We start from the raw sequence: 108,150 nt of genomic DNA, 5'->3' as shown, positions 1-108,150 counted from the left end.
CCAAGCGACTATTCGGTCGTACGTGACGATGACGAAGATCCCAGGCTCATTCACGGTTGTAACCGGAGGGAGGGCGGGCGACTTCGTCACGCCTCTGGCCGGGTGGCCACCCGGCCAGAGGCGCAATGGCTTCCATCGCACAAAATCTCTAACGTGCAGATACAAGGGTGGAGAATTGGCGCTGTAGCCAATCTCATTTGACGTACGTTCCACAACAATAATCTAGGAGGAGGCCGCACCTATGATCCGCAATCCCATCCTGCCCGGGTTCAACCCCGATCCGTCAATCTGCCGCGTCGGCGACGATTATTACATCGCGACCTCCACTTTCGAATGGTATCCGGGTGTGCAGATCCACCATTCGCGCGATCTGGTGAACTGGACGCTGGTGCGCCGGCCGCTGGAACGGAGATCGCAGCTCGACATGCGGGGAAATCCTGACAGCTGCGGCATCTGGGCGCCCTGTCTTTCCTATGCCGACGGGCAATTCTGGCTTGTTTATACCGACGTCAAGCGCTTCGACGGTAATTTCAAGGATGCGCCGAACTATATCGTCACCGCGCCTTCGATCGAAGCCGAATGGTCCGATCCGGTCTATGTGAATTCCTCCGGCTTCGATCCCTCGCTCTTCCACGACGATGACGGCCGCAAGTGGTTCGTCAACATGCAGTGGAACCACCGCACCGAAAGCTTCGGCGGCTCGCCGAAATCGCCCGCTTTCGACGGTATCCTGCTGCAGGAATGGGACCCGGCGACGAAGGCGCTGAAAGGCCCGATCAAAAACATCTTCGCCGGCAGCCCGCTTGGCCTCGTCGAGGGACCGCATCTCTTCAAGCGCAACGGCTGGTATTATCTGACGACCGCCGAAGGCGGCACGGGCTATGATCACGCCGTCACCATGGCGCGCTCGCGCCGCATCGAAGGGCCCTATGAAATGCACCCGAACATGCATCTCATCACCTCCAAGGATCATCCGGGCGCGGTGCTGCAGCGGGCAGGGCACGGCCAATATGTCGAGACGCCGGATGGTCAGGCCTATCACACCCATCTCTGCGGCCGGCCGCTGCCGCCGAAGCGGCGCTGCACGCTGGGACGCGAGACGAGCCTGCAGAAGTGCGTCTGGCGCGACGACGACTGGCTCTACCTGGAGAATGGCACCACGGTTCCCGATGTCGATGTGCCGGGCCTCTTCGGCGCGGTGCCGGCGGAAAAGCCGATGCGCACCGAATACAATTTCGACGGAGGCAAGCTGCCTGGCGATTTCCAGTGGCTGCGAACGCCCGAGCCACAGCGGATATTCAACCTGACGGAACGGCCCGGCCATCTCAGCCTGATCGGGCGCGAAAGCATCGGCTCCTGGTTCGAGCAGGCGCTGGTCGCCCGTCGGCAGGAGCATCACAGCTTCCGCACCGAAACCGTGATCGAATTTTCACCCGATACCTATCAGCAGGTGGCGGGGCTGACGCATTATTATAATCGCCACAAGTTCCACGCGCTGGCTGTGACGCTTCACGAGACGCTCGGCCGCTGCGTCACCATCCTGTCCTGCAACGGTGACTATCCGAACGGACGCCTGAGCTTCCCTGCCGAAAGCGGTGTCGCCATATCAGCCGAGGGCCGCGTCCAGCTCGCCATGGAAATCCGCGAGAACGACCTGCAATTCTTCTGGCAGACCGAAGGGATGGGCGCCTGGCAGCCGATCGGCCCGGTTCTCGATGCCGGCGTGATTTCCGACGAAGGCGGGCGCGGCGAACACGGCTCCTTCACCGGCGCCTTTGCCGGCATGTTCGCCTTCGATACGTCAGGGCGCGGGAAGGCCGCCGATTTTGATTGGTTCAATTACGACGAGTTGTGAGGGAGCGCTCCCTACGCTACTCCCCGTAAAAAAGAAAGCCGGCCCGGGGGCCGGCTGAGACGAACGCGGCTGGACAGGGGATACTGGCCGGTTCCAAGCAGTTGGTGACTGACAATAACTTTCATTACATGCCGAGGCAGCGGAAAATGGCGCAACGAGAACGCCGAAGGACGGCTCCGCAAAGGAATGGGCGGCGGGGCGGATGCCGGTGCTTGCCTCGGCTCTCTTATCGGGCACGAAGATCACCGGATGATGACATTTCAAACCGGCTTTGAGCTTTCTTTTCCGCGGAGGCGGGTGGTTGCGATGTTAATCGAAAGCCGGCTTCTCAATCTTGTCACCGGCAGGTGATGCAGTTGTGGTCGAACGGTGTTGGTGCTGCGTGAATGCAGTGTTCACGTTCCCGAAGGATGTCAAAGCGTCACAGACAGCTTATATAGCGGGCCGAAATACTTTCCGAATCCGCAAGAGTCCTGCATGGCCCCCATCATTTCCGTTCAGAACCTCACAAAGACCTATGCCAATGGCTTCGAGGCCCTGAAAGGCATCAACCTTACTGTCGAAAAGGGCGAGATCCTGGCGCTGCTCGGACCGAATGGCGCGGGCAAGACGACGCTGATTTCGATCATCTGCGGCATCGCCAATCCGAGCGGCGGGCAGGTGTTGGTCGCCGGCCATGACGTGGTGAAGGATTTCCGCGCCACCCGCTCGATGATCGGACTGGTGCCGCAGGAGCTGACCACGGACCAGTTCGAAACGGTGTTCAATACGGTCAGCTTTTCGCGCGGGCTGCACGGCAAGAAAGCCGATCCTGCCCATATCGAGAAGGTGCTGCGCGCCCTTTCACTCTGGGACAAGAAGGACAATATGCTGCGTCAGCTCTCCGGCGGCATGAAGCGGCGCGTGCTGATCGCCAAGGCGCTCTCCCATGAGCCGGAGATCCTTTTCCTCGACGAACCGACCGCCGGCGTCGACGTGACGCTGCGCAAGGACATGTGGCATGTCGTCGAAGGGCTTCGGGCCTCCGGCGTCACCATCATTCTCACCACCCATTACATCGAAGAGGCCGAGGAGATCGCCGATCGCGTCGGCGTCATCAATGGCGGCGAATTGCTGCTCGTCGAGGACAAGGCGGCGCTGATGGCCAAGCTCGGCCGCAAACAGCTTATCCTCGATCTTGCTGAACCGCTGGAACGGCTGCCGGACTGTTTTGCCGGCAACGGACTGACGCTGGAAGCCGACGGCAACCGGCTGACCTATGACTTCGACAAAGACAATGAGCAGGAGAGCATCGCGGCATTGCTGACGAGGCTCGGCGAGAACAATATTCATTTCAAGGATCTCTCGACGCGGCAGAGCTCGCTGGAAGATATCTTCGTGGCGCTGGTGGGAGCGGGCAAATGAACTTCGAGGCGGTCAAATCGATCTATTTCTTCGAGATGGCGCGCACGCGCCGCACGCTGCTGCAGAGCGTCATATCGCCCGTCATCTCGACCTCACTCTACTTCATCGTTTTTGGCGCCGCGATCGGCTCGCGTATCCAGGAAGTGGAAGGCGTGTCTTACGGCGCCTTCATCACGCCTGGCCTGATCATGCTGACATTGCTCGGCCAGTGCATCAGCAATGGCTCCTTCGGCATCTATTTCCCGAAATTCACCGGCACGATCTATGAGGTGCTTTCCGCGCCTGTGGCGATGACGGAGATCCTGCTCGGTTATGTCGGCGCGGCCGCCACCAAAGGCGTGATCATCGGCGCGATCATCCTCTTGACCGCCAATCTATTCGTCGACGTCAGGATCGAGCATCCCTTCATGATGATCCTGTTCTTCCTGCTGACGGCGATCACCTTCAGCCTGTTCGGCTTCATGATCGGCATCTGGGCCGGCAATTTCGAGCAGCTGAACCTCATCCCCATGCTGGTCGTGCCGCCGCTCACCTTCCTCGGCGGCAGCTTCTATTCGGTCAGCATGCTGCCGCCTTTCTGGCAGGCGGTCAGCCACTTCAACCCGGTGCTTTATCTCGTCAGCGGTTTCCGCTGGAGTTTCTACGGGATCGCCGACGTCAATCCCGTCATCAGCCTGGTGATGATCACGGTGTTCCTGGCGATCTGCCTGGGAACGCTCGGGTGGGTCTTCAAGACCGGTTATCGGCTGCGCAACTGATGCGCTCTAAAGGAGCGCCGCAATTTCAACATCAAGATTGCTCAGCAAGGCTTGGTTGGTTCATGGGGCAATCGGGATGGGTGGAAGCAATGTGTTCGGATATTTCGCAATCGCCTCCATCTTTTGCCTAGCTCCGCAGCACAGTCTGTCGGAGGAGGCCACCCAACCCATCAGGGTTACCTATGCCGTGGCGATCGAGGGAAAGGAGCCTTTCTCTGCTGAGGTATCATGCCTTCCTGACAGTACCTGCAGCCTCGCCGATCAACGCGAACCCACTATCAATCTTGCGATCACATTGTATTCGGGCTCAGGGGCGAATGGTGAATTGAGCATTTATTGCTCGCCGAATCCTTGCTCCTTTCAAAACTCGCGAGCTCAGCTAGAATTCTCCGGTCGGCGAGCGACTGTCGATATTTTGTCGGGTGAGGCTGACTCTGGTATCACGACTCTGCTGGTTGTAAGGCGACGCCAGCGGATCGGTGAAGTTCTCATCTCTTATTGATTTTCTCATGCACCGCTGACGAGAAGGGCGCCTGACAGGATGAGGAGGGTGCCGGCGGCGAGCCTGACCACGTCGAAGTCGGACGCTTCGCCGAGAAGCAGAGCGCCGATGGCCAGCGTCACCAGCACGTTGCAGCTCCAGATCGGGGCGAGTTTCGAGACAGGGATGCCGTAAGCGAAGAGCGCGAAGCTGATGAGGCCGGTGCCGAAAGCGAAGCAGGCGCCTGCGATGGCGGCAAAACCGAGACCTTCGATAGTCCAGGGTGCAGGGCGCCAGATCAGCGCGGCGATCAGGCCGGCCAGCGCGCAGGCGGCGCCGAAAGCGATCAGATAGACGGCGGAGCCGGTGGCTGATGTGGCGCTCTGTTTCTGGAAAATGGCGGTGATGCCCCAGAAAATGGCGGGCAGGACGCCGCCGACGATGATGGGCCAGAGTGAATTCATCGCGAAACTCCTGTCGCACCCATGGTTGAGGGTCTTCGCCTCAGGCGAAGGCCGGTCGAGCATACGGGGTGCCACCAGACTAGGAGTTTCTTTTTGCTCTTTGTGGTCTTGTTGTTTTGCGGGTGAACGTGACAGATCCGGCCCGTGCCGTAAAGCGCATCTTCCCCGAATGCGCGTTGACGAGACGCGGATTTCTTTCTAGTTGTAGCGGCTATGAAGATCACAATGGTTCGTGTCGTGGTGATAGGGCGCATGGGCAGGATGGTGTAACCATCCGGCGATCAGCCCCATGCGCGGTCAATCAAGCTCCTGACGGGGCTTTTTTTGTGCCCTGAATTTGCGCTTCGCCTCGTCAGGCTTCCCCCACAATCTCGATGACAAGACGGGCAAGACCATGACACGCGACGATTCCGCGCAGACTTCCGCCAGCCGCATGACCGAGGACACGGCTATGGCCTCGACCGCAGCGCCGCGGCGCTCGATCCTTCTCCTGTTGACGGCGCTCTCCGTGCTGCCGGTCAATATTTATCTTCCGGCGCTGCCAAATTTAGCCGCCGAATTCCAGGCGGATTTCGCACTCGTCAATCTTTCGATTGCCGGTTATGCGATCATCAATGCGCTGACGGAGGTCATCGCAGGCGCGATGTCGGATCGATATGGGCGCCGTCCAGTCGCGCTGATTGCCGTTTCCATTTTCATCGTCGCGTCGATCGGCTGCGCCCTTGCTCCCACTATCGGTGTTTTCCTGCTGTTTCGCGTCATGCAAGCGTCCATCGCCGCCTGCTTCTGCGTTGCCCTCGTCGTCATCAAGGAGACGGCGGGCGAACGCCAGGCTGCCAACAGGATCGGCTACGCCGCCATGGGATGGGCGATCGCGCCAATGCTAGGCCCCACCTTCGGCGGCATGCTGGACGAAGTCTTCGGCTGGCGGGCGATCTTCGTCACGCTGGCATTGCTCGGCGCAGCCATCCTCGCCATATCGATGCGCGAATTGAAGGAAACCGCCGGACACGCGTCGAGGCCGAGAGGCAACTACTTCGCTTCCTACGGGCAGTTGCTGAGTTCGGCGCGGTTCTGGGCTTATGCACTGTGCATGGCTTGCTCCACAGGCACTCTCTATATCTTCCTCGGAGGCGCATCGCTCGCCGTTGGCGCGTCGCTCGGCGGATCGAGCGCGAAACTGGGCTTTTTTATGGGAATGGTGCCCGCGGGATTTATTTTCGGCAGCTATCTCGCCGCCCGATTCGCCGGTAGCTCGCTGAGCAAGACCCTTGTCGCGGCACGCCTGTCGACCTGCATGGGTCTGTTATTGGGGCTGGTTCTCTCGGTCTCCGGCGTCACGCATGTCATAGCAATTTTCGGCCCTTGCATCTTCATCGGCATCGGCAATGGATTGACCTTTCCTGCCGCGAACCTCGGCGTCATGTCGGTTCGCACCAATCTCGCAGGCACCGCCGCGGGGCTTGCGGCCGCGATGTCGATCGCCGGCGGAGCGTTGATCGCTTCGATCTCCGGCCTGTTTCTTCAGGCGGCAGGCGCAGTTCCGACGCTTTTCATGATGTTGCTGACATCGGCATCGCTTGCCTTGTCGGCAGCGCTATTCGCGGCTTTTATAGAACAGCGATCGACGGAGCGGCTTCCTCGTGGAGAGCCTGCCGAAAGCGGCTGATGAGATCTTAGTCTCGCATACGCAGTTCGTCGGTCTGCATCTGCAGGGAGCCCAGCGTTTCCAGGAAGCTCATGCCGAGCAGGCTCTGGTCGAGCCGGCCGTCCTCGGCGACGCTGGCTGCGACATTGTTGCGGACGATTGGGCCGACCGCGACCTGATCGAGCGTGATGGGCGCGGCACGGCTGCCGCCGTTGGCGGTCATGACGGTCATGGAATAGGTGAGGCGGGAGAGATCGATCCCGATTCTTTGGGCGTCCTCATGCGAAAGCGCCACCATGCTGGAGCCGGTATCGACGAGCATTTCGACCGTCTGGCCGTTGACGCCGACATCGGCCTCGAAGTGGCCGTTCAGCAGCTTGTGCAGGATCACTTCCTGGCCGCCCTCGCTTGTGGTGACGACGACGGCGCGGCCGGGAACGAGGCCGGCCAGCAGCCGGTTGCCGACGCCGAGCGCTTCCTGGCGATAGAGATAGACGGTGGCGAGCGCCAGGATGATGACGAGCCAGATCATCAGCTGGCGCATCGTTTCGCCGACGCTGCGCCGGCTCGCCCAGATGCCGGCCGACAGCATCAGCGCGATCGGCAGCAGGTAGATGAAGCGGCCGAATTCTTCGCTCTGCAGGCCGAGGATGCGGCTGCTGTCATTGTTGACGATCAGCACGGCAAGGCCGATGCCGATCACGACGAGGAGGAGGGTGAGACGAATCATAAAGGCCGCTCCGGCGCGCCGGCAAAGTTTGTTTTTGTCTGGTTTGAGCCCATGACGGCGCCCGAAAGCCTTGCCGGCAGCAGCGCCATGATCCGGTGTCTCTCAGCATCGGAATAGCCCATCCAGCCGCCGATTTCCTGGAGAGTGCGGCCGCATCCGGCACAAAATCCGGAGCCGGGATCCATTGAGCAGACGTGGATGCAGGGTGTTTGCATGAAAGACATATCGGGGTTTCAAAGAGCCGTGGCAAGGGCGCAGATGGCGGCGATTTCGCAAATCTGCTGCATCGCACCGAGCGTGTCGCCGGTGTGGCCGCCGAGCTTGCGGCGAATGAAGGCGGTGAAGGCGAGCCCTGCAATTCCGGTGGCGAGCAGGCTCGCAACGAGCGGCAGCAGACCGAATGCCGGCCAGATCAGCAGTGCGCCCAAGAGGCCGGCGGCGGTGAGCGCAAACTGCATCGCCGCTTCATCAGGCTGGCCGGTGGAGGCGGCGATGCCATCGGCCTTTGCCGGCGGCAGCCGCTGCCAATGCCAGGCGATGGCGCCGCGGCTGAGAGCGGCGACGGCGGGAATGGCGAGAGCGGCGGCGAAGGCCGGGGAATCGTCAGCGATGGCGGAGAGTGCGGCGGCGCGGATCGCGAAGGAGAGGATCAGCGCTATTGCGCCATAGGTACCGATCCGGCTGTCCTTCATGATCAGAAGACTGTGTTCGCGGCTCTTGCCGCCGCCGATGCCGTCGGCCGTGTCGGCGAGGCCATCCTCGTGCAGCGCCCCTGTTACGACGACCTGGACGGAAAGCGCGATCAGCGCCGACATCAGAGGATCAGCCCGCAGGCCCAAAAGGAGGAGGAGGGCGAGGGCAGGGATGAGGCCGAGGACGGTGCCGGCGAAGGGAAATGCGCGCACCAGCCGGCCGAGCCTGCCGTCATAGCCTTCGAACAGCCATTGCGGCATGGGAATGCGGCTCAAGAAGGCGACGGCGCGGGCGGTATCGACCGCATGATCCTTGATCTTCATTCTGCTTCATCCGCCGGAGGTCGCGGCGCTTTTGGAGTTGTTCGCGTCGTCCGCCCGCTTTAAGAGAGTTGCCACCGCAAACAAGCTGATTTGCTCGACCCAAACAAGTGGTTTGCGTGAAACAAGAATCCCGGATTCATAGGAAAACCGCACAGATGAGCGTTTCAGGCCTGCCGTTCGACGATTTCCGTACCCTGCTCCGCGACCTGCCGGGACCGGATGCCCGAGCGCTGGTGGCCGCGCGCGAACGCGATGCGCAGCTGACCAAGCCGCCAGGCGCGCTCGGACGGCTGGAGGAAATCGCTTTCTGGCTTGCCGCCTGGACTGGCCGGCCGCCTGCCGTCAACCGGCCGCTGGTGGCGATCTTCGCCGGCAACCACGGTGTGGCGAGGCAAGGCATCACGCCCTTTCCGCCCGCGGTGACCCAGCAGATGGTCGAGAATTTCGCGGCTGGCGGTGCTGCCATCAACCAGATCTGCGTCGCCTATGACCTCGGCCTGAAGGTCTTCGATCTGGCGCTCGATTACCCCACCGGCGACATTACCGAAGAGGCAGCGCTTTCCGAGCGCGATTGCGCCGCGACCATGGCCTTCGGCATGGAGGCTATTGCCGGCGGCACCGACCTGCTCTGCATCGGCGAAATGGGCATCGGCAACACCACGATTGCGGCAGCGATCAATTATGCGCTCTACGGCGGCTCGGCGCGCGACTGGGTCGGACCCGGCACCGGCTCGGAAGGCGAGATGCTGGAGCGCAAGATCGCGGCGGTGGAAAAGGCGGTGGAGCTGCATAGCGACCATCTCGACGATCCCCTGGAGATCATGCGGCGCCTCGGCGGCCGCGAGATCGCGGCGATGGCTGGCGCCATCCTTGCGGCGCGTATGGAACGCATCCCCGTGCTGATCGACGGCTACGTCGCCACCGCGGCGGCGGCGATCCTGAAAGCTGCCAATCCGTCCGCGCTCGACCATTGCCTGATCGGCCATGTTTCCGCCGAGCCCGGACATCTGCGCGCGATCGAGATGCTCGGCAAGACGCCGCTTCTGGCGCTCGGCATGCGGCTCGGTGAAGGCACCGGAGCGGCGCTTGCCGCCGGCATCGTCAAGGCCGCCGCCGCCTGCCATTCCGGCATGGCGACGTTTGCCCAGGCAGGTGTGAGCGGCAAGCAATAGGAGGGGTATCTTGACGAAGCCTGCGGTGACCAAGGAGACCGGATTTCGGCATTTCATCGCAGCCGCCAGCTATTCCTGGGCCGGCTTTCGCCGCGTGTTGAAAGAGGCGGCCTTCCGCCAGGAGCTCGGCTTCTTCGTCGTGTCGCTCGCGGCGCTGGCGCTGGTCGGGGCGAGCGCCGGCGAGATCGTCGTCGCGGTGCTTCTGTTTCTCGGGTTGTTTTCGATGGAGGCGATGAATACCGCCGTCGAGGAAGTGATCGACCGGATCTCACCGGAGATTTCGATCGTGGGCAAACACGCCAAGGATCTCGGCTCCTTTGCGGTGTCCTGCATGATTGCCGCCTGCTGCCTTTATCTGGCTTTTGTGCTCGGCAAACATCTGTTTTTCAGCTGATTCAGGCGAAACTCTTGCGCTTGCGGGCAACCGCCTGCGCCTCTTCGACCGCCGGCAGGCTCTGGAGCACGCGCTTGGCGGGCAGGATGGCGATGACCTCCGTGCCTTCGCGCAGCTTCGATTTCAGCAGGAACTGCCCGTCATGCTTGGCAAGGATCGCCTGGACGATCGGCAGGCCGAGGCCGGTGCCCTGTTCGGCGCTCTTGATGGCGATCGAGCCCTGGCCGAAGGCCGACAGCACGACGGGAATCTCGTCTTCCGGAATGCCGGGGCCGTTGTCCTTGATCGAGATGTACTGGCCGCCACCGGCCGTCCAGCCGACCTTGACGTGGATCTCGCCGCCCTGCGGCGTGAACTTGACGGCGTTGGAGAGAAGATTGAGCACCACCTGGCGCATCGACTTCTCGTCGGCCCAGATGGCCGGTAATTGCCGCTCGAACTGATCCGATATGGCAATGTTCTTGGCGCGGGCGCGCAGCTGGACCATGCCGATGCAATCCTCGGTGATATCGAGCAGGGAGATCGCCTCCTCGCTCAGCTCGTATTTGCCGGCTTCGATGCGCGAGAGGTCGAGGATCTCGTTGATGAGATCGAGCAGATGCTGGCCGGAGCGGTGGATGTCGCCGGCATATTCCTTGTAGGTCGGATTGGCGAGCGGCCCCAGCACTTCCGCCGACATGACCTCGGAGAAACCGAGGATGGCGTTGAGCGGGGTCCTGAGCTCGTGCGACATGGAGGCGAGGAAGCGGGATTTGGCAAGGTTTGCCTCTTCTGCGCGGCGGCGGGCCTCGTCCGACATGGATTTGGCCACTTCCAGCTCGGCGATGAGATCGTCCTTTTCCGACTGGTAGGAAAGGATCATCAGGTTCGACCGGAAGAGCCGGTCGCTGATATAACTGAAGAAGACGACCGTGGTGGTGAAGACGGCGGTCAGGCTGATTTCGAGGAAGTCACGCGACAGGCCGCTCTTGGCGGTGAGCGCCACGACCGCCGGTGCGAAAGCGACCAGCACGGAGGGCGTCAGCATGAAATTCGACATCGCCGTGACAGAGAGCGCGATCAGCAGCGTCGCGCCCTTATAGAGTATAAAGCTCGACGGCTCGCAGGTGTCGCAGCCCTGCAGCGCGAAGACAGCCCAGCAGCAGCCGAGCAGGAACTGGCCGGCAAGCAGCAGGCGGCGCCATCTGCGGGCGCTCTCGGCGGTGATCTCCTGCCGGCGGGCGCGCCGCGCGAGCAAGATATTGCCGGTGTGGCAGGTGAGCGTCAGAAGCGCCCAGAAGAGCAATTGCGTGTTCTGAGTAAAGTAAACACCGAGCGCGGTAATGATGACGACGAAGAGCGGCATGATCGTCGCGCCCTGCAGCGCCGATGCCACATACATCTTAAGTACATCGCGGTCGAAGGAAGAATTGGACGCATGACCAGACTGAAGACGTTCGCGGGTCTGCCGCACGGCCTTGGAAACGGCCTTGTTGCGGTGGCTGCGCGACTTGTCGACGATAATCTTGTCGGTCGATGTGCTTACGCCGGTACTCATGTGCACGTTGAAACTTCATCCCAGGGTGGATAAGAGCCTAACCGACAATTCTTAAGAAGATGTTTGCCATCTTTGCCAAGGATTTGTTTTTTAAGGAGGCGAAAGCGTGACAAGAGGCCTGCGCCTGATTCGCGACGGCGTGACCGCATTTGCCTTGCTGGCGCTCATCGCGCTGATCGCCGCCAAGCTCAACGATGCGGCGAGAATCGAGCATGCGGGTGCATTTCACGCAGCCGACGGCGACAGCCTGACATTGGGAGAAGAACGGTTGCGCCTCGAAGGCATCGACGCGCCGGAGCTCCATCAGAGCTGCGAGAGAGCCGGGAAGGCCTGGGCCTGCGGGCGCGCGGCGCGCGAAGCGCTGCAGGCCATGGTGCTGACCGCAGGGACGACATGCCGGGGCAATCGCCGCGACCGTTACGACAGGCTGCTCGTCGTCTGCCGGAATGGCGCGCGCGGCGACATCAATGCAGCCATGGTGCGCGGCGGCATGGCCATCTCCTATGGCGATTATGGCAAGGAGGAGATTGAGGCGAGGGCTGCCAAAGCGGGCCTTTGGGCCGGGACTTTCGAAAGGCCGCGCGACGTGCGTGATCATGCGCGCCAAAGCTCCGGTTTCGACAACGCCTTGCGTTTCATCGGGCAGATCGCCGGATGGGAGTGAAGACATGACCGACGAAGCCAGGCTGGAGAAGCTGCGGCAGGAGATCGCCCGGTGCCGCATCTGTCGTGACGCACCGGCAAAGGGCGTCGAAGACCGGCTACCGCACGAGCCGCGGCCGGTGGCCGTAATCTCATCGGCCGCGCGCATCCTGATCGCCGGGCAGGCGCCAGGGATTCGGGTTCACGAGAGCGGGCTGCCGTTCGACGATGCCTCCGGCGACCGGTTGCGGTCATGGCTCGGCGTCGACAGGGCAATCTTCTACGACCGCGACCGATTCGCCATCGTGCCCATGGGTTTCTGCTTCCCCGGTTACGACGACAAGGGCTCCGATCTGCCGCCGCGCCGCGAATGCGCGCCGTTCTGGCGGCAAAGGGTGATCTCGGCCATGCCGCAGATCGAACTGGTGCTGGTCATCGGCCAATATGCGCAGGCCTGGCATATGGCCGGCGAGGGGCGGGGCAATATGACGGAGACGGTGCGGGCGTGGCGCGACACCCTTCTTTCCGACCGGTTGCCCGCCGTGCTGCCCTTGCCGCATCCGAGCTGGCGCAACAGCGGCTGGCTGAAGCGCAATCCATGGTTCGAGGAAGAATTGCTGCCGATCCTGCGGGAACGGACGAAAAAGCTGATTTTCTGAAACAAAATTCTTTTCGTCGCTCGGAATCGGGTTATACAAAGAAAATAATTCGAAAGGACTGTTGTGCGCATGGACCGCCTCGACCGAAAGATACTGCGTCTTCTGCAAGAAGATTCGACCCTTGCAGTTGCCGATCTCGCCAAGAAAGTGGGGCTCTCGACGACGCCTTGCTGGCGACGCATCCAGAAGATGGAAGAGGACGGCGTCATCAAGCGCCGAGTCGCCATCCTCGACCCCGAGAAGGTCAACACCAAAGTTACTGTTTTCGTGTCGATTCGCACGGCCACTCATTCGATCGAATGGCTGCGGCGTTTTTCCGAGGTGGTCGCCGAGTTCCCCGAGGTGGTCGAGTTCTACCGGATGAGCGGCGACGTCGATTATCTCCTGCGAGTCGTGGTGCCTGATATCGCTGCTTATGACGCTTTCTATAAGCGAATGATCGCCAAGATAGAGATTCGCGACGTCTCTTCGGCTTTCGCGATGGAGCAGATCAAGTATTCGACTCAGTTACCGCTCGATTACATGATCCTCGATAATGCCAAATCCAACGAGGATTGAGCTCAAGCGGTTGAGTCCACGTGAGTTTTTGCTACCGCACGCTGACGTGCAACTGCATGGGAAATGAGGCCGGATCGGCATTTTCGTTATAGGCGGAAATGCGGCCGGTACGGCGGCTGAGATCAAAATGAGCGGCTCAGACTGTAGAAAAGCCGCGGGAATAGCAAAAAAATGCTCGAATCCTGCCGGAATCCAGAAAAATACATAGCCCGGTAACCTTTGCCGGGCTATGGTGAATGGAACCAGTGAGGCCAATGTCATGATTTTGACTCATTGGTATCGAAATCAGAACATCATGTTCTAAGCTGCCACCTTGTGTGTGTTGATTAGCCGGCGGTAGAGTTTATTCGCTTCACCAGGATGTTCGACGGGGGTCGGACGGTGAAGAATTTGACAAATGGGGTGTATTATCTGCGGCTTGCGATGGAGGATTTCCGTCGCGGAGCCGCTTGTCGTGTTTTCAATCTAAATATCTGAAGTTGTTGTATAAAAATCACGTTGCCGGGGAAAGTTGGCTGGCGCAGCCCATCTGGCGTGCATCGAGAATTGCTTGATTAATCCCGGTATGGGATGACGGTTCGGCGGTTCGATCGATCCGCACGCCGAGATGGCTGTTCAAACTGGGCCGGCTTCAAATCGACTACCCGATGGGAAATCAGCCCCGATCGACAAAGGAATGGATTGGTAAATGAACATCAGAATGGTTTTGCTTGCATCAGCAGCAGCATTTGCTGCATCGACGCCGGTTCTTGCAGCTGACGCTATTGTTGCTGCTGAGCCGGAACCGGTTGAATATGTTCGCGTCTGCGACGCTTACGGCACCGGCTACTTCTACATCCCGGGCACCGAAACCTGCCTCAAGATCGAAGGCTACATCCGTTTCCAGGTTAACGTTGGCGAAGACGTCGGCGGCGATTCTGACTGGGATGCAGTTACCCGCGGTCAGGTTCAGTTCACGGCCAAGAGCGACACCGAATATGGTCCGCTGACCGGCGTCATCGTCATGCAGTTCAATGCTGACAATGCCTCCGACCAGGAAGCCATCCTCGACTCCGCTTACCTCGACGTCGCGGGCTTCCGCGCCGGTCTCTTCTACAGCTGGTGGGACGATGGTCTTTCGGGTGAAACCGACGACATCGGTTCTGTCGTAACGCTGCACAACTCCATCCGCTATCAGTATGAAAGCGGCGACTTCTACGCTGGCCTCAGCGTCGACGAACTGGAAGACGGCGTCTACAAGGCCGGCGAAGAAGCCAACAACGTTGGCGTTGCCTTCGGCGTTGGCGGCACTGCCGGCGCATTCAGCTACCAGATCACCGGTGGCTGGGACTTCGACAACGAAGACGGCGCTATCCGTGCAATGGGTACGGTTGAAATCGGCCCCGGCACGCTCGGCCTCGCCGGCGTTTACTCCTCCGGCCCGAACTCCTACTACTCGTCGGCTGAATGGGCTGTTGCTGCCGAATACGCCATCAAGGCAACTGACAAGCTGAAGATCACCCCGGCTGTTCAGTACTACGGCAACTACTTCGGCGGCGGCAAGGTTGTTCCGGATGACTTCGACGGTCTCGGCGATGCCTGGAAGGTCGGTCTGACGGTTGACTATCAGATCGTCGACAACTTCTACGCCAAGGCTTCGGTTCAGTACCTCGATCCGGATGATGGCGACGACTCCACGACGGGCTACTTCCGCCTGCAGCGTTCGTTCTAATCTGCCTACTGATGCTCCCGGTTTTTGCCGGGAGCATTTCAAATCAGTTTCTGATCCGAGTGACCTCCGATCAGCTACGGGGACGGGTCCGGTCTTCCCTGCCGGACCGTCCTTGCAGCGTTTTTCCCCTACATTTTTCAAGGCATCCTTCTACGGAGCCTTCGCAGATGAGACGAACCGGCGTGGCGTATCGCACGTCGGCATCATGCCTGCCGCCCCTAAGACCGTCTCTTTTCAATTTCGAAGCCATAGCATCATTATGCCGAACGAGGCTGCGAAGCCGCGTGCCAATCGCTATCGGCTGGCTTTGCCGCAACAGGTCGCCAGAAGAAGGTTCGATGCCGACAATGTGATCACAGCTTTCCCGGGGAGCGGATACAACCCTGCAGGGGGGCCGCTCTTCATTTCTACTCTCGGGCAGCTTGTACTTATGGACGATCTCAACGACTACTATTACTTCGCCGCCGTCGTCTCCAGCGGTGGTTTTGCGTCTGCAAGCCGCGATCTCAAGATACCACGTTCGAAACTGAGCAGGCGGGTCAGCCGGCTTGAAGAAGGACTTGGCGCGAGGCTGATAGAGCGTTCGACCCGTCACTTCCGGGTGACAGAGATCGGCCAGGCTTTTTATGAGCGATGCCAGACCATCCTGCAGGAGGCCGATCGCGCCAAGTCGATCGTCACCGAAGCTCAGTCCGATCCGCAGGGCGTGGTGCGAATGGGTTGCCCACTCGGCCTTGTCGATATTTCCGTCGGAGGTATCCTGCCTGAATTCCTCGAACGCTATCCGAAGATCAAGCTGCAGATTATCGGTTCAGAACGGCGCGCAGACCTCATCAACGAACGTATCGACCTTGAGGTGAGGGCAACCAACGAGCCGGAGACGCAGACGAGCCTGACGATGCGCAAGCTCGATCGGGCGCGGCGCATTCTCGTCGCAAGTCCCTCGCTGATCGAGCGCGTCGGCGGCATAACTGACGTGGAAGAACTCGCCGATCTGCCGACGCTGGCGATGACGTCATGGGTGTCGTTCCATACCTGGGAACTGATTGGCCCGAATGGCGCCAAACAGGTGATTCGGCATCAGCCGCGACTCACCTGCCGCAGCATGACCGCCATCCTCGACGCGGCCCGCGCCGGCCTCGGATTCGGGCTTCTGCTCGAAAGCGCCTGCGAGAACGACCTTCAGGCCGGCAAGCTGGTGCGGGTGCTGCCCGAGTGGCAGTCGGAGGAGAGCGAGTTCTACATCGTTTTCACCACGGCCAAGGGCATGCCGCCGGCGGTGCGTGTGCTGATCGATTTCCTCGTTGAAAAATCCAGGCCTCATTGAAGAAGAGGTGGAGGGCCGCAGCATTGGCCGGCGTTCACCCTCAAGCACGTCACGATCTCTCGGATACACTCCCCGTGCTTTTTGCGTGACTTGCTTTATCTCAACCGCGCCAGCAGCTTTTCGTCGCCGAGTTCCCTGACGGCATCCTTGCCGATCCAGCGGGCGGTTTTATCGGGGCTTTCCGCCAGAACCTTTGCGAGCGCCAGTGCCGGCGCGTGGCAGGCGAGATTGCGCTTGCCGATGCTGCGCAATGCCCAGTTGACGGCCTTGCGCACGAAGTTGCGGGCATCGTCCGAATGGGCTTCGATCAGCGGCATAAAGCCGAGGATGGCCGCATCGGACTCCTTCTTCCGGTGGACGGCGGCGCCGGCGATCATCGCGAAGGCGGTGCGGCGCACGAATTGGCGCTCGTCGGCGGCGAATAGCCAGATGAGCTCGTCCAGCCGGGCCTCGACGAAGAGGTCGGCGGCGCAATCGACGATCTCCCAGGAATTGAAATCATCGGCCCAGTGTCTGGCTTCGTCCTTCGTCAGCCGCTTCGGCTCGGCTGTGTAGAGAGCGAGCAGGCGGGCTTCGCGGATCTCGCTCCGCCAGAGCTCCATCGCCCTGAGGTGATCCTTCTTTGCCTGCCTGGAGACGGCCCGGAGGTCGGGATTGGAAATGCCGAGCGCGCGGTCGGTCACGATACCGAAGCGCGCCATGGCGGCGACATTCTCCTCCGAGCGCAGCGTTTCGAGATGCGCGATCAACTCGGCTGCACTGGAGGAGGGGCCGATCATTTTTCCAGACGGGCAAGCAGCGAAGACGTGTCCCAGCGACTGCCGCCCATCGCCTGAACATCGCCGTAGAACTGGTCGACGAGGGCGGTGACCGGCAGCTTGGCGCCGTTGCTGCGAGCCTCGGTCAGTACGATACCGAGATCCTTGCGCATCCAGTCGACTGCGAAGCCGAAATCATATTTGCCCGCATTCATGGTCTTGTGGCGGTTTTCCATCTGCCAGGAGCCGGCCGCGCCCTTCGAGATCACCTCGACGACCTTTTCGATATCGAGGCCGGCGCGCTTACCGAAATGCAGCGCTTCGGAAAGTCCCTGGACGAGGCCGGCGATGCAGATCTGGTTGACCATCTTGGTCAGCTGGCCGGAACCGGCCGGGCCCATCAGGCCGACCATGCGGGCATAGGCGTCGATCACCGGCCGGGCACGTTCGAAGACGGCTTGGTCGCCGCCGCACATGACCGTCAAGACGCCGTTTTCGGCGCCGGCCTGGCCGCCGGAAACTGGGGCGTCAATGAAATCGACGCCTTTTTCCTTGGCGGCGGCGTAAAGTTCGCGGGCGACCTCGGCGCTGGCCGTGGTATTGTCGATCAGCACCGAGCCGGGCTTCATGCCGTGCAGGGCGCCATTTTCGCCCGATGTCACCGAGCGGAGATCGTCGTCATTGCCGACGCAGACGAAGACGAAATCGGCGCCGGCGGCGGCTTCGGCCGGGGTGGGGGCCGACTTGCCGGAGAATTTTTCGGCCCAGGCGGCGGCTTTCTCGGGCGTGCGGTTATAGACGGTGACATCGTGGCCGCCCTTCGTCTTCAGATGCCCTGCCATGGGGAAGCCCATGACGCCGAGACCGATGAACGCGACTTTTGCCATATGTCCTATCCTTATCCAGAGTGTGAGGCCCTGAGGATTAACCGAAACAGCGGAAGCAGAAAAGGCGGGAACACGGACTTCCTTCCGATTGATGCGTGTGAGGCTGGTCAGCATTCGACCGAGCCCTAGATGGGACGAGAGCATGGTTGGTCCCGAGGGTGACATGAGCGAGATTCCGACGATCAAGCCGCGGCGCAAAGGCCGCAACGGAATGCAATCGATGCTTATTCCATCCGAGCAGATGGTCGTAGAGCAGATCCGATCAGCGCCTGAAGGTGTCTTCACCGAAGCTGGTCTCGTCCGCCGTCAACTCGCGGCCAAATATGGAGCGGACGCCTGTTGCCCGGTGACGGTGCAGCGGCATTTGCGTGCGATCGCGGAATTCTCCTTCGGCGCGCTGGAGAAGGGCGAACCGGCTTCGATGGTGACGCCTTATTGGCGCATGGTCGATCCGGCGAGCCTGCTGGCGAAACGGCTCGCGGGCGGTCCCGACTTCATTCGCCAGCAGTTGGCGGCCGAACGCCGGGAGCCGTAGCAGGCGCGCCGATAGCGCTGTGGTGGTGATTTCGAGCAAAATTGAGCGGGCAGGGATGGGCAGGTCCCTCATGAGATAAAACGCGGAAAATTATTCCGCGAAGCGCACAAGAATGGCAAATTGATATTATCGATATAATCTCTAGTCTATGTCAATATTTAGCGATTGGAGGCAGACTCTAAACGAGCCTCGCAGCCGCCATCGACCGACAGGACATTTTTAGATGCTCACGCGCAGACAGGGATCCGACATGCTCCACGCCGCAACCGCGGCGGCGGTGTGCGCGCATCTCCTGCCGCATTTCTCTCGCCGAGAGCCGGCTCATCGCGCGCGCTGATCTTCGAATTTCGCAGCAAAGGACGCTTTCCATGACCGCCACCACCGATCCCATTAATTTCCTCTGGTTCATCCCGACATCGGGCGACGGCACCTATCTCGGCTCCTCGGAACTCAACCGGGCGCCCGAGATCGGCTATCTCACCCAGATCGCCCAGGCCGTCGACCGGCTCGGCTATTCCGGCGTGCTGCTGCCGACCGGGGTTGCTTGCGAAGAATCCTTTGTGACGGCCGCCGCCCTTGCCGCCAAGACCGAAAAGCTGCAGTTCCTGGTGGCGATCCGTCCGGGCACCGCATCGCCCGCCTATTACGCACGCCTGGCCACGACGCTCGACCGCATTTCCAACGGCCGCCTGCTGCTCAACATCGTTGTCGGCGGCAGCCCGGCCGAGCTTGCCGGCGACGGCATTCATCTCGAGCATGACGAGCGTTATGCCCACGCCGAGGAGTTCTTCACCGTCTTCGAGGAGCTGCTGGACAAGGGAACGGCTAGCTTTGACGGCAAATATATCAAGGCGACCAATGCGCGCCTTGGCTTTCCCTCGGTGCAGAACCCGCGCCCGCCGCTCTATTTCGGCGGTTCGTCGGATGCCGGCATCGATTTTTCCGTTGGCCGGGTCGACAAGTACCTGACCTGGGGCGAGCCGCCGGCGCAGGTGGCGGAGAAGGTCGCCAAGGTACGCAAGGCGGCCGCCGAGCGCGGCCGCGAGGTGACTTTCGGCATCCGCCTGCATTTCATCGTGCGCGAAACCGACGAGGAGGCATGGGAGGCGGCTGAGCGGCTGATCCGCCATCTCGACGACGATACGATCCGCGAGGCGCAGGAGCGCTTCGTCCATGAATCCGACTCGGTCGGCCAGAAGCGCATGGCCGCCCTTCACGGAGGCCGCCGCGACAAACTCGAGGTGTCGCCGAACCTCTGGGCTGGCGTCGGCCTGGTGCGCGCCGGTGCCGGCACGGCGCTTGTGGGGTCACCGAAGACGGTGGCCGCGCGCCTTGCCGAATATCAGGAAATCGGCATCGATACGGTGATCGGCTCAGGCTATCCGCATCTCGAAGAAGCCTATCGCGTCGCCGAGCTGCTGTTCCCCGAACTCGGCATCACCCGCGAACAGCAGCGCCTGGCTTTCAACAACGAGTTCGGCCGCAAGCAGGTTTTTGCAGGCGGCAGCCATGGCGGCAACCTGAAAGTCGTCTCCGGTTCCTGAGATCAAACGAGACTGCAGTGCCTGACATTGCCGGAAGCCACCTGCGGCTTCCGGCATTTTGTTATCATGGCATAGTGAGATAGTCTCATCCACATAGCCGATGAGCTATGCCTGTTCCGTACGTTTCGGATCGCTGTATCCGCTCGCGAGCTCGCTTGCGGTTTGGTGCTTGACTCATTCATACCTCTGTGGCTATACGTCAATTCATAGCTGAAGAGGTATGAATTCCAGATGTCGGACGCTCATGACGTGCTGTTCAGAACACTTGCCGATCCGACCCGGCGGGCGCTTTTTGAGCGTTTGTGCCGGGAGGGGGAGAAGACGGTTGGGGCGTTGACGGCGCGCGCCGGAGTTTCGCAGCCGGTCGTTTCAAAGCATCTCGGAATCCTGAAGCAGGCCGGGCTGGTGCGCGATCGGCACGAAGGCCGGCAGACGCATTATAGCGCGCAGCTCGGGGCGTTGGCGCCGCTGGTCGACTGGACCAGCGAGATGGCAAGCTTCTGGCAAAGCCGTTTCGACGCTCTCGAAGATTTGCTGAAGAGGATGGATCAATGACCGAAATCTCGACCGAAACCCGCTCCGTCGTCATCGAAAGGGTGATGCCTTTTCCGGCCGAAAAGATCTGGCGGGCGCTGACGCAGCCGCATCTGATCGCGGAGTGGCTGATGAAGAGCGACTTCAAGCCGGTCGTCGACCATCGCTTCAACTTCAATGCGGATTGGGGCTCCGTCGATTGCCGGGTGCTGGAGGTCGAGCCGAACAAGACGCTGGCATATACGTGGGGCGCTTACGGCCTCGAAACCATCGTTACCTGGACGCTTACGCCGACGAATGCGGGCACACATCTGCGCATGGAGCAAGCGGGCTTCCGGCAGGATCAGCGGCAGGCTTATGGCGGCGCCAGGAGCGGCTGGCCGCAGTTCTTCGACAAGCTGGAACAGGTGCTGGCAGGGGTGGAGTGAGGTCTTAGCCGGAGGAGGAAAGCCGGCTGATTTTTGAGGAGGAATCGTCGTTGAACTGGAACAACTGGTTTCGGCAGGTCCATCGTTGGCTGTCCATTGCCTTTACGCTGGCCGTCACCATCAATATCATCGCCATGCTGCAGGAGAGATCGGCCGTCTGGGTTGGAGTCCTGGCGCTGGTGCCGCTCGTTCTGCTTCTCGTTACCGGTCTTTATTTGTTCGTACTGCCCTATGCCGCGAAACGGCGCGACATGGGACGCACCGGCGGATAGGAGGAAACGCTATGGCGGGCAGAGTGCCGAAGAACGCGGAGAAGGTCACAAAAAAGACGGTCGCCAAACCGACCGCCGCGCAGCCAAGGCTTCTTTCCGGCGGAAACCCGCAGATCCCCAAAGGCTATGGCGATGCGCCCGTGCAGGCCTATATCGCCGCCATGCCGGGCTGGAAAAGCGATATCGGGCGCCGCCTCGATGTGCTTATCACCCGTATCGTGCCCGGCGTCTCCAAGGCGGTCAAGTGGAACTCGCCTTTCTATGGCATGGAAGGAGAGGGCTGGTTCCTCGGTATCCACTGCTTCACGAAATACATCAAGGTGGCCTTCTTCAAGGGCGCATCGCTGGATCCGCTGCCACCGGGCGAGTCCAAGCAGAAGGAGGTGCGATACCTCGATATCCGCGAGGACGATCCCTTCGACGAGGCGCAGATCGCCTCCTGGGTGGAGCAGGCAAGCCGTTTGCCCGGCGAACGGATGTAAAGCCATCGATGGCGAGAATGGGAAGCGATAAGATGAGGAAAGCGACTGCAATCATGACGAAGACCGAGTCCGGCGACAAAAATGGAGGAGCTACTCCCTCGCAACTGATCGATGCGAGGATCGACGAGCTCAAGGATTGGCGCGGCGAAGTGCTCGCCCGGGTTCGGGCGCTCATCAAGCAGGCCGAGCCCGAGGTGGTCGAGGAATGGAAGTGGCGAGGGGTTCCGGTGTGGGAGCGCGGCGGCATTATCTGCACCGGCGAAACCTACAAGAGCGCGGTGAAGCTCACCTTCGCCAAAGGTGCTGCGCTGGAGGACCCCGCGGGGCTTTTCAATTCCAGCTTGGAAGGCAATACCCGGCGCGCCATCGATTTCCATGAGGGCGACGAGATCAATGAGGATGCGTTGAAGGCGCTCATTCGCGCCGCTGCCGCGCTGAACATGTCAGCGAAGGCGGGCAGCGCGCGGAAGAAGGCAAGCGGCTGAGACTCTGGGTCTAGTGGATCGGGCTCGTCTCGCGCTCGAGAAACAGTTCGAGATTGTCGAGGCCGATTTTCGTGCCCTGGAGGCGGGCGCCGTTGTCGGCGTAGCCGTCGAGGAAGACCACCTGCTCGGTGAAGAGCATCCTGGTGCCCTTGGCTCGGGCTTCGAAGGCGACGGTGGCGAGCGAGGCGGAAATGCGGGTTTCGCCGAGCTTCATCTCATAGGCATAGATGATGCGGCTATCCGGCACGATATCGAGATAGTGGGCGTCATAGGCGTGCAGAAGCCCGTCGGTGTCGGCGACGTGGTTCCTTTCCGCGCCGCCCGGTCTGAAATCGAGCGTGTATTCCAGCGGCGTCCAGTCACCATGGCAGGCAAACCATTGACGCTTGGATTCCGGCACCGACCAGGCGCGGAAGACACGGGAGACCGGCGCCTTGAAGCGGCGCTCGATGACGAAGGTGGTGTGTTCGGCGGAGCGTGTCGTCATTCGGGAAGGGTCTCCGTTTCATCGGCGAGAAATTGGTCCAGCCTGTCGAAGGCGGCATTCCAGCGGCTCTTTCGGTGTTCCACCCAGCGCTCAACGGCGGCAAGCGCATCCTGCTGGAGACGGTACGTCCGCACCCGGCCGGACTTTTCCGAGAGCACGAGGCCGCTGTCTTCCAGCACCTGCAAATGTTTCATCACCGTCGGCAAGGCGACGGCGAGCGGGGCGGCGAGTTCGGTGACGGAGGCCGGACCGCGGCCGAGCCGGTCGATCATGCCGCGGCGGCTGCGGTCGGAAAGCGCGTGAAACATGCGGTCGAGATCCGCCTGACTGTCGATCATCCCGCGGCATCCCGGAAGCGGGCGGGCAGCCGCTCATGATAGGGGTAGAACTTGAAATAGGGGCGGGCCTCTTCCAGCGCCCTTGCAAAGGACGGGCGCGCCAGAAGCCCGTCGTAGTAGGCGCGAAGCTTCGGCTGGTCCTCCAAGAACGGGACCAGGGTCTCGGCGTAGAAGAGGGCGGGGGCCGCGGCGCAATCGGCCATAGTGAAGGTTTCGCCCGTTATCCATGGGCTCTCGCCGAGCTGCTTTTCGATCATCGCATAGGCGGTGGCAAGCGTCGTCCTGCAGGCGGCGACCTCGATTTCATCCGCCTTGCCCACGGGACGCCTGTGATGACTGACGATGGTCTGCATCGGCACCTGGACATAGTTGTCGAAGAAGCGGTCCCAGAGGCGGACTTGCAGCGCCCGGTCGATTTCCAGCGGCAGCAGCGAAGCGGCGCCAGGATAATAATGGTCGAGATATTCGATGATGATCGAGGTTTCGGGAATGGTGCTGTCACGCGCCTCATCCCTGAGCAACGGCATCTTGCCAAGCGGCCAGAAGCGGAAGAGATCGGCGCGCGAAGCCTCGTCGGATAGATCGACGAGACGATTTTCGAAGGGTGTCCCGTTCTCATAGAGCGCGATCAGCACCTTATGGCAGAAGGAGGCGAGCGGATGCCCATAGAGCACGAGCGACATGGGACGACCTTTCCTGTTGAGTGAAAACTTTACTGATCGACTAAGTATCAGATCAGCGAGCGCCGCGCAACGAATACTTCGCCGTTCGGGAAACTATTCCCTCAGCCTATATGTCGGGCGATCACCAGATGGCCGGGCGTCGGATGGCCGTCTTCCATGCGCACGTTGATATCCGAAATCTCGACGAGTTCGAAACCGGTGGCGGTCAGGCGTTCCCTCACATAGGCATCGGCATGGGCGAAGCGCTGATGCGGGCCGACCATGTAGGCGCGACCGGCGAGGATCTCCTCGGAGAGGGTTTCGGAGGAGAAGATGAACAGGCCGCCCGGCGTCAGGTTTTCGGCGGCGCCGAAGAACAGCGGTTCGAGCGCGCCGAGATAAGGCAGCACATCCGTGGCGGTGATGATGTCGAAGGCTTCCTCGTCGTTGTCGTCGAGAAAATCCTCGACTTCGGCGACGAAGAGCGTCTCGTAGAGATCCTTCTCGTGAGCGATCTCGACCATGTTCTCGGAAATGTCGATGCCGGTCATGTCTTCGCAAAGGTCGCGCAGCGCGCCGCCGGTGAGACCCGTGCCGCAGCCGAGATCGAGCAGCCGTTTGAACGGCCCGAGCTTCAGCGCCTGCAGGCGCTGGCGCACCAGCATCGGCACGTGATAGCCGAGCTGCTCGACGAGCACGTCCTCAAAGACTTCGGCATGCTGATCGAACAGGGTCTCGACATAGGCATCGGGCGCCTTGACCGGGATTTCGCCGCGGCCCATCGCGGCGATGCGCACGGCGGCACCGCCGTGATCGTCGGGATCGATCGCCAGGACTTCCTCATAGGCTGCCACCGCTGCGTCGATGTCGCCGGCCTTTTCCAATGCCAGCGCGCGGTTATAGGCCTCGCCAAGGGCTTCTTCGTCGATCTTCTTCGCCATAGCGGTCCACATCCTTCTGTTTCAGGCATGGCTCTAAGGCGGCTTTCGACGTTTTGCAATGGCGCGGCGACGGGCGCAGAATGGCTGAAAAGAAGACGAAGGGAGAAATGCCATGAAAGTGGAGGAAGACAGAACGCCATCTGCATGGGAAGGAGAGGGCGCCCGCCCCCTGCTTTTGCCAGGCACCCCGGGCGAGATCACCAATACGCTCAGTCATTATTATCGCGGCGAACTCGGGCGGATGACGAGCTGGCGGGACCGCATCGACCGGACGTCCAATTGGGCGATCACCGTGGTGGCGGCGCTGCTCTCCGTGTCGCTGTCGACGCCGACTTCGCATCACGGCGTGCTGTTGTTCGGGATCATGCTGGTGACGCTGCTTCTGATGATCGAGGCGCGGCGCTACCGCTTCTTCGATATCTACCGCGCCCGCATCCGCCAGATCGAACGAAGCTATTTCGCGCAGATCCTGGCCCCAGACGCGGCGGCCGGCGGCGAATGGGCCACGGTCATCGCGAGCAGCCTGCGCAAGCCGCGCTTTTTGCTCAGCTATCATGAAGCGATGCACCGTCGGCTCAAGCGCAATTACGGCTGGATGTATTTCATCCTGTTTCTGGCCTGGTGCCTGAAGATCACGACGCCGAAACTGCAGACGGAGGGCATGCCGGCACTGCAGGCGCAGTCATGGACCTATGTCATCGACAATGCCGTGCTCGGGCCGATTCCCGGCCTTGCCGTCATCATCGGCGTCGTCATCTTCTACCTTGGCATCCTCGGCTTCGCGCTGCGCCCGGACCGCGACGAAGGCGAATTCGGCCACGGCGAGGCGCATGTCTGACGCGCTCAGATCAGTGCAGGATGAACTCGCCCTTCAGCGCCCGCCACTCGGTGGCCGAGATCAGCTTGCGGTGGACATAGCGCACCGAATGAAGCGGCCCATCGAGCTTTTCCTGCCAGAACTTCAGGAAGCCGCGCATCTCGGGAAAATCGGGGGCGAGGTCGTAATCCTGCCAGACGTAGGTCTGCAGGATCGCCGGGTGGTCCGGCAGGTGGTAGAGGATCTGGGCGGTCGTCAGACCATAGCCCTGCAGTTGCTTTTCCATGTCCTTGTGCATCGTATTCAGCTTCTCGTTCCCACTTGCGCTTTATTAGTGCTACGTGAAATGGAAGCACGCGAATGGTTAACGCAAGCTTAACGGATGCATTGAAAAAGAGATATTCTTTTTAGTTTCAATGGCTTGGCAGCATCGTGTGGCGAGTGCTGCCAGTCCGTTCAGCGTTTCAGGTGCCGCGTCAGCCGGCGCTCGATCCACGCCCAGAGATGGCGCAGCGCTTCGACGATGGTGAGGTAGAAGATCGCCGCCCAGAGATAGGTCTGGTAGTCGAAAGTGCGGGAGAAAGCGTAGCGGGTCTCGCCCATCAAATCGAGCACGGTGATGATGGCGACGACCGCCGAGCCCTTGATCAGCAGGATGATCTCGTTGCCGTAGGGGCGCAGTGCGACGATGAAGGCCTGCGGCAGGATGATCTTGCGGAAGGCAATGGCCTTGTGGATGCCAAGGGCTGCGGCTGCCTCGCGCTGGCCGTGCGGCACGCTTTCGATCGCACCGCGCAGGATCTCCGCCTGATAGGCCGCGGTGTTGATCGTCATGGCGAGGAGGCCGCAATACCAGGCGTCGCGGAAGAACCACCAGAGGCCGACGGCTTCCAACTGCGGCCGGAACACGCCAAGGCCGTAATAGACCAGGAAGAGCTGGGCAAGCAGCGGCGTGCCGCGGAAGAAATAAATATAGCCGTAGGAGAGCCAGTTCAGCGCCTTGTTCTTCGACAGGCGCGCCATGGCAAGCGGCAGCGACAGCACGGCGCCGCAGACGACCGAAATGCCAACGAGGCTCAGCGTCACCCAGAGGCCGTGCAGATAACGCGGCCCATAGCGAGTGAACTTCTCCAGATCCCAGCCATTGATGACGGTGAAGATCAGCAGCGCTGCAAATAATGCCCAGATCGCAACGAGGATGTAACCGGCGAGGCGCGTCGCCGTCATCGGTTTTGCCGCTTGGCGGGGCGCGGGCTGGGGCGGGATCAATGTTTCGGCGTAACTCATCGGCGGACCTCCGAACGCTTGGCCCAGCGGTCTACATAGGCGAGCAGGAAGGAGGAGAGGATGGCAAGCACCAGATAGAGACAGCAGGCGATGCCATAGAAGAAGAAGGGTTCCTTGGTCACGCGCACGGCGACATTCGTCTGGCGCAGGATATCCGCCAAGCTGATGATCGAGACGTAGGATGTGTCCTTTAAAAGCACCATCCAGAGGTTCGTCAGGCCGGGAAGCGCAATGCGGATAAGCTGCGGGAGAACGACGAGCCGCAACGTGCGGCCGCGATGCAGGCCGAGCGCGTCTCCGGCCTCATATTGGCCCTTGGGAATGGCGCGGAAGGCCGACAGCAGCACTTCCGAGCAATAGGCGGAAAAGACGACCGAAAGCGCGATCACGCCGGCAAGGAATGCATTGATTTCGATCGGCGGCCCGTCATAGCCGGCAAGCTCCAGAAGAGACTGGATGAGCATCTGCATGCCGTAATAGATGATGAAGAGCGTCAGAAGCTCGGGCAGGCCGCGGAAGATCGTCGTGTAGATGCCGGTGGCGAGCCGCAGCGACTTTTCTTCCGACTGCTGGCCGAGCGCCACGAGGAAGCCGATGACGAGGCCGATCGGCAGGGTGACGATCGCCACCGATACGGTGACCTGGAGACCAAGGGCGATCTCGTCGCCCCAGCCGGTGTCGCCGCAGGCAAGCACCGTCGACTGACCCAACCAGGTGAAGATGCCGACGGGTCCGCATAGCGGATCGAAAATGTGCACAAGTGCGCTCCAGAAGGAGCCAAGCGCGGAAAACAATCCGCCCATGCCGGAATTCCCCTCACGGCTTTTGCCGTTTTGATCTTGCCACCTTTGTCAAACAAAAATGGCGGAAGAGCAAGCCTTCCGCCATTCGCTTGATCGGCCAGATACCGAATTTCTCAGTCGCCGTAAACGTCGAAATCGAAGTACTTGTCCTGGATCTTCTTGTACTCGCCGCTGGCGCGGATCGCAGCGATCGCCGTGTTGAGCTTTTCCTTCAGCGGATCGCCCTTGCGGATGGCGATGCCGGCGCCTTCGCCGTTGATTTCCTTGTCGACCGGCAGGGTCGACAGGATCTTGCAGCAGGAACCGGCGTCGGACTTGACCCATTCGGAGAGCACGACGACGTCGTCGATGACGGCATCGACACGGCCGCTGGAAACGTCGAGCTTATATTCGTCGGCCGTCGGATAGAGCTTCAGTTCGGTGTCGGCGAGGTGCTTCTCGGCGTAGTTGGCATGCGTCGTGGAAGTCTGCGCGCCGATCACCTTGCCCTTGAGGCCGGCGACATCCGTGATCGTCGAGTCCTTCGGCACGGCGATCGCCGGCGGGGTGTTGTAGTACTTGTTGGAGAAGTCGACGAGCTTGAGGCGCTCAGGCGTGATCGACATGGACGAGACGATCATGTCGAACTTCTTGGCGTTGAGAGCCGGAATGATGCCGTCCCAATCGGTGCTGACGAAGCTGCATTCGGCCTTCATCTCGGCGCAGAGCGCCTTGGTGATATCGATGTCGAAGCCCTGAATGGTGCCGCTGGCATCAACGAATTCGAAGGGCGGGTAGGTCGAATCGGTGCCGATCACATATTTCTCGCCGTCGGCCATGGCCGAGCCGGCAAAGAGGGACATCGCCGCGATCGATGCTGCCGCGATGATACGAGTGGAGATTTGCATGAGGATCCTCTCTGTTGGTAGCCGTCGCGCTTTTTTCTCGTGGCTGACGGCTGCTGTTCAACGGTGCCGGGACACCGCCTTGCGGCGATAATCAGACTTTTTTTCATGGAAATGCAACAGAAATTCCCCGGCAATTTTCGATGCGGATAGCGCGTGAGATGAACGGCGGCAGACCGCAACATTCACGTGAGGTTAATCCCCGGCTTCCTAGAACCGGAACAAATCGGCGGATTGGCGCTTAGCCATTTCGCCGTTTCGCCTCAATGCGTCGCTAGGGGCGGAACCAGGGCCTGTCGGCCTTCAGGAAGCTCAAACAGGATCGAGGAAACCCGATGGGCAAGAAATCAAATCTATTCGCGAGCGCAGCTTTCCCGCTGCTTTCCCTCACGCTGGCCTTCCAGCCGGCCACCGCCATGGCTGCCGCGCGCAGCGTCGGGACTGAGCCCGCGGCCGTGCGGCAGATCGAACAGGGCAGCTTCGAAGTGGCGCAGGATGCGCCTTCCGAGGAAGAGCTCTTGAAGAAGAAGCGCAAGCAGAAGGAGGAGGCTCCGGCTGAACAGGCGCCGGCCGCGGAACAGCCGAAGGAGGCGCCCGCCGAGAAGCCGAAGGCCGAGCGCAAGGAAGCGCCGGAACCCAAGGCAGAGCCGGAGCCGCCGAAGGCCGAAGCCGCGCCGAAGGAAGAGCCGGCACCGCAGGCCGAAAGCAAGCCCGAGCGCAAAGCCAAGAAGGAAGCCCAGCCGGAGGCGAAGCCGGAAGCCGAGCCCCAACAGGAGCAGCAGCCGGTAACGCAGGAAAAACCGAGAAAGCCGAAGAAACAGGCCGAGCCGGAGGCCCAGCCGGAGCCCGAGCAGCAGCCGGCCGCCAAGGAAGCCCAGCCGGAGACGGAACAGGCGCAGCCCGAGGCGAAACCCGAAGGCGGCAAGAAGGGCCGAGATAAGGCCAAGGCGAAGACCGAAACTGCCGCTCCCGAGGCGGTAACGCCGGCCGAGCAACAGGCCACGCCTGAAACCAAGCCGGAAGCCAAGCCGGAGGTAAAACCCACGGCGGAAACTCCTGCCGCGAAGAAGCCTAAGAAGGGCGAGGCTGCCGCACCCGCGGAGAAGGCAACCGAAGACAAGGCGGCGGCCCCGGAAGCTGCGCCCGCCGAAAAGCCCGCCCACGGCACGGCTGCAAAGCCTGCCGCCGAGCAGCCCAGTGCCGAGCAGCCTGCTGGTGAAAAGCCGGCTGCGCCCGCCACCGACACGGCCCAGCCGGCGCCGGATGCCACCGGCGGACAGCAGGTGGAGCAGGCGATTCCGGCACCGGAAAAGGTTTCTCCCGAGGAACTCGAACGCCGCAAGAAGATCGCCGAAGATCCGGCCAAGAGCAGCGAAACCGTCGTGCTGCCGGTCGAGAACGGCGCGGCCGTGCTCGACAGCGACAAGGATGCCGACCGCAGCAAGGGGCGGGAGGGCCGCCGCGACCGCGACAAGCTGCGCGCCGAAAGCCAGGAGGTGAAGCTGCCGACCTCGGACGCCGATGCGCAGGCCGCTGCCGCTGCGGCGCCGACCGTCAAGCTCGAGGCTGTAACCAGCGAGAGGGGCACGAGGCTCGATACGCGGCCGCAATTTGCCCGTCCCGAAGGCGCTCGGATCGACGACCGCACCGACGACAACCGCGTGATCATCCAGTACAACAATCAGGTGATCGTGCGCAGCGACGACGACAGACGGTTCCTGCGCGACGGCGAGCGGCCGATCTACGAGGAGCTGTCCCGCGATCGCTACCGCGAGACCATCACGCGGCCGGAGGGCTATCGCATCGTCACGATCCGCAACCGCTATGGCGACATCATCCAGCGGTCGCGCGTCGATGCCCGGGGGCGTGAATATGTGCTCTACTACTCGCCCGATCTCTACGAGGATCCGGATCGCGACTACTTCGAGGATCCGGGCGCCGATCTGCCGCCGATGCGGCTTCGCGTGCCGCTCAACGACTATATCATCGACACGAGCAGCGAGCCGGACCGGGATTATTACGAGTTCCTGAGCGAGCCGCCCGTCGAGCAGGTGGAGCGTGTCTATTCGCTTGACGAGGTGAAGTATTCCGCTCGTATTCGCGACAAGGTGCGCCGCATCGATCTCGATACGATCACCTTCGCCACCGGCAGCGCCGACATCCCGATGACCCAGGCGCGCACGCTACGCAAGGTCGCCGACGCGATCAACCAGGTGCTGGAGAAGGATCCGAGCGAGACCTTCCTGATCGAAGGCCATACGGATGCGGTCGGCTCCGACCAGAGCAACCTGATCCTCTCCGACCAGCGGGCGGAATCGGTCGCCAACGTACTCTCCGACGTCTACGGCATCGCGCCGGAAAACCTGGCGACGCAGGGCTATGGCGAGCGCTACCTGAAGGTCACTACTTCAGGCCCGGAACAGGAAAACCGCCGCGTCACCATCCGCCGCGTCACGCCGCTGGTCCGCCCGGTCGCCGCCAAGCAGTAAACGATTTGCCCCTCTCCATTCGTGGGGAGGGGCAATTGGACTGGCTGTCCCAATACTCGATGGGGACAAAAGTTGGATGGGGACGGCATGCGGGCTTCGAGACCTGCCGCCCCCATCCTGCCGGTTCTACTCGCCGGCTTTTCTGGCCGCCTTTTCGATGACGTCGGCGACTTTTTCCGGTTGGGATGCGAAGACGGCGTGGCTGGACTTGATCTCGGTCACTTCGCTGCCGGCGCGTTTCGCCATGTCGCGTTCGAGCTCGGGGTTGATGGAGCGATCCTCGGTGGCGACGATCGACCAGCTTGGTTTCGTGCGCCATGCCGGCTCCGCGATCTTGGCCGCGAAGGCCTGTTTCGAGGCGAAGACCTGCGATTTTGCCAGGAAGTCGGTCTCGGCTTTGGGGAGGTCGGCGGCGAAAGCCGCCGCGAAGGCGGCGGGGTCGAGATAGAGATATTTGCCGTCCTTCGTTTCCTTGATGTCCATGCTGCCGGCCGGCTTCGAGCTGGCGAGGCTCAGCAGGCTTTCGCCTCTGTCGGGCTGGAAGGCGGCGACATAGACGAGGCCCGCGACATGGGGATCGTTGCCGGCCTGCGTGATCACCATGCCGCCATAGCTGTGGCCGACGAGCAGCGTCGGTCCTTCCTGGAGGTCCAGAACCCGTTTCGTCGCCGCCACGTCGTCATCGAGCGAGGTGAGGGGTTCCTGGACGATGGTGACGTTGAAGCCGCGCTTTTCCAGAATTTCGGTCGCCTTGCGCCATCCCGATCCGTCGGCCAGCGCGCCGTGGACGATCACGATGTTCTTGACCGCGGCGGCCTCGGCTGCGAACGCGATTCCGGCGGTTGCAAAGGCAAGAGCTGTGATGAAAGTCAGATGCTTGTTCATGGGGTCACTCCTTATGGTCGATGTTGAAGTTCTGGATGGAGAACGGGCTCAGCCGAAGGTGAAGGCGTAGGCCTGGACGCCGGGATCGAGAAAGCGGATTTCGAAGTTGCGGGCCGTGACGGTGCCGGACTGGCGCACGAGCTGGTAAAGCCTGGTCGCGGTGACGGTGCCGTTGCCATCGGCAGCGATATCGGAGCCGTGGTCTGCACCCGGAACCTTGCCGTCGATCTTCACCTGGAAGCGGACCGGTTTAGCTTCATCGCCAGGCCCGAGAACGAGATGCAGGTCACGGGCGCTGAAGCGATAAGTGATGCCGCCGCCTGCCTGATCGAGTGTTGCCTGATCCTTGCCAACAGTCCAGGTTCCCGACAGGCCCCAGCCATTGAGGCCCGGCTCGCTGATCGAGTAGTTCTGCGGAGCATTCGCCTGCAGCCCCTCGGGTGAGCTGAAGTTCGTCGCCTGCTCATAGCCGAGATAGGTCTCGCCGGAGCGGATGTTGCCGAGATCGGGCCCGGCTTCCACGCCCTTGGCATCCGGCGCTACGGGCGCGCTTGCCTTCATTTCGCTGCCGGCCTCGCGGAGCAGGTCCTGAATGGCCTTCTCGGTCGTGCCGTAATTGCCTTCGCCGAAGTGGTGGTAGCGGATCTGGCCCTTGGCATCGATCAGGTAGGCGGCAGGCCAGTAGCTGTTCTCGAAGGCGCGCCAGATCTTGTAGTCGTTGTCGACGGCAATGGGATAGCCGATCTTGAAGTCGCTGATCGCGCTTTTGACGTTGTCGATCTTCTTTTCGAAGGCGAATTCCGGAGCGTGGACGCCGATCACCACGAGACCTTGATCGGCATATTTTTCCGCCCAGGCTTTGGTGTAGGGGATCGTGCGAATGCAGTTGATGCAGGAATAGGTCCAGAAGTCGACGAGAACGACCTTGCCGCGCAGCTCTTCGTTGCTCAGGGGCTTGGAGTTCAGCCATTCGACCGCGCCATCGAGCGAGGGCGCAGAACCCTCGACGGGGAGATCGCTGCGGAAGGGCTTCTTCGCATCGGCCGCTACGATCGTCGCGTCGTTGCTCGCGACCTCGGAGGAGGCACCGTCGAGCGGCTTTGCATGCAGCCGGTCGAGCACGGCCTGTTCCAGAGACGCGGTGCTGGCGTAGGAGAGGCGGGACAGCAGGCTGGTGTCGAGGCCGAGCGCGATGATGGCGACACCTGCGAGCACGGCAGCGCCGAGCACCTGGCGAATGCGATCACCGAGACCGAGCGAGCGCTTCATGGCGGCAAATATCTTTCCGCCGACCGACAAGGCAACAGCAAGGGAGGTTGCCGCACCGGCTGCGTAGGCAGCAAGCAGGAAGCTGGTCTCGAGGTTGGCGCCCTGCAAGGCAGCGCCCGTCAGCACGAGGCCGAGGATCGGGCCGGCGCAAGGCGCCCAGAGCAGGCCGGTTGCGACGCCGAGAATGAGGGCGCTCCTGACCGTCGGCGCCGTGCGTCCGCTGCCGCTGGCGTTTACGAGGTTATTGCCCAGATCCACGATCGGACGGGCAAGGGTGCTGGCAAAGCGCGGGGACAGCAGGCTCACACCGAAGAGGGCGAGCAGGACGATCGCGGCAAGACGGCCATATTCATTGGCGCGGATGGCCCAGCTGCCGCCGACCGCGGCAAGGGTGGCAACGAGCGCGAAAGTGGCGGCCATGCCTGCCAGCATCGGCAGCGTGCTTTTGACGAAGGGCTGGCCGGCGCGGGCGAAGACGAAGGGGAGAATGGGGAGGATGCAGGGGCTGAGAATGGTCAGCACACCTCCGAGATAGGCAATGATCAGAAGTGTCATCATCGTTTCCTTTGAAACCGATTGATCGGGCTCTGGACGGCGATGGGCCTGAACCAGCAACGGCGCGATGTAGCCGGGCGGAGGTATCTCCGATGTGTCTGGTTTGGCGGGAAAATGTACCGAACTATTGCGCTGGAGCGCCTGCGATACAAAAGAATACAAATGGGCTTGTCCGCTCTGGCGGCGGCGCACAGCAATGCTCGACCTGAGGGAGTGCATTTGTATCAGAATGTATCTCGGTGGGCTGAGCTTACATTTACATTCAAAAACCGCGGCTTATGACATACGGGCGATACAAGCCGAACGTCTTCTGAGCGCCGTGATCCATTCGACAGGAAAGACCGATGTCAGAGCAAATCAACCATGAACGCCGCCGCTTTTTCGGCATGACAGCCATCGCCCTTGCGGCGGTCGAATTCGGCGTGGCCGGCGCGGCCGCTGCCCAGACCGCGCCGGCTTCGCCCGCGGCCTTGCCTGATGTAAAGAGGGGAACCCATACGTCCTTCGAAGCGCTGAAGCAGATCAAGACCGATGTACTCGATATCGGCTATGCCGAGGCGGGAAAGGCGGACGGTCCTGTGGTGCTGCTGCTGCACGGCTGGCCCTATGACATCTATAGTTTCGTCGATGTCGCCCCGCTGCTTGCCTCGGCCGGCTACCGGGTGATCATCCCTTATCTGCGCGGCTACGGCACGACACGCTTCCTGCATGACAAGACCGCGCGCAACGGCCAGCCCTCGGCGCTTGCCGCCGATATGATCGCCCTGCTCGATGCGCTAAAGATCGCGAAGGCGGTGATCGCCGGCTACGACTGGGGCGGGCGCACCGCCAATATCATGGCTGCACTCTGGCCGGAGCGCTGCAAGGCCATGGTATCGGTCAGCGGCTACCTGATCGGCAGCCAAGCGGCCAACGAGAAGCCTCTTCCGCCGAAGGCCGAACTTGCCTGGTGGTACCAGTTCTACTTCGCCACCGAGCGCGGCCGACTGGGCTATGCGAGCAACACCCATGATTTCGCAAAGCTCATCTGGCAGACGGCTTCGCCGAAGTGGAATTTCGACGATGCGACCTTCGACAGATCCGCCGCCGCCTTCGACAATCCCGACCATGTCGACATCGTCATTCACAATTATCGCTGGCGCCTCGGGCTCGTCGAAGGCGAGGCCAAGTACGACGCCTATGAGAAGAGGCTTGCCGCCTTGCCGATGATTTCGGTGCCGACGATCACCATGGAGGGCGATGCCAACGGCGCGCCGCATCCCGAGCCCTCCGCCTATGCCGGAAAGTTCTCCGGCAGATACGAGCATCGCACGATCGGCGGCGGCATTGGTCACAACCTGCCGCAGGAGTCGCCGCAGGCCTTTGCGCAAGCCGTGATCGACGTCGATCGTTTCTGATCGATGGCAGAGCCTCGTTGCCCGGGCCAGTGGAATATGCGTAGGTCGCGTCTGGCGCTTCGGTATCGTGAACGAGGCGGTGGGCGCGGCCATATCGTTGAGGAAGAGCAAATATGGATCATGTCGATCACATCCTGGTCGTCGACGACGATCGTGAAATCCGCGAGCTGGTCTCGGGCTATCTGCAGAAGAATGGCCTGAGGACCAGCGTTGCGGCGGACGGGCGCCAGATGCGCAGTTTTCTGGATGCCAATGCCGTCGACCTGATCGTGCTCGACGTGATGATGCCGGGCGACGACGGGCTGGTGCTGTGTCGCGAACTGCGCGCCGGCCGGCACAAGGCGATCCCGATCCTGATGCTGACGGCCCGCACCGACGAAATGGACAGGATCCTCGGGCTGGAGATGGGCGCCGACGACTATCTCGCCAAACCCTTTGCCGCGCGCGAACTGCTGGCCCGCATCAAGGCGGTGCTGCGGCGCACGCGCATGCTGCCGCCCAACCTGCAGATCAGCGAGGCGGGACAATTGCTGACCTTCGGTGACTGGCGGCTCGATACGGTCGCTCGCCACCTTCTCGACAAGGAAGGGACGGCGATTGCGCTGAGCGGCGCCGAATACCGCCTGCTGCGCGTCTTCATCGATCATACGCAGCGGGTGCTCAACCGCGACCAGCTTCTGAGCCTGACGCAGGGGCGCGACGCCGAGCTCTTCGATCGCTCGATCGATCTCCTCGTCAGCCGCCTGCGGCAGCGCCTGGGAGACGATGCGCGCGAGCCGACCTACATCAAGACGGTGCGCAGCGAAGGCTATGTCTTCTCGGTTCCGGTCGAAATTTCGGAGCCGCGCCAATGAAGGCGGCGATCCCCAAGCTTCCGGGCCTGGTGTGGCCGAGGACGTTGCGGTCGAGGATCTTTCTCATCCTGCTGACCGGCCTGGCGCTGGCTTATGGGCTCTCCTTCAGCGTTCTCTACATGGAGCGCTACATGTCGGCCAAGGCGGTGATGCTCGGCACGCTGGAGAACGACGTCGCAACGTCGGTTGCCGTTCTCGACCGGCTGCCGCCGGAAGAGCGCGGCGACCTCGTGGATTGGCTGAGCCGCGGCAACTACCGTTTCGAGCTTGGGCCCGGCCTCGCCGGCGTGCCGGACACCTCCAGCAAGGGCAGGGAGATCGCGGGAAAGATAGAGGCGGCCGTCAGGCACCGCTTCCCGATCCGCATCGAACGGATTCCGGGCGAGGTGAACCGGCTGCAGGCGCATATGACGCTGAGCGACGGCAGCCCGCTCACCATCGATGTGACGCCGAGAGGCGTCATGCCGATCGCGGAATGGCTACCCTATGTCTTCGCCGTCCAGATGGCGCTGCTCATCCTCTGCGCCTGGTTTGCGGTGCGTCTGGCGATCCGGCCGCTCGGAGAGCTTGCCGCCGCCGCGGACGCGCTCGATCCCGATAGGAACGGTCCTGGTTTGAGTGAGACGGGGCCGAGCGAAGTCGCGCATGCGGCGAGGGCGTTCAATGCGATGCGGGGGAGGATCGCCCATTATCTCGAAGAGCGCGTCCAGATACTGGCGGCGATCTCGCACGACCTGCAGACGCCAATCACCCGCATGCGGCTGCGCGCCGACATGACGGAGGATTCGCCCGAGAAGGACAAGCTGGTGAGTGATCTCGCGGAGATCCAGCGCCTCGTGCAGGACGGCATTGCCTATGCGCGCAGCGCCCACGGCAGCGGAGAAAAGAACGCCCGGATCGATCTCTCCTCGTTCATCGACAGCATAGCCTACGACTATCAGGACACCGGGAAATCCGTCACGGTCGTCGGGCTGGTTGAGGGCGCCGCCTTCACCAGGCCGCATGCGCTACGCCGCATCCTGTCGAACTTCATCGACAATGCCCTGAAGTTTGCAGGCTCCGCCGAGATCAGCGTCGAGCACAACGCGGAAAAGGCGGTCGTCATATCGGTCATGGATCGCGGGCCGGGGATTCCGGACGATATGCTGGAAGCTGCCATGCAGCCGTTCTTCCGGCTGGAGCAATCCCGCAACCGCGAGACCGGCGGCACGGGCCTTGGCCTTGCGATCGCCCAGCAGTTGACGGCGAAGCTCGGCGGTTCGCTCAGGCTCTATAATCGGCCCGGCGGCGGACTGGCGGCGGAAGTCACCCTGCGGTGATCTCGGGACCGCCGGAGGTTTTCCGGCGGTTTGTACGCAAATATGTCCCGGATGCCGGATGCTACGTTTTGTGACATTTCGGTCGATTTCGGAAACATGCAGGATATATCGGCCGGTCAAAACTCACTTCGTCAACCCGGCCGCAGCAGCGATCTCCTCGCCTCAGCGGCCAATCTACGGAGTGTTTCCATGACCAAGATCGAAAAGGTTCTCTATACCGGCAAGACCCGCACCACCGGCGGACGCGACGGCGCTTCGCAAAGCGACGACGGCCAGCTCGACATCAAGCTCTCGCCTCCCGGCAGCGCGCGGCCCGGCACCAATCCCGAGCAGCTTTTCGCCGCCGGCTGGTCCGCCTGCTTCATCGGTGCGATGGGCATTGCCGCCGGCAAGCTGAAGATCAGGCTTCCCACAGAGGCCGCGGTGAATGCCGAAGTCGATCTCGGAACGACGGACGGTGACTATTTTCTGCAGGCCCGTCTCAAGGTCAGTCTGCCCGGCATCGAGCCGGATGTCGCCAAGGCGCTTGTCGACGAGGCGCACCGGACCTGCCCGTATTCGAAGGCGACACGCGGAAATATCCATGTCGAGCTGAGCATTGCCTGACGGCGGCAGCGGAAAGGAAACAGGGCGAGGCCCGGCCGGGCTTCGCCGATGGAGGCTTCAATGAGATTGCTGATTATATCCGTTCTGGCAGCTGCGGTCTTCGCCGCCCCCTGTATTTACGACATCAGCTCGCACGAACCATCGCCGCTTGCGGGACTTGTAACGGCAGCTTCCGCGGTTACTTCTGCGCATGAGCAACCGCTTTTCTGAATTCAGCCGGGAGAATGACAGTGAAACTCTACCAGAACGAAATTTCCTCTGCGACCTCAAGGGTCCGGATCGCGTTGGCGCTCAAGGGGCTGACGGCGGAAGCGCTGCCGATCAGCATCCTCGGTGAAGAAGCCGAGAGCCGGCAGTCCGGTTATCGCAGCGTCAACCCGCAGGGGCTGGTGCCGGCCTTGCTGACGGACAGCGGCCAGCTCATCACCCAATCGCTGGCGATCGTCGAATATCTCGACGAGGTGCAGCCGGAGCCGCCGCTGCTGCCCGATACGGCTGAAGGCAGGGCTCAGGCCCGTTCGATCGCGCTGGCGATCGCAGCCGAGATCCACGCGCTGCTGCCGCCGCGGATCGGCCTGCATCTGAAGGCTACCTTCCAAGCCGATGCCGACGCCGTTGCCGCCTGGAGCCGTCATTGGGTCGGCGAGGGAATGGCCGCGGTCGAGACGATGATTGCCGGGCGCAGGCAAGGCGCCTTCGCCGTCGGCGACCGGCCTGGCATTGCCGATATCTTCCTCTTTCCGCAGGCGATCAGCGCAAGACGCATGGGCTTCGATCTCGGCCGGTGGCCTGATATTGCGGAGATTGTCGGCAGGCTGGAGGCCATACCGGCTTTTCAGGAGAATGCGCCGGCGCCGAGGAAATGAATTTCGATGAGAAAGCGGCCGCAAATGTGCGGCCGCTCACCTGTCACCGATTGACCCTTGCCTGCAGATGCGGAGGGTAACGATCGCCTTCGACCTTGATGGTGGCCAGCGCGCTTTCGATGCTGGCAAGGTCATCGGCGGTCAGTTCGACCTCGGCGGCTGCGATATTTTCCTCGAGGCGATGCAGCTTGGTGGTGCCGGGGATCGGCACGATCCAGGGCTTTTGCGCCAGCAGCCATGCGAGAGCGACCTGGGCGGAGGTGGCTTTCTTGCGTGCGGCGATCTGCGCCAGAAGATCGACAAGCGCCTGGTTGGCTTTTCGTGCTTCCTGGGAAAACCGCGGCACGATGTTGCGGAAGTCCTTGCTGTCGAAGGTGGTCGTATCGCTGATCGCGCCGGTGAGGAAGCCCTTGCCGAGCGGGCTGAACGGAACGAAGCCGATGCCGAGTTCTTCGAGCACCGGCAGGATCTCCTGCTCGGGCTCGCGCCACCAGAGCGAATATTCGCTTTGCAGCGCGGCGACCGGCTGGACCGCATGCGCACGGCGGATGGTCTGGGCGCCTGCTTCGGAGAGGCCGAAATGGCGGACCTTGCCTTCTGATATCAGCGCCTTGACGGTGCCGGCGACATCCTCGATCGGAACGTCAGGGTCGACACGATGCTGGTAGAACAGGTCGATGACGTCGGTTTTCAGCCGCTTCAGCGCCTGATCGGCAACCGCGCGGATCTGCTCCGGCCGACTGTTCATACCGCTCTGGCCGCCATTGGCATCGAAGTTGAAGCCGAATTTGGTGGCAATCACCACGTCGCTGCGGAAGGGTGCCAGGGCCTCTCCCAGGAGTTCTTCGTTCTTATAGGGTCCGTAGGCCTCGGCGGTGTCGAAGAAGGTGACGCCGCGTTCAAAAGCCTGGCGGATCAACGCAATCGCTTCCCGCTGTTCGGTCGCCGGGCCGTAACCGTAGCTCAGCCCCATGCAGCCGAGACCGATGGCCGAGACCTGAAGTCCGCTCTTTCCCAGTTGACGCTTCTGCATCGCCGTTTCCTTTCAGCCTTGATATTCCGGGTCGGTGACATGCTCCATCCAGTCGACGACCTTGCCGTCGAGTTGTTCCTGGATGGCGATGTGGGTCATTGCTGTCGTCGGCGCTGCACCGTGCCAATGCCGTTCGCCAGGCGCGAACGAGACGACGTCTCCCGGGCGAATTTCCTCGACGGGGCCGCCTTCGCGCTGGACGCGGCCGCAGCCCGAGATGACGATCAGCGTCTGGCCGAGCGGATGGGTGTGCCAGGCGGTGCGGGCTGCGGGCTCGAAGGTGACGCTGGCGCCGGCGGCGCGAGCCGGATCGGTGACGGAAAACAGTGGATCGATGCGCACCGTGCCGGTGAACCAATCCGCCGGCCCTTTGGCCGAGGGCTGCGAGCCGTTTCGTTTGATTTCCATGATCATGCTTCCTGTGTCTAAGGTTGCCGACGACATCGTGCGCCTTGGTTCAGGATAGTTAGTGCGTCGCTGTGCTTCGGTTAGATGGTGTATGTGGCAAGGACTTATGAGAAAATTTCATGAATGCCCGTGTCCTGCCATGATGACTTGATCGCCGTTGCGCGTGCACAAAGCTTTACGAACCGCCGGGAAGCTCGGCGTGTCGCAATCGGCGCTCAGCCACACCATCCGAGGGCTGGAAGAGCGGCTCGGACTTCGACTGCTGACGTGGACGACGCGCAGCGTTTCGTCGACGGAAGCCGGGGAACGCAGTGCGAAATCATGCTGTTTGGATTATTTGACATTCGATCCTTCGCCACTAATTCAAGGTTAAAAACGAAGGAACCAATGGATGAATACTGCTCTGCCTGCTACGAAAGCTCGGACCGGCGTGTCCGGTTTGGACACAATCCTGGCAGGAGGCCTTTCCGCAGGCCACGTGTTTCTCCTGGAGGGAAATCCTGGAGCTGGCAAGACCACCATTGCACTGCAGTTTCTGATCGAAGGCGCGCGGCTTGGCGAGCGCGGGCTCTACATTACGCTCTCGGAAACCGAGAGCGAATTGCGGGCCGGAGCGGCCTCGCACGGCATGATCATCGACGGCAATATCGAGGTCTTCGAAGTCGTGCCTCCGGAAAGCCTGCTGGACTCCGATCAGCAGCAGAGCCTGCTTTATTCCTCGGACCTCGAGCTTGGAGAGACCACCAAGGAGATCTTCGCCGCGTTCGAACGGGTGAAGCCAAGCCGCGTGGTTCTCGACAGCCTGTCGGAAATCAGGCTGCTGGCGCAGAGCTCGCTGCGCTATCGCCGGCAGATCCTTGCGCTCAAACATTACTTCGCCCGGCAGGGGGCGACGGTGCTTCTGCTCGACGACCTGACCTCCGACGTGCTCGACAAGACGGTGCACAGCGTCGTGCACGGTGTCATCCATCTCGAGGAACTGGCGCCCGGCTACGGCTCCGAACGGCGACGTTTGAGGGTCATAAAATATCGCGGGCAGGCCTTCCGTGGCGGTTATCACGATTTCACGATCCAGACCGGCGGCGTCGTCGTATTCCCGCGCCTCGTTGCCTCCGAGCACAGGACGAGTTACGCCCGCGACGATGTTTCGAGCGATATTGCGGAACTGGACCTCCTGTTGGGCGGCGGGCTGGAGAGGGGCTCCAGTACGCTCATCCTCGGGCCCGCCGGCACTGGCAAGAGCACTTTTTCGTTTCAATTCCTGGCGGCAGCGATCGCGCGCGGAGAGAAGGCGGCGGCCTTCATTTTCGATGAAGAGATTGGGCTGCTTTTCGGGCGGCTCAAGGCGCTTGGAATCGATCTGGAGGCGATGAGAGACTCTGGTCTCGTTCATATCGAGCAAGTGGATGCCGCCGAGTTGTCACCCGGGGAATTTGCGCATCGCGTGCGAGACTGCGTGGACAGATCCGGCGCCAAGACCGTCATCATCGACAGCATCAACGGATATCAGGCTTCGATGCCCGACGAGAATTCGTTGATCCTCCATATGCATGAGCTGCTGCAATATTTGAACCGGCAAGGTGCGAACACCTTCCTGACCGTGGCCCAGCACGGTCTGGTCGGTGACATGAAGGCGCCGGTCGACGTCACCTATCTCGCCGATACCGTCATTCTGCTGCGTTATTTCGAAGCGGCGGGAAGAGTGCGCCGCGCCGTTTCGGTGATCAAGAAGAGGACCGGATTTCACGAGGATACAATCCGAGAGTATCGCATCGGCGCGGCGGGCCTGACATTCGGAGGGCCGCTTGTCGGGTTCCAGGGAGTGCTGCGCGGCGTTCCGGAGTTTGTTTCAGATACGACGTCCCTTATGTCGCGCGATGGCGGGGATAGCGGCAATTCCTAATTCCGGCAAACCAAAGGCGCTGATCTACACACCCACAGGCCGCGATGCTCTGGTGGCGGTATCCCTCGCCAACGAAGCCGGCGTGACGGCGGTTACTGCTCCCGACCTTCCGATGTTTGCGGCACTGCTCGATGAGGACGTCGCGTTCGGTGTCCTGACGGAGGAGGCCGTCCGTTCAAGCGATCTGAAGCCGGTCGCAGCCTGGATCTCGGCGCAGCCGAGCTGGTCGGATCTGCCGTTCATCGTGCTCACAACGCGGGGCGGCGGACCAGAGCGAAATCCGGCCGCTGCCAGGCTTTCCGAGGTTCTCGCCAACGTTACCTTCCTGGAAAGACCTTTTCACGCGACGTCCTTCATCAGCATCGCCAGGACCGCGTTAAGGGGACGGCTGCGACAATATCAGGCGCGCGCCCATCTGGGGGCTCTCGGTGAGGGAGAACGGCGGCTGCAGACCGCGCTTGCTGCCGGCCGCCTCGGTGCATGGGAACTCGAACTGTTTTCGATGAGGTTGTCGGCGTCCGACACCTGCAAGGCCGTCTTTGGGCGAGGGCCGGATGAGGATTTTACCTATGAGGATCTGGTAAAGAGCATCTATCCCGACGACCGCGGTCTCGTGCAGTCAAGTCTGGACCGGACGATCGAGACAGGACGCGACTATTCCGTCGAACACAGGACGATCTGGCCGGATGGATCGCTGCATTGGGCGGCGGTGCATGCGCAGCTCTATGTCGACGGATATGGCTCGGCGAAGAAGCTCGTCGGCGTTTCCTCCGATGCCACGGCGCGCAAGACCACCGAGGAGAACCTCAGACGGCTGAATGAGAGCCTCGAAGAGCGGGTGAGGGAAAGGACCAGCGAGGTGCATGCCGCCCATCAGAGCTTGCTCGAGGAGGTGGCTCAACGAGAAAAGGCGGAGGAGCAGCTTCGCCATTCGCAGAAAATGGAAGCCATTGGCCAGCTGACCGGCGGCGTCGCGCATGATTTCAACAATCTGTTGATGGTCGTTCTCGGCAATCTCGAATTGCTCGGCAAGCATGTAGCGGGAGACCGGAAAGCGTCGCGCCTGATCGAGGGCGCACTTCAGGGCGCCCGTCGCGGCGCGGCCCTGACGCAGCGTCTGTTGGCTTTCGCCAGACGGCAGGATCTGCAGGTGAAGCCGGTCGATCTGGCTGAGCTGGTATCGGGCATGAACGATCTGTTGCGCCGTTCGGTCGGATCGTCGGTCAGCATAGAAACACAGCTTTCGCCGGCGCTGCGGCCGGCGCTGGTCGATACCAATCAGGTCGAACTGGCGCTGCTCAACCTTGCCGTCAACGCGCGCGATGCGATGCCGGATGGAGGAGTTCTGCGCATTTCGCTGCGCGAAGAGCGGGTCGTGGGTGACGGCGGCGATCTCAACGAGGGGACTTACCTCGTCCTCGGCGTCACCGACAATGGCAGCGGGATGGACGCGGAGACGCTGAAGAAGGCCGTCGACCCCTTTTTCTCGACCAAGGAGCTCGGCAAGGGTACGGGCCTTGGGCTATCGATGATTCACGGCCTTGCGGTTCAGCTCAACGGCGCGCTGCGCCTGACGAGCACGCTTGGTGTGGGAACCACCGCCGAGTTATGGCTACCCGCGACCGAACGGTGCCCTGAACAGCCGGCGGAAACCGATCTGCCCCTCGCGCAAACCGCATCGAAGCTGAAGATCCTTCTGGTCGACGATGATACCTTGATCGCCATGAGTTCGGTCGAGATGCTTGAAGATCTCGGCCATGATGTCGTGGAGGCAAACTCCGGCTCGCAGGCGCTGGAGCTGATCAGAAGCGGCGGGCATTTCGACGTGATGATTACCGATTATTCGATGCCTGGAATGACCGGCGCCCAGCTCGCTCAGGCGGTGCGGACTATTCGACCGGCGCTGCCGATCGTACTGGCAACGGGTTATGCCGATCTTCCTGCCGGCGCGGAGGTCGATCTTCCAAGACTGGGAAAGCCGTACAACCAGGCCCAGCTTGCAAGGGAAATTCACAAAGCGATGGCAAGCGAAACGGACCTGCCTCTCAAATCGGCGAGTTAGGGTCGAGCCTCAAGGCCGACAATTTCAGCGATGAAATCGGCGATGGCGGCGGTGTCGTCGAGATCGAAGACGGGCAGGGCCGTGTCCGCGACTGGGTGATCGGCGGCGATGGCTGCGATGTGGGGATCTTCCGGCGCCAAGGGCGTGCGATTTGCAGCTTCAAGGCGGCGAGCCTCGATCTTCGGGATCGGCTCGCGTTTATAGCCCTCGATCAAGACGAGATCGCAAGGGGCAAGCCGGGCAAGGATCTCCTCGAACTCTGGTTCTGGAGCGCCGCGGAGCTCATGCATGATGGCATAGCGAGTGCCGGAGACGATGGTGACCTCGTGGGCGCCAGCCTGGCGGTGGCGGTAGCTGTCGGCGCCGACCTTGTCGATGTCGAAGTCATGATGGGCATGCTTGATCGTCGATATCTTATAGCCACGGCGGGTGAACTCGGTCACCAAACGGACGGCAAGCCCTGTCTTGCCCGAGTTCTTCCAGCCGGCGATGCCGAAGACTTTAGGTGCCGTCATGTGCGAAGGGCCTCCAGCCAGCGTTCCGCCTCGGCGAGGTCGTCGGGCGTGTTGATGTTGAAGAAAGGATCGAGCAGGCTGGCGCGGGTCGGATGCAGCGGAAAGGCTACTTCCGTAACGTCATGCCGCAACAGGAAGTCGCGCACGCGGCGCTTTTCGTCAGCGGCGATCCAGGCTTCCAGATCGGCCGCCAATGTCACTGGCCAGAGACCGAAGACCGGATGGCTGCGGCCTTCGGAGGCGGCGATCGCGATCTGCGACGGATGATCGACTGCTGCCGTCAGCCGGGTGACGAGATCGGCCGGGAAGAACGGGCAATCCACAGAGACGGTGACGACATGGGTGACCGAGGGGATGCCGGCGGCATAGACCATGGCCGCATGGATGCCGGCCATCGGGCCGGCCTTGCCGGCAATATGGTCGGGAACGACAGGCACATCTTCGGCGGCGGCATCGGCATTGACGGCGATCGACGAGACCTGCGGCGACAGGCGGGCCAGCACATGGCGAAGCAGGCTCTCGGTCCCGAGCATTACGCCGGCCTTGTCGCGGCCCATGCGCTGCGAGCGGCCGCCGGCGAGCACCACGCCTGCTATCTCGGATTTGTCCAAGGAGAATTCAGCCACTATCTGCCTCGCAATCCTGCGTCACACCGGCACGCGCGGTTCGGATTCCTGCGCGATGGGTGAAACGTGACGCTTGGCCTCACGATAGAACGTATAGAGGCCGGAAGCGATGACGATTGCAGCGCCTATCAGCGTCCAGTGGTCCGGCACTTCCGCGAAAAAGACAAAGCCGAGCAGCGAGGAAAAGATCAGGCTCGTATAGCGGAAGGGCGCGACGAAGGAGATTTCGCCGGTGCGCATCGCGAGGATGACCGACTGATAGCCGACGAGCACCAGCACCGAGGCGAGAAGGAGATGGCCGAGCGAGGAGGCGCTGACCGGCTGCCAACCACCGAGCACGGGGATCAGAAGCGCGCCGAAGAAAGCGGCGGAGGAGGCGGTGATCACGGTGATCATCAGCGAGGGTATTTCCGGATCGATCGAGCGGGTGGCGAGATCGCGGCCGGCTGTCGTCAGCACCGCGCCGACGCAGAGAAGGGCGGCGGCGGTGAAGCCTTCGGGGCCCGGGCGGATGATGATCATCACGCCGACGAGGCCGACGAGGATCGCCGACCAGCGGCGCCAGCCAACCGGCTCACGGAAGAACAGCGCGGCGCCGAAGGTGACGACCAGCGGCAGCGACTGCAGGATCGCCGAGGCATTGGCGATCGGCATCATGCCGAGCGCGGTGATGTAGGTGACCGCGGAAAGTATTTCGCAGACGATGCGGAGAATGATCAACGGCTTCAGCACGACACGCCAGGAGCGCAGCGCGCCCATTTTCCAGGCGATCAGAAAGACGAGCAGGCTGGTGAACAGGCCGCGCAGGAACATGATCTCGCCGGCATTCATATAGGCGATCACCGATTTGGAGAGTGCGTCGCTGGAGGAAAAGCCGGCCATCGCCATGCTCATATAGATGGCGCCCTCAGTATTGCGTGACCGCGGCATGAAGAGATTCCCTTTACCTGTGCGTCTCTTCTTAGTCGGGAAGACGCATGAAGGGAATCGGATGGATGTCACACCCGGGATAAATCGATGATGCGGTGCACAAGGGCGCTTACGTTACGGCAGGAGCCTCTGTGAAAACCGTGGCAAATGACCGTTTTATTTGGCGAATCCTCATTTCGATCGCAACTCCGCTGCGAAACTGAGCGCTGCCAGGCATCTTTTCATCGGCGGCTTTTGTTTTTGCGCGCGGGAAACGGGTGGCTGCGCCGCCTGATGTCTGAGATTTGGGATGCCTCAATCACTGAGGAGAAACGGACATGACACTTTTGAAGGACAAGATCGCAATCGTCACCGGCGCAAGCTCCGGTATTGGCCGGGCGGCGGCGAAAGTCTTTGCACGGGAAGGCGCGAAGCTGGTGATCAACGGAAGGCGACAGGATGCGCTCGACGCCGTCGTCGCGGAAATCGAGGCGGAGGGTGGAAAGGCCGTCGCCGTTGCGGGCGATGTCAGGGACGAGGCGCTGCAGGCGAGGCTCGTCGACGCGGCTCTCTCGCGCTTCGGCAGGCTCGATATTGCCTTCAACAATGCCGGCAGCATTGGCGAGATGGGGCCGGTCTCCGGGCTGACGCTGGAGGGCTGGCGCGAGACGATCGAAACCAATCTGACCGCCGGCTTCCTGGGCGCCAAACATCAGTCGGCGGCGATGGGCGAGGGCGGATCGCTGATCTTCACCTCCACCTTCGTCGGCTACACCGCCGGCATGCCCGGCATGGGCGCCTATGCGGCGAGCAAGGCCGGTCTGATCGGTCTCGTGCAGGTGCTTGCCGCCGAACTCGCATCGCGCAAGATTCGCGTCAACGCCCTTCTGCCCGGCGGCACCGATACGCCGGCCAACATCACCAATGCGCCTGATGCGACCGCGGAAGTGCTCGCCTTCGTGGAGGGGCTGCATGCGCTGAAACGCATGGCGCAGCCGGAGGAGATCGCCAATGCGGCGCTCTTCCTGGCGTCCGACCTGTCGAGTTTCGTGACGGGTACGGCGATGCTGGCGGATGGCGGGGTTTCGATCACTAGGACGTAGGTGAGGGCGTCGGTTGCCTTTCGCTTACCGCTCAAGGCGTTCGTCGCTAGTGCTCCTCACCCCCCTCATCTGCCCTGACGGGCATCTTCTCCCCGCTGGGGCGAAGAGGGAGCAAGACGCACCGCGTCGCCCCAAGCAAAAGCATAAAGGGAAGCGAGCGGCGGCGGTTCCGCTTCTCCCCGGCGGGGAGAAGATGCCGGCAGGCAGATGAGGGGGTGAGCGGCGAAGCCGGGAATGCTCTGAGCGCGAGCAAAGGCAAGGCAGCGTTTTATACAGTTTCAGTGGCGCTGCTTGCCGCGCTTACGACATAATCAACCCGCCATCGACATTGATCGTCTGGCCGGTGATGTAGGCGGCGTCGTCGCTGGCGAGGAAGGTTACCAGGCCGGCGACGTCCTCGCCGGAGCCGGCGCGCTTCATCGGGATGCCTTCGACCCATTCCTTCATCAGTTCGCCGGGGGCGTAATTGCCAAGCAGTTTGCCCCAGGCCTGGTCGTTATAGGCCCACATATCCGTCTCGATGATGCCGGGGCAGAAGGCGTTGACGGTGATCTTTTCGATCGCGACTTCCTTGGCGAGGCTCTGGGTGATGCCGACGACGCCCATTTTCGATGCGGCGTAGTGCGGCGTGTAGATGAAGCCGTCGCGGGCCTGGCCGGAGGCGGTGTTGATGATGCGGCCGCCGCGCTTGTGCTTGCGCATTCTTGCAATGGCCTCCTGGGCGCAGAGGAAGACGCCCTTGGTGTTGACGGCCATGACCTTGTCCCACTCGTTTTCGGTCATGTCCTCGATGCGGGCGATGGTGATGACGCCGGCATTCTGGATCGAGACATCGACCGCGCCGAATTCCTTCTCGGCCGTATCGTAGAGGGCGATGACACTCGTCTTGTCGGTAACATCGCCGATGAAGGAGATGGCCTTGCCGCCTTCGGCCCGGATCGCTTCGGCAACGCCGTGGACCAGATCCTCATTGGCCGAGACGACGAGATTGGCGCCGTCGCGCGCGAAGCGCCTGGCGATGGCGGCGCCGATGCCGCGGCTGGCCCCGGTGATGACGACAGTCTTGTTTTCGAAGCGTTTCATCCTCTTTCCTTTCAGATATCCCTAGGGAGACGGCAAATCCGGTGAACGAGTTCGCGCAGTCTCGAGCGCCAATGACGGCGCCGTGGCCTCAGCGTGTTCCATCGGCGGGAAGGGCGGGCGGACGGCGATATTGCGCCGTCTTGCCCGTTGGTCCCTTCAGCGCCTCGATCTCAGCCAGGGAGGAAGCGAGATCGGTTCAAGTTCTAAAATCAGCGTTCCGATCGCATCACCAGCAGCAGAAGCCGCCGTCGACGAGAAGATCGACGCCGGTCACGAAACTTGCCGCGTTCGACAGCAGGAACACCGCCGGACCGACCATTTCGTCGACATCAGCCATGCGCTGCATCGGTGTCTGCTCTTCGAAAAGCTTGGTCTGATGAACCATCTCCGGACGGGTGTTCATCGGCGTTGCCGTATATCCGGGGGAGATGGTGTTGACGCGAATGCCGCGGCCGACCCATTCCATCGCCATGGACTTCGACATGTGGATCACGCCGGCCTTGGAGGCGTTGTAATGCGCTTGGCTGAGGCCCCGGTTGACGATCACGCCCGACATGGAAGCGATGTTGACGATGGAGCCGCGCCCATTCTTGAGCATGGCGCGGGCCTCGGCCTGGCAGGAAAGGAATATGCCCTTCAGGTTGATATCCATCAACGTCTGGTATTGGTCCTCTTCCATATCTTCCGCCGGGTTCGCGTTGGCGATGCCCGCAGCGTTGACAGCCAGCGTCAAGGCGCCAAGATCCGCTTCGGTTCGTGCGACGGCATCGGCAAGCGAGGATTTGCTCGTGACATCGGCAGCGATCTCGATCGAACGGCGGCCGGCGGCGCGAATATGTTCGGCCGTCTTGGCCAGTCCGTCGTCGGTACGACGGTCGAGCAGCGCCACATCAGCGCCGCATTGCGCAAGGCCGATGGCAATGCGCTGCCCGATGCCGCTGCCGGCACCGGTGACGATGGCAACCTGGCCGCTGAGATCAAAAAGCTTCGGGGCGTTCAGAGTGATGTCAGACACCGCTCTTCCTTTCTCTGTCTGTTTAGATGGTCGCTAACTCCATGACCGAGACGTCATTTGCCTGGTCACGATCGAGAATGCCTGCCTGCTTGCCTTGGGCAAGCACGAGAATGCGATTGGAAATGCCGAGAACTTCCTCGAGGTCCGAGCTGACTACGATGACCGCCACACCCTGTTTGGCAAGGTCGACGATGATGTCGTAGATGCCCGCGCGGGCGCCGACGTCGATGCCCCTTGTCGGTTCGTCGAGGACGACGACCTTGGGATCGCGCAAGAGCCACTTGGCGATCACGACCTTCTGCTGGTTGCCGCCGGAAAGATCGGAAGCGTATTGCTCGGCGCGGCCCTTCACGCCGAACTTGGCAACGGCCTTTTCCGCGAAGGAGCGCTTGAGGCGCGGCGTAATCCACCCACCGCCGAGTTTATCCAGATTGGCATAGATGATGTTTTCGCTGATCCGGTGCCCGACGATCAGGCCTTGCTCCTTGCGATCTTCCGGAACCATCACGATGCCCTTGGCGACGGCGTCGGCCGGGTCGCGCAGCCTGAGTTCCTCGCCTTCCAGCTTGATCGAACCAGCGCTGATCGGATCCGCTCCCGAAATCGCACGCACCAGTTCGGTGCGGCCGGCGCCGACCAATCCGGCGATGCCGAGAATTTCTCCGGCCCGCACTTCGAAGGTAACGTCACGAAACGAGTCCTCGGGCGAACTCAGTCCGGACACCTCAAGGACCGGGCGGTCCGTCGGAACCGGCAGGGTAGGGAACAGGCGATCAAGCGGGCGTCCGACCATGCTCTCGACGATCGTTCGCACCGGGGTGGCGCTGTCTGAGAATTCCTGCACCCGCTCCCCGTCGCGAAGAACGACGATCCGGTCGGTGATCTGCTTGATCTCTTCCATGCGGTGGGAAATGTAGACGATGCCGACACCCTCCGAGCGAAGCTTGCGAACCTGTTCGAACAGGGCTTCCGTCTCCGCGCCGCCGAGGGCGGCTGTCGGTTCATCAAGGATCAGGAGCTTGGCGTTGAGAGCCAGCGCCTTGGCGATTTCGATGAGCTGTTGATTTGCGGTGGAAAGGCCGGCGACCATCCGTGTTGCCGGTATATGAAGGTTCAAACGCGCGAGCTGGTCCTGGGCCCGGCGAACCATCTGAGCCCGGTCGACGACGCCGTTCTTCATCGGCCAGCGTCCGATGAAGACGTTTTCCGCAATCGACAGCTGCGGCAGAAGCTGCAGTTCCTGATGGATCAGGACGACGCCCTTGTCGATCGCGTCGCGTGGGGTGGCCGGGGCATAGGGCTGCCCCAGCCATGTCATTGATCCCTCGGAGGGTGTGCGTGAACCGGCAATGATGCCCGACAGTGTCGACTTGCCTGCTCCGTTTTCACCGAGAAGTGCGACCACTTCACCGGGATAGACGTCCAGGCTGACATTCTTCAGCACCTGGAGCGGCCCATACCACTTGGATATGCCCCTCAGGGAAAGAACGGGATCAGTCACGGCACACCTCCTCAAGACCTCGGCTTCATTAGAGCGCCGTGCGTCCTTTCGGACGCACAAAGGACGCTAGGGATGGTTGGCGATGAAGCCTGCGACGTTTTCCTTGGTTGTCAGCGTGGCATCCAAGAGCTGTACCGGCGGCACTTTTTCACCGGCGACAAGCTTGGCGGCGTTTTCGACTGCATCGCGGCCCATCTTCTGCGTCTGCTGCGTCGCCGTCACATTGAAGACGCCCTTGCTGAGGGCTTCGAGAGCCGCGGTATCGCCGTCGAAGCCGCCGACCACGATCTTCTGCGAGGGATTGGCGACCTTGATCGCCTGGGCGGCGCCAAGCGCGAGACCATCGGCCTGTGCGAAGACGATCGAGACGTCGGGGTTTGCCTGCAGCATATTCTGCATGATCTGGAAGCCCTCGTCCTGGCTCCAGATGTTCGAATATTGCTCGGCGACAACCTTCACATCCGGATAGGCCTTGAGCGATTCACCGCAGCCCTTCGAGCGATCGACTTCCGGCGTCGTGCCCTTCTGGCCGTGGATGATGACCATCTTCCCCTTGCCGCCGGCTTCCTTCAGGATGTAGTCGCACACCGCCTTGGCAGATGCGACGGAATCCGTTGCGAGGAAAGTATCGCCCGGCGCGCCTTCGGCGTTGCGGTCGACGTTGACGACCGGAATGCCGGCGCTCTTCGCGAGCTTGACCGGAACGGTCGCCGCTGCCGCACCTGCCGGAATGTAGATCAGCGCGTCGATTTTCTGGGTCAGAAGATCCTGGATCTGATTGACCTGCGTCGGTCCGTCGCCCTTCGCGTCGACCGTGATGACTTCGATGCCGCGCTTCTTGGCTTCGGCCTCGACCGATTGCTTGATCTGGTTGAAGAAGTTTGCCTGAAGGTTGGCAACGGCCAGGCCAAGCTTCTTCAGTTCCGCCGCGTGTACGGGACCGAGCATGAGACCGAGCAGTGCAGCGGACGCGAACATGGTGCGCGCAATTTTCATTGTAGTTCCTCCGTTTTTTGATGGACCCTAGGGTATGTCCTCCCCCTGGGGTTATTGATCCGCCCCGAATTTCCGGGACGGAATTCCGTGTCCGCCAGCGCGGCGGAGCATGCGCGTCAGGCGCGACGCCGACGAATGGTCTCTGCACCGACCGCGAGCACGATGACGATCCCGATGATCACCTGCTGCAGGAAGGGCGAGACGTTGAGAAGGTTGAGGCCGTTGCGAAGCACACCGATGATCAGGACGCCGATCAGCGTTCCCCCGATGCCGCCCGCGCCGCCGGAGAGCGATGTGCCGCCGATGACGACCGCGGCGATGGTGTCCAGCTCATAGCCCAGGCCGCTGGACGGCTGGACAGAGTCCAGGCGGGCGGCGAGCACGATGCCTGCGAGCCCCGCAAGGACGGCGCTCACGACATAGACTGATATCGTCACCAGCGGCACGTTGATGCCGGCCAGTCGCGCGACTTCGGGGTTGCCGCCGACCGCATAGAGCATGCGGCCTTCGGAGCGGAAGTGCAGGAAGAGCCACGCCGCAAGAACGACGGCGAGCATCAGGAAGACCGTGGCGGTCATGACGCCGAAATGGCGATCGATCGCCAGCATCATGAACCAGTCGGGGAAGCCGACGATCTGCTGACCGTCGGTGATCATGTTTGCAACGCCCCGCGCCGCCGACATCATCGCAAGCGTGGCGATAAAGGCTGGAACCCGGAACTGCGTCACCAGAAGTCCGACGATGAGGCCTGATACCGCCGATGCGATCAGCGCGAAGGCGATGCCGACGGGCAGCGGCAGGCCGGCGACATTGGCCGTCCAGCCCATGACCATCATCGCCAGGGCGAGGGCCGAGCCGACGGACAGATCGATGCCGCCGATCAGGATGACGAACGTCATTCCGACCGCCATGATGCCGAGGACGGTGATCTGGTCGAGGATATTGAGGCCGTTTCGAACCGAAAGAAACGTGTCTGTGCTGAAGCTCAGAAAGATGCACAGCGCGAGCAATCCCACGAGCGGACCGGTAGCTCCCTTGAGCTTACCGAGCCAAGCGCCGGACGAAAGCCTGTGTTCATTGATATCGAGCGCCACCATTGCTCCTCCCATGCCTAGGCTTGTATCCGATATTTGTGCAAGCTAGAATAATTATTCACCGTTGCTGGAAAATTCATTAACAACTTGCTTTTCGCCTGTCAACAGGATTTGTTCCAGCATGGCACCGTCGGCTTCCCGTTTAGAGGCTTGACTAATCGGCGTGTTGTGCAAAAATATTGAAGACTGAATATTTATGCATAAGAGGAACCCATGGATACGACAGAACTTGAGCGCATCGCCCGCCAGATCCGATTGCGCGATCTCCAGGCGGTCTTTGAAGCGGGCGCCGGCCATATTGGCGGGGAGATGTCGGTCATCGACATTTTGACCGCGCTCTATTTTCGTGTGCTGAATGTCTGGCCGGACCAGCCGAAGCATCCCGACCGCGACAGGTTCGTTCTGTCAAAGGGACATACGGCTTGCGCCCTCTACGTGACGCTCGCAAAGCGCGGCTTCATCCCGGAGGAGGAGATTTCCACCTTCCTGCAGCCGCATTCGAGGCTGAACGGGCATCCGAACTGCAACAAGGTTCCGGGCGTCGAAACCAATACCGGTCCGCTCGGCCACGGCCTTCCGGTTGCGGTGGGCATGGCAAAAGCCGCCAAGCTCTCGGGCGCTGGATATCGCACCTATGTCGTCACCGGCGACGGCGAGATGCAGGAAGGGTCCAACTGGGAGGCGATCATGGCGGCAGCTCAGTTCAAGCTCGATAACTTGACGCTGGTCATCGATCACAACAGGTTCCAGCAGGGTGCCGCGCTTGCCGAAACCAACGATCTCGCTCCGCTTCGTCCGAAGCTCGAAGCCTTCGGCTGGGAAGTCACCGAGATCGACGGCAACACTATGGGCGAGATCGTTCCGGCTCTCGAACACCGGGGGGCAGGACCGCACTGCATCGTCGCCCATACTAACAAGGGCCACGGAATCTCCTTCATGCAGGACCGGGTCGAATGGCACCATAAGGTGCCAAGTAGGGAACAATACGAAATCGCATTGGCAGAATTGTCGGAGGCACTGTAATGAACGCGCCAGTAAACCCACCCAAGCTTCACGATTGCCGCGACGCATTCGCCTCCACGCTCGAACGGCTGGCAGCTGAAAACGAAACGATCGTCGCCGTCTGCAACGACTCGGTCGGTTCCTCCAAGCTCGGCGGCTTCAAGTCGAGGTTTCCGGAGCGCCTCGTCAATGTCGGCATCGCGGAGCAGAACATGGTCGGCGTCGGAGCAGGGCTCGCCAATGGCGGGCGGCTGCCCTTCGTGTGCGGCGCTGCGCCGTTTCTCACGGGCCGGTCGCTGGAGCAGATCAAGGCCGATATTTCCTACTCTAACGCCAACGTCAAACTGGTGGGCATCTCTTCGGGAATGGCCTATGGCGAACTCGGTCCGACTCATCACTCGATCGAAGACTTTGCCTGGACGCGCGTATTGCCCAATCTCCCCGTCATCGCACCCTGCGACCGGATCGAAACCGCTGCTGCCGTTGCCTGGGCGGCGACCTACAACGGGCCCTGTTTCCTGCGTCTGTCACGGGTCGGAGTGTCCGACCTTCTTCCGGAGGGGCATAGGTTCGAACTCGGCAAAGCCAATCTCCTGCGCCAGGGTTTCGACGTCACTCTGATCGCCAACGGCACTTTGACCCATCGCATTGTGAAGGCTGCCGAGATTCTCGCCGGCCGCGGCATCGATGCCAGGGTGCTCAATCTCGCAACGGTTCGTCCGATCGACGAGGAGGCCATTATCGCCGCGGCGAAGGAGACCGGAGCGATCGTCACGGCCGAAGAGCATTCGATCTTTGGCGGGCTCGGCTCCGCGGTGGCTGAAGTGGTGGTCGACAATGCCCCGGTGCCGATGAAACGTCTCGGCGTTCCCGGCGTCTACGCGCCGACCGGCTCGGCAGAGTTCCTGCTCGACGAATACGGGATGTCGCCGTCCGCAATCGCCGACGCCGCACAGGCGCTGATCAAGCGCAAGTAACTGGGGATCGCGTGAAGCGGCCGGGGCGCATTTTGCCGCTGCGGCCGCCACCTGATCTGTGGAGGATAGAATGCGGGCAATTCTGGCAATCGACCAGGGTACGACCAATTCAAAGGCAGTTCTCGTTTCCGAAAAGGGAGAAATTGTCCGCCGGGGTTCGGCGCCGGTCGGCATCTCCTATCCGAGGGAGGGCTGGGTCGAACAAGATCCACGCCGGCTTTACGCCTCGGTCTGCGAAGCGATCGACGCATGCCTGAAGACCAGCCCCGACGTGACGATCGAGGCGGTCGCTATTTCCAACCAGCGCGAGTCCGTTACCGCGTGGGATGCTGAAACAGGAGAACCGCTTGGACCGGTCGTCAGCTGGCAGTGCCGTCGAACGGCGCAGGATTGCGAACGTCTGATTGCCGACGGCCACCTCGGCCGTGTGCAGGCGCTGACCGGCCTGCCATTGGATCCGATGTTCCCGGGTTCGAAATTCCGATGGCTGCTCGACCGGATTCCGGCCGGGCGATCGGTACGGCTGGGAACGGTCGACAGTTGGCTCATTCACTGCCTGACGGGCGGGCGCCGGCATGTCTGCGACGCTTCGAATGCCGCCAGGAGCCAGTTGTTCGATCTCAGCGAACAGAGATGGAGCGAGGAACTGGGCGAGATCTTCGGCGTCGATATCGCGCTGCTGCCCGAGGTGCTCGACAGCTCTGCCGATTTCGGCAGAACGCAAGGATTGCCAGGGGTGCCGGATGGCACGCCTATCATGGCCGCGATCGGGGACAGCCACGCGGCCCTGTTCGGCCATGGCGCATTCAAGCCGGGCGACGGCAAGGTTACCTTCGGAACCGGCTCTTCGGTCATGACGACGCTGCCGCAATTCATTGCGCCTCGTAACGGCGTCACAACCACCGTCGCATGGCGCATCGCGGGAAAGCCGACTTTCGCTTTCGAGGGCAATATCCTCGTTTGCGCCGCCAGCCTTCCCTGGATGGTTGACATTCTCGGCCTGGCGGATGTTGCCGCCCTTGTCGAACTTGCGGCGAGCGCCGGGCCGGGCGCGCCTGGCTTCGTGCCGGCGTTTGTGGGGCTCGGTGCGCCTTACTGGAATTCCGACGCCCGTGCTTTGTTCTCCCAGATCAACTTCAATACGACACGCGCGCAGATGGCGCGCTCGGTAACCGATTCCATCGCCTTCCAGGTGCATGATGTGATCGCGGCCATGCGGGCACAGAGCGGCGGCGCGCTCGGCGCGCTCTATGTGGATGGGGGACCGAGCCAGAACCGCTTCCTGATGCAGTGTGTCTCGGATCTTATAGAGCATCCCGTGATCCAATGCGAAGCACCCGAGGCGTCGGCTCTCGGCGCCGCTTATCTGGCGGGGCTCTCCCTCGGCTTGTGGAGTGATCTCCATGTCGTCTCGGAGCTGCCACGAAACAACCAGACCATCGAGCCGCAGGCCGTGGACCGAGAGGCCCTTCTGGCGACCTGGAATGATGCGCTTGCCCGCTCGACGTCCCGCGAAACACAGGCTAAAGGTGAATAAAAATTCACTTCGGGATCAGCGATGACTCGCCTCAACGAACTCCGCCTCATTTCAAGGGTCGCCCAGATGTACCACATCGAGGGGCGGCGGCAGGCGGAGATCGCACAACACCTTCGCCTGTCGCAGGCGACGGTGTCGCGCATGCTCAAGCGCGCCGAGGCGGAAGATATCGTGCGAACCAGCGTCATCCCTCCCGTCGGCACCTATAGCGAATTCGAGGGCGCGCTTCGCCAGAAATACGATCTGCCGGAGGCGATCGTCGTCGAATGCACCGAAGATCGGGACGGGGCCATCATGGCCCGTATCGGCGAGGCGGCGGCGCATCTCCTGGAGGTGACGCTTGCGCCAGGGGAGATCATCGGCGTTTCGAGCTGGAGCCAGACCATTTTCAAGATGGTCGAGAACATTCATCCCCAGAAGAGCGCTCAGGCGAAGTACGTCGTCCAGACCCTCGGAGGCATGGGTGATCCCTCCGTGCAGACGCATGCGACACAGCTGACCACGCGGCTTGCACGGCTGACCGGCGCCGAGCCGAAACTGCTGCCGGTGCAGGGCGTGACGACATCAAGAGAAGCAAAGCTTCTGATGCAGGCCGATCCGTTCGTCCGCGAGACGATGGACCTGTTCGGCAGCATCACGCTGGCGATCGTCGGAATCGGAGCCGTCGAGCCCTCCGAACTTCTGGCACGCTCCGGCAATATCTTTTCGGCTCGCGAACTCTCCGATCTCGCGGAAGCAGGCGCCGTCGGCGACATTTCGCTGCGTTTCTTCGATAAAACCGGCAAGCCGGTCAAGACGCCCCTGGACGACCGGGTCATTGGGCTGCCGCTTGAGGATCTCGAGCGGGTCGACCGGGTCATTGCCCTTGCCGGCGGGTCCAAGAAGACCGATGCCATTGCAGGTGCGCTCCGCGTAGGGGTCATTGATATGCTTGTTACGGACAAGTTTACCGCGCAGCGATTGATCGACTGACGATACGGGCGCAAGCCCAATCTTCTCTGTGTGATCCCTCTTGAAAATATCCCAGCCGTATGTTCTCGGTGGGTTAGGCACCGGTCGGGAAGCCACTCAAGAGGATGATATGAAGGACATGGATCCTCAAGGCTTGTACGAGGCTTTGGGTGTGCAGCCGTCGGCAACGGCTAAGGAGATTAAAAGCGCATTCTGGCGACTTGCCCAGCAAACGCATCAAGATATGTCTGGCGCAAAATCGGCCTCAAAATTCCACGAGGTTTCCAAGGCGTACGACGTTTTAAACGATCCCGTTCGACGCGCTGAATATGACGGCTTGCAGTATCAAAAGGCTGTACCGGAGCCTGAGCTTCAGTATGAAGTGATCAACCCGATATCGTGTTCGCGCTGCGGATCGGTCACTCCTCAGCCGCGTTATGTCGCCTTCTCTCGGGTCTACAGTTTCCTTTTTTGGACAACCTGCTCTCCTTCGGAAGGAATATTCTGCGCGAGCTGTGCGCGCAGGGAAGGATTGAAGTCCTCATTCATAACGATGCTTGCTGGGTGGTGGGCTGCTCCATGGGGTATCCCATATTCTGTTGTTTCGATCGTGCGGAATGGGTTTGGTGGTAAACGAGATCGGAAATTGGATGAGGAAATGCTTTGGCACAACGCCGTGGCATTCCTGACGCGCGGAAATTTCCTATTGTCCTATGCTCTCGCGGTTCCTTCAAAGAGGGCGCGCGATAAAGGCATAGTCGAATGCGCGGCAATATTAATTGAACGGTTGGAGGAGAAGGGCATCGGTCGTTATCGGCCCCACCTGAAAGACCCTTGGCGCCTGTCCGTCGGCACGGTTTCGACGCATCTATTCATGGCTTTTTCAGTGCCCGGGATTATCGTGGCATTTTTCGTTATGGATTCAATGAGCCGGCGCGCTTCGTTTGAATCATATTCTTTGCCTCAAACCGCGTTGCTAGAACGTGCCCCCTCCGTGGTAACTCCGTATGTGCCGAACTGTACCATCCCAGTGCAGAATGGGAAGATTTTAGGAGGACGTCTCTGGACATCCGAGGTTGGTCACGAGTTGGAGATATACAATGGGAGCAAAGTGGATGCGATTATCAAGCTGAGAGACGCAGTTTCGGGTGTCTTGGTGAGTGCCTTCTTCGTCGCCCGCGGCCAGACGGCGCAATTGAGCGGTATTCCGGATGGCCAATACAAAGTGCAGTATGCTTTCGGTACCCAACTCGCCCTTGGTTGCCAAGGCTTCGCTGACACTATCGGCGCCGGCGAAATGCCTTCAGCGAAATTTTTGGTTACCGACATCAGCGGAACACAGCCGGCCACCACCAAGCTCGTCTATCGGATTGCGAAGACCCCTGCCACAGGGGACAGAGAGATTAGCCCGCTCACCATATCTCCTGAAGAATTTAGTCGCCCTTGAAGGGGGATTTTGCCTTATTGTTTCCAGGAAAATGCGGCTCTAAGTCTCCATTGAAACCCAGTTCAGCCGTCGCAAGCCGCCGGCGAACTACATGTCGCCGGAAATGATGATGCGGCATCAGAGCATGCCGCTCTCGCGCGCATTTCGGCAAGGAAATGCTAGCGGAAGCGGTCGTCAATCTCCTCAGCAAGGCGGGCTTTGTGGACATCGTGGTCGACCACAAGCTCGGCGATATTCAATGGGCGGCAGGCGCGCAAAATGCCGGTTCTGAGAGGGCTGGAGCGGATGGTGAAGGAGTGGTTTGCAATTTGTGCGCGTAAGCCTGGGTGATGTGACGCATTCTATGGATGTCACGGAGGCGACGACCGGTCCTGTGGTGGCGTTCCATAAGCCGTACGCGGAAAATCAGCACCGGGCATTACCCACTCTCCCTGATTTCTGCGACGAGCACAGGAACGAGGGTGGGTAGTAGGCGTTCTCCTCAACTTGACGCCGGCATTCGCTCTCTAAGGCAGAAATCTACCGCAAACATCACCCACCCGTGACACTCATGTGCCGGGCCACCGCCGGGCGATTATGCGTGCGGTCGATGATGAAGTCGTGGCCTTTCGGCTTGCGGGTGATGGCTTCGTCGATGGCGGCGTGGAGGAGGGCGTCGTCTTCGGTGGCGCGCAGTGCGGCTCTGAGATCGGCGGCGTCGTTCTGGCCGAGGCACATATAGAGGGTGCCGGTGCAGGTGAGGCGGACGCGGTTGCAGCTTTCGCAGAAATTATGGGTCAGCGGTGTAATGAAGCCGAGGCGGCCGCCGGTCTCTTGGACCCTGACATACCGCGCCGGGCCGCCGGTCTGGTAATCGATATCGGTCAGGGTGAACTGACGTTCGAGATCGGCGCGCAGCTCTGAGAGCGGCAGGTATTGATCGGTGCGGTCCTCTTCGATCTCACCCATCGGCATGGTTTCGATGACGGTCAGGTCCATGGCCCGGCCGTGGGCGAAGCGGACCATCTCCGGCATTTCCACGTCGTTGAAGCCTTTGAGCGCCACGGCATTGAGCTTGATCCTGATGCCCGCCTTCTGGGCGGCGTCGATGCCTTCCATGACCTTGGCAAAATCGCCCCAGCGGGTGACCTTGCGGAACTTGTCGGGATCGAGCGTATCGAGCGAAACGTTGATGCGGCGCACGCCGCAATCGTAAAGCTCCTCGGCATGGCGGGCGAGCTGCGAGCCGTTGGTCGTCAGCGTCAGCTCGTCGAGGCCGGAGCCGATCCGCTGGCCGAGTTGCCGTACCAGATACATGATGTTCTTGCGCACCAGCGGCTCGCCGCCGGTCAGCCTGATCTTCTTCACGCCCTTGGCGATGAAGGCGGAACAGAGACGGTCGAGCTCTTCCAGCGTCAGCAGATCCTTCTTCGGCAGGAAGGTCATATTCTCCGCCATGCAATAGGTGCAGCGGAAATCGCAGCGGTCGGTGACGGAGACGCGGAGATAGGTGACTGCCCGGCCGAAAGGGTCGATCATCGGGTGGGCATCCGCCGTGAGCGGCGATGCATTGCCTATGGTTTCGACTCTGGTGTTCACCTGTATCTCCGTACTCTTCCCAATGTGGGCATATGCTATTGTCGCGTCAAGGGAAACAGCCGATGCGAAGAGGCCAATTTCAGCTTGCGCTGAAAAAGAGCAACGCCTAATCCTCGCATGAGAAGAGGACGAAATGATGAGCGATATCTGGCCGAGCGAACTTCGCGTTTCGAAAGACCGGCAGCGGCTGGTGGTGACCTTCAACGACGGCAAGAGCTTCGATCTTTCGGCCGAGCTTCTGCGCGTGCTGTCGCCCTCGGCGGAGGTGCAGGGGCACGGGCCGGGGCAGAAGGTGACGGTGCCGGGCAAGCGCAATGTCGCGATCGTTTCGATGACGCCGACCGGCAATTACGCCGTCAGAATCGGGTTCGACGACATGCATGATACCGGCATCTACACCTGGACCTATCTGCGCGAACTCGGCGAGCGGGGAGCGGAGCTGTTTTCGGCCTATGAGGACGAGCTCAGGGAAAAGGGCATGAACCGCGACACGGCGGAAAAGCCGCGCTGAATTTCACATAACCGGCCATCGGGGGACACATGGCGAAAGCGACTAGAAAGAACTGGCTGCGCGCCAAGGGCAGTGCGGCCGGCAGCAAGGTGACTTTCCTCGAACTGTTCTTCGACCTGGTCTTCGTTTTTTCGATCTCGCAGCTTTCGCATGCGCTTGCCGCCCATTACACGCCGCTCGGCGCGGCCGAAGCGGCGCTGATGACGTTTGCCGTCTGGTGGGTGTGGATCTTCACCACCTGGGTGACGAACTGGCTCGATCCCGACAAGATCCCGGTACGCGGCATGCTGGTCGTGCTGATGATGCTGGGCCTGGTGCTTTCCGCCTCCATCCCCGAGGCCTTCGGCGACAAGGGGTTGCTCTTTGCCGGGGCCTATGTGGCGATGCAGGTCGGGCGTTCGCTGTTTGCGACCTATGCGATGACTCGCGTCGACCGGGCCAATACGCTGAATTTTGCCCGCATCACAAGCTGGCTCGCTGTGGCCGCGATCTTCTGGATTGCCGGCGGATTGCTGGAGCACGAAGCCCGGCTGATCGCCTGGATGATCGCGCTGGCGATCGAATATGCCGGCCCGGCCGCCGGTTTTGCGGTGCCGGGGCTCGGCCGCTCGACGCCGAGCGATTGGGACGTTTCCGGGGCGCACATGGCGGAGCGCTGCGCGCTCTTCGTCATCATCTGCCTCGGCGAAGCGATCCTCGTTTCCGGCCGCACCTTTGCCGAGCTGCCGATCTCAGGTCTGACGAGCCTTATTTTCGTAACCGCCTTCATCGGCACGGTCGCCATGTGGTGGCTCTATTTCCGCTTCGGCCATGAGCGCGCCGCCCATCGCATCGAGCACGAGGAAACGCCCGGGAGGCTGGCGCGGCTCGCCTTTACCTATGGCCATATTCCGATTCTGGCCGGTATCATCGTGCATGCGGTGGCCGTGGAGTTCATGTTCTCGCACCCGCATGAGACCGGCGATGTCGGCGTCGCCGCGGCGGTGCTCGGCGGCTCCGGCCTGTTCCTGATCGGCAATCTCTGGTTCAAGGGCGCGACCAGCGGGCGGATGCCGCTATCGCACCTCGGTGGTCTGGTGGCCGTGATCCTGCTTGCCTTCGTGGCGCCCTTCATCGAGCTCTATTTGCTGGGCATTCTGGCAACGCTGGTGTCGATCGCCGTCGCCGCCTGGGAATATCGCTCGCTGAGCGGCACATCGCCCACGCCGACGCTGCATTGACCGTCAATCTTCGTCGCTGAGGTCCTTGAGCAGCACGGTGATGATGCGCTCCATGGAGGAGGCGGTCGCCATGCATTGCTCGATCGGCTCGTCGGAAAGTGTGCGTTCGATGAGGTCGGTCTGGATCGCCATGGCCGCCTCGGTCAGCCTGCGGCCTTCTCCGGTGAGATGGAGGCGGAGCACACGCTTGTCGCGCGCGTCGCCGCGCCGTTCGATCAGCCCGCGTTTTTCCATCTGCGGCAGGAGCATGCTCATATTGGAGCGGCCGACAAGCAGCTTGCGCGCCAGCTCCTGCTGGGAGATGCCTTCGAAGCGATAGAGATTGACCAGAATATCGAGATGCGGCGGCTTGATGTCGAGTTCGGCAAGCGAGCGCGCCAGGGACTGCTGCATGAGTTGGCAGGCGCGAGCCACCGCGATCCAGCTGCGAAAACGCGGATGATCCCAGGGAAGGGATTGATTTTTGTTCATCGTTGTACTTTATTGTTCAGTGTTGAACATGTTTTGGATTCCCACTATGGCAAATTTCGCGCTCAAGGTCATCCGCCTGGGATTTTCGGGCCTGCAGGCGGTTTCTCCGACGCTGGCGGGCAGGGCGGCGTTCCAGCTGTTCTGCCGCACGCCATCGCCGCGGCCAAAGGGCGGCAAGGCGAAGGCGGCGCATGCGGCGGGGGCGGCGCGGCTTCAAGGCGCGGAGCGCTTTGTGCTGAAGCTTTCCGGCGGCGCGAAGGCACATGCCTACCGGCTGAACGGCGGGGCGCTCGGCAAGCGCAAGCGCTATCTCGTCACGCATGGCTGGGGCTCCAGCGCCGTCTACATGGCCGATCTCGTTTCCATGCTGGCGGCAACGGGAGCCGAGGTCGTGGCGCTCGATTTTCCCGGTCACGGGCGCGCGGGCGGGCGTTTTCTGCATATGGGGCTTGCGGTCCAAGCGATCGCGGCGGCAGAGGAGCGGTTCGGCGCCTTCGACGCGGCGATCGGCCATTCCTTTGGCGGGGCAGCACTGATGGTCTCGGCAGCCGGCCTGCTTTCCGATGTCGCGCCTATCAACGGCGAGCGACTGGTGCTGATCGGCGCGCCGAGCGAGATGGCCTGGCTCTTCACCGATTTCGGCCGGATGATCGAGCTTCGTCCTTCAGCGCAGGCGGCGCTCGAAAACGAGGTTCACCGTGTCACCGGACGGCGACTCGAGGAATTCGACGCCAGCAATACGGCGGGCGCGATCACGCAGCCTGTGCTCGTCATTCACGCAGTGGACGACAAGGAAGTGTCGGCGGCCCATGCCAGGCGTTATGGCGCAGCCGCCAAGAACGTGCGGCTGTTCTGGGCGAACGGCTTCGGACATCGGCGCATCGTCGGCGCGGCCCCCGTCCTCGGAGCAGTTGCGGCTTTCCTGGACGGTAGCCCGCAAGAGGAGACCAGCGAAACCATCAAAAAAGATGCGGAGATCATTCCGTTTTTTGAGCTTCCGGTCAGGCGCGCGGCATTGTAGCGTCCGCGCGGATATCAAGCCGCGGCGGGACGCCTCATGAAAATCATCAGCAGCATCGAAGAGCTCAATACGATCTACGGCGCAGGCCTATCGCAGGCATCGGTCGACAAGGTGACCAAGCGGCTGACGCCGCACTATCGCGAGATGATCGAGATCTCGCCCTTTGCCGCGCTTGCGACCGTCGGGCCGGAAGGGCTCGATTGTTCACCGCGCGGCGATCTCGGCGGCGTGGTACGCGTCATCGACGACGAGACGCTGCATCTGCCGGACTGGCGCGGCAACAACCGCGTCGATTCGCTCTCCAACATCGTGCGCGACCCCCGGCTTGCGCTGATGTTCCTGATTCCCGGCTCCAACACGACGATGCGCATCAACGGTCGCGGCGTCGTCTCCAATGACGAGGCGCTGCTTTCGAGTTTCGAGATGGACGGCAAACATCCGCGCACCGTCATCGTTATCGCGATCGACGAGGTCTATTTCCAGTGCGCCCGCGCCGTGATGCGGGCGGAACTCTGGAATGCCGCGCATTTCGCCGATCCGGCAGGCCTGCCGACGCCGGGGCAGATGCTGAAGGCTGCGGTGAGCGATTTCGATCAGGAAACCTACGACCGGGAATGGCCCGGCCGCGCGGCGAAGACGATGTGGTGAAACAGTCACCAAGCGGTGACGGGCGTCAAGCCTTGTAGATCAGCCAGCTCTTGGTGAAATCCTTCTGCATGCCATCCTCATAAAGGATGGTGCAGTTGCGGCCGGCATTCTTGGCGCCGTAGAGCGCGATGTCGGTCTTGCTGTAGAGTTCGCCGGCGTCCTCTGCATTGGAGGCCATGCAGACGCCGATCGAGACGGTGACCGGTCCGTAGTTCACCCGCGTGCGGGAATTCTTGAAGGGGGTCGTTTCCAGCGTCCGGCGGATGCGCTCGGCGATCGCCATCACTTCCTCGGTCGTATTGCCCTCGATGATCAGCGCGAATTCCTCGCCGCCGGCGCGGGCGACGAAAACATCGCGGCGGACATTGCTGCGGATGACGGATGCGACGGTGGCCAGGATCTTGTCGCCGACCGGATGGCCGTAGGTGTCGTTGATCTTCTTGAAATTATCGATGTCGGCCAGCAGCAGGGCAGTGACCGGCCGCATGCCGGGATTGTTGAAGACGGCGGCGAGGCGATCGTCGAAAGCGCGGCGATTGGAAAGGCGCGTCAGCGAGTCGGTATTGGCGATGCGCTTATATTCGTCGAGTTCCTTGCGGACCTGATCCATTTCCTGCGAACGCTGGACGACATCCTCGACGGTGCGTTCGCCATGCGCCATGGTGTCGCCGGTCGCCTGGCTCAGGAGTTCGATCGCGCTTTCGATCAGTTCGACGCTGGCATTGCTTTTGGAAGTGATGCGCTTATGGGTTTCGCCGAGCAGCCTCGTATAGCTTTCGAGCGAGCTTTGCTCCTGCCTCAGGATCCGCAGCAGGCCGTCAAGTTCGCCCGAGATGCGCGTATGGGCGTCATCATAGACGCGGGCAGGGCTGTTGGTGAAATACTGCGCGCCGAGCGCATCGAGTTCGGCCTGGGTCGCCTGGCTGCCGAGAGCTGCGAGCTCTCGGGTGAGAGCCGGATTGGAGCCGATATAGGCTTCGTAGAAGAGTTCGTAATTGCGGGGTATCGGCGCGACGCCCATCGAGCGCATGGCATAGGTGATCTGACCCGCTACGTCGGGAACCTGCACCTTGGGCGCGACAGCCGTGTTCATCCGGCGAACTCCTCATGTATTCGAAGGCAATATTTTATTTCGTAGCTTAAATTTCTTGGGAAAAGATTAAAGCGATATATACCAAAGATTACATATGAGAACTTCGAAGTGAGGCAATATCTCAAGCAGGCCTATGATTTTGCATCGAAAAACGTATCTTCGGCGGAGCAATGCATACCCGCTTGGCGGGTACGGTGTTTAAAAAACTTACAGTTATTCTCTGGCCCGTGGATCGTATTCATCTTGTCGACACCTAGTTTTGGTCGCCTCCTATTTCAGCGCAGACATTCTGAAGCGATATTTTCCGGCGAAAATCCAGCTGTCGCCAGCAAACCAGGGCATGAGATCATGAAAAGGTCTCGTTCCGTTTCTGTTGTCATACTAGCGTTCACCGTCATCGCCGGCGGTGCTTTGCTGCTGGAGCATAACGGCATCTTCGCCGGGGCTTTTCGAACGGAGATCCTGGCGAGGGTGGATGATCGGGATGTCGCCCGTCCAGGCGCAACAGCTGTGCTGGCACAGGATGTCGGTCTATCAGATAAGACGCAGGCACAGTAAAGGCGCTGTGAAGGTCTAATAACCGCGGCGGCGCCGGTTGTTTTTCATTGCCCTTTGTTAAGTTCAATGCACTCGCGGCATTGCCGCTCGCTTCTCAACCGGCTGCCTGCCGAAATCAACCCAAATTCAGTTCCTGGAAGAAATCATTGCCCTTGTCGTCGATGACGATGAAGGCCGGGAAGTTTTCGACTTCGATCTTCCAGACGGCTTCCATGCCGAGTTCGGGATATTCGAAGACCTCGACCTTGCGGATGCAGTCCTGGGCGAGGCGGGCTGCGGGGCCGCCGATCGAACCGAGATAGAAGCCGCCATGCTTCTTGCAGGCCTCGCGCACGGCGCGCGAGCGGTTGCCCTTGGCGAGCATCACCATCGAGCCGCCGAAGGACTGGAACTGGTCGACGTAGCTGTCCATGCGGCCGGCCGTCGTCGGGCCGAAGGAGCCGGAGGCGTAGCCGGCGGGTGTCTTGGCCGGGCCGGCATAGTAGACCGGGTGGTTTTTCAGATAATCGGGCATGCCTTCGCCCTTTTCCAGCCGCTCGCGGATCTTGGCGTGCGCCAGGTCGCGGGCGACGATGATGGTGCCGGTCAGCGACAGGCGCGTCTTGACGGGATGCTTCGACAGTTCGGCGAGGATGGCGGCCATTGGCTGGTTGAGGTCGATGCGCACGACGGATTCGGAAAGCTTCGCCTCGTCGATCTCGGGCATGTATTTCGACGGATCGGTTTCGAGCTGCTCGACGAAGATGCCATCGCGGGTGATCTTGCCCTTGGCCTGGCGGTCGGCGGAACAGGAGACGCCGAGGCCGATCGGCAGCGAGGCGCCGTGGCGGGGCAGGCGGATGACACGGACGTCATGACAGAAATATTTGCCGCCGAACTGGGCGCCGACGCCCATCTGCTGCGTCAGCTTGTGGATTTCCTTTTCCATCTCGATGTCGCGGAAGGCGTGGCCGCTCTCGGAGCCTTCGGTCGGCAGTTCGTCGAGATAGCGGGTCGAGGCGAGCTTGACCGTCTTCAGGTTCATCTCGGCGGAAGTGCCGCCGATGACGATCGCCAGATGGTAGGGGGGACAGGCAGCCGTCCCTAGCGTGAGGATCTTCTCCTTAAGGAAGTCGATCATCCGGTCATGGGTCAAAAGCGAGGGCGTACCCTGATAAAGAAAGGTCTTGTTGGCCGAGCCGCCGCCCTTGGCGACGAAGAGGAAATCGTAAGTATCAGTGCCTTCCTCATAGATATCGATCTGCGCCGGCAGGTTGTTCTTGGTGTTCTTCTCCTCGAACATTTTTATCGGCGCGAGCTGCGAATAGCGCAGGTTCTTCTTTTCATAGGCGTCGAGGACGCCGCGGGAAAGCGCTGCCGTGTCCCCGCCCTCGGTCCAGACCCTGCGGCCCTTCTTGCCCATGATGATCGCAGTGCCGGTGTCCTGGCACATGGGCAGCACGCCGCCGGCGGCGATATTCGCGTTCTTCAGGAGATCGTAGGCGACGAAGCGGTCGTTGTCGGTGGCTTCAGGATCGTCGAGAATCGAAGCGAGCTGCTTGAGGTGGCCGGGGCGCAGCAGGTGGTTGATGTCGGCAAAGGCGGTTTCGGCAAGCAGGCGCATGCCTTCCGGCTCGACGCTCAGGATCTCCTGGCCCTTGAAAGTGTCGACAGAGACGTAGTCGCTGCTGATCTTGCGATAGAGGGTGGCATCCTTGCCGAGGGGGAAGAGATCGTCAGCCATCGAAGTGACCTTTCTGGTGGGCGTGCGTCGCTAGATTGGAACCGGTCTAAATCCGCCGCCGGATAAAAGCAATCTGGATGCGCGCCGACTCTGCAGTCGGCCGTGTCGTGCCGCATTTCGCAGTTGGTCTACTACACGCGATAGGCGAGTTGATAAAAAAGAAACCGACATTTGTCGCGAAGCCGACGACTTCAGGTTGCTTTCAGTCCGAGGCCGGTTCATATTCCCGCCAGCGTGAACCTGCCGGGGGCTTCCAATGACAAATGCAAAGCCAACTGCTGTCGACGACCTTCTCGTATTTTTCGAAAATGATTTGATCCGCGGAGATCTGCTGCGCCTCGCCAGCGATCCCGAGGGAGCGCAGATGTATGCCCGCTTCGTCAATGGTGTGCGGATCGACGCCAAACATGGGCCTGACCACGAAACGATCATTGAGGGCAAGTACGGAACCTTCAAGGTGAAACCTGACGGTCACTTCACGTACGAGCTGGACTATACGCTCGATGTGGTGAAAAATTTGGGGAAATCCGATCAGCTCATCGAGACGCTGAGCTACAAAATGTCCGATGGCTCAGGGGGCACGGACCTCGGCGTGCTGACGCTGGCGATCGACGGCGTCAATGAAGGCGAAAAATACCACGAGATCCTGGATTTCGACGACATGGGCGTCACGTCGAGGGCGGATAATTTCTTCCTTCCCAACTATCGTGGTTTTGCGCTCTCCGTGAACGGCAGTCAGGAACTGACGCTTCTGAACGGTATCGTCTACGATACCATCCCGGGCGTCGACGCCATCACCGAGGACGGCTTCAGCGATACCGTGCTATCGCCGGGTTCGGCGCCTGTGACGTTGACAATGGTCGACGGCGGGGAGTTCACCTTTCAGGGCGTCTCGATCGCCGAATTGTCGGCGTCACCGTTTCTACTGACGCTCACCGCCTTGAACGACGGGCAGATCGTCTATCAGCAGGAGCTCGAGGTTACCGGTCCCAATCTCGAGGTCAGCATCGAAGACATCGACGAAATCCGTTTCGATTTCATGGGTAATTCTGTCGTGATGGACAATTTTTCGCTGTTGGTGTGATGTTTGGCGCCAACACACTCTCCCTCATTCCTGTGCTCGTCACAGGAATCCAGTGCGCCCAAGTCGTTGGGCGCGAAAGACTCTTTCCCTTGAAGTGTTGATTCATTCACGACGCGCCGTGGCTGGATTCCTGTGACAGGCACAGGAATGAGGGAGCAAGTGGCTGGCCTGTCCTCTTCCTCTCGCTCCTGGCGGACGAGAGAGAGGAATGCGGCGTCACCACGGACCTCTTCTCCCCAGCGGGAGAAGAGGCTGAGCGCAAGCGAAGAGCAACAATGGACGGCGTGCGTGTAGCCGGCGTCAACCGTCCTATCTCGGGCCGATCATCGTCTCCGGGCGGACGATCGCGTCGTAGTCTTCGGCTGTGACGAGGCCGCTGGCGAGCGCCTCTTCCTTCAGCGTCGTGCCGTTCTTGTGTGCGGTCTTGGCGATCTTGGCAGCGGCGTCGTAGCCGATCTTCGGGGCGAGCGCGGTGACCAGCATCAGCGAGCGTTCGAGGCCGGCCTTGATGTTGTCTTCGCGCGCTTCGATGCCGACAACGCAATTGTCGGTGAAGGAGACGGCGGCGTCGGCGAGCAGCTGTACCGACTGCAGGAAATTATAGGCCATCATCGGATTGTAGACGTTGAGCTCGAAATGGCCCTGGCTGTCGGCGAAGGTCAGCGCCGCGTGATTGCCGAAGATGTGAACGCAGACTTGCGTCAGCGCCTCGCATTGCGTCGGATTGACCTTGCCGGGCATGATCGACGAGCCGGGCTCGTTTTCCGGCAGCGCCAGTTCGCCGAGGCCGGCGCGCGGGCCGGAGCCGAGCAGGCGAATGTCGTTGGCGATCTTGAAGAGGGCGGCAGCGGCGGCATTGATGGCGCCGTGGGAAAAGACCATGCTGTCATGCGAGGCGAGCGCCTCGAACTTGTTCGGTGCGGTGACGAAAGGCATGTCCGTGATGGCGGCGATCTCTTCGGCCACCTTCTCGGCAAAACCCACCGGCGCATTGAGGCCGGTGCCGACGGCAGTGCCGCCCTGGGCGAGCTCGCAAAGGCCGGGCAGGGTCATTTCGATGCGCTTGATGGCGGAGCCGACCTGGGCAGCGTAACCGGAAAATTCCTGGCCGAGGGTCAGCGGCGTTGCGTCCTGGGTGTGGGTGCGGCCGATCTTGATGATGTGGCTGAACTCGGTGACCTTCATGTCGAGGGCGGCATGCAGGTGCTTCAGGGCCGGCAGCAGGTGATGGGCGATCCGTTCGGCGCAGGCGATGTGCATGGCCGTCGGATAGGTATCGTTCGACGACTGGCTCATGTTAACGTGATCGTTGGGGTGCACGGGCTTCTTGGAACCCATGACGCCACCCAGCATTTCTATGGCACGATTGGAGATCACTTCGTTGGCATTCATGTTGGACTGCGTGCCGGATCCGGTCTGCCAGACGACCAGCGGAAAATGGTCATCGAGCTTGCCGTCGATCACTTCCTGGGCGGCGTCGACGATGGCTTTGCCGAGGGCCGGATCGAGCTGGCCGAGCGACATGTTGGCGCGGGCGGCCGCCTGCTTGACGATGCCGAGTGCGCGCACGATCGACAGCGGCTGCTTTTCCCAGCCGATCTTGAAATTGCCGAGCGAGCGCTCCGCCTGGGCGCCCCAATATCGGTCGGCGGCGACGTCGATGGGGCCAAAAGTATCGGTTTCCGTGCGGGTTGCGGTCATGGGCCTTGCCTTCCCTTTACATGCTGTTTTCTGGCATATTCCAAAGATGTGGTCTTATAGGTTGGAAACCGTGACAAGAAAACCGGATACCGCACGAAATATTGAATATTGCACTCATGTTTGGTTTGGCCGGACGGCGTGCTTTTTCGGCCACTTTGGAAATTTTATGCGTCGGCACGTTTTTGTCGCACTGGTCCGGCGGCGAAAATTCGGTAAAAAATTAACCAATAATTTCATAATTTTGTGTGAACTGTTGCGCGGCGACGCGCAGGATTCCTCTCACATGAAATTGAGTCCGCCGGCGCTGGCGGCGGAGGCGAATTTCTGATGAAGGAACCGACGCTGCGTGAGTTTCGCGGGATTTGAGCTTGAGCTTTGCGCTCGTGACAAGAACAGCATGACACCGGGACTGGAAGATATATGACGTTCGTTTTGAAAGGCGCGGTATCCGCATTGGCAATTTCCTGCGGGCTGGCGGTAATGAGTGCCGCTCCCGCGCATGCCTATACGCTGATGGATATGCTGCGCGGCGACAGGCAGCGGACCCAGAGCACCATCTTCATGGACCAGATGCCGCCCGGCCGGGTGGCGCCGCGCGGCGCGACCGGCGGATCGCTGGGCGGGCTCGATCCGGAAGCGCCGCTGCCAAAGGTGAGCGGTCCGCGCTACTACACCTACAAGACCGAAACGCTGCAATTCGTCGATACCAGCAAGTTCGCCGATCCGATCGTCACCGGTGCGGTTGCCGAAGTTTCGCCGGGCGGCGATTCCACTGCCGAACCCGTGGTGCAGCGCCGCTTCCTGGCGCAGGCGAAGGTCCGCGCCAATGCCGACGTCGCCAAGGCGCTCGAAGCCTATTATGGCGACAACCGCAATCCACTCGTCTGGGTCGACGGCAACCAGATCAACGAGCGCGCCAAGTCGGCGATGGCGACGCTTGCCGATGCGTCCTCGGTCGGGCTCGATGCGGCCGATTATGCCGTTCAGGCGCCCGAGATCGATCCGGCAAATCCCGATCCCGCCGTACGCGACCGGGCGTTGACGCAATTCGAACTCGATCTTTCGGCCAAGGTGCTGGCCTTCGTGCAGGACACGGTGCGCGGCCGCATCGATCCGAACAAGATTTCCGGCTATCACGATTTTCAGCGCAAGGTCGTCAATCTGACGCCGGTGCTGAAACTTGCCCGCATGAGCCCCGATGTCGGCGCTTACATCGCCAGCCGTTCGCCCGACAGCCCGCAGTTCCTGGCGCTGAAGACCGAGCTTGCGAAGCTGCGGGCCGCTGATGGCGGTAGCGAGGAGCACATCGTCATTTCGCTCAGCGGACTGCTTCGGCCGGGCGACAGCTCTCCGGAGATCGCCAATATCGTCAAGGCGCTGCAGAAGCATGGTTCCGAGACGCTGAAGACCGATCATGCGGCGACGCTTGCCGCCTACACCGGCAGCAGCGACTATTCTCCCGACATCGTCTCGCTGGTCGAGGACTTCCAGAAGGAGCGCGGCCTGAAGCCGGACGGCGTCATCGGCCAGGCGACGGTACGCGCCATGACCGGCGGCGACACCAGCGCCTCGAAGATCGACAAGCTCGTCGTTGCCTTGGAGCAGGCGCGCTGGCTGCCGGAGGACCTCGGTTCCCGTTACGTCATGATCAACCAGCCCGCCTACATGGCCTACTACCACAATGACGGCAAGGAACAGCTGTCGATGCGCGTGGTGGTCGGCGGCAAGAACAATCAGACCTATTTCTTCAACGACGAGATCGAGACGGTGGAGTTCAACCCGTTCTGGGGCGTGCCGCAGTCGATCATCATCAATGAGATGCTGCCGAAGCTGCGCTCGGACCCGAACTATCTCGACCAGCTCGGCTACGAAGTCGAAGTCAACGGCCACGCCGTCGCCTCGTCCAGCGTCGATTGGTACGGCTCGACACAGAACGTCTCGGTGCGCCAGCCGCCAAGCAGCGACAATGCGCTCGGCGAACTGAAGATCCTGTTCCCGAACAGCCATGCGATTTACATGCATGACACGCCTTCGAAGAGCTTCTTCAAACGGGACATGCGGGCTCTCAGCCACGGCTGCGTGCGCCTTGCCGATCCGCGCGCCATGGCGGCGGCCGTGCTCGGCACGACTGTCCAGGAGGTCGCAAAGCAGATCGCTACCGGCCAGAACCATGCGGTGAGAGTGCCGCAGAAGATCCCGGTTTACGTTTCCTATTTCACCGCCTGGCCGAACAAGGACGGCGTGGTGGAATATTTCGACGACGTCTACGGCCGCGACGCCTATGTCGACAAAGCTTTCGACGCGACGACGAAGGCGCGTGGGGCGCAGATCTGATACAGGTTTGTCGGGTTATTGATTGGGCGGTCTTCGGGCCGCCCATTTTGTATTGGGCGAGGAATAGGTGAGCGTTGTGTTTGGCAGACCGGTGCGCCAAACTCGTCCCTCATTCCTGTGCTCGTCACAGGAATCCAGCAGCCGCGTGTCCATGTGGCGGGAAATTACCGTTGATAAATGGTGCGATCGCAGGAGCGATCTCATATTCAGCTCAGAGTCTATTCTGCTTGCGGACGCAAGCCGGCTGGATTCCTGTGACAGGCACAGGAATGAGGGAGGATAGGTGAGCGGACGCTTCAGACCGCAACCTTCTCCGCATACTCTCGCAGCAGCCTCTCCACCAGCTCCACCGTCAGTTCATCATAATGCGTGATGATAACATCCGGGTTCAACGTCGAGACCGGCACGTCAGAATAGCCGAAGGGCACGGCGATCGATGGCACGCCGGCGTTTCTCGCTACGGCGATATCGTTGATGCTGTCGCCGATCATCACGGTTCGGGAGAGATCGCCGCCGGCGCGCTCGATGGTGCCCGTCAGATGGCGAGCGTCGGGTTTGCGGTGTTCGAAAGTATCGCCGCCGGTGATGGCGGTGAAATAGTGGGTGAGATCGAGCTTGTCGAGCAGACCGAGCGCGAGGCTCTCCATCTTGTTAGTGCAGACGGCAAGGTGATAGCCGGCGGATTTCAGCCGCTCCATCGCGGCGACCAAGCCTGGATAGGGTTCGGTGTGGCCGGGCATATTGCCGGCATAATGGGCGACGAAGCGTTCCATGAGCGGCTGCACGGCGTCTGCGGCGAGCGGATGGCCGCGCAGGCGGCAGGCGCGTTCGATCATTACCCGCGCGCCCTGGCCGACGAGATGGGTGAGATCGTCATAGCTGACCGGTTCGAGGCCGAGGGCTGCGATCGTATGGTTCAGGCTTTCGACGAGATCGGCATGCGTATCGAGAAGCGTTCCGTCGAGATCGAAGACGACAAGCGCCTGATGAGCGGGGGCAGGGGTCAAGGGTTTGCCTCTTTAAGCGATGGGGCGTGGTGAGCGTCGCCTCAGGGGGCGACTGCGTCCTTCTGGGAACGACTGCGTTGTCCCTGGGGTAGGCGATTGCGCGGTGGAAAGCAACGGCCTGGGGATGAGCGGGGAGGCCGCAGGCATTTGTTTCGGCTTTTCATTTTCCGTGATGATTTTGACTTTCGTTTGCCTGGCGAGCCGTGTAAACAGCACATCCAACGCAATATCAGGAGCTGGCGGCGCATGGATGCGCGCGAAATGAAGATCAAGGCCGCCGAGGCCGCACTTGCCCATGTCGAAAGCGGGATGCGCCTTGGGATCGGCACCGGCAGCACGGCCGAAGAATTCGTCCGGCTGCTGGCGGAGAAGGTCGCCCGCGGCTTCAAGGTCGAGGGTGTCCCGACGTCCGAAAGAACCGCGCGGCTCTGCGTCGAACTGGGCGTGCCGCTGAAGTCGCTCGACGAGCTGCCGGCGCTTGATCTGACGATCGACGGCGCCGATGAGGTCGACGCAGCGCTGAGACTCATCAAGGGCGGCGGCGGCGCGCTGCTGCGTGAAAAGATCGTTGCCGCCGCTTCGCAGCGGATGATCGTCATCGCCGACGAGAGCAAGCTGGTCGACACGCTCGGCGCCTACGCGCTGCCGATCGAGGTCAATCCGTTCGGCCTCGTCTCGACCCGGATGGCGATCGAAAAGGTTGCGGCGCGGCTTGGCCTTTCCGGTGAGCTCAGCCTGCGCCAGTCGGGTGACGGAGAGTTTACCACGGATGGCGGCCATCACATCATCGATGCATCTTTTGGCCGCATTCCTGATGCAGAGGCGCTTTCGAGCGAGCTGAATTCCATACCCGGCGTCGTCGAACACGGGCTCTTTATCAATATGGCGGCACTTGCGATCATTGCCGGTCCTGCGGGTGCGCGCACGCTGCAGGCGAACAGATAACAGGAGCATACACTCATGATGAACATTGCAGGTCTTGGCCGTTTCGCCGCTGCGACCATCGTTCTTTCCGGGCTTGCCTTCGGCTCCGCCGTCAAGGCGCAGGAAGCCTCCGATGAGCAGCTGAAGGCTGCGCGCGCGGCGATCGACGCCATCGGCGCCACGGCCCAGTTCGACAACATCCTGCCGGGCCTTGCCGAGCGTCTGAAGGCCGGCCTCATCCAGGATTCGCCGAACTACCAGGACATCATCTCTTCGACGGTCGATGCGCAGGCGCTGGCACTGGCGCCGCGCCGCGGCGATCTCGAAAAGGAAGCCGCACTCACCTATGCCAAGGCTTTCACGGTCGACGAGCTGAAGGCGATCGCCGCCTTCTACACCTCCGACGTCGGCAAGAAGCTGCTGCGCGACGGCCCGGTCGCTTCGCGCGAAACCGCGAAGGCCGCCGACATCTGGGCGCAGGGCATTTCCCGCGATCTGGAAAAGCAGAGCAACGCCGAACTGTCCAAGGTCATCAAGGCGCCGCCGCCGGCAACCGACAGCCCGGTTGCCCCGGCACCGGCCGCCCAGCAGTAAGGCCTGCCTGTCAGAATTTGCGAAAGCCCGGCATTGTCCGGGCTTTTTTGTTATGATGGATGCCGCGATGACCGACGAGGCAACATGTCCGATCAATACGAGGCTGTACGAGCGCGGATATCTGGCAAGGTCCAAGGCGTGGGATTTCGCATGTGGACGCGCGACGAAGCGTTGCGGCTCGGGGTCACAGGCTGGGTACGCAACGAAGCGGACGGATCGGTCGCCGCTTTGATCGCCGGACCGGATGGCGCGATTTCGGCGATGATCGAGCGTTTGAAGCGCGGCCCTGCGGGCGCATCGGTTTCAGGCGTCGAGACAGAAACGATCCGCCTCGAGAAGAGGCCGGCGGATTTCCGCATCACCGGCTGATAGCAGGTGCGGCCTGGCGCTCAGCCCCAATCCTTCGAACTCTTGGCCAATTGCCATACGCCCGTCTCGTCCGGCTCCACGCGCTTATTGCCGCGGTAGAAGATCGGCAGTCCGGTTTTCTTGTCCATGGCGAAGCGGCTCGGCGTGAATTTCTCGTTCTCGTGGCCCTGGATGGCGAGGTTGAGCGCTTCCTTGAATTTGCCGGCCTTGCACAGGTTGGCGAAGAGAGTTTGATCCATAATCTGCTCCGGCATGCTTTTCCGTTTCCCTGCATTGCCCTGCCAGCCGCAGCGGGCCTGGTCAACCCTGACGACGACCGTGGTCAACGCTGACGGAGCAAGATTCGGCGATGGAGAACGGGAAGACGCAGGAGCGGGGCTTTTGTTTTGATGAGGATCGCCCCTATATCAGGGACGTCCTTCCTGCGATTCCTTCCGGAGCTTCTCATGTCTTCCTATGATTACGACCTCTTCGTCATCGGCGGCGGTTCCGGCGGCGTGCGCGGCGCTCGTGTCGCCGCTTCGCTCGGCAAGAAGGTGGCGATCGCCGAGGAGTACCGCTACGGCGGCACCTGCGTCATCCGCGGCTGTGTGCCGAAGAAGCTCTTCGTCTATGCCTCGCAGTTCCACGAGCACTTCGAGGATGCGGCGGGCTTCGGCTGGACGGTCGGCGAAAGCAGCTTCGACTGGAAGAAGTTGGTGGCGGCCAAGGATGCCGAGATCGCCCGGCTGGAAGGCCTCTACAAAAAAGGCCTCGTCGGCGCCAATGCCGAAATCCTGGAAACACGCGCTGAACTCGTCGATGCCCATACGGTGCGACTGATGAAAACCGGGCAGATGGTGACGGCGAAGACGATCATGATCGCGACCGGCGGCCGGCCGAACCCGCATGTCGCGCTTCCCGGTCACGAGCTTTGCATCTCCTCCAACGAGGCTTTTCATCTCGAGGAGCTGCCGAAATCGATCGTCATCGCCGGCGGCGGTTATATCGCCGTCGAATTCGCCAATATCTTCCACGGTCTCGGTGTAGACACGACGCTGATTTATCGCGGCGCCGAAATCCTGTCGCGCTTCGATGAGGATCTGAGGCGCGGGCTTCACGAGGCGATGGTCGCCAAGGGCATCCGCATTCTCTGCCATGACACGCTGCAGCAGGTTTCGAAAGGCGAGGACGGTCTCGTTCTCGAGACGTTGAACAGCGGAACGCTGCGAGCCGACGTGGTCATGCTGGCGCTCGGGCGCGATCCGAACACGGAGGGCCTCGGCCTCGAAGCGGCCGGCGTCGCCGTCGACGAGCGCGGCGCCATCATCGTCGACGATTATTCCCGCACCAATGTCGAAAACATCTATGCGCTCGGCGATGTCACCAACCGGGTACAGTTGACGCCGGTGGCGATTCACGAGGCGATGTGCTTCATCGAGACCGAATACAAGAACAATCCCACCCGGCCGGACTACGAGCTGATCCCGACCGCCGTCTTCTCGCAGCCAGAGATCGGCACCGTCGGCCTGTCGGAAGAAGAGGCGGGCAAGCGGTACGGCGAGCTCGAAGTGTACCGCGCCCAGTTCCGGCCGCTGAAGGCCACGCTTTCCGGCCGGCCCGAGCGGATGATCATGAAGCTGATCGTCGATGCGGCGAGCCGCAAGGTGGTGGGCGCCCATATTCTTGGCCATGATGCCGGCGAAATGGCGCAGCTGCTCGGCATCACGCTGAAGGCCGGCTGCACCAAGGACGATTTCGACCGGACGATGGCGCTGCATCCGACCGCGGCCGAAGAGCTCGTCACCATGTATGCGCCGAGCTACCGAATCCGCGACGGGCAGCGCGTTTGAGACTCCCGTGTGCGCTTAGCTGGTAATGCGCGGCGCACGGATGACCTTGAGGAAGAGTGCCTTCATCGCATCGGCGATACCTTCGGTCGGCGTCACCTCGAAATAGAGGCCTGGCGAGGCGCATTCCTGCATCTTCGTCGGGATCTGGCTCTGGAAGGGGCTGATCCAGGTATTGTACCAGCTGTTTTTCGGCAGAGGCAGGTAGGTCGTGTAAAGCACCGCAATCCTGATGCCCTTGTCCTTCAGCGGCTTGCAGAAGGAAGTGTCGATCGGCTCCTGGCACCGTTTGCCGGTGAGTTTCTTGGTGCAGCCCTTCGGCTTCTCGCTGTCGCCGACGCCGTCCGAGACGAAGAACAGGATCTTCTGCCGCGTCGTGGCGGTGCTGCCGTCGCCGGGGGTGGTGATGATGTCGTTCATCTGCGTCAGAGCGTTGTCGAAGCTTGTCTGCTGGTCGTTATTGTAGCCCTGATACGGAATGGTCATCAGGTCGACGGCGTCCGTATAGGTGCGTACCTGATCGAGATTGTCGGTCGGATCGGAGATGGTGGTGAGCTTGGCGTCTTCGGCCTTGGTACCGAACGTATAGACGCCCATTTGGAATTGATTGGTGGAAACCCGCGTCGCTTTTGCGGTCTGCGTCAGTTCCTTGGTTGCCTGGCGCACGACGTCGATGCGCATGCTGACGCCGAGCTTCTTGGCGAGATTGTAATAGTTGTTGCTGTTTTGCGTTTCATGGCAGGCGAAGGCGCAGCTATCACTGGTGTTCTTTTCCATCGTCGAGACGTCTTTTGCGGTGGCGCCGACGCCCATTGACGGGGTGTTGTCCAGCAGGATGTAGAAATCCATGAAGGAAGCGGTCTGATATTCGGCCGTCGCCGTGCCCGAGATGGTGATCGAATCCCGGCCGAGAACGCGCATGAAGGTGGTCGGCACGGTCGCCGTAAAGGAAACCTGCGAGTTCAGCTTGTTGGCGGCCTTGGTGACGTCGATGCCGAGATCGACTTGAATATCGGTGAGCTCGCCCGACATCTGAGACATGAAGATGTTGCGGGCATCGGTTTTGCCAAGCGAGATCGTGCCGTTGCCGCTCATCGTCATCGCGGCGGCGACCGCTCCGGATTTTTCGGCGATCGAACCGACGGCGGCGGCATCGGCGGCGGCATAAAGCTGAGTCCTCAGGCTCAATGCATGGGCGAAATCCACAGCCATGCCGGCGGCGCCAAGCAGCGGCAGCATCAGCAGCGCAGTCATGATGCCAAAATTGCCCGAGCGGTCCGATATGAAACCGGGCGGAAGGATCGCCATCACATGTCCCCAATGTTGAAACTCTTTCCGCTTCTACATGCAAAGTCTAAAATATGGGGAAAGCGACATGGTATATTCCGGTTTAACCCGTGAATGCGGACTGCAGAGGCGCGGCGATAAGCTTGCGGCGATTGGCCTTTGCAAGGCTGATCTAAAAGTCTATAAGCCGCCAAATATTAAGACAGGGCATCCCGGCGATGGATGTGAGTGAGGTGAGTGTGATGGCAGAGAATTGGACCCCGAGCAGCTGGCGGCAGAAACCGATCCTTCAGGTTCCCGAATATCCTGATGCGGCTGCTTTGGCGGCAACGGAAGCCCAGCTCGCCAGCTATCCGCCGCTCGTCTTCGCAGGCGAGGCGCGCCGCCTGAAGAAGCATCTTGCCAATGTCGCAGAAGGCAATGGCTTCCTGCTTCAGGGCGGCGACTGCGCCGAAAGCTTCGCCGAACACGGCGCCGACAATATCCGCGACTTCTTCCGCGCCTTCCTGCAGATGGCCGTCGTACTGACCTTCGGCGCGCAGCTGCCGGTCGTCAAGGTCGGCCGCATCGCCGGCCAGTTCGCCAAGCCGCGTTCGTCCAACGTCGAGAAGCAGGGCGACGTGACGCTGCCGGCCTATCGCGGCGACATCATCAACGGCATCGAGTTTACCGAGGAGTCGCGCATTCCGAACCCGGAACGCCAGGCCATGGCCTACCGCCAGTCGGCAGCGACGCTGAACCTGCTGCGTGCCTTCGCGATGGGCGGTTACGCCAATCTCGAAAACGTGCATCAGTGGATGCTGGGCTTCGTCAAGGACAGCCCGCAGGGCGAGCGCTACCGCAAGCTTGCCGACCGCATCAGCGAAACCATGGATTTCATGAAGGCGATCGGCATCACTTCGGAAAACCAGCCGGCGCTGCGCGAGACCGATTTCTTCACCAGCCATGAGGCGCTGCTGCTCGGCTATGAGGAGGCGCTGACTCGCGTCGATTCCACCTCGGGCGACTGGTACGCCACATCGGGCCACATGATCTGGATCGGCGACCGCACGCGCCAGGCCGACCATGCGCATATCGAATATTGCCGCGGCATCAAGAACCCGATCGGCCTGAAATGCGGCCCGTCGCTGCAGGCCGACGATCTGCTGCAGCTGATCGATATTCTGAATCCGGCCAATGAAGCCGGCCGCCTGACGCTCATCTGCCGCTTCGGCCATGAGAAGGTCGCCGAAAACCTGCCGCGCCTCATCCGCGCGGTCGAGCGCGAAGGCCGCAAGGTCGTCTGGTCCTGCGATCCGATGCACGGCAACACGATCACGCTCAACAACTACAAGACCCGTCCCTTCGAGCGGATCCTGTCGGAAGTCGAAAGCTTCTTCCAGATCCACCGCGCCGAGGGCACGCATCCCGGCGGCATCCATGTCGAGATGACCGGCAAGGACGTGACGGAATGCACTGGCGGCGCCCGCGCCGTCACCGCCGACGATCTGCAGGACCGCTACCACACCCATTGCGATCCGCGCCTCAATTCCGACCAGGCGCTCGAGCTCGCCTTCCTGCTCGCCGAGCGCATGAAGGGCGGCCGCGACGAGAAGCGCATGGTCGTCAACGGCTGAGACCAGGCTGAAACGAATAACGGAAAAACCCGGCGTGATGCCGGGTTTTTTATTGCCTTCAGATGCTCGCCTGGACACTGTGCAAGCTGGCGTAAACGCCGCCTTGCGTCATCAGATCGTCATGCGTGCCCTGTTCGACGATGCCGTCGCCCGTCAGGACCAGGATGCGGTCGGCATGATGGACGGTCGACAGGCGATGGGCGATGACCAGGGTGGTCCGGCCGTTCGCGAGACTGAGCAGCGCCTGCTGCACCGCCCGTTCGCTCTCATTGTCGAGCGCGCTGGTCGCCTCGTCGAAGATCAGGATCTCCGGATCCTTGAGGAAGGCGCGGGCGATGGTGATGCGCTGGCGCTGGCCGCCGGAAAGCTTGACGCCGCGCTGGCCGATATCGGTGTCATAGCCATTGGGCAGGGCCATGATGAAATCGTGCGCATTGGCGGCGCGAGCGGCCGCTTCGAGATCGGCATCGCTGGCGTCCGGCCTGCCATAGCGCAGGTTTTCCGCAACCGTGCCGGCGAAGAGATAGACGTCCTGCTGCACCACGCCGACATGGCGCCGAAGCGAGGCGAGCGTCACGTCTCTTACATCGGTGCCGTCGATGCGGATTGCCCCGGCCTCGACATCGTAGAAACGCGGAATGAGGGCGCAGAGCGTGCTTTTGCCGACGCCGGAAGGACCGACTAAGGCGACGAACTCTCCAGGCGCGATGGTCAGCGACAGCCGCTCCAGCACCCTGGGGCCATCGGCCTCATAGCCGAAGGCGACGTCGGAAAAGCTGATCTCGCCCTTGGGCGCCGGCATCTTATGGGCACCCGGCCGATCGGTGATATCGGGCGCGATCTCCAGGATTTCCATGGCCCTGACGAAGCCGGTATAGCCCTCCTGCCAGAGCCGCACGAAGTTGGCGAGCCGCTGCACCGGATCGACCAGCACGGCGACGCAGAGCAGGAAGGTCAGCATGTCGGGGACGGTGAGATCCGCCGAAAGGATTCGCAAGCCCCCGACGATGATCACCAATATGGTGACCAGCTGGGCGAAGGTTTCCGTGCCGACCGAAAACCAGGCCTCGCTGCGGTAGCCTTCGGCGCGGCTCTGCAGGAAGCGCTGGTTCTGTGCGTCGAAGCGCTGTCTTTCCAGCGCCTCGTTGGCGAAGGACTGGACGACACGGATGCCTGCCAGGGCATCCTCCACCCGCTCGTTGACGGCGGCGATCTGCTGCTTGCTGGCTTCAAGGGCGCGGTTCATGCGCCGGTTGAAATAGAGCGCGTAAGCCACCGCGACCGGCGTGAGCAGCAGGATGAGGGTCGCCAAAGGAGGATCGATGAAGAACAGCACCAGCATGGCGCCGCCATATTTCAGCACGGCGATGGAAAGATCCTCGGGGCCGTGGTGGAAGAGTTCGCCGAGCCAGAGAGAGTCATTGGTGATGCGGCTCATCAGCTGCCCGGTGCGCTGGCGGTCGTAGAAACTGAAGGAAAGTTTCTGGCAATGCTCGAAGAGCTCCTGCCGCACCGTTGCCTCGATACGGGCGCCCATGACGTGACCGCGATAATCGACGAAGAAGATCGCGGCGATCTGGACCGCCAGAACGGCCAGCATGACGCCGCCCATCGCCAGGATCTGGGCAAAGACCTGCGGCGCGTCGGGCAGCGTCAGAAGACGGCTGGTGACGATATTGGCGCAGAGCGGCAGTGCCACCGCCGTGCCGGCAACGAGGATGGCGCAAAGCAGATCCGCCAGCAGCAAAGGCAGATGCGGGCGGTAGTAAGAGAGGAACTTGCGCATGCGCGACCAGCGCCGCTCGCGGTCGGCGGCATTCCAATAGTCGCGGAAGAAGTTCAGGAAGAGGTTATGACGTCGCGAGCTTTTCCTCGCGCGGGAGAACGGAGTGTGCATGAAGCAGAATGTCCTTGTGGGCGATGTTTCCTTTCTTTTTGGACAGGGTCGCTCTCATGTCAGTCTCCCAAGCTTGAATGAATTGAGCCGGCAGTATCACCGAGAACCGGCATCAATTCAACGCGGGACGGGAGGAGATAGGCGAGTGTTGTCTATGAGCAACAGCGGGAGGTTGTCCCGCGAAGCGGGCGGGCTTCAAGATTTCTGATCTTTCGTTGAACGGAATGGATTTGACGCATGGTCCGAACGGCGGCAACCTTCTGAAAAAATGGAGGAGTGGTCATGACCGAACGGCATACAGGCGGCTGCCTTTGCGGCGCCGTGCGATATTCGATTGCGGGCAAGCCCGGCCCCGTCGTCGGCTGCCACTGCTCGCAATGCCGCAGGCAGACGGGGTTTTATTACGCGGCGGTCAACGTGCCGCGCACGGCTCTTTCGGTCGAAAACACCGAGGCGGTCCGCTGGTATCGGTCGAGCGGCGAGGCCCAGCGCGGCTTCTGTTCGAATTGCGGTTCTGCGCTGTTCTGGCAGGGCGACGGAGCGGTGGAGGTTTCGGTTCTGGCCGGAAGTTTCGACGAACCAAGCGGCCTTGCCTTCAGTCACCACATCTACTGCGCCGACAAGGGCGATTTCTACGAGATATCAGACGGGCTGCCGCAATATGACAGGTATCCCGTTTAGCTCTTCGCAGAGAGTGCGGCGGTGAGGCGAGCGACATCTTCGCGCAGCGCCGTCAGCTCGGTCAGCACGCTCATGTCGATCTTCTGGTGCAGGGAGAGCACTTCGAGTTCGGCCTTCAGGTTCACTTCATAATCCTTTGCGGCCTCGAAGCGGTCGCGCTCGGCTTGGCGGTTCTGCGACATCATGATGATCGGCGCCTGGATGGCTGCGAGCATCGACAGGATCAGATTGAGGAAGACGAAGGGGTAGGGGTCGAAGGCGCCGCTTGCGAGGATAATGGTGTTGATCAGGGTCCAGACGACGAGGAAAGCCAGGAAAGCGAGGATGAAGGACCACGAACCGCCGATGCGGGCGATGCCATCGGCAACGCGCGCGCCGAACGAGGCCTCAGCAGAAAAGGCGGCGTTGACGTCAGTCGAGATGATCTTGCGCTCGTGCGCTTTCGCGAGCACCCGCTTTTCGATGGCGCCGAGTTCATCGGCCGGCTTGTCGAAATGATGGTGCACGAAGTTCGAAAGATTATACATGGCCTTGTTTCCGGTGCTGTCGCTTTCGGCGCAGTATTCCGCTCCGGCGGCAAATTGCAATGCGGCGTATCGGTGCCCCGGTAACACGGAGATCGCGACGATGACCAGCTGAAGAACTAAACCTTCAAGCGCCTTGTGAATGTCAGATCTATTTTCACTCGTGTTATTCTATGCTAGGTTGAGTGCCGGGTGGCTGGGGAGACACGACAATGGATGTGATGGGGACGGAAAACGCCGCTTTATCCAGTGAGCAGAGATGGCTTAAGCAAGAGCATAAGATGTTTTCTCGGATCGAGAATGACCTGCGTTACTATAACGGTGAAATAAAGCTGTGCAGAGTTGCTCAAACCAATTTGTCTATCGCGGTTATGATATTCGGCGTGCTTACGCCCGTCGTCATCGCTGAGGCCGGCAAAACAGATAGCTTGTTTGGCTCGTCTGCGTTGCTGACGACGGTTGCAACCGGCATGGCCGCGCTTGCGGCAATCCTTGAAGGAATACGCCGCATAGGCCGGTTTGACCGGCGATGGATCGCCAACTATTCGGCGGCAACCAAAATCAGGCGACTACGCGACCAATACAGATTGAGACAGATAGGAAAGCCTGTCGGTTCCGACGACTGGAAGGAAAATATCGTCCACTATCAACAGTTGATCAACGACGTTCTCGACAAGGAGACGGCGATATTTTTCAAAGACCTGGACAAACCCGAAGATGAACCTTCACCAGAGAAGGATCAGACCGGCAAGGGGACAAAGCCAAAGAATTAGCCAGTGCAACGGGACAATTCCGCGAGTGGCTCAGGCGACCTTCGCCATCATCATCCAAGACCCTGGGATCGACCTCCTTGCGCGAAATCGCTCATCTCTCTTGCCCAGCGAGCTGAAGTAATCCGGTCACAAAAATTTCGTCACTGCCAGGCGCTGCTTTCATTGCGAACAGGTTGCCGTTGCGGAAGCTGCAGGCTAAATAAATGACATGACACAGGAAAACGCTCTCTCCGATATCTTCCGCATCGCGGTCGGTCAGCTCAATCCCACAGTCGGCGATGTCGCCGGCAATCTTGCCAAAGCCCGCGAGGCGCGCGCCGATGCGGCGCGGGAAGGCGCCGATCTGCTTGTCCTGACCGAGCTTTTCATCTCCGGCTATCCGCCGGAGGATCTGGTGCTGAAGCCTGCGTTCATCCGCACCTGCTGGAAGGCGGTGGAAAGCCTGGCGGCCGATACCGCCGATGGCGGGCCGGGCGTTCTCATCGGCTTTCCCCGGCAGGATGAGACCGGACGCTACAATTCCGTCGCCGTGCTCGACGGCGGCAAGGTGATCGCCGTGCGCGACAAGGTGGACCTGCCGAATTACGGCGAGTTCGACGAGAAGCGCGTCTTCATCCAGGGCGCCATGCCCGGGCCCGTGAATTTCCGCGGTGTCAGGCTCGGCATTCCGATCTGCGAAGATATCTGGGGCGAACTCGGCGTCTGCGAGACGCTGGCCGAAAGCGGTGCGGAAATCCTGCTGTCGCCCAACGGCTCGCCCTATTATCGCGGCAAGTTGGATATCCGCCATCAGGTGGTTCTGAAGCAGGTGATCGAGACCGGCCTGCCGCTGGTCTATGCCGCCCAGCTCGGCGGCCAGGACGAACTGGTCTTCGACGGCGCGAGCTTCGCCTTCAATGCCGATAAGTCGCTCGCCTTCCAGATGAGCCAGTTCGAAACCGCGCTGGCGGTGACGACATGGAAGCGCGGCGAAGCCGGCTGGCATTGCGCCGAAGGGCCGAGGGCGCATATTCCTGAGGGTGAGGAGGCCGATTACCGCGCCTGCCTGCTGGGCTTCCGCGATTACGTCAACAAGAACGGCTTCAAGACTGTGGTGCTCGGCCTTTCCGGCGGCATCGACTCGGCGATCTGCGCGGCCATCGCCGTCGACGCGTTGGGCGAGGAGCGGGTGCGCACCGTGATGCTGCCCTACCGCTATACTTCGGAGGATTCGCTGAAGGATGCGGCCGATTGCGCCAAGGCGCTCGGCTGCCGCTACGACATCGTGCCGATCGAAGAGCCGGTGACCGGCTTCAGCAGCGCGCTTGCCGATCTCTTCGAGGGGACAGACAGCGGCATCACCGAGGAAAACCTGCAGAGCCGCGCGCGCGGCGTCATCCTGATGGCGATCTCCAACAAGTTCGGCGCGATGGTCGTGACGACGGGCAACAAATCGGAAATGTCGGTCGGCTATGCCACGCTTTATGGCGACATGAACGGCGGCTTCAATCCGATCAAGGACCTCTACAAGATGCAGGTCTATGCGCTGGCCCGCTGGCGCAACGAAAACGTGCCGCCGAGCGCGCTTGGGCCGTCAGGCGAGGTGATCCCGCAGAATATCATCGACAAGGCGCCATCCGCCGAGCTGCGTCCCGACCAGAAGGACCAGGATTCGCTGCCGCCTTACCCCGTCCTCGACGATATTCTCGAATGCCTGGTGGAGAAGGAGATGGCGGTCGAAGAGATCGTCGCGCGCGGCCATGACGTGGCGACCGTCCATCGCGTCGAACATCTTCTCTATCTCGCCGAATACAAGCGCCGGCAGTCGGCGCCGGGCGTGAAGATCACCAAGAAGAATTTCGGGCGAGACCGGCGCTATCCCATCACCAACCGGTTCCGTGATCGCTAACGCAATAGAGATCGCTAACGCAATCGAAATCGCTGACGCAATCGATATGAGGGAGGAGCAGACATGCGCAGCTCGGTCGAGATCTACAATGTCAGGACGGGCAGGGCGCGCGAGGTCTGGCAGACCGACAAGCTGGTGGAGGCGCCGAATTTTGCTCCCGACGGCTCCTATCTGCTGCTGAACGATGATGGGCTCCTCTTCCGGATTCCGCTTGATGGCGGCGAGGTTGTTCAGGTCGATACCGGCTTTGCGGTCAACTGCAATAATGATCACGGCATCTCTCCCGACGGCACTGAGATCGTCATCTCCGACAAGACCGAATTCGGCAAATCGTCGATCTATATCCTGCCGATCGAAGGCGGCACGCCGCGGCTCGTCACCGAAAACCAGCCGTCCTACTGGCATGGCTGGTCGCCGGATGGGCGCCGGCTCGCCTATTGCGGTATTCGCGACGACCTCTTCGACATCTATACGATCTCCGTCGACGGCGGCGCCGAGACGCGGCTGACGCATGGCGAAGGTCGCAATGACGGGCCGGATTATTCCGCCGACGGGCAATGGATCTATTTCAATTCCAGCCGCACCGGGCTGATGCAGATCTGGCGCATCCATCCAGACGGCAGCGGGCTCGAACAGGTGACCTCGGACAATCAGGGCAATTGGTTCGCTCATCCATCGCCCAAGAACGACAAGGTGCTGATCCTGTCCTACGATCCCAGCGTTTTCGACCATCCACGCGATCTCGACGTGCGGCTGCGGCTGATGGATATGGATGGCGGCAATCTGAAGACGCTGTTCGAGTTATTCGGCGGGCAGGGCACGATCAACGTGCCCTGCTGGTCACCGGACGGTGACGAGTTTGCTTATGTCAGGTATTTTCCGGTGAACTCTTGAGAGCGGCGCACTGCCATTTGATGATGGGGCGGTGGGGTGACGGCTTTGCGGCTTCACTGTAGACGTTGCGCCTCGAGCAAGATCGGGAAAGCCATAATCAAAACTGCAGCGAAAAATGGAATGAAAGCAATTATAGCCACACTCGTCGTTTCGTGCCCAATCGCATGGGCGAGTTCGGCCGCTGCAGAAACGGTCAAAATATTGGTCGCGGGCGGAGAGGTCGCGCCGTCCAACATGGGCGACCGAATTTGGTTAACTCTTACGCTGGCCAGCTCTAACGATTTGTCTAAATTCATGCGGCGCCAGGTCGGTAAGGACATAGATGTCCTAATCAACAAAAATGTTGTCTCATCGCCGCATATCGTGGACCCGCTTCTATTTTTCGGAAAACCGCTCCAGATTCCAATACCTGCAGATGCCACGCGTACTGAAAGCAGGGAAACAATCCACAAGCTAGTTTCCGGAACGTCGATCCTTGAACTCAGATCCCGTGACGGTCAATAGGCGAAGGCGGCACCGCGGAGACTCATTCTCTCACGCAGTTAGTCCAGCGGGCCAGACTCTCTATAGACCTGGATCAGTGGGCCGCTTTTGGGATTGCTATCTCATCAGATGACTATGGGGCGGTGGGGCTACAGATCGCTACTGGCGACTACTGATGAGAGGCGCTGGGATGGACCCGCCTTAGTTTAGCGTTTCGATTGCAATCGAACGCGTTTTAGTACGGCCTCCACGCAGAGACATGTCAACGCACAGCCGTTGCAAACGGCGATCATGATGATGAGATAAAAAAGCAACGGTTGTTCTGCGGCTTTGATGATGGAAGTCTTAGTGTGCAGTTCCCCCTCATATAGCCATAGCAGCGGGATGCTTAGCGGCACGGGACAAAACAGCAGCAATCCGGTGATCGCTAACCGGGTCCAAAGCTTTTCGATCATACCTTTGCATTTGCCCTGCAGAGCTGCTCGCCTTGACACAAGTTTCTCCTGCCGCACGACCCGGGCGCTAAACTGCTTGCCAGCCAGTATAGAGCGCACAGTTTTACACATCAATTTATGATGGGGCGGTCAGGCATCATCATAAAGCCTCACGCAACCCTTCTGAAATAGGCATTGGCCATAGGATGGGGAAATCGATGCCGAATATGCCCGCAATTTCAGCTGTCGACTCCGTATGCAGATTGGGGCGGTTGGGGACAGGTTGTTCTCTATAGGGCTTCGCCATCTGATATTGTAGTGAGCCCAGATAGGTCCCGCCAATGAGGTTAAAGGAAGTCGATCGTGCGCGCCTTATTGTTCGGGACATTAGCCATCATAACCTGCTGTCCTATTTTACTCTTTGCCGCGTTTCCGGTGGAGTACCTACGGTTGTTAGGAAAATACCAAGAGTCTCAAGATCTAAATCAGATGGCGGTTCCCATCGCCAAATTCTATATTCAGAACGATATGAGATATGCTTGCGGTAACGAGACGTACTTCAGGAATTATAATGCCATGAGCTTTTTTGATGACCTGCCGCTTCGCCGGAAGAGGAGCTTATGCTCCAGTCACAGGACAAGATTGCGCTCTTGTTTTTAAGTGACGTCGTTTATGACGAGAATGAATATCTCGACTCTATCCGAACCGTGACCGCTTATAATATGGTCATCGCCTCCAAGTGCCTGCACAGGCGCACGTCGTGAAAAGCCCTCACCGGCGATCGAGCCAACATTAATGACGGGGTGGTGGGTGGCGAGATTGTACTTTAACAATCACCGTCTCAAGTTTTTACCGAGCAGGGAAGCTTAATTTCAATGACACCTGAAGAAAGAGCGATCCTTAAGGCTCTGGCCTCCATGTGTGTCCAGTATATGGATGATGGTCGAAACGGGCTGGTTCACAAGTCCATGAGTGCCGGCGAAGGCGCGGTCGAAGTGCTGGCTTCCTATGGTCTGGTCAAACCGGAACCATGGGGCGGCTTCTGGACCGATGAGGGCCTGCATCTTTTGGACGAAGATTGACCTGTGAATGCGCGGCGGATATCTGCCCGCCGCGCTTGATAGTGCCGTTCAGGCTGCGAAGGCCGCGTTGCGTCGCTCGCGGGCGGCTTGTGCCAGGTCGTCGAGCACCGCGACCGACATATCCCAGTCGATGCAGCCGTCGGTGATGGACTGGCCGTAGACGAGCGGCTTGCCGGGAACGAGATCCTGGCGGCCGGCGACGAGGTTGCTTTCGATCATCATGCCCTTGATGTGGTGGTTGCCGGCCGCGATCTGTCCGGCGACGTCCTTGACGACGCGCGGCTGGTTCATCGGGTCCTTGCTGCTGTTGGCATGGCTGGCGTCGATGAGGATGCGCGGATCCACGCCGAGCTTGACGGCTTCGCTGACGACCGCCTGGACGTCGGCCGCCTCGTAATTCGGGCGCTTGCCGCCGCGCAGGATGATGTGGCAATCCTCGTTGCCTCGGGTCGAGGCGATTGCTGCCTGTCCGTCTTTGGTGACGGCGGGGAAGTGATGCGGCTGCGACGCGGCGAGGATTGCGTCGAGCGCGACGCGGGCGCCGCCATCCGTGCCGTTCTTGAAGCCGATCGGGCAGGAGAGGCCGGAGGCGAGCTGGCGATGGATCTGGCTTTCGGTCGTGCGTGCGCCGATCGCGCCCCAGCTCACGAGATCGGTAATGTATTGCGGCGTGATCGTCTCGAGGAATTCGACGCCGGCTGGCAGGCCCATGGCATTGATGTCGAGCAACAGGCGCCGGGCAATCCGAAGCCCTTCCTCGATGCGGTAGCTGCCATCGAGATGCGGATCGTTCATCAGGCCCTTCCAGCCGACCGTGGTGCGGGGCTTTTCGAAATAGACGCGCATGACGATTTCGAGATCGCCGGAGAAGCGCTGCCGCTGTTCCGCCAGCCGCTCGGCATATTCGCGGGCGGCAGCGGGATCATGGATGGAGCAGGGGCCGATGACGACGATCAGGCGGTCGTCGTCTCCCTCCAGAATCTTATGGATCGCATGGCGGTTGCTGGTCACCGTCTCGCTGACGGCAGCGGTTTGGGGGATTTCCGCGATGATATCGGCGGGTTTGGTCAATGGGGTGATTTCGAGGATACGCAGATCATCGATGGTATCGGACACGGTATGGCTCCTGTTTGGTCATACCGAGCGGAACAAAAAAGCCGCCAGGTAGACTAGCGGCTGTTCGGGTTGTCGTCGCGTTGACTTCAGTTACGCATAGACCCGCATCCGCTGGGAGCAGCGGTACGAATAAAATCGCGATGCGTAGACTGATGTGATCGACATGAGGCGTGTTTAGCGTGGCGGCCTCGCCTTGTCACGCAGAATCTACAGCCGGAAAATCGAGCCTCCGGATGCTCTTATAAAGAACGCCGCAATCGGTTTGCCGATGCGACGTTCTTTCAAGTCTTTGTTTCTGCATGCCTTTCTTAGGAACGACATGCAGCTTTGGCAAATCAGAGGGCGTCGACGTTCACGCCGATGGTGATGGCGCCGATCGGTGTGCCCTTGTCGTCGGAGATCGTCACGCTTGCCTGCGACTGCAGCGTCTGGGTCGATTCGTCCTTCTCGATTTCGTCGATGAAGACGGCGTCCTTGCCCGCGCCGAAGGATTTCTGGAACTTGGCTTCGTCGCCCTGCCAGTAATCGGATGTGACGTCGCTCTGGCCGACATTCAGGCCCTTTGCGTCCATGACGAAGATCTCGGTGATCTTGCCGCTGGAAGCAGCCTTCTTGTCCTGGAGGAATTTGGACAGCGCATTGCCCAGCACGCCGTCGATCATCGAATGATCGGAGCCATCGACCTCGGCGCGCCACTTCTTGTCCAAGGCGTCGATATCGGCCGCGCTCAGATTGGCGTTGGTGGCGTCCTGCGCCTTGAGGGCATCGACGATGGCGGGGTCGCTGAGCCAGGGCGTGACGTCGCTCTTCACGTAGTCGGCGATCGGGGCGAGCTGAGCGGCATCCTGCGCCATGGAGACACCCATGGGCACGGCAGATGCGCTGCAGGCCAGAAGCAATGCGGTTACAACTCTTTTCATTGTGTTCCCTTCCTGATGATCGGTTGTTGAGGAATAAGTTATCGAAGGCATATGGCGTCAGAACTCTTCCCAGGCGCCGGGAGCGGCGGCAACGGCGGCATTTCCTGCGTGTCGCTGCGTAACGACCCGCTGCTCGGTGCGAGACTGGCGAACGGGTTGAGCGGGTTTGGGCTGGCTGGCGACAGAGCCGCCGACGGTGAACCTGCCGGCCGAATCCTGCAGGAGACGGCCCTGCGTCAGCAGTTCCTGGCAGGCTGCGTTCGTTTCTTCGACCATTGCCGCATTCTGCTGCGTCGCCTGATCCATCTGGTTGATCGCGCCGTTGATTTCCTGCAGGCCGGTCGCCTGCTCGCGATAAGACTGGACGATGGAGGCGATGCTGTCGCTGATGCGGTTGATCTGCTCCTCGATCTTCAGGAGGGCATCGCCCGTCTGGTTGACGAGCCCGACACCGGCGGCGACCTCCTGGCCCGATACGCTGATCAGGTTCTTGATTTCCTTCGCTGCATTGGCGGAACGCTGGGCGAGTTCACGCACCTCCTGCGCGACGACCGCAAAGCCCTTGCCGGCCTCGCCGGCACGGGCCGCCTCGACGCCGGCGTTCAGCGCCAGCAGGTTCGTCTGGAAGGCGATTTCATCGATGACGCCGATGATGCGGCCGATCTGGCTCGAGGACGTCTGGATGCGGTCCATGGCGCCGATCGCATCCCGCACCACCGTTGCCGAGACATGAGCGCTGCGCTTGGTCTCCTCGACCTGCTGCCCGGCATTTTCAGCCCGCTGCGACGACGTCCTGACCGTCGAGGTGACCTCGTCGAGCGCGGCTGCAGTCTCTTCCAGTGCCGCGGCCTGCTGTTCCGTGCGCCTGGCGAGCTGATCGGCAGAGGAGGCAAGCTCGCTGGAGCCGCCTTCGACGGCGACCGATGCCGTCTTGATCTCCGTCAGAGCGGCGGCGACCGCTTCGACCATGCGGTTGAAATCCTGCCGCAACTTATCGAATTCGGGACCGAGATCGGCGAGCTTGATCGAGAAGTCGCCTGCGGCAAGCCTTTCCAATGCGTTGGCGAGCGTGCTCATGACCATTCGTTGGGTATTGCTCGCTTCTTCCGTCAAGGATGCGTTGCGCGCCCTTTCGGCATCGAGCGAGGCGCTCTGCTCGGCAACCGCCCGTTCTCTTTCGACCTTGGCAATCGCTTCCTCACGGAAAACTTCCAATGCCCGCGCCAGGAAGCCGATTTCGTCGCCATTTTCCCTGTAGGTGACGGGAGAAGCGAGGTCGCCCTTCTGCAGGGCGCTGATTCTTGCGCTGAGGATCCGAAGCGGGCGGCCGACGAGGCTGCGCATGGCGAGAAGGAACGCCGCGACGGCGAGCGCGGTGATCACCGATTGGGTGATCAGCGAAACGAGGACCTTCTGCTGGACTTCGGAGGCGATCTTCTCGACGGACCAGTTCGTAACGACGTAGCCGGTGCTCTTGCCGGATTTGTCCAGCGGCAGCGGCGCGATGATCGTCACCACGCCGGACGACACGCCAGTGTCGTCGATCACCGTTTTATCAGGCTTGGCGCCGAGGCTTTTCTTCAAATCGTCGACGGCAGGTAAGCCGGTGCTTCCCTCGCGCATCCAGCTATCGACGGCGGCAAGATCCGCGTTGAATGCGGCGAACTGGACGAGGTCGAGCGAAGGGTCGTCACGGTAGAGCGAATAAGCGTCGCGGACGGCGTTCGCCTTGCCCCATTTGACGCCGCCTGCGGCGAGAGACGCGAACTGTTCCGCATCCTTGGCCCAGTTCGCCTTGGCGCCATCGACCAATGCCCGCGTTTCGTACATCCAGCTATAGGTGGCGAGGGCGGAGATGCCGCAGAGATTGACGCCGACGATGATGGCGGCCAGCTTTGCCGTCAGTGGCATCGTTTTCAGAAATTGGAACATGCCGCGGGGCCTCGAAATGCGGCTCAGTCGGATGTACTTCCCGACCGGCGTATCAATACGGCATCCACGCTGGCGGCCGCAGCATGAGCACTCATGCCCATGTCCTCCTTGCAGCCCAAAACGCGCAATCGCAGTGTGTATTTTTTTTGTAAAGAAAAGATAAAGTGAAATAGGGATCCGTGCTTGCGGCTGTATCACGGCCGGCACGCTCGGGAATTTGCCGAAGTAAGGACCATGAGACTTGTCGACTGGCCTCTCTTCGAGCCCGGCTTGCCCCAGTGTCGGTTTCCTGAAATAGATGCGCCGTCAGGTGCCTGCCGTCGAGGCGGGAGAATCGGGAATCCGGTGCAAGCCCGGAACGTGCCCAACGCTGTAAGGCCGACGCCTGCCGCTTCATCATGCCACTGGCTCTCGCCGGGAAGGCTGCGGCAGACGGATGACGCCAAGTCAGAAGACCGGCCTGGCGAGATAGACCCAACCCGCGCGGACGGCGGGCGGTTGCGTTGTTGGGGATTTGACGATGCGACCCTTTGACGAGGATGCCCTGTCGGTGGCATCCGGTTTTTCCATGGCCGAACGTGAGGCCGTCTATCACGCGATCATGACGCGGCGTGACGTGCGCAGCCAGTTTCTGCCCGATCCCTTGCCGGAGGATGTGGTGGAGCGGCTGCTGACGGCTGCCCATCACGCGCCCTCCGTCGGCTTCATGCAGCCGTGGAACTTCATTCTGGTCAGGAATGCCGCGGTGAGGGCGCGGGTGCGCGATGCCTTCATGAAGGCCAACGAAGAGGCGGCGCTGATGTTCGAGGGCGAGCGGCGCCAGGCATATCGCTCGCTGAAGCTCGAAGGCATCGTCGAGGCGCCGCTCGGCATCTGCGTGACCTGCGATCCGACGCGCAGCGGCAGCGTGGTGCTTGGCCGCACCCACAATCCGAGGATGGATTCCTATTCGACCGTTTGTGCCATCCAGAACCTCTGGCTTGCGGCGCGGGCGGAAGGCATCGGCATCGGCTGGGTCAGCATTTTTCGCGAAGACGATCTGAAAGCCATTCTCGGGATACCGAGTCATATCGAAGTGGTCGCCTGGCTCTGCGCCGGATTCGTCGACCGGCTTTACGACGAGCCGGAACTCGCGGTCAAAGGCTGGCGGCAACGGCTGCCGCTCGAAGAGCTTGTCTTCCATGATGGCTGGGGGCGGAACGAGGGCTGACCCGCCGCGATCACTGCTGTTGCGGCTGAGGGCCGGGCGCCGCAGGATTGGCGAGATCGATGGTTCCCTGGTCGCCGGCCAGGAATTGCGGGCCAACCTGACGAACCTTGTTCTGCGCGGGATCGTAGGGACGTTCGGGCACGGATGGCTGCGGCACGGGGGCCGTCGCGGTCTTCTCCGGCGGATTGGTGCGGATGGTGGTGATCGAGCCCTGCTGCGGCGGTTCGTTCACGGCCTGCTTGCCGCGCATCTCATTGTAATAGGCGGTGAGATTGCAGGCGCAGGCGTTTTTCTCGCCGGGCGCCCGGTTCTTGTAGGCGAAGGCGTTCTTCATGGCGCTGTAGGGCGTGCCCGTCGCCACCGAGATCATGTTCGAGGCTTCCGTGCTCCTTACGTCGCGATAGAAGAGCTGGGTTTCGATGCCGGGGCACATCTTGGCGCAGGTCTGGGCGTCACGGCCGAAATCGACAGAAGTGGCGTTCGAACTGATCGGAAAGAAACCGCCGTCGCAGCTGCGCACGCAGATGGTGCTGACGGGCGAGAGCATCTCGGCCTGCGGCAGGCCGTAATGCGGATCATATCCGCTGCCGCCGAGCGGAATGAAGGTGTCGCCGCGCATCGCCTGTTCCTCGATGCTCGGGGCGGGATAGTTGGCGCTGCGTTCGGACGGCGCATAAAAATTCTCGCTGTTGCAGCCGTTGCGCTCCAGAGCGGCCATCAGTTCGCGGCGCGCGCCGTCATCGCCCTGGCTGCGCAGCTCGTCGCGGCGGTCCTGGAGATAGCGAATATTGTCGATCATCCGGGCTTCGGCCTGCGAGAGCTCGGCGCAATAATCAGCATTCTCACCGCCGATCACGACCATGCTGCCCGAGGTGCAATCATAGCTGCGCAAATCGTTGCGGACCTTGCGGAGCTCGAGGTTCTGCTCGGCAATCGCGCTGGCATATTGACGTGCTTCCGGACCGTTATTGTTGCCGATCGATCGCGGCAGGTCGGCGAGACGGCCGCGCAGGTCGTTGCAGATGGCGCTGGACTGCGCAGCGGCGGGCGATGCCAACGCAAGAAGAAGTACGAGAGACAGGTTTCGGCGTTTCACGGCGTCGTCCCGGAATGAGCAAACGGTCGATGGGTCGATGCGACGTCACTTCGCCGCGCGTGTTCTCTTAGCGTGTTTCTCTTAAGAAGCTCGGAGAAATTCTTAGCGCATTTTCGCGATTTTATCCAGCGGCGGTGGTGATCGGCCTTCTGGTTTCGCTCTCTACGCGGAATTGTGCTATCGCGAGCCTTGCTCCTTCCCAGATGAGATCGAAACGTGAAAAACGTCCTCTTCGTATGCAGCCAGAACAAACTTCGCAGCCCGACGGCAGAACAGGTTTTCGCAGACTGGCCCGATATCGAGGTTTCCTCTGCCGGCACGAACAATGATGCCGAAAATCCCCTGTCGAGCGAGCTGGTCGAGTGGGCCGATATCATTTTCGTGATGGAGAGAACTCACCGTACGAAAGTCCAGAACAGATATCGATCAGCTCTCAAAGGCAAACGTCTGATCTGCCTACATATTCCCGATGACTACGACTTCATGGACCCCGGGCTCGTCCGGCTGCTGAAGGCAAAGATCCCTCAGCATCTGTAAGTTCAGTTTGCCGAGATCGCTCGGCAGCCGGCTCACGCCGGCTGCGATGCCTCGACGACGGCGAGAGCCGCCATGTTGACGACGCCGCGGGAGGTGACCGACGGCGCCAGGATGTGGGCGGGCATGGCGGCGCCGAGCAGGATCGGGCCGACATGCAGGCCGTCCGTCATCGACTTGACCACGCCGAGCGTGATGTTGGCGGCGTCGAGGTTCGGGAAGACCAGCAGGTTCGCCTCGTCATGCAGCGTGGTGTGCGGCATGACGCGCTTGCGCAGGGCTTCGGTGATGGCGCTTTCGCCGTGCATTTCACCATCGACTTCGAGATCGGGGGCGGCGTCACGCACGAGCTGCAGGGCGTTGCGCATCTTCGTCGCGCTTTCGGATTCGCGCGAGCCGAAATTGGAATGCGAGACCAAGGCGGCGCGCGGGGTGATGCCGAAGCGGCGGATTTCCTCGGCGGCCATCACCGTTGCCTCGGCGATCTCCTCGGCGCTTGGATTGAAGGTGACGTAGGTGTCAGTGAAGAAGGTGGCGCCGCGCTGCGAGATCATCAGGCTGAGCGCGGAGAAATCACGCACGTTCGGACGCTTGCCGATGATCTGGCGGACGTCGCGCAGGTGCTTCTCATAGCGGCCTTCGAGGCCGCAGATCAGCGCATCGGCCTCGCCGCGCCTCAGCGCCAGCGCGCCGATGACTGTCGTGTTGGTGCGCACGATGGTGCGGGCGGCTTCGGGGATGACGCCGCGCCGGCCGACGAGCGAGAAGTAGAGATCGACATATTCGCGGAAGCGCGGATCGTCTTCCGGATTGATCACCTCGAAATCCTGCAGCGGCCGGATGCGCAGGCCGTATCGCTTCAGACGCGTTTCGATGACCTGCGGGCGGCCGATCAGGATCGGTTTGGCCAGGCCTTCCTCAAGCAGCACCTGGGCGGCGCGCAGCACGCGCTCGTCTTCGCCTTCGGAGAAGATGACGCGCTTGCGCTCGGCGGCCTTGGCGGCGGTGAAGATCGGCTTCATGACGAAGCCGGAGCGGAAGACGAAACGGTTCAACTGATCGAAATAGGCATCGAAATCCTGGATCGGGCGGCGCGCCACGCCGCTCTGTTCGGCGGCTTTGGCGACAGCAGGCGCAATGCGCAGGATGAGGCGCGGATCGAAGGGCGAGGGGATGAGATAGTCCGGGCCGAAGACCGGGGTCTCGCCGGAATAGGCGCGGGCGGCGACATCGGACGGCTCTTCGCGGGCGAGCGCCGCGATGGCGCGCACGGCCGCCATCTTCATTTCCTCGTTGATCGTCTCGGCGCCGCAATCAAGCGCGCCGCGGAAGATATAGGGGAAGCAGAGGACGTTGTTGACCTGGTTGGCGAAATCCGAGCGGCCGGTGCAGATCATCGCATCCGGGCGGGCGGCGCGGGCGAGATCCGGCATGATTTCCGGCGTCGGATTGGCGAGCGCCATGATCAGCGGCTTGTCGGCCATCTGCGCCAAAAGCTCCGGCTTCAGGACGCCGGCGGCCGAGAGGCCGAGGAAGACATCGGCGCCGCCGATATTTTCCGCCAGCGTGCGCGTATCGCTCTTCTGGGCATAGACGGACTTCCATTCGTCCATCAGCTCGGTGCGGCCTTCATAGACGAGGCCTTCGATATCGTGGACCCAGATGTTTTCGCGTTTTGCCCCGAGGGTCACCAGCAGGTTGAGGCAGGCAAGCGCGGCGGCACCCGCGCCGGAGGCGACGATCTTGACGTTCTCGATCGACTTGCCGGCGAGCTCCAGCCCGTTCAGGATTGCCGCGGCGACGATGATTGCGGTGCCGTGCTGGTCGTCGTGGAAGACCGGGATCTTCATTTTCTCGCGCAGGCGCCGCTCGACCTCGAAACATTCCGGCGCCTTGATATCCTCGAGGTTGATGCCGCCGAAGGTCGGCTCCAGCGAGGAGACGGTCGAGACCATCTGCTCGACGCTTGCGGCGTCGATCTCGATGTCGAAGACGTCGATGCCGGCGAATTTCTTGAAGAGAACGGCCTTGCCCTCCATGACCGGCTTCGAAGCCAGCGGGCCGATATTGCCGAGGCCGAGCACGGCGGTGCCATTTGAGATGACGGCGACGAGATTGGCGCGGGACGTGTAGTCGGCCGCCGTTTCAGGATTGTCGCGGATGGCAAGGCAGGGGGCGGCGACGCCCGGGGAATAGGCGAGCGCGAGGTCGCGCTGGTTGCCGAGCGGCTTGGTCGCCTGGATCTCGAGCTTGCCGGGGCGGGGATAGCGATGGAAGAAGAGCGCCTGCTCGTCGAGATCGCCGCCCGGCAGGTTCTTTTCCGTCTTGGATTTATCCTGATGATCCATTGCCGCCTCCGTGCACGTCTTTTTCTGGAGTTCCCTCCATACATCAATCGGATACGGGCGACAGTATGGAAATGGCGGATGGGCGAAGTTTTCGGCGGGGCGGATGGCAGCCGTCCGCGGTACTAATCCTTTTGGAAAACTTGTTTGAGGGCTGCAGCGAGCGCAAGATGCCGCCGCGACGGTGCGGGGCGCCGGTCGCATGGAGGAAATCATGGACAATTTGAACCTGACGACCCTGCAAAGGGGTCAGACGATGGTCAATGATGTGGCCATCGATGCATTTGCCGCCGGATTTCGCGGCAGTCTCCTGACCGGTAAAGACATGAATTATGATGAGGCGCGGTCGATCTGGAATGCGATGATCGATCGCCGTCCGGGCCTCATCGCGCGCTGCGCAGGGGCGGCCGATGTCGTGCGCGCCGTGCGCTTTGCGCGCGACAACAGCCTGCTCGTTTCGGTGCGCGGCGGCGGGCACGGCATTGCCGGCAATGCCATGTGCGAGGGCGGTATCGTCATCGATCTGTCGCCGATGAAATCCGTGCGGGTGGATACCGAGACGCGCCGCGCCAGGGTCGAGCCGGGTGCGACGCTTGGCGACGTCGACAAGGAAACGCTGGCCTTCGGGCTGGTGCTGCCGACCGGGATCAATTCCACGACCGGCATTGCCGGACTGACGCTCGGCGGCGGTTTCGGCTGGCTGACGCGGAAATTCGGGCTGACCCTCGACAATCTGATTTCGGTAGATGTGGTGACGGCCGATGGCGAGCTGGTCAAGGCGAGTGAGACGGAAAGACCGGACCTCTTCTGGGCGCTGCGCGGCGGCGGCGGCAATTTCGGAGTCGTGACCTCCTTCGAATTCCAGCTTAATCCGCTCCATTCCGAGGTTTTGGCCGGGCTTGTGGTGCATCCCTTCGCCGATGCGGAAAAGGTGCTCCGGGAATATCGGCAAGCGCTGGAAGCCGCACCCGACGAGCTGACCTGCTGGGTGGTGATGCGCCAGGCGCCGCCGCTGCCCTTCCTGCCGGCCGAATGGCACGGCAAGGAGATCGTCGTGCTCGCCATGTGCTATTGCGGAGATATCGCCGCGGGCGAAAAGACGACAGCCAGATTGCGCGGCATCGGAAAGCCGATCGCCGACGTCGTCGGCCCGGTGCCGTTCGTCGGCTGGCAGCAGGCCTTCGATCCGCTTCTGACGCCGGGCGCGCGCAATTACTGGAAGAGCCAGGATTTCGCCTCCCTCTCCGACGCGGCGATCGACATCCTTCTCAATGCGGTGCGCAAGCTGCCGGGGCCGGAATGCGAGATATTCGTCGGCCATGTCGGCGGTGCGGCCGGCCGCATCCCGACCGAGGCCACGGCATTTCCGCAGCGCAGCTCGCATTTCGTCATGAACGTGCATGCGCGCTGGCGGGAGGTCGGGATGGACGCAAGCTGCATCGGATGGGCGCGCGAACTCTTCGAGGCAACCAAGCCGCATGCGGTCGGCACCGCCTACATCAACTTCATGCCTGAGGACGAGACCGATCGGGTCGAAATGGCTTACGGCGCCAATTACGCCCGTCTTGCCGAAATCAAGCTGCGCTACGATCCGAGCAATCTGTTCCGGATGAACCAGAACGTGAAGCCGATGGCGGCCGTGCGGGCTGCCTGAGGAGAAAGATTGAGCTTGTTGACGTCTCTGCCGCGCGTTCGGTCTGGCGCGCGGCGATTTTATGTCGCCAAGCAGTGACATGTTCGTCGTATGTCATCCCCGGTAAGATCGATCAATTCCTGCAGCAGAGCTGTGTCGTCGGACGCGGCTTGGTCGTCAGGCCGCAGAACATGCGTGAGCCATGCGCCGTCGGCGGCGAGGCGCACGACTTCGAGGCGTGTTCCGGTATCGGTCGCGGCGTGTCTGGTGAGCCGGTCGCTGATCCATTTGTGCCAGAGGCTCTTGGAATAGGGATCGGCAAGGACCGTCATGGTCTGCGCCGACCACGGGCTGCTATTGAGAGCGCGGTCGGCAAAGAGCGTGCGCACATAGGCGCGGGTGAAGGTGCCGTGGCCACCCTTGTCCTTGTCCAGCTCCTCGTCGATCTCGCGGTCGAAACTTTCCATCATGCCATCGAACACCGCCTCGACGAGAGCCTGCTTGTTGGGGAAATGGTGAAACAGTCCCCCCTTGGTCACGCCGGCGGCACTGGCAACCGCCTGCAGGCTGACGGCGGCCAGACCATGCTCCAGCGCCAGTTTCGTGGCGCAATCGAGGAGAGCCTGCCGCACGACATCAGGCTGTTTCTTTCTGTTTCGAGGGCTATCTATCAAGGCATGACCCGTATTCATGAGGAGCTTGGTGGCGCGGGCGCCCCGGAGTCAGTAGCACTCCCGGGGCCGCGGTGCCATGGGCTCTTCCAGTGTGATAATGCTATCATACCGACCGGTAGGTATCTTGCAAAGCGAAAAAATATCCGTTACTTGTCGGTTCAGGAGGCCCGCCGAACGTCATTTCGGCGGGCTGTGTTTTTTTAGACTATAGTGGCCATCCAAGAAGGCTGATAAACATGCTTCTTCGAACCAAATCACTGCGTTATGCGCTGATCCTGGCGTCTTTCCTCTGCGCCGGACTGCCGACTCACGCACAGGAAGGCGGCGCGATGCCGCCGGCCGCCGTCAGCGTGCTCAAGCTCAATACCCGCCCGGTTCCCGTCGTCAGCGAGCTGCCCGGCCGCATTGCCGCGACGCGCGTTTCCGAGGTGCGGGCCAGGGTTTCCGGCATTCTGCAGGAGCGGGTCTTCGAGCAGGGCAGCCTCGTTCACCAGGGCGACGTGCTTTATCGGATCGATCCGGCGCTGTTTCGCGTGCGGGTCGCAAGCGCGGAAGCCAGCCTTGAACGCGCCAGGGCGACACAGCTGAACGCCCGCCAGCAGTTGGAGCGTCAGAAATCGCTGCGCGATCGCGATGTGGCGAGCGGCGTCGAATATGATGCGGCCGCCGTCGCGCTGGCGCAGGCGGATGCCGATGTCGCGCTGGCGCAGGCGGCGCTCGAAGAGGCGAAGATCAATCTGGGCTATACGGAAGTCCGTGCGCCTATCACGGGCATCATCGGCGGCGCGCTGGTGACGGAAGGCGCGCTGGTGACGGCCGATGCCGGCGATGCGCTGGCGCTGATCCAGCAGATCGACCCCGTCTATGCCGATTTTACGCAGTCCTCCGGCGAACTGCTGGCGCTAAAACGGGCCGTCGAGAGCGGCGCCCTTGCGTCGACGGAACCAGACAAGGCCGATATCAAGCTCGTCTTCGACGATGGCACGGTCTACGGCCAGGCCGGAAAACTGCTCTTCAGCAGCGCGAGCGTCGATACGACCACGGGCCAGGTCACCCTTCGCGGCGAATTCCCCAATCCCAAGGGCGACCTGCTGCCGGGGCTTTACATCAGGGTGCGCATCGAGCAGGCGATCCGCGAGAATGCGATCGTCATCCCGCAGCGAGCCGTCGTTCGCACCGCCGAAGGCAAGGCGCAGGTCTATGTGGTCGAAGAGGGCGATGTCGTTCAGCCGCGCGATGTCGAACTCGGCCAGTCCTCCGGCAATGAATGGGTTGTCGAGAGCGGCCTGTCGGCTGGCGAACGCCTGGTCGTCGATGGCGTCCAGAAGCTGCAGCCGGGCGCGAAGGTCGCGCCCGAAGAACAGCGCGAAGGCCAGGTGGCGTCCGGCGACGCCAGGAAGCCGGAGTAAGATCGATGGCACGCTTCTTTATCGATCGCCCGATCCTTGCCTGGGTCTTTGCGATCTTCATCTCCATTGCCGGCCTGATCGCGCTTCCGTTCCTGCCGGTCGCCCAATATCCGAAAGTCGCGCCGCCGCAGCTCAGCATCAGCACGAGCTACCCCGGCGCATCGCCGCAGGACATCTATCAGGGTGTCACCCGCCAGATCGAGGAGGAGCTGAACGGCGTCGAAGGGCTTTCCTATTTCGAATCGACCTCGGATACCTCAGGCGCGATGACAATCACCGCGACCTTTGCGGCCGGCACCGATATCGACCAGGCTTCCGTCGACGTCCAGAATGCCATACGCCGCGTCGAGCCGCGGCTGCCGCAGACGGTCAAGGACCAGGGGATCACGGTCGAGGAGGCGTCATCCGGCTTCCTGATGTTTATCTCGCTGACCTCGACGGACGGAAAGACCGACGAGGTGGCGCTCGGCGACTATCTCAACAGGAACGTCATCGGGGAACTGCGCCGTCTCAACGGCGTCGGCCGCGCGCAGCTCTTCGCATCGCAGCGGGCGATGCGCATCTGGATCGATCCCGACAAGATGGTCGGCCTCAACCTGACTGCCTCGGATATCAGCGCGGCGATCACGGCGCAGAACGCGCAGGTCGCGGCCGGCCAGATCGGCGCAGCACCCAATCCGATCTCCCAGGATCTGACGGCAACGGTGCTGGTCAAGGGGCAGCTGACGGATACCAAGGAATTCGGCAATATCGTGCTGCGCGCCAATGCCGATGGTTCGATCGTCCGGCTGCGCGATGTCGCGCGCATCGAGGAGGGCAGCGAGAGCTACAGCTTCTCCACCCGGCTGAACGGACAGCCGAGTGCTGCCATCGCCATCCAGCTGTCGTCGACGGGCAATGCCGTCAATACGTCCAATCTGGTCAGGGCGAAGATGGAAGAGCTGTCACGCTTCTTCCCCTCCGGCGTTGAATATGCCGTTCCCTACGATACTAGCCCGTTCGTCTCCGCATCCATCGAGAAGGTGGCGCATACGCTTGCCGAAGCCGTGGCGCTCGTCTTCATCGTCATGCTGATCTTCCTGCAGAGCCTCCGTTACACGGTCATTCCGACGCTCGTCGTGCCCGTCGCGCTGCTCGGGACGCTCGCGGTGATGTTTGCCGCCGGCTTCTCGATCAACGTGCTGACGATGTTTGCGATGGTGCTCGCCATCGGCATTCTCGTCGATGACGCCATCGTCGTCGTCGAGAACGTCGAGCGCCTGATGGCTGTGGAAGGGCTGTCGCCCAAGGAGGCGACCAAGAAGGCGATGCGGCAGATCACAGGCGCGATCCTCGGGATCACGCTGGTGCTCTCCTGCGTCTTCGTGCCGATGGCCTTCTTCCCGGGCTCTACCGGCATCATCTACCGTCAGTTCAGCCTGACCATGGTTGTGTCGATCCTGTTTTCGGCCTTTCTGGCGCTGTCGCTGACGCCGGCGCTTTGCGCGACGTTCCTGAAGCCGATCAAGGGCCATCATGAGAAGAAAGGCATTGCCGGCTGGTTCAACCGCAATTTCGACCGGCTGACCGGCCGCTATGCCCGCACCGTCGGCGGACTGGCCAAGCGCTCCTGGCGCATGATGGCCGTCTATGTCGCGCTGGTCGTCGGTCTCGGCTATCTCTTCGTCAACCTGCCGAGCAGCTTCGTGCCGGATGAGGACCAGGGCTTCCTGATCGTCGACGTGCAAGGCCCGCCGGAGGCGAGCCGGAACCGGACGGTGGCATCGCTGGAGAGCATCGAAGCGATCTTCCGGAAAGAGCCGGCCGTCGACAACATTGTCGCGATCCAGGGCTTCAGCTTTTCGGGGCAGGGACCGAACGCGGCGCTCGTCTTCGTGACGCTCAAGGACTGGGCCGAGCGCGGCGAGGGCAATTCGGTTCAGGAGATCTCCAATCGCGTCAACATGCAGTTGTTTGCGCTGAAAGATGCGACGTCCTTTGCCCTGTCGCCGCCGCCGATCGAAGGTTTCGGCACGACCAACGGCTTCACCTTCCGTCTTCAGGATCGCGGCGCGAAGGGGCAGGCGGCGCTGACCGAGGCGGCGGGAATGCTGCTCGGCAAGGCGTCGCAGAATCCGGTGATCGCGGGTGTCCGGCCGGAGGGCATGCCGGATTCGGCGCAATTGGTGCTCGTCATCGACCGTGAAAAGGCAAACACCTTCGGCGTAGCCTTCGCCGACATCAACAGCACGATCACCGCTAATCTCGGCTCGAGCTATGTCAACGACTTCCCGAATTCGGGCCGCATGCAGCGCGTCATCGTCCAGGCGCAGGACAAGAGCAGGCTTCAAGCCGAAGACCTGATGAAGCTCAACGTGCGCAATGCGAGCGGCGGCATGGTGCCGTTGTCATCGTTTGCCATCGCCGAATGGCGCAAGGGACCGGCGCAGATCGTCGGCTACAACGGCTACCCCGCCGTTCGCCTCTCGGGCGCACCGGCGCCGGGCTATTCGTCGGGCGCGGCGATCGCCGAAATGGAGCGGCTGGCTTCGGAACTTCCCGAGGGCTTCGGCTTCGAATGGACGGGGCAATCGCTGGAGGAAATCAGGTCGGGCACCCAGGCACCGATCCTTTTCGGCCTCAGCATCCTCTTCGTCTTCCTGCTGCTGTCCGGCCTTTACGAGAGCTGGTCGATCCCGCTGTCGGTGATGCTGGTCGTGCCGCTCGGCGTGCTCGGCTGCGTGCTCGCGGTGATGAGCCGCGACATGTCCAACGACATCTACTTCAAGGTCGGCCTGATCGCGATCATCGGCCTTTCGGCCAAAAACGCGATCCTGATCGTGGAATTTGCCAAGGACGGCTTTGCCGAGGGCAAATCGCTGATGGATGCCGCGATCGAAGGCGCTCGTCTCCGCTTCCGGCCGATCATCATGACCTCGCTCGCCTTCACGCTTGGCGTCGTGCCCCTGGCAATCGCCACCGGGCCTAGCGCTTCAAGCCAGAATGCGATCGGCACGGGCGTGCTCGGCGGCATGATCTCGGCGACGGTGCTGGCGATCTTCTTCGTTCCCGTCTTTTTCGTCTTCGTGCTGCGTCTGCTGAGGACGAAGCGGCCGGCGGCGGTGACCGAACAGGCCGCGGCAAGCGAGGAGCCGGCGACCGTGACGTTGGCGACATGACGTAAAGCGCCGGCGGATTGCCTTGGGCTATCGGCCGGTTTTCGGCGTGAGCGTGACGTCGGCGCCATGGGCGTCCCGCAGCTGACTTTCCTGTCCCGGCTGGCGGTCGGCGGCCTGGTGCAGCAGGATGGTGTCGTAGCCTTGGCGGCGCGTGCCCTCGATCAGCGTGATGTCGGCATTTCCGGGATTATCGGAGCGCTCGAACCAATCGACGGAGTGATGGAGGAAATTCATTTCGACGGCGCGGTTGGTGACGCCGTGGCCGACGATCGCAACATTATGGTCGCCGCTTTCGGCCTCGTGCATGACGGTCTGGAGGAACAGGCGCACCCGCTGCGCCACATCCGCGCGGCTTTCGCCATCCGGCGGGCGCGCGTAAAACTTGCCGCTGTTGTTGCGCAGCCTTGCCCATTTTTCGAATTCCTCGGGGAATTTCTGCCTTTGCTCGGCGTGATCGTAGATTTCCGTGAAGAGGCCGAAATCCTGCTCACGCAGCAGATAATCCTCCCTGACATCGCCGACGAAACTCTCCGGCAGCGCTTGAAGCAGCGCATCCTTGCTCTGCCGGGTCCTCAGAAACGGTGAATACCAGATGTGCAGCTTCTGGAATCCCTGGCTCGGCAATCCCGTGAGATAGGAGGCGATGACGGCGCCTGCTTCCGCCGCCTGGCGATAGCCCCATTGGGTCAGCGGCACGTTGTGATCGCCGAATTGGCGATAAGCGCGCTCGTCGATATTGCCGAGGGATTCGCCGTGGCGAACGAGAAAGAGACGCATCAGCCATCCCGCATTGTCCGATAGGAATCGGCGCCATCATGAACGCGCTCCATTCCCAGGGCAACATGCCATGCAGGATGCCGCCCGGCGCGCAAGCAACAGGTTTGCAGGGCTTTTCCCCAGTCTGTCATCTTCCTGAAACACGAGTCTGGTTTTGGAAGGCTAGATGAAAGATGGGGCACGAGCACTGTTCGTGACAGACATGATGGAACCCAGGCATTTCCGCACACTCTTCATTTCCGATGTGCACCTCGGCTCGAAGGCCGCGAAGGCTGATTTCCTCCTGGATTTTCTGCGCTACCATGAAGCCGATACGATCGTGCTCGTCGGCGACATCGTCGACGGCTGGCGCCTGAAGCGCAGCTGGTATTGGCCACAGGTTTGCAACGACGTCGTCCAGAAGCTGCTGCGCAAGGCACGCAAGGGCACGCGCGTCGTCTACATCCCCGGCAATCACGACGAATTCCTGCGCGACTTCCCGGGCATGCATTTCGGCGGCATCGAAGTCGTCGAGCGCATGATGCATGACGGCGCCGACGGCAAGAAATACCTGATCCTGCACGGCGACGAATTCGACGTCGTCGTCCGCAACGCCCGGCTGCTCGCCTATCTCGGCGACTGGGCTTACGATACGGCCATCCGCATCAACATTCTGCTCGCGGCCGTCCGCCGCCGCCTCGGCATGCCTTACTGGTCGTTTTCCGCATGGGCCAAGCTGCAGGTCAAGCATGCGGTCAATTTCATCGGTGAATTCGAGCGTGTCGTGACCGAAGAAGCCCGCAAGAGCGGCGCCGACGGCGTGATCTGCGGCCATATCCACCACGCGGTGATCCAGGACATGGACGGGATCCGCTACATCAATACCGGCGACTGGGTGGAAAGCTGCACGGCGGTCGCCGAACATGAGGACGGCACCTTCGAGCTGATCACCTGGCGGGCGCTTGCGAGCACCGTGCCGGCGCTTGTTGCCGTCGAGCGCTCCGAAGACGCGGAGCTCGCCCCGCAGGCAGCCTGATTTCGGCGTCGCCGCTTGCCGCGGCGGCTCTGCAGCAATTTAGCCGTTACCGCGAGGTGACAGGCCCTATTTATTTTCTAAAACGTTTCCGGACGGCTATTTCTCGCAATAGTCGCCTCCAGGGTGCTGTGTTAGGACAAGGATCAGTTTCCTTCAGGTCCACCCATGATTCCCGCTCAACATCTCCCGGGTGAGGGAGCGCCGCCGCGCTTCCGGCTGCTCAGCGCGCTTTCCTATTGCGCGCCGCTGCTCGTCAATGGCGTTGTCCTGCCGTTCTTCCCGGTATGGCTCGAAACCCACAGTTTCAGCGATCATGAGATCGGCATCATCCTTGCCATACCGATGGTGGTCCGCGTGCTGGTGGCGCCTGTGGTCGCCATGATCGCCGACCGCCTGAAGGAGCGCGCCGACGTGCTCCTCTGGTCCGGCTCTCTGTCGCTGCTGACGGCGATCGCACTGTACTGGACGACCAGCTTCTGGCCGGTGACGATCGTCTTCGCGCTTCAGGGCGCCACCTTCGCGCCCTATGTGCCCGTGGTGGAATCGATCGTCATCTCGGGTGTGCGCCGTTGGGGGCTCGATTATGGGTCGATGCGGGTGTGGGGTTCGGTCGCCTTCATCGTCTCGACGCTGGTCGGCGGCCAGCTGATCGGCCGCTGGGGCGGCGGGATGGTGCTCGTCGTCATGGTGTTCGGTTTCACCATGACCGTCGTGATGGCGATCTTCTGTCCGCGTATCGGGCCGACGCGGCGGCGCGGCCAGCCGATCGACCTACCGGCCGCCACCGGCAGCGGGCTGCGCGAGCCGCATTTGCTGCTGCTCCTGATCGGTGTCGCCATCCAGCAGTCGAGCCATGCGGTGCTCAACGCCTTTTCCTCGATCTACTGGCATCAACTTGGCTTTTCCGGCACTGAGGTCGGCCTGCTCTGGAGTGCCGGCGTGGCGTCCGAAGTGACGGTATTCTTCCTGTCGAAGCGTCTCAACCGGCGCTTCAATGCCTGGACGCTGATCCGCTTCGGTTGCGCCGTCAGCGTCTGCCGCTGGATCCTGTTTCCGATGAATGCCGGCTTTGCCGGCTTCTTCCTGCTGCAATGTTTCCACGGCTTCACCTATGCCTTCGTGCATACGGGCGTGCAGCGGCGGATCGTGGCGACGGTGCAGGAGACGCAGGAATCATCGGCGCAGGGCGCCTATTTCTTCTATGT

The 108,150-nt window shown here is 61.4% G+C and carries 103 protein-coding genes, 2 pseudogenes and 1 riboswitch (1 of these 106 running past the window's edge); of the genes and pseudogenes, 60 read left to right on the top strand and 45 right to left on the bottom strand.

Going from position 1 to position 108,150, the window contains the following annotated elements; genetic code table 11:
* Window positions 1–241: 241 nt before the first annotated feature.
* The 3 genes from ATY77_RS27495 to ATY77_RS27485 all read left to right on the top strand — a co-directional run bounded on the left by ATY77_RS27495 (window position 242) and on the right by ATY77_RS27485 (window position 4,017).
* Window positions 242–1,855: a glycoside hydrolase family 43 protein gene (locus ATY77_RS27495; RefSeq protein WP_088689655.1), complete on the top strand. Its 1,614-nt coding sequence runs from the start codon at window positions 242–244 to the stop codon at window positions 1,853–1,855.
* Window positions 1,856–2,332: 477 nt separating this feature from the next.
* Complete coding sequence (locus tag ATY77_RS27490) at window positions 2,333–3,259, top strand: ABC transporter ATP-binding protein (RefSeq protein WP_088673696.1); 927 nt, start codon at window positions 2,333–2,335, stop codon at window positions 3,257–3,259.
* Window positions 3,256–4,017, top strand: a complete 762-nt coding sequence (locus ATY77_RS27485; RefSeq protein WP_088689654.1) for an ABC transporter permease — start codon at window positions 3,256–3,258, stop codon at window positions 4,015–4,017. Before ATY77_RS27490 ends, ATY77_RS27485 begins: the two co-directional genes overlap by 4 nt.
* 507 nt (window positions 4,018–4,524) lie before the next feature.
* Here ATY77_RS27485 and ATY77_RS27475 read toward each other — a convergent pair.
* Window positions 4,525–4,962: an EamA family transporter gene (locus tag ATY77_RS27475; RefSeq protein WP_088689652.1), complete on the bottom strand. Its 438-nt coding sequence runs from the start codon at window positions 4,960–4,962 to the stop codon at window positions 4,525–4,527.
* Between the two features lie 394 nt (window positions 4,963–5,356).
* Here ATY77_RS27475 and ATY77_RS27470 point away from each other — a divergent pair, with 394 nt between their 5' ends.
* A complete protein-coding gene (locus ATY77_RS27470; protein ID WP_088689679.1) occupies window positions 5,357–6,631 on the top strand; it encodes an MFS transporter in 1,275 nt (424 codons plus the stop codon).
* A 7-nt stretch (window positions 6,632–6,638) separates the two neighbouring features.
* On the opposite strand, the gene ATY77_RS27465 is transcribed toward ATY77_RS27470, so the two are convergent.
* The 3 genes from ATY77_RS27465 to ATY77_RS27455 are packed head-to-tail and all read right to left on the bottom strand — an operon-like array spanning window position 6,639 to window position 8,356.
* Window positions 6,639–7,340, bottom strand: coding sequence for a TIGR02281 family clan AA aspartic protease (locus ATY77_RS27465; RefSeq protein ID WP_088689651.1), 702 nt, complete (start codon window positions 7,338–7,340; stop codon window positions 6,639–6,641).
* Complete coding sequence (locus ATY77_RS27460) at window positions 7,337–7,555, bottom strand: DUF1289 domain-containing protein (RefSeq protein ID WP_088689678.1); 219 nt, start codon at window positions 7,553–7,555, stop codon at window positions 7,337–7,339. Before ATY77_RS27460 ends, ATY77_RS27465 begins: the two co-directional genes overlap by 4 nt.
* Before the next feature lie 18 nt (window positions 7,556–7,573).
* Window positions 7,574–8,356, bottom strand: coding sequence for an adenosylcobinamide-GDP ribazoletransferase (locus tag ATY77_RS27455; protein ID WP_088689650.1), 783 nt, complete (start codon window positions 8,354–8,356; stop codon window positions 7,574–7,576).
* 155 nt (window positions 8,357–8,511) lie between these two features.
* Between ATY77_RS27455 and cobT the strand changes: the two genes are divergently transcribed.
* A complete protein-coding gene (gene cobT, locus ATY77_RS27450; RefSeq protein ID WP_088673702.1) occupies window positions 8,512–9,528 on the top strand; it encodes a nicotinate-nucleotide--dimethylbenzimidazole phosphoribosyltransferase in 1,017 nt (338 codons plus the stop codon).
* 10 nt (window positions 9,529–9,538) lie between these two features.
* A complete protein-coding gene (locus tag ATY77_RS27445; protein ID WP_088689649.1) occupies window positions 9,539–9,922 on the top strand; it encodes a diacylglycerol kinase in 384 nt (127 codons plus the stop codon).
* Window position 9,923: 1 nt separating this feature from the next.
* On the opposite strand, the gene ATY77_RS27440 is transcribed toward ATY77_RS27445, so the two are convergent.
* Window positions 9,924–11,459 (bottom strand): HAMP domain-containing sensor histidine kinase, encoded by a 1,536-nt coding sequence (locus ATY77_RS27440; protein WP_088673704.1) that lies wholly within the window; start codon window positions 11,457–11,459, stop codon window positions 9,924–9,926.
* 106 nt (window positions 11,460–11,565) lie between these two features.
* Here ATY77_RS27440 and ATY77_RS27435 point away from each other — a divergent pair, with 106 nt between their 5' ends.
* The 5 genes from ATY77_RS27435 (at window position 11,566) to ATY77_RS27415 (ending at window position 16,356) form a co-directional block, all read left to right on the top strand.
* Window positions 11,566–12,123: a thermonuclease family protein gene (locus tag ATY77_RS27435; protein WP_088689648.1), complete on the top strand. Its 558-nt coding sequence runs from the start codon at window positions 11,566–11,568 to the stop codon at window positions 12,121–12,123.
* 4 nt (window positions 12,124–12,127) lie between these two features.
* Window positions 12,128–12,760 carry a uracil-DNA glycosylase family protein gene (locus ATY77_RS27430; RefSeq protein WP_088689647.1) on the top strand — a complete coding sequence of 211 codons (633 nt, stop codon included), beginning with the start codon at window positions 12,128–12,130 and terminating at the stop codon, window positions 12,758–12,760.
* Between the two features lie 69 nt (window positions 12,761–12,829).
* Entirely contained in the window at window positions 12,830–13,318 is a 489-nt protein-coding gene (locus ATY77_RS27425; protein ID WP_003540387.1) for an Lrp/AsnC family transcriptional regulator, read from the top strand.
* Between the two features lie 688 nt (window positions 13,319–14,006).
* Entirely contained in the window at window positions 14,007–15,029 is a 1,023-nt protein-coding gene (locus ATY77_RS27420; RefSeq protein ID WP_088689646.1) for a porin, read from the top strand.
* A gap of 430 nt (window positions 15,030–15,459) precedes the next feature.
* On the top strand, window positions 15,460–16,356 hold the full coding sequence (locus ATY77_RS27415) for a LysR substrate-binding domain-containing protein (protein WP_088689645.1): 897 nt from the start codon (window positions 15,460–15,462) through the stop codon (window positions 16,354–16,356).
* Window positions 16,357–16,451: 95 nt separating this feature from the next.
* On the opposite strand, the gene ATY77_RS27410 is transcribed toward ATY77_RS27415, so the two are convergent.
* On the bottom strand, window positions 16,452–17,135 hold the full coding sequence (locus tag ATY77_RS27410; RefSeq protein WP_088689644.1) for a DNA alkylation repair protein: 684 nt from the start codon (window positions 17,133–17,135) through the stop codon (window positions 16,452–16,454).
* Window positions 17,132–18,001, bottom strand: a complete 870-nt coding sequence (locus ATY77_RS27405) for an NAD(P)-dependent oxidoreductase (RefSeq protein ID WP_088689643.1) — start codon at window positions 17,999–18,001, stop codon at window positions 17,132–17,134. Before ATY77_RS27405 ends, ATY77_RS27410 begins: the two co-directional genes overlap by 4 nt.
* A 163-nt stretch (window positions 18,002–18,164) precedes the next feature.
* Between ATY77_RS27405 and ATY77_RS27400 the strand changes: the two genes are divergently transcribed.
* The 7 genes from ATY77_RS27400 to ATY77_RS27370 all read left to right on the top strand — a co-directional run bounded on the left by ATY77_RS27400 (window position 18,165) and on the right by ATY77_RS27370 (window position 22,281).
* Window positions 18,165–18,536, top strand: a complete 372-nt coding sequence (locus tag ATY77_RS27400; protein ID WP_088689642.1) for a hypothetical protein — start codon at window positions 18,165–18,167, stop codon at window positions 18,534–18,536.
* Window positions 18,537–18,904: 368 nt separating this feature from the next.
* Window positions 18,905–20,080, top strand: coding sequence for an FMNH2-dependent alkanesulfonate monooxygenase (ssuD, locus tag ATY77_RS27395; protein WP_088689641.1), 1,176 nt, complete (start codon window positions 18,905–18,907; stop codon window positions 20,078–20,080).
* Between the two features lie 231 nt (window positions 20,081–20,311).
* Window positions 20,312–20,635: a metalloregulator ArsR/SmtB family transcription factor gene (locus ATY77_RS27390; protein ID WP_088689640.1), complete on the top strand. Its 324-nt coding sequence runs from the start codon at window positions 20,312–20,314 to the stop codon at window positions 20,633–20,635.
* A complete protein-coding gene (locus ATY77_RS27385) occupies window positions 20,632–21,042 on the top strand; it encodes an SRPBCC domain-containing protein (RefSeq protein ID WP_088689639.1) in 411 nt (136 codons plus the stop codon). Before ATY77_RS27390 ends, ATY77_RS27385 begins: the two co-directional genes overlap by 4 nt.
* Window positions 21,043–21,092: 50 nt before the next feature.
* Window positions 21,093–21,314 carry a hypothetical protein gene (locus ATY77_RS27380; protein WP_088689638.1) on the top strand — a complete coding sequence of 74 codons (222 nt, stop codon included), beginning with the start codon at window positions 21,093–21,095 and terminating at the stop codon, window positions 21,312–21,314.
* An 11-nt stretch (window positions 21,315–21,325) separates the two neighbouring features.
* Window positions 21,326–21,796 (top strand): DUF1801 domain-containing protein, encoded by a 471-nt coding sequence (locus tag ATY77_RS27375; RefSeq protein ID WP_088689637.1) that lies wholly within the window; start codon window positions 21,326–21,328, stop codon window positions 21,794–21,796.
* Between the two features lie 32 nt (window positions 21,797–21,828).
* Window positions 21,829–22,281 carry a DUF1801 domain-containing protein gene (locus ATY77_RS27370; protein WP_088689636.1) on the top strand — a complete coding sequence of 151 codons (453 nt, stop codon included), beginning with the start codon at window positions 21,829–21,831 and terminating at the stop codon, window positions 22,279–22,281.
* Between the two features lie 10 nt (window positions 22,282–22,291).
* Here the strand turns inward: ATY77_RS27370 and ATY77_RS27365 are convergent, their stop codons facing one another.
* The 4 genes from ATY77_RS27365 to ATY77_RS27350 form a co-directional block, all read right to left on the bottom strand.
* Complete coding sequence (locus ATY77_RS27365) at window positions 22,292–22,768, bottom strand: SRPBCC family protein (protein ID WP_088689635.1); 477 nt, start codon at window positions 22,766–22,768, stop codon at window positions 22,292–22,294.
* Window positions 22,765–23,106, bottom strand: coding sequence for a metalloregulator ArsR/SmtB family transcription factor (locus ATY77_RS27360; RefSeq protein WP_088689634.1), 342 nt, complete (start codon window positions 23,104–23,106; stop codon window positions 22,765–22,767). The genes ATY77_RS27365 and ATY77_RS27360 overlap by 4 nt, the downstream gene beginning before the upstream one ends.
* The gene (locus ATY77_RS27355) at window positions 23,103–23,789 is read right to left on the bottom strand and encodes a glutathione S-transferase family protein (protein WP_088689633.1); all 687 of its coding nucleotides are present in this window, start codon (window positions 23,787–23,789) and stop codon (window positions 23,103–23,105) included. The genes ATY77_RS27360 and ATY77_RS27355 overlap by 4 nt, the downstream gene beginning before the upstream one ends.
* A gap of 101 nt (window positions 23,790–23,890) precedes the next feature.
* Entirely contained in the window at window positions 23,891–24,709 is an 819-nt protein-coding gene (locus ATY77_RS27350) for a methyltransferase (protein WP_088689632.1), read from the bottom strand.
* Between the two features lie 112 nt (window positions 24,710–24,821).
* On the opposite strand from ATY77_RS27350, the gene ATY77_RS27345 reads away from it, so the two are divergent.
* Window positions 24,822–25,547, top strand: coding sequence for a DUF2270 domain-containing protein (locus ATY77_RS27345; RefSeq protein WP_088689631.1), 726 nt, complete (start codon window positions 24,822–24,824; stop codon window positions 25,545–25,547).
* A gap of 10 nt (window positions 25,548–25,557) precedes the next feature.
* Here the strand turns inward: ATY77_RS27345 and ATY77_RS27340 are convergent, their stop codons facing one another.
* From ATY77_RS27340 to ATY77_RS27325, 4 genes are all read right to left on the bottom strand, one after another.
* Entirely contained in the window at window positions 25,558–25,824 is a 267-nt protein-coding gene (locus ATY77_RS27340; RefSeq protein ID WP_088681100.1) for an usg protein, read from the bottom strand.
* Window positions 25,825–25,982: 158 nt separating this feature from the next.
* Window positions 25,983–26,813, bottom strand: a complete 831-nt coding sequence (locus ATY77_RS27335; protein ID WP_088689630.1) for an ABC transporter permease — start codon at window positions 26,811–26,813, stop codon at window positions 25,983–25,985.
* Window positions 26,810–27,616 (bottom strand): ABC transporter permease, encoded by an 807-nt coding sequence (locus ATY77_RS27330; protein ID WP_088676110.1) that lies wholly within the window; start codon window positions 27,614–27,616, stop codon window positions 26,810–26,812. The genes ATY77_RS27335 and ATY77_RS27330 overlap by 4 nt, the downstream gene beginning before the upstream one ends.
* A 113-nt stretch (window positions 27,617–27,729) precedes the next feature.
* Window positions 27,730–28,503: a transporter substrate-binding domain-containing protein gene (locus ATY77_RS27325; RefSeq protein WP_088676111.1), complete on the bottom strand. Its 774-nt coding sequence runs from the start codon at window positions 28,501–28,503 to the stop codon at window positions 27,730–27,732.
* A gap of 332 nt (window positions 28,504–28,835) precedes the next feature.
* Here ATY77_RS27325 and ATY77_RS27320 point away from each other — a divergent pair, with 332 nt between their 5' ends.
* On the top strand, window positions 28,836–30,989 hold the full coding sequence (locus ATY77_RS27320; RefSeq protein ID WP_088689629.1) for an OmpA family protein: 2,154 nt from the start codon (window positions 28,836–28,838) through the stop codon (window positions 30,987–30,989).
* Between the two features lie 126 nt (window positions 30,990–31,115).
* Here ATY77_RS27320 and ATY77_RS27315 read toward each other — a convergent pair whose 3' ends face one another.
* Together ATY77_RS27315 and ATY77_RS27310 are read right to left on the bottom strand one after the other, a co-directional pair.
* Window positions 31,116–31,874, bottom strand: a complete 759-nt coding sequence (locus ATY77_RS27315) for an alpha/beta hydrolase (protein ID WP_088689628.1) — start codon at window positions 31,872–31,874, stop codon at window positions 31,116–31,118.
* Window positions 31,875–31,922: 48 nt separating this feature from the next.
* Entirely contained in the window at window positions 31,923–33,698 is a 1,776-nt protein-coding gene (locus ATY77_RS27310) for a cytochrome c biogenesis protein DipZ (protein ID WP_088689677.1), read from the bottom strand.
* Window positions 33,699–34,042: 344 nt separating this feature from the next.
* On the opposite strand from ATY77_RS27310, the gene ATY77_RS27305 reads away from it, so the two are divergent.
* The 5 genes from ATY77_RS27305 (at window position 34,043) to maiA (ending at window position 38,740) form a co-directional block, all read left to right on the top strand.
* Window positions 34,043–35,095, top strand: coding sequence for an alpha/beta hydrolase (locus ATY77_RS27305; RefSeq protein ID WP_088689627.1), 1,053 nt, complete (start codon window positions 34,043–34,045; stop codon window positions 35,093–35,095).
* Between the two features lie 113 nt (window positions 35,096–35,208).
* Window positions 35,209–35,949: a response regulator gene (locus ATY77_RS27300; RefSeq protein WP_088689626.1), complete on the top strand. Its 741-nt coding sequence runs from the start codon at window positions 35,209–35,211 to the stop codon at window positions 35,947–35,949.
* Window positions 35,946–37,268 (top strand): ATP-binding protein, encoded by a 1,323-nt coding sequence (locus ATY77_RS27295; RefSeq protein ID WP_088689625.1) that lies wholly within the window; start codon window positions 35,946–35,948, stop codon window positions 37,266–37,268. The genes ATY77_RS27300 and ATY77_RS27295 overlap by 4 nt, the downstream gene beginning before the upstream one ends.
* Window positions 37,269–37,457: 189 nt before the next feature.
* The gene (locus ATY77_RS27290) at window positions 37,458–37,874 is read left to right on the top strand and encodes an organic hydroperoxide resistance protein (protein WP_088689624.1); all 417 of its coding nucleotides are present in this window, start codon (window positions 37,458–37,460) and stop codon (window positions 37,872–37,874) included.
* 230 nt (window positions 37,875–38,104) lie between these two features.
* Entirely contained in the window at window positions 38,105–38,740 is a 636-nt protein-coding gene (gene maiA, locus ATY77_RS27285; RefSeq protein ID WP_088689623.1) for a maleylacetoacetate isomerase, read from the top strand.
* Between the two features lie 43 nt (window positions 38,741–38,783).
* On the opposite strand, the gene ATY77_RS27280 is transcribed toward maiA, so the two are convergent.
* Window positions 38,784–39,773 (bottom strand): aldo/keto reductase, encoded by a 990-nt coding sequence (locus ATY77_RS27280; RefSeq protein ID WP_088689622.1) that lies wholly within the window; start codon window positions 39,771–39,773, stop codon window positions 38,784–38,786.
* Window positions 39,774–39,785: 12 nt separating this feature from the next.
* Window positions 39,786–40,181: a cupin domain-containing protein gene (locus ATY77_RS27275; protein ID WP_088676121.1), complete on the bottom strand. Its 396-nt coding sequence runs from the start codon at window positions 40,179–40,181 to the stop codon at window positions 39,786–39,788.
* 123 nt (window positions 40,182–40,304) lie between these two features.
* On the opposite strand from ATY77_RS27275, the pseudogene ATY77_RS27270 reads away from it, so the two are divergent.
* The 3 genes and pseudogenes from ATY77_RS27270 to ATY77_RS27260 form a co-directional block, all read left to right on the top strand.
* A pseudogene (locus tag ATY77_RS27270) lies at window positions 40,305–40,491 on the top strand (LysR family transcriptional regulator); the annotation flags it as partial.
* A gap of 81 nt (window positions 40,492–40,572) precedes the next feature.
* Window positions 40,573–42,084, top strand: a complete 1,512-nt coding sequence (locus tag ATY77_RS27265; protein ID WP_088689621.1) for an ATPase domain-containing protein — start codon at window positions 40,573–40,575, stop codon at window positions 42,082–42,084.
* A 52-nt stretch (window positions 42,085–42,136) separates the two neighbouring features.
* Window positions 42,137–44,146, top strand: coding sequence for a PAS domain-containing hybrid sensor histidine kinase/response regulator (locus ATY77_RS27260; protein ID WP_245314398.1), 2,010 nt, complete (start codon window positions 42,137–42,139; stop codon window positions 44,144–44,146).
* On the opposite strand, the gene mobB is transcribed toward ATY77_RS27260, so the two are convergent.
* The 3 genes from mobB to ATY77_RS27245 are packed head-to-tail and all read right to left on the bottom strand — an operon-like array spanning window position 44,143 to window position 46,217.
* The gene (mobB, locus tag ATY77_RS27255) at window positions 44,143–44,661 is read right to left on the bottom strand and encodes a molybdopterin-guanine dinucleotide biosynthesis protein B (RefSeq protein WP_088689620.1); all 519 of its coding nucleotides are present in this window, start codon (window positions 44,659–44,661) and stop codon (window positions 44,143–44,145) included. The two genes, ATY77_RS27260 and mobB, sit on opposite strands and share 4 nt — an antisense overlap.
* Window positions 44,658–45,287 carry a molybdenum cofactor guanylyltransferase MobA gene (gene mobA / locus ATY77_RS27250; protein WP_088689619.1) on the bottom strand — a complete coding sequence of 210 codons (630 nt, stop codon included), beginning with the start codon at window positions 45,285–45,287 and terminating at the stop codon, window positions 44,658–44,660. The genes mobB and mobA overlap by 4 nt, the downstream gene beginning before the upstream one ends.
* Window positions 45,288–45,308: 21 nt before the next feature.
* The gene (locus ATY77_RS27245) at window positions 45,309–46,217 is read right to left on the bottom strand and encodes a DMT family transporter (RefSeq protein WP_088689618.1); all 909 of its coding nucleotides are present in this window, start codon (window positions 46,215–46,217) and stop codon (window positions 45,309–45,311) included.
* 317 nt (window positions 46,218–46,534) lie between these two features.
* On the opposite strand from ATY77_RS27245, the gene ATY77_RS27240 reads away from it, so the two are divergent.
* Window positions 46,535–47,299, top strand: coding sequence for an SDR family oxidoreductase (locus ATY77_RS27240; RefSeq protein ID WP_088689617.1), 765 nt, complete (start codon window positions 46,535–46,537; stop codon window positions 47,297–47,299).
* 300 nt (window positions 47,300–47,599) lie between these two features.
* Here ATY77_RS27240 and ATY77_RS27235 read toward each other — a convergent pair whose 3' ends face one another.
* The 5 genes from ATY77_RS27235 to ATY77_RS27215 form a co-directional block, all read right to left on the bottom strand.
* Window positions 47,600–48,382 carry a glucose 1-dehydrogenase gene (locus ATY77_RS27235; RefSeq protein ID WP_088689616.1) on the bottom strand — a complete coding sequence of 261 codons (783 nt, stop codon included), beginning with the start codon at window positions 48,380–48,382 and terminating at the stop codon, window positions 47,600–47,602.
* Between the two features lie 226 nt (window positions 48,383–48,608).
* Entirely contained in the window at window positions 48,609–49,397 is a 789-nt protein-coding gene (locus tag ATY77_RS27230; protein WP_037139756.1) for an SDR family oxidoreductase, read from the bottom strand.
* Between the two features lie 22 nt (window positions 49,398–49,419).
* Complete coding sequence (locus ATY77_RS27225) at window positions 49,420–50,898, bottom strand: sugar ABC transporter ATP-binding protein (RefSeq protein ID WP_088689615.1); 1,479 nt, start codon at window positions 50,896–50,898, stop codon at window positions 49,420–49,422.
* 66 nt (window positions 50,899–50,964) lie between these two features.
* Entirely contained in the window at window positions 50,965–51,894 is a 930-nt protein-coding gene (locus tag ATY77_RS27220) for a sugar ABC transporter substrate-binding protein (RefSeq protein WP_088689614.1), read from the bottom strand.
* Window positions 51,895–52,010: 116 nt separating this feature from the next.
* Entirely contained in the window at window positions 52,011–52,991 is a 981-nt protein-coding gene (locus tag ATY77_RS27215) for an ABC transporter permease (RefSeq protein ID WP_011425658.1), read from the bottom strand.
* Window positions 52,992–53,201: 210 nt separating this feature from the next.
* Here ATY77_RS27215 and ATY77_RS27210 point away from each other — a divergent pair, with 210 nt between their 5' ends.
* The 6 genes and pseudogenes from ATY77_RS27210 to ATY77_RS33325 form a co-directional block, all read left to right on the top strand.
* Entirely contained in the window at window positions 53,202–54,011 is an 810-nt protein-coding gene (locus ATY77_RS27210) for a transketolase (RefSeq protein WP_088689613.1), read from the top strand.
* Window positions 54,011–54,967 carry a transketolase family protein gene (locus tag ATY77_RS27205; protein ID WP_088689612.1) on the top strand — a complete coding sequence of 319 codons (957 nt, stop codon included), beginning with the start codon at window positions 54,011–54,013 and terminating at the stop codon, window positions 54,965–54,967. The genes ATY77_RS27210 and ATY77_RS27205 overlap by 1 nt, the downstream gene beginning before the upstream one ends.
* Before the next feature lie 70 nt (window positions 54,968–55,037).
* Window positions 55,038–56,504 carry an FGGY-family carbohydrate kinase gene (locus tag ATY77_RS27200; RefSeq protein ID WP_088689611.1) on the top strand — a complete coding sequence of 489 codons (1,467 nt, stop codon included), beginning with the start codon at window positions 55,038–55,040 and terminating at the stop codon, window positions 56,502–56,504.
* A gap of 21 nt (window positions 56,505–56,525) precedes the next feature.
* Complete coding sequence (locus ATY77_RS27195; protein ID WP_088689610.1) at window positions 56,526–57,476, top strand: sugar-binding transcriptional regulator; 951 nt, start codon at window positions 56,526–56,528, stop codon at window positions 57,474–57,476.
* Window positions 57,477–57,585: 109 nt separating this feature from the next.
* On the top strand, window positions 57,586–58,902 hold the full coding sequence (locus tag ATY77_RS27190; protein ID WP_088689609.1) for a J domain-containing protein: 1,317 nt from the start codon (window positions 57,586–57,588) through the stop codon (window positions 58,900–58,902).
* 73 nt (window positions 58,903–58,975) lie between these two features.
* A pseudogene (locus tag ATY77_RS33325) lies at window positions 58,976–59,232 on the top strand (SAM-dependent methyltransferase); the annotation flags it as partial.
* A 201-nt stretch (window positions 59,233–59,433) separates the two neighbouring features.
* Here ATY77_RS33325 and moaA read toward each other — a convergent pair.
* Window positions 59,434–60,480: a GTP 3',8-cyclase MoaA gene (gene moaA, locus ATY77_RS27180; RefSeq protein WP_088689608.1), complete on the bottom strand. Its 1,047-nt coding sequence runs from the start codon at window positions 60,478–60,480 to the stop codon at window positions 59,434–59,436.
* 136 nt (window positions 60,481–60,616) lie between these two features.
* Between moaA and ATY77_RS27175 the strand changes: the two genes are divergently transcribed.
* Together ATY77_RS27175 and ATY77_RS27170 are read left to right on the top strand one after the other, a co-directional pair.
* Complete coding sequence (locus tag ATY77_RS27175) at window positions 60,617–60,991, top strand: DUF971 domain-containing protein (RefSeq protein ID WP_088689675.1); 375 nt, start codon at window positions 60,617–60,619, stop codon at window positions 60,989–60,991.
* A gap of 29 nt (window positions 60,992–61,020) precedes the next feature.
* Window positions 61,021–62,211 carry a low temperature requirement protein A gene (locus ATY77_RS27170; RefSeq protein ID WP_088689607.1) on the top strand — a complete coding sequence of 397 codons (1,191 nt, stop codon included), beginning with the start codon at window positions 61,021–61,023 and terminating at the stop codon, window positions 62,209–62,211.
* A gap of 3 nt (window positions 62,212–62,214) precedes the next feature.
* On the opposite strand, the gene ATY77_RS27165 is transcribed toward ATY77_RS27170, so the two are convergent.
* Window positions 62,215–62,682 (bottom strand): MarR family transcriptional regulator, encoded by a 468-nt coding sequence (locus tag ATY77_RS27165; protein ID WP_088689606.1) that lies wholly within the window; start codon window positions 62,680–62,682, stop codon window positions 62,215–62,217.
* Between the two features lie 46 nt (window positions 62,683–62,728).
* On the opposite strand from ATY77_RS27165, the gene ATY77_RS27160 reads away from it, so the two are divergent.
* Together ATY77_RS27160 and ATY77_RS27155 are read left to right on the top strand one after the other, a co-directional pair.
* Window positions 62,729–63,703 carry an alpha/beta fold hydrolase gene (locus tag ATY77_RS27160; protein WP_088689605.1) on the top strand — a complete coding sequence of 325 codons (975 nt, stop codon included), beginning with the start codon at window positions 62,729–62,731 and terminating at the stop codon, window positions 63,701–63,703.
* A gap of 36 nt (window positions 63,704–63,739) precedes the next feature.
* Complete coding sequence (locus tag ATY77_RS27155) at window positions 63,740–64,351, top strand: pyridoxamine 5'-phosphate oxidase family protein (RefSeq protein ID WP_088689604.1); 612 nt, start codon at window positions 63,740–63,742, stop codon at window positions 64,349–64,351.
* 25 nt (window positions 64,352–64,376) lie between these two features.
* Here ATY77_RS27155 and ATY77_RS27150 read toward each other — a convergent pair whose 3' ends face one another.
* Window positions 64,377–65,444 carry a GGDEF domain-containing protein gene (locus ATY77_RS27150; protein WP_088689603.1) on the bottom strand — a complete coding sequence of 356 codons (1,068 nt, stop codon included), beginning with the start codon at window positions 65,442–65,444 and terminating at the stop codon, window positions 64,377–64,379.
* 348 nt (window positions 65,445–65,792) lie between these two features.
* Between ATY77_RS27150 and ATY77_RS27145 the strand changes: the two genes are divergently transcribed.
* Window positions 65,793–66,002, top strand: a complete 210-nt coding sequence (locus tag ATY77_RS27145; protein ID WP_088689602.1) for a hypothetical protein — start codon at window positions 65,793–65,795, stop codon at window positions 66,000–66,002.
* Between the two features lie 115 nt (window positions 66,003–66,117).
* Here ATY77_RS27145 and ATY77_RS27140 read toward each other — a convergent pair whose 3' ends face one another.
* Entirely contained in the window at window positions 66,118–67,725 is a 1,608-nt protein-coding gene (locus ATY77_RS27140; RefSeq protein ID WP_088689601.1) for a fumarate hydratase, read from the bottom strand.
* A gap of 256 nt (window positions 67,726–67,981) precedes the next feature.
* Here ATY77_RS27140 and ATY77_RS27135 point away from each other — a divergent pair, with 256 nt between their 5' ends.
* Entirely contained in the window at window positions 67,982–68,809 is an 828-nt protein-coding gene (locus ATY77_RS27135) for a VCBS domain-containing protein (RefSeq protein WP_088689600.1), read from the top strand.
* A gap of 309 nt (window positions 68,810–69,118) precedes the next feature.
* Here the strand turns inward: ATY77_RS27135 and fumC are convergent, their stop codons facing one another.
* Window positions 69,119–70,510 carry a class II fumarate hydratase gene (gene fumC / locus ATY77_RS27130; protein WP_088689599.1) on the bottom strand — a complete coding sequence of 464 codons (1,392 nt, stop codon included), beginning with the start codon at window positions 70,508–70,510 and terminating at the stop codon, window positions 69,119–69,121.
* On the opposite strand from fumC, the gene ATY77_RS32690 reads away from it, so the two are divergent.
* Complete coding sequence (locus ATY77_RS32690; protein ID WP_141103970.1) at window positions 70,509–70,838, top strand: hypothetical protein; 330 nt, start codon at window positions 70,509–70,511, stop codon at window positions 70,836–70,838. The genes fumC and ATY77_RS32690 overlap by 2 nt on opposite strands.
* 92 nt (window positions 70,839–70,930) lie before the next feature.
* Window positions 70,931–72,844, top strand: a complete 1,914-nt coding sequence (locus tag ATY77_RS27125) for a murein L,D-transpeptidase (RefSeq protein ID WP_088689598.1) — start codon at window positions 70,931–70,933, stop codon at window positions 72,842–72,844.
* 296 nt (window positions 72,845–73,140) lie between these two features.
* On the opposite strand, the gene ATY77_RS27120 is transcribed toward ATY77_RS27125, so the two are convergent.
* On the bottom strand, window positions 73,141–73,851 hold the full coding sequence (locus ATY77_RS27120) for an HAD family hydrolase (protein ID WP_088689597.1): 711 nt from the start codon (window positions 73,849–73,851) through the stop codon (window positions 73,141–73,143).
* 246 nt (window positions 73,852–74,097) lie between these two features.
* On the opposite strand from ATY77_RS27120, the gene rpiA reads away from it, so the two are divergent.
* The 3 genes from rpiA to ATY77_RS27105 all read left to right on the top strand — a co-directional run bounded on the left by rpiA (window position 74,098) and on the right by ATY77_RS27105 (window position 75,738).
* Window positions 74,098–74,796, top strand: coding sequence for a ribose-5-phosphate isomerase RpiA (rpiA, locus tag ATY77_RS27115; RefSeq protein ID WP_088689596.1), 699 nt, complete (start codon window positions 74,098–74,100; stop codon window positions 74,794–74,796).
* Between the two features lie 15 nt (window positions 74,797–74,811).
* A complete protein-coding gene (locus ATY77_RS27110; protein ID WP_088676148.1) occupies window positions 74,812–75,369 on the top strand; it encodes a DUF2059 domain-containing protein in 558 nt (185 codons plus the stop codon).
* 84 nt (window positions 75,370–75,453) lie between these two features.
* Window positions 75,454–75,738, top strand: a complete 285-nt coding sequence (locus ATY77_RS27105) for an acylphosphatase (protein WP_088689595.1) — start codon at window positions 75,454–75,456, stop codon at window positions 75,736–75,738.
* 20 nt (window positions 75,739–75,758) lie between these two features.
* Here the strand turns inward: ATY77_RS27105 and ATY77_RS27100 are convergent, their stop codons facing one another.
* Window positions 75,759–75,977 (bottom strand): hypothetical protein, encoded by a 219-nt coding sequence (locus tag ATY77_RS27100; RefSeq protein ID WP_088676169.1) that lies wholly within the window; start codon window positions 75,975–75,977, stop codon window positions 75,759–75,761.
* Window positions 75,978–76,184: 207 nt separating this feature from the next.
* On the opposite strand from ATY77_RS27100, the gene gor reads away from it, so the two are divergent.
* The gene (gene gor, locus ATY77_RS27095) at window positions 76,185–77,570 is read left to right on the top strand and encodes a glutathione-disulfide reductase (RefSeq protein WP_088689594.1); all 1,386 of its coding nucleotides are present in this window, start codon (window positions 76,185–76,187) and stop codon (window positions 77,568–77,570) included.
* 15 nt (window positions 77,571–77,585) lie between these two features.
* On the opposite strand, the gene ATY77_RS27090 is transcribed toward gor, so the two are convergent.
* Window positions 77,586–78,875, bottom strand: a complete 1,290-nt coding sequence (locus ATY77_RS27090) for a vWA domain-containing protein (RefSeq protein ID WP_088689593.1) — start codon at window positions 78,873–78,875, stop codon at window positions 77,586–77,588.
* A gap of 221 nt (window positions 78,876–79,096) precedes the next feature.
* Between ATY77_RS27090 and ATY77_RS27080 the strand changes: the two genes are divergently transcribed.
* The gene (locus tag ATY77_RS27080; protein WP_088689592.1) at window positions 79,097–80,470 is read left to right on the top strand and encodes a 3-deoxy-7-phosphoheptulonate synthase class II; all 1,374 of its coding nucleotides are present in this window, start codon (window positions 79,097–79,099) and stop codon (window positions 80,468–80,470) included.
* Between the two features lie 58 nt (window positions 80,471–80,528).
* On the opposite strand, the gene ATY77_RS27075 is transcribed toward ATY77_RS27080, so the two are convergent.
* Window positions 80,529–82,367, bottom strand: coding sequence for an ABC transporter ATP-binding protein (locus ATY77_RS27075; RefSeq protein ID WP_088689591.1), 1,839 nt, complete (start codon window positions 82,365–82,367; stop codon window positions 80,529–80,531).
* A 282-nt stretch (window positions 82,368–82,649) separates the two neighbouring features.
* Here ATY77_RS27075 and ATY77_RS27070 point away from each other — a divergent pair, with 282 nt between their 5' ends.
* Entirely contained in the window at window positions 82,650–83,048 is a 399-nt protein-coding gene (locus tag ATY77_RS27070; RefSeq protein ID WP_088689590.1) for a GFA family protein, read from the top strand.
* Here ATY77_RS27070 and ATY77_RS27065 read toward each other — a convergent pair.
* Window positions 83,045–83,575 (bottom strand): DUF1003 domain-containing protein, encoded by a 531-nt coding sequence (locus ATY77_RS27065; protein ID WP_088689674.1) that lies wholly within the window; start codon window positions 83,573–83,575, stop codon window positions 83,045–83,047. The two genes, ATY77_RS27070 and ATY77_RS27065, sit on opposite strands and share 4 nt — an antisense overlap.
* 209 nt (window positions 83,576–83,784) lie before the next feature.
* Here ATY77_RS27065 and ATY77_RS27060 point away from each other — a divergent pair, with 209 nt between their 5' ends.
* The 3 genes from ATY77_RS27060 to ATY77_RS27050 all read left to right on the top strand — a co-directional run bounded on the left by ATY77_RS27060 (window position 83,785) and on the right by ATY77_RS27050 (window position 87,127).
* Window positions 83,785–84,345, top strand: a complete 561-nt coding sequence (locus tag ATY77_RS27060) for a DUF4231 domain-containing protein (protein ID WP_088689589.1) — start codon at window positions 83,785–83,787, stop codon at window positions 84,343–84,345.
* 208 nt (window positions 84,346–84,553) lie between these two features.
* On the top strand, window positions 84,554–86,233 hold the full coding sequence (locus ATY77_RS27055) for an NAD+ synthase (RefSeq protein WP_088689588.1): 1,680 nt from the start codon (window positions 84,554–84,556) through the stop codon (window positions 86,231–86,233).
* Window positions 86,234–86,296: 63 nt separating this feature from the next.
* On the top strand, window positions 86,297–87,127 hold the full coding sequence (locus ATY77_RS27050) for a TolB family protein (protein WP_088689587.1): 831 nt from the start codon (window positions 86,297–86,299) through the stop codon (window positions 87,125–87,127).
* 53 nt (window positions 87,128–87,180) lie between these two features.
* Here the strand turns inward: ATY77_RS27050 and ATY77_RS32990 are convergent, their stop codons facing one another.
* Window positions 87,181–87,579 carry a hypothetical protein gene (locus tag ATY77_RS32990; protein ID WP_190237702.1) on the bottom strand — a complete coding sequence of 133 codons (399 nt, stop codon included), beginning with the start codon at window positions 87,577–87,579 and terminating at the stop codon, window positions 87,181–87,183.
* A 1,340-nt stretch (window positions 87,580–88,919) separates the two neighbouring features.
* Here ATY77_RS32990 and ATY77_RS27030 point away from each other — a divergent pair.
* Entirely contained in the window at window positions 88,920–89,126 is a 207-nt protein-coding gene (locus ATY77_RS27030) for a hypothetical protein (protein ID WP_088689584.1), read from the top strand.
* A 48-nt stretch (window positions 89,127–89,174) separates the two neighbouring features.
* Here ATY77_RS27030 and ATY77_RS27025 read toward each other — a convergent pair whose 3' ends face one another.
* From ATY77_RS27025 to ATY77_RS27015, 3 genes are all read right to left on the bottom strand, one after another.
* Window positions 89,175–90,242 (bottom strand): 3-deoxy-7-phosphoheptulonate synthase, encoded by a 1,068-nt coding sequence (locus ATY77_RS27025; RefSeq protein WP_088689583.1) that lies wholly within the window; start codon window positions 90,240–90,242, stop codon window positions 89,175–89,177.
* Window positions 90,243–90,577: 335 nt separating this feature from the next.
* Window positions 90,578–91,162, bottom strand: a complete 585-nt coding sequence (locus ATY77_RS27020) for a hypothetical protein (protein ID WP_088689582.1) — start codon at window positions 91,160–91,162, stop codon at window positions 90,578–90,580.
* A gap of 57 nt (window positions 91,163–91,219) precedes the next feature.
* A complete protein-coding gene (locus tag ATY77_RS27015) occupies window positions 91,220–93,094 on the bottom strand; it encodes a methyl-accepting chemotaxis protein (RefSeq protein WP_088689581.1) in 1,875 nt (624 codons plus the stop codon).
* Window positions 93,095–93,385: 291 nt separating this feature from the next.
* Window positions 93,386–93,573: riboswitch (cobalamin riboswitch) on the top strand.
* Between the two features lie 41 nt (window positions 93,574–93,614).
* Between ATY77_RS27015 and bluB the strand changes: the two genes are divergently transcribed.
* On the top strand, window positions 93,615–94,304 hold the full coding sequence (gene bluB, locus ATY77_RS27010; RefSeq protein ID WP_088689580.1) for a 5,6-dimethylbenzimidazole synthase: 690 nt from the start codon (window positions 93,615–93,617) through the stop codon (window positions 94,302–94,304).
* Between the two features lie 10 nt (window positions 94,305–94,314).
* Here the strand turns inward: bluB and ATY77_RS27005 are convergent, their stop codons facing one another.
* Window positions 94,315–95,400, bottom strand: coding sequence for a DUF2865 domain-containing protein (locus ATY77_RS27005; RefSeq protein ID WP_088689579.1), 1,086 nt, complete (start codon window positions 95,398–95,400; stop codon window positions 94,315–94,317).
* Between the two features lie 216 nt (window positions 95,401–95,616).
* Between ATY77_RS27005 and ATY77_RS27000 the strand changes: the two genes are divergently transcribed.
* Window positions 95,617–95,937 (top strand): low molecular weight protein tyrosine phosphatase family protein, encoded by a 321-nt coding sequence (locus tag ATY77_RS27000; RefSeq protein WP_088689578.1) that lies wholly within the window; start codon window positions 95,617–95,619, stop codon window positions 95,935–95,937.
* Window positions 95,938–95,969: 32 nt separating this feature from the next.
* On the opposite strand, the gene ATY77_RS26995 is transcribed toward ATY77_RS27000, so the two are convergent.
* Window positions 95,970–98,282 (bottom strand): NADP-dependent malic enzyme, encoded by a 2,313-nt coding sequence (locus ATY77_RS26995; RefSeq protein WP_088676165.1) that lies wholly within the window; start codon window positions 98,280–98,282, stop codon window positions 95,970–95,972.
* 211 nt (window positions 98,283–98,493) lie between these two features.
* Here ATY77_RS26995 and ATY77_RS26990 point away from each other — a divergent pair, with 211 nt between their 5' ends.
* Window positions 98,494–99,933 (top strand): FAD-binding oxidoreductase, encoded by a 1,440-nt coding sequence (locus tag ATY77_RS26990; protein WP_088689577.1) that lies wholly within the window; start codon window positions 98,494–98,496, stop codon window positions 99,931–99,933.
* A 59-nt stretch (window positions 99,934–99,992) separates the two neighbouring features.
* On the opposite strand, the gene ATY77_RS26985 is transcribed toward ATY77_RS26990, so the two are convergent.
* A complete protein-coding gene (locus tag ATY77_RS26985; RefSeq protein WP_088689673.1) occupies window positions 99,993–100,586 on the bottom strand; it encodes a TetR/AcrR family transcriptional regulator in 594 nt (197 codons plus the stop codon).
* Window positions 100,587–100,822: 236 nt separating this feature from the next.
* Here ATY77_RS26985 and ATY77_RS26980 point away from each other — a divergent pair, with 236 nt between their 5' ends.
* Both ATY77_RS26980 and ATY77_RS26975 read left to right on the top strand, forming a co-directional pair.
* A complete protein-coding gene (locus ATY77_RS26980; protein WP_088689576.1) occupies window positions 100,823–101,995 on the top strand; it encodes an efflux RND transporter periplasmic adaptor subunit in 1,173 nt (390 codons plus the stop codon).
* A 5-nt stretch (window positions 101,996–102,000) separates the two neighbouring features.
* On the top strand, window positions 102,001–105,153 hold the full coding sequence (locus tag ATY77_RS26975; RefSeq protein ID WP_088689575.1) for an efflux RND transporter permease subunit: 3,153 nt from the start codon (window positions 102,001–102,003) through the stop codon (window positions 105,151–105,153).
* A 27-nt stretch (window positions 105,154–105,180) separates the two neighbouring features.
* Here the strand turns inward: ATY77_RS26975 and ATY77_RS26970 are convergent, their stop codons facing one another.
* Window positions 105,181–105,930 carry a phosphoglycerate mutase family protein gene (locus tag ATY77_RS26970; RefSeq protein WP_088689574.1) on the bottom strand — a complete coding sequence of 250 codons (750 nt, stop codon included), beginning with the start codon at window positions 105,928–105,930 and terminating at the stop codon, window positions 105,181–105,183.
* Window positions 105,931–106,132: 202 nt separating this feature from the next.
* On the opposite strand from ATY77_RS26970, the gene ATY77_RS26965 reads away from it, so the two are divergent.
* Together ATY77_RS26965 and ATY77_RS26960 are read left to right on the top strand one after the other, a co-directional pair.
* Window positions 106,133–106,945, top strand: a complete 813-nt coding sequence (locus ATY77_RS26965; RefSeq protein WP_088674199.1) for a UDP-2,3-diacylglucosamine diphosphatase — start codon at window positions 106,133–106,135, stop codon at window positions 106,943–106,945.
* Between the two features lie 165 nt (window positions 106,946–107,110).
* Window positions 107,111–108,150, top strand: partial view of an MFS transporter gene (locus ATY77_RS26960; RefSeq protein ID WP_088689573.1) — the 5' portion only. Its footprint extends 178 nt past the window's final position; the window shows 1,040 of its 1,218 coding nt (coding positions 1–1,040); the start codon lies at window positions 107,111–107,113; its stop codon lies beyond the right edge, outside the window.

The organism is Rhizobium sp. R634 (assembly GCF_002211305.1).
Classification (GTDB): Bacteria; Pseudomonadota; Alphaproteobacteria; order Rhizobiales; family Rhizobiaceae; genus Rhizobium.
The sequence above is the reverse complement of the archived record's forward strand: the minus strand, read 5'-3'. Positions and strand labels throughout refer to the sequence as shown.

Coding starts and splice junctions, on each gene's coding strand:
- ATY77_RS27495 (WP_088689655.1), top strand. CDS start 242: ATGATCCGCAATCCCATCCTGCCCGGGTTCAACCCCGATCCGTCAATC.
- ATY77_RS27490 (WP_088673696.1), top strand. CDS start 2,333: ATGGCCCCCATCATTTCCGTTCAGAACCTCACAAAGACCTATGCCAAT.
- ATY77_RS27485 (WP_088689654.1), top strand. CDS start 3,256: ATGAACTTCGAGGCGGTCAAATCGATCTATTTCTTCGAGATGGCGCGC.
- ATY77_RS27475 (WP_088689652.1), bottom strand. CDS start 4,962: ATGAATTCACTCTGGCCCATCATCGTCGGCGGCGTCCTGCCCGCCATT.
- ATY77_RS27470 (WP_088689679.1), top strand. CDS start 5,357: ATGACACGCGACGATTCCGCGCAGACTTCCGCCAGCCGCATGACCGAG.
- ATY77_RS27465 (WP_088689651.1), bottom strand. CDS start 7,340: ATGATTCGTCTCACCCTCCTCCTCGTCGTGATCGGCATCGGCCTTGCC.
- ATY77_RS27460 (WP_088689678.1), bottom strand. CDS start 7,555: ATGCAAACACCCTGCATCCACGTCTGCTCAATGGATCCCGGCTCCGGA.
- ATY77_RS27455 (WP_088689650.1), bottom strand. CDS start 8,356: ATGAAGATCAAGGATCATGCGGTCGATACCGCCCGCGCCGTCGCCTTC.
- cobT (WP_088673702.1), top strand. CDS start 8,512: ATGAGCGTTTCAGGCCTGCCGTTCGACGATTTCCGTACCCTGCTCCGC.
- ATY77_RS27440 (WP_088673704.1), bottom strand. CDS start 11,459: ATGAGTACCGGCGTAAGCACATCGACCGACAAGATTATCGTCGACAAG.
- ATY77_RS27430 (WP_088689647.1), top strand. CDS start 12,128: ATGACCGACGAAGCCAGGCTGGAGAAGCTGCGGCAGGAGATCGCCCGG.
- ATY77_RS27425 (WP_003540387.1), top strand. CDS start 12,830: ATGGACCGCCTCGACCGAAAGATACTGCGTCTTCTGCAAGAAGATTCG.
- ATY77_RS27420 (WP_088689646.1), top strand. CDS start 14,007: ATGAACATCAGAATGGTTTTGCTTGCATCAGCAGCAGCATTTGCTGCA.
- ATY77_RS27415 (WP_088689645.1), top strand. CDS start 15,460: ATGGACGATCTCAACGACTACTATTACTTCGCCGCCGTCGTCTCCAGC.
- ATY77_RS27410 (WP_088689644.1), bottom strand. CDS start 17,135: ATGATCGGCCCCTCCTCCAGTGCAGCCGAGTTGATCGCGCATCTCGAA.
- ATY77_RS27405 (WP_088689643.1), bottom strand. CDS start 18,001: ATGGCAAAAGTCGCGTTCATCGGTCTCGGCGTCATGGGCTTCCCCATG.
- ATY77_RS27400 (WP_088689642.1), top strand. CDS start 18,165: ATGAGCGAGATTCCGACGATCAAGCCGCGGCGCAAAGGCCGCAACGGA.
- ssuD (WP_088689641.1), top strand. CDS start 18,905: ATGACCGCCACCACCGATCCCATTAATTTCCTCTGGTTCATCCCGACA.
- ATY77_RS27390 (WP_088689640.1), top strand. CDS start 20,312: ATGTCGGACGCTCATGACGTGCTGTTCAGAACACTTGCCGATCCGACC.
- ATY77_RS27385 (WP_088689639.1), top strand. CDS start 20,632: ATGACCGAAATCTCGACCGAAACCCGCTCCGTCGTCATCGAAAGGGTG.
- ATY77_RS27375 (WP_088689637.1), top strand. CDS start 21,326: ATGGCGGGCAGAGTGCCGAAGAACGCGGAGAAGGTCACAAAAAAGACG.
- ATY77_RS27370 (WP_088689636.1), top strand. CDS start 21,829: ATGAGGAAAGCGACTGCAATCATGACGAAGACCGAGTCCGGCGACAAA.
- ATY77_RS27365 (WP_088689635.1), bottom strand. CDS start 22,768: ATGACGACACGCTCCGCCGAACACACCACCTTCGTCATCGAGCGCCGC.
- ATY77_RS27360 (WP_088689634.1), bottom strand. CDS start 23,106: ATGATCGACAGTCAGGCGGATCTCGACCGCATGTTTCACGCGCTTTCC.
- ATY77_RS27355 (WP_088689633.1), bottom strand. CDS start 23,789: ATGTCGCTCGTGCTCTATGGGCATCCGCTCGCCTCCTTCTGCCATAAG.
- ATY77_RS27350 (WP_088689632.1), bottom strand. CDS start 24,709: ATGGCGAAGAAGATCGACGAAGAAGCCCTTGGCGAGGCCTATAACCGC.
- ATY77_RS27345 (WP_088689631.1), top strand. CDS start 24,822: ATGAAAGTGGAGGAAGACAGAACGCCATCTGCATGGGAAGGAGAGGGC.
- ATY77_RS27340 (WP_088681100.1), bottom strand. CDS start 25,824: ATGCACAAGGACATGGAAAAGCAACTGCAGGGCTATGGTCTGACGACC.
- ATY77_RS27335 (WP_088689630.1), bottom strand. CDS start 26,813: ATGAGTTACGCCGAAACATTGATCCCGCCCCAGCCCGCGCCCCGCCAA.
- ATY77_RS27330 (WP_088676110.1), bottom strand. CDS start 27,616: ATGGGCGGATTGTTTTCCGCGCTTGGCTCCTTCTGGAGCGCACTTGTG.
- ATY77_RS27325 (WP_088676111.1), bottom strand. CDS start 28,503: ATGCAAATCTCCACTCGTATCATCGCGGCAGCATCGATCGCGGCGATG.
- ATY77_RS27320 (WP_088689629.1), top strand. CDS start 28,836: ATGGGCAAGAAATCAAATCTATTCGCGAGCGCAGCTTTCCCGCTGCTT.
- ATY77_RS27315 (WP_088689628.1), bottom strand. CDS start 31,874: ATGAACAAGCATCTGACTTTCATCACAGCTCTTGCCTTTGCAACCGCC.
- ATY77_RS27310 (WP_088689677.1), bottom strand. CDS start 33,698: ATGACACTTCTGATCATTGCCTATCTCGGAGGTGTGCTGACCATTCTC.
- ATY77_RS27305 (WP_088689627.1), top strand. CDS start 34,043: ATGTCAGAGCAAATCAACCATGAACGCCGCCGCTTTTTCGGCATGACA.
- ATY77_RS27300 (WP_088689626.1), top strand. CDS start 35,209: ATGGATCATGTCGATCACATCCTGGTCGTCGACGACGATCGTGAAATC.
- ATY77_RS27295 (WP_088689625.1), top strand. CDS start 35,946: ATGAAGGCGGCGATCCCCAAGCTTCCGGGCCTGGTGTGGCCGAGGACG.
- ATY77_RS27290 (WP_088689624.1), top strand. CDS start 37,458: ATGACCAAGATCGAAAAGGTTCTCTATACCGGCAAGACCCGCACCACC.
- ATY77_RS27280 (WP_088689622.1), bottom strand. CDS start 39,773: ATGCAGAAGCGTCAACTGGGAAAGAGCGGACTTCAGGTCTCGGCCATC.
- ATY77_RS27275 (WP_088676121.1), bottom strand. CDS start 40,181: ATGGAAATCAAACGAAACGGCTCGCAGCCCTCGGCCAAAGGGCCGGCG.
- ATY77_RS27265 (WP_088689621.1), top strand. CDS start 40,573: ATGAATACTGCTCTGCCTGCTACGAAAGCTCGGACCGGCGTGTCCGGT.
- mobB (WP_088689620.1), bottom strand. CDS start 44,661: ATGACGGCACCTAAAGTCTTCGGCATCGCCGGCTGGAAGAACTCGGGC.
- ATY77_RS27245 (WP_088689618.1), bottom strand. CDS start 46,217: ATGCCGCGGTCACGCAATACTGAGGGCGCCATCTATATGAGCATGGCG.
- ATY77_RS27240 (WP_088689617.1), top strand. CDS start 46,535: ATGACACTTTTGAAGGACAAGATCGCAATCGTCACCGGCGCAAGCTCC.
- ATY77_RS27235 (WP_088689616.1), bottom strand. CDS start 48,382: ATGAAACGCTTCGAAAACAAGACTGTCGTCATCACCGGGGCCAGCCGC.
- ATY77_RS27220 (WP_088689614.1), bottom strand. CDS start 51,894: ATGAAAATTGCGCGCACCATGTTCGCGTCCGCTGCACTGCTCGGTCTC.
- ATY77_RS27215 (WP_011425658.1), bottom strand. CDS start 52,991: ATGGTGGCGCTCGATATCAATGAACACAGGCTTTCGTCCGGCGCTTGG.
- ATY77_RS27210 (WP_088689613.1), top strand. CDS start 53,202: ATGGATACGACAGAACTTGAGCGCATCGCCCGCCAGATCCGATTGCGC.
- ATY77_RS27205 (WP_088689612.1), top strand. CDS start 54,011: ATGAACGCGCCAGTAAACCCACCCAAGCTTCACGATTGCCGCGACGCA.
- ATY77_RS27200 (WP_088689611.1), top strand. CDS start 55,038: ATGCGGGCAATTCTGGCAATCGACCAGGGTACGACCAATTCAAAGGCA.
- ATY77_RS27195 (WP_088689610.1), top strand. CDS start 56,526: ATGACTCGCCTCAACGAACTCCGCCTCATTTCAAGGGTCGCCCAGATG.
- ATY77_RS27190 (WP_088689609.1), top strand. CDS start 57,586: ATGAAGGACATGGATCCTCAAGGCTTGTACGAGGCTTTGGGTGTGCAG.
- ATY77_RS27175 (WP_088689675.1), top strand. CDS start 60,617: ATGAGCGATATCTGGCCGAGCGAACTTCGCGTTTCGAAAGACCGGCAG.
- ATY77_RS27170 (WP_088689607.1), top strand. CDS start 61,021: ATGGCGAAAGCGACTAGAAAGAACTGGCTGCGCGCCAAGGGCAGTGCG.
- ATY77_RS27165 (WP_088689606.1), bottom strand. CDS start 62,682: ATGAACAAAAATCAATCCCTTCCCTGGGATCATCCGCGTTTTCGCAGC.
- ATY77_RS27160 (WP_088689605.1), top strand. CDS start 62,729: ATGGCAAATTTCGCGCTCAAGGTCATCCGCCTGGGATTTTCGGGCCTG.
- ATY77_RS27155 (WP_088689604.1), top strand. CDS start 63,740: ATGAAAATCATCAGCAGCATCGAAGAGCTCAATACGATCTACGGCGCA.
- ATY77_RS27150 (WP_088689603.1), bottom strand. CDS start 65,444: ATGAACACGGCTGTCGCGCCCAAGGTGCAGGTTCCCGACGTAGCGGGT.
- ATY77_RS27145 (WP_088689602.1), top strand. CDS start 65,793: ATGAAAAGGTCTCGTTCCGTTTCTGTTGTCATACTAGCGTTCACCGTC.
- ATY77_RS27140 (WP_088689601.1), bottom strand. CDS start 67,725: ATGGCTGACGATCTCTTCCCCCTCGGCAAGGATGCCACCCTCTATCGC.
- ATY77_RS27135 (WP_088689600.1), top strand. CDS start 67,982: ATGACAAATGCAAAGCCAACTGCTGTCGACGACCTTCTCGTATTTTTC.
- ATY77_RS32690 (WP_141103970.1), top strand. CDS start 70,509: ATGGGCCTTGCCTTCCCTTTACATGCTGTTTTCTGGCATATTCCAAAG.
- fumC (WP_088689599.1), bottom strand. CDS start 70,510: ATGACCGCAACCCGCACGGAAACCGATACTTTTGGCCCCATCGACGTC.
- ATY77_RS27125 (WP_088689598.1), top strand. CDS start 70,931: ATGACGTTCGTTTTGAAAGGCGCGGTATCCGCATTGGCAATTTCCTGC.
- rpiA (WP_088689596.1), top strand. CDS start 74,098: ATGGATGCGCGCGAAATGAAGATCAAGGCCGCCGAGGCCGCACTTGCC.
- ATY77_RS27110 (WP_088676148.1), top strand. CDS start 74,812: ATGATGAACATTGCAGGTCTTGGCCGTTTCGCCGCTGCGACCATCGTT.
- ATY77_RS27105 (WP_088689595.1), top strand. CDS start 75,454: ATGTCCGATCAATACGAGGCTGTACGAGCGCGGATATCTGGCAAGGTC.
- ATY77_RS27100 (WP_088676169.1), bottom strand. CDS start 75,977: ATGGATCAAACTCTCTTCGCCAACCTGTGCAAGGCCGGCAAATTCAAG.
- gor (WP_088689594.1), top strand. CDS start 76,185: ATGTCTTCCTATGATTACGACCTCTTCGTCATCGGCGGCGGTTCCGGC.
- ATY77_RS27090 (WP_088689593.1), bottom strand. CDS start 78,875: ATGGCGATCCTTCCGCCCGGTTTCATATCGGACCGCTCGGGCAATTTT.
- ATY77_RS27080 (WP_088689592.1), top strand. CDS start 79,097: ATGGCAGAGAATTGGACCCCGAGCAGCTGGCGGCAGAAACCGATCCTT.
- ATY77_RS27075 (WP_088689591.1), bottom strand. CDS start 82,367: ATGCACACTCCGTTCTCCCGCGCGAGGAAAAGCTCGCGACGTCATAAC.
- ATY77_RS27070 (WP_088689590.1), top strand. CDS start 82,650: ATGACCGAACGGCATACAGGCGGCTGCCTTTGCGGCGCCGTGCGATAT.
- ATY77_RS27065 (WP_088689674.1), bottom strand. CDS start 83,575: ATGTATAATCTTTCGAACTTCGTGCACCATCATTTCGACAAGCCGGCC.
- ATY77_RS27060 (WP_088689589.1), top strand. CDS start 83,785: ATGGATGTGATGGGGACGGAAAACGCCGCTTTATCCAGTGAGCAGAGA.
- ATY77_RS27055 (WP_088689588.1), top strand. CDS start 84,554: ATGACACAGGAAAACGCTCTCTCCGATATCTTCCGCATCGCGGTCGGT.
- ATY77_RS27050 (WP_088689587.1), top strand. CDS start 86,297: ATGCGCAGCTCGGTCGAGATCTACAATGTCAGGACGGGCAGGGCGCGC.
- ATY77_RS27030 (WP_088689584.1), top strand. CDS start 88,920: ATGACACCTGAAGAAAGAGCGATCCTTAAGGCTCTGGCCTCCATGTGT.
- ATY77_RS27020 (WP_088689582.1), bottom strand. CDS start 91,162: ATGAAAAGAGTTGTAACCGCATTGCTTCTGGCCTGCAGCGCATCTGCC.
- ATY77_RS27015 (WP_088689581.1), bottom strand. CDS start 93,094: ATGTTCCAATTTCTGAAAACGATGCCACTGACGGCAAAGCTGGCCGCC.
- bluB (WP_088689580.1), top strand. CDS start 93,615: ATGCGACCCTTTGACGAGGATGCCCTGTCGGTGGCATCCGGTTTTTCC.
- ATY77_RS26995 (WP_088676165.1), bottom strand. CDS start 98,282: ATGGATCATCAGGATAAATCCAAGACGGAAAAGAACCTGCCGGGCGGC.
- ATY77_RS26990 (WP_088689577.1), top strand. CDS start 98,494: ATGGACAATTTGAACCTGACGACCCTGCAAAGGGGTCAGACGATGGTC.
- ATY77_RS26980 (WP_088689576.1), top strand. CDS start 100,823: ATGCTTCTTCGAACCAAATCACTGCGTTATGCGCTGATCCTGGCGTCT.
- ATY77_RS26975 (WP_088689575.1), top strand. CDS start 102,001: ATGGCACGCTTCTTTATCGATCGCCCGATCCTTGCCTGGGTCTTTGCG.
- ATY77_RS26970 (WP_088689574.1), bottom strand. CDS start 105,930: ATGCGTCTCTTTCTCGTTCGCCACGGCGAATCCCTCGGCAATATCGAC.
- ATY77_RS26965 (WP_088674199.1), top strand. CDS start 106,133: ATGATGGAACCCAGGCATTTCCGCACACTCTTCATTTCCGATGTGCAC.